At 43.7% G+C, this 115,343-nt stretch carries 111 protein-coding genes, 1 tRNA gene and 2 riboswitches (1 of these 114 only partly in view); of the genes, 45 read left to right on the forward strand and 67 right to left on the reverse strand.

All coding sequences use genetic code 11. The features are described 5' to 3' along the window. From D2V05_RS14330 to D2V05_RS14355, 6 genes are all read right to left on the reverse strand, one after another. On the reverse strand, nucleotides 1-550 hold the 5' portion of the coding sequence (locus D2V05_RS14330) for a ParA family protein (protein WP_183114848.1). It extends 125 nt beyond the left edge of the window; the window shows 550 of its 675 coding nt (coding positions 1-550); the start codon lies at nucleotides 548-550; its stop codon lies beyond the left edge, outside the window. 240 nt (nucleotides 551-790) lie between these two features. Next, the gene (locus D2V05_RS14335) at nucleotides 791-1,189 is read right to left on the reverse strand and encodes a hypothetical protein (protein ID WP_094997555.1); all 399 of its coding nucleotides are present in this window, start codon (nucleotides 1,187-1,189) and stop codon (nucleotides 791-793) included. Then, nucleotides 1,189-3,654: a type IV secretory system conjugative DNA transfer family protein gene (locus D2V05_RS14340; RefSeq protein WP_119648307.1), complete on the reverse strand. Its 2,466-nt coding sequence runs from the start codon at nucleotides 3,652-3,654 to the stop codon at nucleotides 1,189-1,191. The genes D2V05_RS14335 and D2V05_RS14340 overlap by 1 nt, the downstream gene beginning before the upstream one ends. 45 nt (nucleotides 3,655-3,699) lie before the next feature. Continuing rightward, on the reverse strand, nucleotides 3,700-4,992 hold the full coding sequence (locus D2V05_RS14345; RefSeq protein WP_119648308.1) for a toprim domain-containing protein: 1,293 nt from the start codon (nucleotides 4,990-4,992) through the stop codon (nucleotides 3,700-3,702). Nucleotides 4,993-5,204: 212 nt separating this feature from the next. Beyond that, the gene (locus D2V05_RS14350; protein ID WP_119648309.1) at nucleotides 5,205-6,017 is read right to left on the reverse strand and encodes a hypothetical protein; all 813 of its coding nucleotides are present in this window, start codon (nucleotides 6,015-6,017) and stop codon (nucleotides 5,205-5,207) included. 119 nt (nucleotides 6,018-6,136) lie between these two features. Then, the gene (locus D2V05_RS14355) at nucleotides 6,137-7,348 is read right to left on the reverse strand and encodes a hypothetical protein (protein ID WP_119648310.1); all 1,212 of its coding nucleotides are present in this window, start codon (nucleotides 7,346-7,348) and stop codon (nucleotides 6,137-6,139) included. 98 nt (nucleotides 7,349-7,446) lie between these two features. On the opposite strand from D2V05_RS14355, the gene D2V05_RS14360 reads away from it, so the two are divergent. The 16 genes from D2V05_RS14360 (at nucleotide 7,447) to D2V05_RS14435 (ending at nucleotide 23,380) form a co-directional block, all read left to right on the forward strand. Beyond that, nucleotides 7,447-8,241: a M23 family metallopeptidase gene (locus D2V05_RS14360; protein ID WP_119648311.1), complete on the forward strand. Its 795-nt coding sequence runs from the start codon at nucleotides 7,447-7,449 to the stop codon at nucleotides 8,239-8,241. 10 nt (nucleotides 8,242-8,251) lie between these two features. Next, nucleotides 8,252-9,511, forward strand: a complete 1,260-nt coding sequence (locus D2V05_RS14365) for a hypothetical protein (RefSeq protein ID WP_119648312.1) — start codon at nucleotides 8,252-8,254, stop codon at nucleotides 9,509-9,511. A gap of 3 nt (nucleotides 9,512-9,514) precedes the next feature. After that, entirely contained in the window at nucleotides 9,515-9,829 is a 315-nt protein-coding gene (locus D2V05_RS14370; protein WP_094997562.1) for a hypothetical protein, read from the forward strand. A 12-nt stretch (nucleotides 9,830-9,841) separates the two neighbouring features. Next, the gene (locus D2V05_RS14375; RefSeq protein ID WP_094997563.1) at nucleotides 9,842-10,207 is read left to right on the forward strand and encodes a hypothetical protein; all 366 of its coding nucleotides are present in this window, start codon (nucleotides 9,842-9,844) and stop codon (nucleotides 10,205-10,207) included. 6 nt (nucleotides 10,208-10,213) lie between these two features. Continuing rightward, the gene (locus D2V05_RS14380; protein ID WP_119648313.1) at nucleotides 10,214-15,229 is read left to right on the forward strand and encodes a helicase-related protein; all 5,016 of its coding nucleotides are present in this window, start codon (nucleotides 10,214-10,216) and stop codon (nucleotides 15,227-15,229) included. Between the two features lie 372 nt (nucleotides 15,230-15,601). Next, the gene (locus D2V05_RS14385; protein ID WP_147378289.1) at nucleotides 15,602-16,324 is read left to right on the forward strand and encodes an AsnC family protein; all 723 of its coding nucleotides are present in this window, start codon (nucleotides 15,602-15,604) and stop codon (nucleotides 16,322-16,324) included. A gap of 5 nt (nucleotides 16,325-16,329) precedes the next feature. Then, nucleotides 16,330-17,160 carry a serine/threonine protein kinase gene (locus D2V05_RS14390; RefSeq protein WP_119648315.1) on the forward strand — a complete coding sequence of 277 codons (831 nt, stop codon included), beginning with the start codon at nucleotides 16,330-16,332 and terminating at the stop codon, nucleotides 17,158-17,160. After that, nucleotides 17,161-18,360, forward strand: a complete 1,200-nt coding sequence (locus tag D2V05_RS14395) for a hypothetical protein (RefSeq protein WP_099545113.1) — start codon at nucleotides 17,161-17,163, stop codon at nucleotides 18,358-18,360. Nucleotides 18,361-18,679: 319 nt separating this feature from the next. Further along, a complete protein-coding gene (locus D2V05_RS14400; RefSeq protein WP_119648316.1) occupies nucleotides 18,680-19,165 on the forward strand; it encodes a hypothetical protein in 486 nt (161 codons plus the stop codon). 12 nt (nucleotides 19,166-19,177) lie between these two features. Then, nucleotides 19,178-19,393 (forward strand): PRTRC system protein C, encoded by a 216-nt coding sequence (locus D2V05_RS14405; RefSeq protein ID WP_119648317.1) that lies wholly within the window; start codon nucleotides 19,178-19,180, stop codon nucleotides 19,391-19,393. Nucleotides 19,394-19,395: 2 nt separating this feature from the next. After that, nucleotides 19,396-20,439: a hypothetical protein gene (locus D2V05_RS14410; protein WP_119648318.1), complete on the forward strand. Its 1,044-nt coding sequence runs from the start codon at nucleotides 19,396-19,398 to the stop codon at nucleotides 20,437-20,439. After that, nucleotides 20,439-21,149 carry a hypothetical protein gene (locus tag D2V05_RS14415; protein ID WP_119648319.1) on the forward strand — a complete coding sequence of 237 codons (711 nt, stop codon included), beginning with the start codon at nucleotides 20,439-20,441 and terminating at the stop codon, nucleotides 21,147-21,149. Before D2V05_RS14410 ends, D2V05_RS14415 begins: the two co-directional genes overlap by 1 nt. Beyond that, nucleotides 21,139-21,939 (forward strand): PRTRC system ThiF family protein, encoded by an 801-nt coding sequence (locus D2V05_RS14420; protein WP_166248841.1) that lies wholly within the window; start codon nucleotides 21,139-21,141, stop codon nucleotides 21,937-21,939. Before D2V05_RS14415 ends, D2V05_RS14420 begins: the two co-directional genes overlap by 11 nt. After that, nucleotides 21,926-22,165 (forward strand): hypothetical protein, encoded by a 240-nt coding sequence (locus D2V05_RS14425; RefSeq protein ID WP_147378290.1) that lies wholly within the window; start codon nucleotides 21,926-21,928, stop codon nucleotides 22,163-22,165. Before D2V05_RS14420 ends, D2V05_RS14425 begins: the two co-directional genes overlap by 14 nt. A 389-nt stretch (nucleotides 22,166-22,554) precedes the next feature. Next, the gene (locus tag D2V05_RS14430) at nucleotides 22,555-23,157 is read left to right on the forward strand and encodes a DUF6088 family protein (protein WP_119648322.1); all 603 of its coding nucleotides are present in this window, start codon (nucleotides 22,555-22,557) and stop codon (nucleotides 23,155-23,157) included. Next, nucleotides 23,150-23,380, forward strand: coding sequence for a nucleotidyl transferase AbiEii/AbiGii toxin family protein (locus D2V05_RS14435; RefSeq protein WP_119648323.1), 231 nt, complete (start codon nucleotides 23,150-23,152; stop codon nucleotides 23,378-23,380). The genes D2V05_RS14430 and D2V05_RS14435 overlap by 8 nt, the downstream gene beginning before the upstream one ends. Before the next feature lie 90 nt (nucleotides 23,381-23,470). Here D2V05_RS14435 and D2V05_RS14440 read toward each other — a convergent pair whose 3' ends face one another. From D2V05_RS14440 to D2V05_RS14450, 3 genes are read right to left on the reverse strand one after another with little or no spacing between them, the layout of a single operon-like run. Further along, nucleotides 23,471-24,502: a tyrosine-type recombinase/integrase gene (locus D2V05_RS14440; protein WP_119648324.1), complete on the reverse strand. Its 1,032-nt coding sequence runs from the start codon at nucleotides 24,500-24,502 to the stop codon at nucleotides 23,471-23,473. Next, nucleotides 24,486-25,526, reverse strand: a complete 1,041-nt coding sequence (locus tag D2V05_RS14445; protein ID WP_119648325.1) for a tyrosine-type recombinase/integrase — start codon at nucleotides 25,524-25,526, stop codon at nucleotides 24,486-24,488. The genes D2V05_RS14440 and D2V05_RS14445 overlap by 17 nt, the downstream gene beginning before the upstream one ends. Further along, entirely contained in the window at nucleotides 25,495-26,727 is a 1,233-nt protein-coding gene (locus D2V05_RS14450) for a site-specific integrase (RefSeq protein ID WP_119648326.1), read from the reverse strand. The genes D2V05_RS14445 and D2V05_RS14450 overlap by 32 nt, the downstream gene beginning before the upstream one ends. Nucleotides 26,728-26,885: 158 nt before the next feature. Between D2V05_RS14450 and D2V05_RS14455 the strand changes: the two genes are divergently transcribed. The 11 genes from D2V05_RS14455 (at nucleotide 26,886) to D2V05_RS14505 (ending at nucleotide 34,875) form a co-directional block, all read left to right on the forward strand. After that, complete coding sequence (locus tag D2V05_RS14455) at nucleotides 26,886-27,725, forward strand: nucleotidyl transferase AbiEii/AbiGii toxin family protein (RefSeq protein ID WP_119648327.1); 840 nt, start codon at nucleotides 26,886-26,888, stop codon at nucleotides 27,723-27,725. Between the two features lie 613 nt (nucleotides 27,726-28,338). Further along, complete coding sequence (locus D2V05_RS14465; protein ID WP_119648328.1) at nucleotides 28,339-29,127, forward strand: hypothetical protein; 789 nt, start codon at nucleotides 28,339-28,341, stop codon at nucleotides 29,125-29,127. Continuing rightward, nucleotides 29,124-29,609, forward strand: a complete 486-nt coding sequence (locus tag D2V05_RS14470) for a hypothetical protein (RefSeq protein WP_119648329.1) — start codon at nucleotides 29,124-29,126, stop codon at nucleotides 29,607-29,609. Before D2V05_RS14465 ends, D2V05_RS14470 begins: the two co-directional genes overlap by 4 nt. A 172-nt stretch (nucleotides 29,610-29,781) precedes the next feature. After that, nucleotides 29,782-30,129, forward strand: coding sequence for a plasmid mobilization protein (locus D2V05_RS14475; RefSeq protein ID WP_158657160.1), 348 nt, complete (start codon nucleotides 29,782-29,784; stop codon nucleotides 30,127-30,129). Beyond that, nucleotides 30,119-31,168 carry a relaxase/mobilization nuclease domain-containing protein gene (locus D2V05_RS14480; protein ID WP_094997769.1) on the forward strand — a complete coding sequence of 350 codons (1,050 nt, stop codon included), beginning with the start codon at nucleotides 30,119-30,121 and terminating at the stop codon, nucleotides 31,166-31,168. Before D2V05_RS14475 ends, D2V05_RS14480 begins: the two co-directional genes overlap by 11 nt. Nucleotides 31,169-31,176: 8 nt before the next feature. Next, entirely contained in the window at nucleotides 31,177-31,467 is a 291-nt protein-coding gene (locus tag D2V05_RS14485) for a hypothetical protein (protein WP_147378291.1), read from the forward strand. Nucleotides 31,468-31,600: 133 nt separating this feature from the next. Beyond that, entirely contained in the window at nucleotides 31,601-31,783 is a 183-nt protein-coding gene (locus D2V05_RS14490; RefSeq protein WP_094997767.1) for a hypothetical protein, read from the forward strand. A 123-nt stretch (nucleotides 31,784-31,906) separates the two neighbouring features. Continuing rightward, entirely contained in the window at nucleotides 31,907-32,278 is a 372-nt protein-coding gene (locus tag D2V05_RS14495; RefSeq protein ID WP_094997766.1) for a type II toxin-antitoxin system HicB family antitoxin, read from the forward strand. After that, nucleotides 32,275-32,412 carry a hypothetical protein gene (locus D2V05_RS19725; RefSeq protein WP_158657159.1) on the forward strand — a complete coding sequence of 46 codons (138 nt, stop codon included), beginning with the start codon at nucleotides 32,275-32,277 and terminating at the stop codon, nucleotides 32,410-32,412. Before D2V05_RS14495 ends, D2V05_RS19725 begins: the two co-directional genes overlap by 4 nt. Before the next feature lie 3 nt (nucleotides 32,413-32,415). Beyond that, a complete protein-coding gene (locus D2V05_RS14500; protein WP_094997765.1) occupies nucleotides 32,416-33,255 on the forward strand; it encodes a Fic family protein in 840 nt (279 codons plus the stop codon). A gap of 3 nt (nucleotides 33,256-33,258) precedes the next feature. After that, nucleotides 33,259-34,875, forward strand: a complete 1,617-nt coding sequence (locus D2V05_RS14505; RefSeq protein ID WP_119648611.1) for a recombinase family protein — start codon at nucleotides 33,259-33,261, stop codon at nucleotides 34,873-34,875. Here D2V05_RS14505 and D2V05_RS14510 read toward each other — a convergent pair. The 15 genes from D2V05_RS14510 to mraZ all read right to left on the reverse strand — a co-directional run bounded on the left by D2V05_RS14510 (nucleotide 34,829) and on the right by mraZ (nucleotide 50,941). After that, nucleotides 34,829-34,902 (reverse strand) — tRNA-Arg (locus D2V05_RS14510). The two genes, D2V05_RS14505 and D2V05_RS14510, sit on opposite strands and share 47 nt — an antisense overlap. Nucleotides 34,903-34,913: 11 nt before the next feature. Further along, nucleotides 34,914-35,366 carry a GatB/YqeY domain-containing protein gene (locus tag D2V05_RS14515; protein ID WP_119648330.1) on the reverse strand — a complete coding sequence of 151 codons (453 nt, stop codon included), beginning with the start codon at nucleotides 35,364-35,366 and terminating at the stop codon, nucleotides 34,914-34,916. Nucleotides 35,367-35,466: 100 nt separating this feature from the next. Next, nucleotides 35,467-37,455, reverse strand: coding sequence for a cell division protein FtsZ (ftsZ, locus tag D2V05_RS14520; RefSeq protein WP_119648331.1), 1,989 nt, complete (start codon nucleotides 37,453-37,455; stop codon nucleotides 35,467-35,469). A gap of 26 nt (nucleotides 37,456-37,481) precedes the next feature. Continuing rightward, nucleotides 37,482-38,810, reverse strand: a complete 1,329-nt coding sequence (ftsA, locus tag D2V05_RS14525; protein ID WP_119648332.1) for a cell division protein FtsA — start codon at nucleotides 38,808-38,810, stop codon at nucleotides 37,482-37,484. A gap of 3 nt (nucleotides 38,811-38,813) precedes the next feature. Then, nucleotides 38,814-39,533, reverse strand: a complete 720-nt coding sequence (locus D2V05_RS14530; RefSeq protein ID WP_119648333.1) for a cell division protein FtsQ/DivIB — start codon at nucleotides 39,531-39,533, stop codon at nucleotides 38,814-38,816. Further along, nucleotides 39,523-40,872, reverse strand: coding sequence for a UDP-N-acetylmuramate--L-alanine ligase (gene murC / locus D2V05_RS14535; RefSeq protein ID WP_119648334.1), 1,350 nt, complete (start codon nucleotides 40,870-40,872; stop codon nucleotides 39,523-39,525). Before murC ends, D2V05_RS14530 begins: the two co-directional genes overlap by 11 nt. After that, a complete protein-coding gene (gene murG, locus D2V05_RS14540) occupies nucleotides 40,869-41,957 on the reverse strand; it encodes an undecaprenyldiphospho-muramoylpentapeptide beta-N-acetylglucosaminyltransferase (RefSeq protein WP_119648335.1) in 1,089 nt (362 codons plus the stop codon). Before murG ends, murC begins: the two co-directional genes overlap by 4 nt. Beyond that, on the reverse strand, nucleotides 41,944-43,149 hold the full coding sequence (locus D2V05_RS14545; RefSeq protein WP_119648336.1) for an FtsW/RodA/SpoVE family cell cycle protein: 1,206 nt from the start codon (nucleotides 43,147-43,149) through the stop codon (nucleotides 41,944-41,946). The genes murG and D2V05_RS14545 overlap by 14 nt, the downstream gene beginning before the upstream one ends. A 2-nt stretch (nucleotides 43,150-43,151) precedes the next feature. Then, on the reverse strand, nucleotides 43,152-44,486 hold the full coding sequence (murD, locus tag D2V05_RS14550) for a UDP-N-acetylmuramoyl-L-alanine--D-glutamate ligase (RefSeq protein WP_119648337.1): 1,335 nt from the start codon (nucleotides 44,484-44,486) through the stop codon (nucleotides 43,152-43,154). After that, the gene (mraY, locus tag D2V05_RS14555; protein WP_119648338.1) at nucleotides 44,487-45,707 is read right to left on the reverse strand and encodes a phospho-N-acetylmuramoyl-pentapeptide-transferase; all 1,221 of its coding nucleotides are present in this window, start codon (nucleotides 45,705-45,707) and stop codon (nucleotides 44,487-44,489) included. An 8-nt stretch (nucleotides 45,708-45,715) separates the two neighbouring features. After that, complete coding sequence (locus D2V05_RS14560) at nucleotides 45,716-47,179, reverse strand: UDP-N-acetylmuramoyl-L-alanyl-D-glutamate--2,6-diaminopimelate ligase (protein WP_119648339.1); 1,464 nt, start codon at nucleotides 47,177-47,179, stop codon at nucleotides 45,716-45,718. Continuing rightward, a complete protein-coding gene (locus tag D2V05_RS14565) occupies nucleotides 47,176-49,185 on the reverse strand; it encodes a penicillin-binding protein (protein WP_119648340.1) in 2,010 nt (669 codons plus the stop codon). The genes D2V05_RS14560 and D2V05_RS14565 overlap by 4 nt, the downstream gene beginning before the upstream one ends. Further along, nucleotides 49,185-49,502 carry an FtsL-like putative cell division protein gene (locus tag D2V05_RS14570; RefSeq protein WP_119648612.1) on the reverse strand — a complete coding sequence of 106 codons (318 nt, stop codon included), beginning with the start codon at nucleotides 49,500-49,502 and terminating at the stop codon, nucleotides 49,185-49,187. Before D2V05_RS14570 ends, D2V05_RS14565 begins: the two co-directional genes overlap by 1 nt. Nucleotides 49,503-49,590: 88 nt before the next feature. Then, a complete protein-coding gene (rsmH, locus tag D2V05_RS14575; RefSeq protein WP_119648341.1) occupies nucleotides 49,591-50,493 on the reverse strand; it encodes a 16S rRNA (cytosine(1402)-N(4))-methyltransferase RsmH in 903 nt (300 codons plus the stop codon). Continuing rightward, nucleotides 50,486-50,941 carry a division/cell wall cluster transcriptional repressor MraZ gene (mraZ, locus tag D2V05_RS14580; protein ID WP_119638745.1) on the reverse strand — a complete coding sequence of 152 codons (456 nt, stop codon included), beginning with the start codon at nucleotides 50,939-50,941 and terminating at the stop codon, nucleotides 50,486-50,488. The genes rsmH and mraZ overlap by 8 nt, the downstream gene beginning before the upstream one ends. A 266-nt stretch (nucleotides 50,942-51,207) precedes the next feature. On the opposite strand from mraZ, the gene D2V05_RS14585 reads away from it, so the two are divergent. The 6 genes from D2V05_RS14585 to D2V05_RS14610 all read left to right on the forward strand — a co-directional run bounded on the left by D2V05_RS14585 (nucleotide 51,208) and on the right by D2V05_RS14610 (nucleotide 55,695). Then, complete coding sequence (locus D2V05_RS14585) at nucleotides 51,208-51,972, forward strand: alpha/beta fold hydrolase (RefSeq protein WP_119638744.1); 765 nt, start codon at nucleotides 51,208-51,210, stop codon at nucleotides 51,970-51,972. 2 nt (nucleotides 51,973-51,974) lie between these two features. Continuing rightward, the gene (yihA, locus tag D2V05_RS14590) at nucleotides 51,975-52,586 is read left to right on the forward strand and encodes a ribosome biogenesis GTP-binding protein YihA/YsxC (RefSeq protein WP_119638743.1); all 612 of its coding nucleotides are present in this window, start codon (nucleotides 51,975-51,977) and stop codon (nucleotides 52,584-52,586) included. Nucleotides 52,587-52,661: 75 nt separating this feature from the next. Beyond that, a complete protein-coding gene (locus tag D2V05_RS14595) occupies nucleotides 52,662-53,528 on the forward strand; it encodes a helix-turn-helix domain-containing protein (RefSeq protein WP_119648342.1) in 867 nt (288 codons plus the stop codon). 90 nt (nucleotides 53,529-53,618) lie between these two features. After that, nucleotides 53,619-54,347 (forward strand): pirin family protein, encoded by a 729-nt coding sequence (locus D2V05_RS14600; RefSeq protein ID WP_119648343.1) that lies wholly within the window; start codon nucleotides 53,619-53,621, stop codon nucleotides 54,345-54,347. A gap of 150 nt (nucleotides 54,348-54,497) precedes the next feature. After that, the gene (locus tag D2V05_RS14605; protein WP_119648344.1) at nucleotides 54,498-55,157 is read left to right on the forward strand and encodes an SH3 domain-containing protein; all 660 of its coding nucleotides are present in this window, start codon (nucleotides 54,498-54,500) and stop codon (nucleotides 55,155-55,157) included. 40 nt (nucleotides 55,158-55,197) lie between these two features. Continuing rightward, a complete protein-coding gene (locus tag D2V05_RS14610) occupies nucleotides 55,198-55,695 on the forward strand; it encodes a hypothetical protein (protein WP_119648345.1) in 498 nt (165 codons plus the stop codon). Nucleotide 55,696: 1 nt separating this feature from the next. On the opposite strand, the gene gldC is transcribed toward D2V05_RS14610, so the two are convergent. Together gldC and gldB are read right to left on the reverse strand one after the other, a co-directional pair. Next, nucleotides 55,697-56,035, reverse strand: a complete 339-nt coding sequence (gene gldC / locus D2V05_RS14615) for a gliding motility protein GldC (RefSeq protein ID WP_119648346.1) — start codon at nucleotides 56,033-56,035, stop codon at nucleotides 55,697-55,699. Between the two features lies 1 nt (nucleotide 56,036). Continuing rightward, nucleotides 56,037-57,026, reverse strand: coding sequence for a gliding motility lipoprotein GldB (gene gldB, locus D2V05_RS14620; RefSeq protein WP_119648347.1), 990 nt, complete (start codon nucleotides 57,024-57,026; stop codon nucleotides 56,037-56,039). Nucleotides 57,027-57,092: 66 nt separating this feature from the next. On the opposite strand from gldB, the gene nadE reads away from it, so the two are divergent. Further along, entirely contained in the window at nucleotides 57,093-57,881 is a 789-nt protein-coding gene (gene nadE, locus D2V05_RS14625; RefSeq protein WP_119648348.1) for an NAD(+) synthase, read from the forward strand. Between the two features lie 160 nt (nucleotides 57,882-58,041). Further along, nucleotides 58,042-58,671 (forward strand): response regulator, encoded by a 630-nt coding sequence (locus D2V05_RS14630; RefSeq protein WP_119648349.1) that lies wholly within the window; start codon nucleotides 58,042-58,044, stop codon nucleotides 58,669-58,671. A 61-nt stretch (nucleotides 58,672-58,732) separates the two neighbouring features. Here the strand turns inward: D2V05_RS14630 and dnaG are convergent, their stop codons facing one another. Continuing rightward, a complete protein-coding gene (dnaG, locus tag D2V05_RS14635; RefSeq protein ID WP_119648350.1) occupies nucleotides 58,733-60,706 on the reverse strand; it encodes a DNA primase in 1,974 nt (657 codons plus the stop codon). Between the two features lie 161 nt (nucleotides 60,707-60,867). On the opposite strand from dnaG, the gene D2V05_RS14640 reads away from it, so the two are divergent. Together D2V05_RS14640 and D2V05_RS14645 are read left to right on the forward strand one after the other, a co-directional pair. Beyond that, a complete protein-coding gene (locus tag D2V05_RS14640) occupies nucleotides 60,868-62,709 on the forward strand; it encodes a Xaa-Pro dipeptidyl-peptidase (RefSeq protein WP_119648351.1) in 1,842 nt (613 codons plus the stop codon). Between the two features lie 16 nt (nucleotides 62,710-62,725). Next, nucleotides 62,726-63,034, forward strand: coding sequence for a phosphoribosylpyrophosphate synthetase (locus tag D2V05_RS14645; RefSeq protein WP_119648352.1), 309 nt, complete (start codon nucleotides 62,726-62,728; stop codon nucleotides 63,032-63,034). Between the two features lie 2 nt (nucleotides 63,035-63,036). On the opposite strand, the gene D2V05_RS14650 is transcribed toward D2V05_RS14645, so the two are convergent. Continuing rightward, nucleotides 63,037-63,627 carry a 2OG-Fe(II) oxygenase gene (locus D2V05_RS14650; protein ID WP_119648613.1) on the reverse strand — a complete coding sequence of 197 codons (591 nt, stop codon included), beginning with the start codon at nucleotides 63,625-63,627 and terminating at the stop codon, nucleotides 63,037-63,039. 158 nt (nucleotides 63,628-63,785) lie between these two features. Here D2V05_RS14650 and D2V05_RS14655 point away from each other — a divergent pair, with 158 nt between their 5' ends. Together D2V05_RS14655 and D2V05_RS14660 are read left to right on the forward strand one after the other, a co-directional pair. Further along, nucleotides 63,786-64,136 carry a 7(1) septoil knot domain-containing protein gene (locus D2V05_RS14655; protein ID WP_119648614.1) on the forward strand — a complete coding sequence of 117 codons (351 nt, stop codon included), beginning with the start codon at nucleotides 63,786-63,788 and terminating at the stop codon, nucleotides 64,134-64,136. Between the two features lie 36 nt (nucleotides 64,137-64,172). Continuing rightward, complete coding sequence (locus D2V05_RS14660) at nucleotides 64,173-64,415, forward strand: zinc-ribbon domain-containing protein (RefSeq protein ID WP_119648353.1); 243 nt, start codon at nucleotides 64,173-64,175, stop codon at nucleotides 64,413-64,415. 51 nt (nucleotides 64,416-64,466) lie between these two features. Here the strand turns inward: D2V05_RS14660 and D2V05_RS14665 are convergent, their stop codons facing one another. The 10 genes from D2V05_RS14665 to rsgA form a co-directional block, all read right to left on the reverse strand. Further along, nucleotides 64,467-65,537: a porin family protein gene (locus D2V05_RS14665; RefSeq protein ID WP_119648354.1), complete on the reverse strand. Its 1,071-nt coding sequence runs from the start codon at nucleotides 65,535-65,537 to the stop codon at nucleotides 64,467-64,469. Between the two features lie 88 nt (nucleotides 65,538-65,625). Beyond that, a complete protein-coding gene (locus D2V05_RS14670; protein WP_119648355.1) occupies nucleotides 65,626-66,360 on the reverse strand; it encodes a hypothetical protein in 735 nt (244 codons plus the stop codon). Between the two features lie 11 nt (nucleotides 66,361-66,371). Further along, on the reverse strand, nucleotides 66,372-66,941 hold the full coding sequence (locus D2V05_RS14675; RefSeq protein WP_119648356.1) for an RNA polymerase sigma factor: 570 nt from the start codon (nucleotides 66,939-66,941) through the stop codon (nucleotides 66,372-66,374). A 107-nt stretch (nucleotides 66,942-67,048) separates the two neighbouring features. Then, a complete protein-coding gene (locus tag D2V05_RS14680) occupies nucleotides 67,049-68,023 on the reverse strand; it encodes a polyprenyl synthetase family protein (protein WP_119638728.1) in 975 nt (324 codons plus the stop codon). A 206-nt stretch (nucleotides 68,024-68,229) separates the two neighbouring features. Then, nucleotides 68,230-69,270, reverse strand: coding sequence for a dual-specificity RNA methyltransferase RlmN (gene rlmN / locus D2V05_RS14685; protein ID WP_119648357.1), 1,041 nt, complete (start codon nucleotides 69,268-69,270; stop codon nucleotides 68,230-68,232). A gap of 73 nt (nucleotides 69,271-69,343) precedes the next feature. Further along, nucleotides 69,344-70,393 (reverse strand): tRNA preQ1(34) S-adenosylmethionine ribosyltransferase-isomerase QueA, encoded by a 1,050-nt coding sequence (gene queA / locus D2V05_RS14690; protein ID WP_119638726.1) that lies wholly within the window; start codon nucleotides 70,391-70,393, stop codon nucleotides 69,344-69,346. Nucleotides 70,394-70,480: 87 nt separating this feature from the next. Beyond that, nucleotides 70,481-71,710: a 3-phosphoshikimate 1-carboxyvinyltransferase gene (locus D2V05_RS14695; protein WP_119648358.1), complete on the reverse strand. Its 1,230-nt coding sequence runs from the start codon at nucleotides 71,708-71,710 to the stop codon at nucleotides 70,481-70,483. A gap of 69 nt (nucleotides 71,711-71,779) precedes the next feature. Then, entirely contained in the window at nucleotides 71,780-72,106 is a 327-nt protein-coding gene (locus D2V05_RS14700) for a nucleotide pyrophosphohydrolase (protein ID WP_119648359.1), read from the reverse strand. Next, nucleotides 72,106-72,558 carry a D-aminoacyl-tRNA deacylase gene (dtd, locus tag D2V05_RS14705; RefSeq protein WP_119648360.1) on the reverse strand — a complete coding sequence of 151 codons (453 nt, stop codon included), beginning with the start codon at nucleotides 72,556-72,558 and terminating at the stop codon, nucleotides 72,106-72,108. Before dtd ends, D2V05_RS14700 begins: the two co-directional genes overlap by 1 nt. Continuing rightward, nucleotides 72,558-73,496 (reverse strand): ribosome small subunit-dependent GTPase A, encoded by a 939-nt coding sequence (gene rsgA / locus D2V05_RS14710; protein WP_119648361.1) that lies wholly within the window; start codon nucleotides 73,494-73,496, stop codon nucleotides 72,558-72,560. The genes dtd and rsgA overlap by 1 nt, the downstream gene beginning before the upstream one ends. A gap of 95 nt (nucleotides 73,497-73,591) precedes the next feature. Between rsgA and D2V05_RS14715 the strand changes: the two genes are divergently transcribed. Both D2V05_RS14715 and D2V05_RS14720 read left to right on the forward strand, forming a co-directional pair. Further along, nucleotides 73,592-74,032, forward strand: coding sequence for a hypothetical protein (locus D2V05_RS14715; protein WP_119638721.1), 441 nt, complete (start codon nucleotides 73,592-73,594; stop codon nucleotides 74,030-74,032). Nucleotides 74,033-74,179: 147 nt separating this feature from the next. After that, entirely contained in the window at nucleotides 74,180-74,818 is a 639-nt protein-coding gene (locus D2V05_RS14720; protein ID WP_119648362.1) for a DUF2756 domain-containing protein, read from the forward strand. A 53-nt stretch (nucleotides 74,819-74,871) separates the two neighbouring features. Here D2V05_RS14720 and D2V05_RS14725 read toward each other — a convergent pair whose 3' ends face one another. The 5 genes from D2V05_RS14725 to D2V05_RS14745 form a co-directional block, all read right to left on the reverse strand. Further along, complete coding sequence (locus D2V05_RS14725; RefSeq protein WP_119648363.1) at nucleotides 74,872-75,546, reverse strand: head GIN domain-containing protein; 675 nt, start codon at nucleotides 75,544-75,546, stop codon at nucleotides 74,872-74,874. 128 nt (nucleotides 75,547-75,674) lie between these two features. Beyond that, nucleotides 75,675-76,757, reverse strand: coding sequence for a bifunctional 3-deoxy-7-phosphoheptulonate synthase/chorismate mutase type II (locus D2V05_RS14730; protein ID WP_119648364.1), 1,083 nt, complete (start codon nucleotides 76,755-76,757; stop codon nucleotides 75,675-75,677). Between the two features lie 8 nt (nucleotides 76,758-76,765). Beyond that, on the reverse strand, nucleotides 76,766-77,626 hold the full coding sequence (locus D2V05_RS14735; RefSeq protein WP_119648365.1) for a prephenate dehydrogenase: 861 nt from the start codon (nucleotides 77,624-77,626) through the stop codon (nucleotides 76,766-76,768). A 3-nt stretch (nucleotides 77,627-77,629) separates the two neighbouring features. After that, the gene (locus D2V05_RS14740; RefSeq protein ID WP_119648366.1) at nucleotides 77,630-78,772 is read right to left on the reverse strand and encodes a pyridoxal phosphate-dependent aminotransferase; all 1,143 of its coding nucleotides are present in this window, start codon (nucleotides 78,770-78,772) and stop codon (nucleotides 77,630-77,632) included. Continuing rightward, nucleotides 78,769-79,599, reverse strand: a complete 831-nt coding sequence (locus D2V05_RS14745) for a prephenate dehydratase (RefSeq protein ID WP_119648367.1) — start codon at nucleotides 79,597-79,599, stop codon at nucleotides 78,769-78,771. The genes D2V05_RS14740 and D2V05_RS14745 overlap by 4 nt, the downstream gene beginning before the upstream one ends. 368 nt (nucleotides 79,600-79,967) lie before the next feature. Here D2V05_RS14745 and gldA point away from each other — a divergent pair, with 368 nt between their 5' ends. Both gldA and D2V05_RS14755 read left to right on the forward strand, forming a co-directional pair. Then, nucleotides 79,968-80,861, forward strand: coding sequence for a gliding motility-associated ABC transporter ATP-binding subunit GldA (gene gldA / locus D2V05_RS14750; RefSeq protein ID WP_119648368.1), 894 nt, complete (start codon nucleotides 79,968-79,970; stop codon nucleotides 80,859-80,861). 81 nt (nucleotides 80,862-80,942) lie between these two features. Next, complete coding sequence (locus D2V05_RS14755) at nucleotides 80,943-82,391, forward strand: pyridoxal phosphate-dependent decarboxylase family protein (RefSeq protein ID WP_119648369.1); 1,449 nt, start codon at nucleotides 80,943-80,945, stop codon at nucleotides 82,389-82,391. Between the two features lie 8 nt (nucleotides 82,392-82,399). Here D2V05_RS14755 and D2V05_RS14760 read toward each other — a convergent pair whose 3' ends face one another. The 24 genes from D2V05_RS14760 to metK form a co-directional block, all read right to left on the reverse strand. Next, the gene (locus D2V05_RS14760; protein WP_119648370.1) at nucleotides 82,400-84,724 is read right to left on the reverse strand and encodes an outer membrane beta-barrel family protein; all 2,325 of its coding nucleotides are present in this window, start codon (nucleotides 84,722-84,724) and stop codon (nucleotides 82,400-82,402) included. 65 nt (nucleotides 84,725-84,789) lie between these two features. Continuing rightward, nucleotides 84,790-85,464 carry a response regulator transcription factor gene (locus D2V05_RS14765; protein ID WP_119648371.1) on the reverse strand — a complete coding sequence of 225 codons (675 nt, stop codon included), beginning with the start codon at nucleotides 85,462-85,464 and terminating at the stop codon, nucleotides 84,790-84,792. 81 nt (nucleotides 85,465-85,545) lie between these two features. Beyond that, a complete protein-coding gene (locus D2V05_RS14770; RefSeq protein ID WP_119648372.1) occupies nucleotides 85,546-86,616 on the reverse strand; it encodes a serine hydrolase domain-containing protein in 1,071 nt (356 codons plus the stop codon). A gap of 84 nt (nucleotides 86,617-86,700) precedes the next feature. Next, on the reverse strand, nucleotides 86,701-87,453 hold the full coding sequence (locus D2V05_RS14775) for a head GIN domain-containing protein (RefSeq protein WP_119648373.1): 753 nt from the start codon (nucleotides 87,451-87,453) through the stop codon (nucleotides 86,701-86,703). Then, a complete protein-coding gene (locus tag D2V05_RS14780) occupies nucleotides 87,450-88,547 on the reverse strand; it encodes an acyloxyacyl hydrolase (RefSeq protein WP_119648374.1) in 1,098 nt (365 codons plus the stop codon). The genes D2V05_RS14775 and D2V05_RS14780 overlap by 4 nt, the downstream gene beginning before the upstream one ends. Before the next feature lie 19 nt (nucleotides 88,548-88,566). Next, a complete protein-coding gene (gene metF, locus D2V05_RS14785; RefSeq protein WP_119648375.1) occupies nucleotides 88,567-89,520 on the reverse strand; it encodes a methylenetetrahydrofolate reductase [NAD(P)H] in 954 nt (317 codons plus the stop codon). A 3-nt stretch (nucleotides 89,521-89,523) separates the two neighbouring features. Then, nucleotides 89,524-92,223: a methionine synthase gene (gene metH, locus D2V05_RS14790; RefSeq protein ID WP_119648376.1), complete on the reverse strand. Its 2,700-nt coding sequence runs from the start codon at nucleotides 92,221-92,223 to the stop codon at nucleotides 89,524-89,526. Continuing rightward, on the reverse strand, nucleotides 92,220-92,570 hold the full coding sequence (locus tag D2V05_RS14795) for a four helix bundle protein (protein WP_119648377.1): 351 nt from the start codon (nucleotides 92,568-92,570) through the stop codon (nucleotides 92,220-92,222). The genes metH and D2V05_RS14795 overlap by 4 nt, the downstream gene beginning before the upstream one ends. Before the next feature lie 21 nt (nucleotides 92,571-92,591). Then, nucleotides 92,592-93,593 carry a homocysteine S-methyltransferase family protein gene (locus D2V05_RS14800; RefSeq protein WP_119648378.1) on the reverse strand — a complete coding sequence of 334 codons (1,002 nt, stop codon included), beginning with the start codon at nucleotides 93,591-93,593 and terminating at the stop codon, nucleotides 92,592-92,594. Between the two features lie 87 nt (nucleotides 93,594-93,680). Continuing rightward, a riboswitch (SAM riboswitch) is annotated at nucleotides 93,681-93,803 on the reverse strand. A 141-nt stretch (nucleotides 93,804-93,944) separates the two neighbouring features. Beyond that, complete coding sequence (locus tag D2V05_RS14805; protein ID WP_119648379.1) at nucleotides 93,945-94,706, reverse strand: SDR family NAD(P)-dependent oxidoreductase; 762 nt, start codon at nucleotides 94,704-94,706, stop codon at nucleotides 93,945-93,947. An 84-nt stretch (nucleotides 94,707-94,790) separates the two neighbouring features. After that, nucleotides 94,791-95,708 carry a helix-turn-helix domain-containing protein gene (locus D2V05_RS14810; protein WP_119648380.1) on the reverse strand — a complete coding sequence of 306 codons (918 nt, stop codon included), beginning with the start codon at nucleotides 95,706-95,708 and terminating at the stop codon, nucleotides 94,791-94,793. A 118-nt stretch (nucleotides 95,709-95,826) separates the two neighbouring features. Further along, entirely contained in the window at nucleotides 95,827-97,122 is a 1,296-nt protein-coding gene (locus D2V05_RS14815) for a DUF6242 domain-containing protein (RefSeq protein ID WP_119648381.1), read from the reverse strand. 61 nt (nucleotides 97,123-97,183) lie between these two features. Further along, complete coding sequence (locus D2V05_RS14820; protein ID WP_119648382.1) at nucleotides 97,184-98,245, reverse strand: NAD(P)/FAD-dependent oxidoreductase; 1,062 nt, start codon at nucleotides 98,243-98,245, stop codon at nucleotides 97,184-97,186. A gap of 70 nt (nucleotides 98,246-98,315) precedes the next feature. After that, the gene (gene cobA / locus D2V05_RS14825) at nucleotides 98,316-99,092 is read right to left on the reverse strand and encodes a uroporphyrinogen-III C-methyltransferase (protein ID WP_183114849.1); all 777 of its coding nucleotides are present in this window, start codon (nucleotides 99,090-99,092) and stop codon (nucleotides 98,316-98,318) included. Further along, the gene (locus D2V05_RS14830; RefSeq protein WP_119648384.1) at nucleotides 99,085-101,175 is read right to left on the reverse strand and encodes a HEPN domain-containing protein; all 2,091 of its coding nucleotides are present in this window, start codon (nucleotides 101,173-101,175) and stop codon (nucleotides 99,085-99,087) included. Before D2V05_RS14830 ends, cobA begins: the two co-directional genes overlap by 8 nt. A 73-nt stretch (nucleotides 101,176-101,248) precedes the next feature. Beyond that, nucleotides 101,249-102,496, reverse strand: coding sequence for a sulfate adenylyltransferase subunit 1 (locus D2V05_RS14835; RefSeq protein WP_119648615.1), 1,248 nt, complete (start codon nucleotides 102,494-102,496; stop codon nucleotides 101,249-101,251). Nucleotides 102,497-102,577: 81 nt separating this feature from the next. After that, the gene (gene cysD, locus D2V05_RS14840; RefSeq protein WP_262706559.1) at nucleotides 102,578-103,486 is read right to left on the reverse strand and encodes a sulfate adenylyltransferase subunit CysD; all 909 of its coding nucleotides are present in this window, start codon (nucleotides 103,484-103,486) and stop codon (nucleotides 102,578-102,580) included. Between the two features lie 66 nt (nucleotides 103,487-103,552). Further along, nucleotides 103,553-104,176: a phosphoadenosine phosphosulfate reductase domain-containing protein gene (locus D2V05_RS14845; protein WP_119648386.1), complete on the reverse strand. Its 624-nt coding sequence runs from the start codon at nucleotides 104,174-104,176 to the stop codon at nucleotides 103,553-103,555. Between the two features lie 11 nt (nucleotides 104,177-104,187). Continuing rightward, nucleotides 104,188-104,451, reverse strand: coding sequence for a DUF2061 domain-containing protein (locus D2V05_RS14850; protein WP_119638697.1), 264 nt, complete (start codon nucleotides 104,449-104,451; stop codon nucleotides 104,188-104,190). Nucleotides 104,452-104,629: 178 nt separating this feature from the next. Continuing rightward, nucleotides 104,630-105,037 carry an RrF2 family transcriptional regulator gene (locus tag D2V05_RS14855; protein WP_119638696.1) on the reverse strand — a complete coding sequence of 136 codons (408 nt, stop codon included), beginning with the start codon at nucleotides 105,035-105,037 and terminating at the stop codon, nucleotides 104,630-104,632. 58 nt (nucleotides 105,038-105,095) lie between these two features. Further along, nucleotides 105,096-106,268: a trans-sulfuration enzyme family protein gene (locus tag D2V05_RS14860; RefSeq protein ID WP_119648387.1), complete on the reverse strand. Its 1,173-nt coding sequence runs from the start codon at nucleotides 106,266-106,268 to the stop codon at nucleotides 105,096-105,098. Continuing rightward, nucleotides 106,265-109,654 (reverse strand): bifunctional aspartate kinase/homoserine dehydrogenase I, encoded by a 3,390-nt coding sequence (gene thrA, locus D2V05_RS14865; protein WP_119648388.1) that lies wholly within the window; start codon nucleotides 109,652-109,654, stop codon nucleotides 106,265-106,267. The genes D2V05_RS14860 and thrA overlap by 4 nt, the downstream gene beginning before the upstream one ends. Before the next feature lie 77 nt (nucleotides 109,655-109,731). Further along, nucleotides 109,732-109,838: riboswitch (SAM riboswitch) on the reverse strand. A 119-nt stretch (nucleotides 109,839-109,957) separates the two neighbouring features. Further along, complete coding sequence (locus D2V05_RS14870; protein WP_119648389.1) at nucleotides 109,958-111,892, reverse strand: CocE/NonD family hydrolase; 1,935 nt, start codon at nucleotides 111,890-111,892, stop codon at nucleotides 109,958-109,960. A 107-nt stretch (nucleotides 111,893-111,999) separates the two neighbouring features. Next, nucleotides 112,000-113,253, reverse strand: coding sequence for a methionine adenosyltransferase (gene metK, locus D2V05_RS14875; RefSeq protein WP_119648390.1), 1,254 nt, complete (start codon nucleotides 113,251-113,253; stop codon nucleotides 112,000-112,002). A gap of 304 nt (nucleotides 113,254-113,557) precedes the next feature. Here metK and D2V05_RS14880 point away from each other — a divergent pair, with 304 nt between their 5' ends. Further along, nucleotides 113,558-114,172, forward strand: a complete 615-nt coding sequence (locus tag D2V05_RS14880) for a deoxynucleoside kinase (protein ID WP_119638691.1) — start codon at nucleotides 113,558-113,560, stop codon at nucleotides 114,170-114,172. A gap of 190 nt (nucleotides 114,173-114,362) precedes the next feature. After that, entirely contained in the window at nucleotides 114,363-115,079 is a 717-nt protein-coding gene (locus D2V05_RS14885; RefSeq protein WP_119648616.1) for an energy transducer TonB, read from the forward strand. Nucleotides 115,080-115,343: the final 264 nt, after the last annotated feature.

The following is a 115,343-nucleotide window of genomic DNA, read 5'->3' on the forward strand; positions in this document are numbered from 1 at the left end:
TGACGACCTGTTCCATCATGGGCATCCCCGCTTTCGCCAAGGTTTTCCTTACCGCATTGAACTTATTGACCTTGACCAGCTCGTAGCGGTTGAAGAACAGGTTGACGGAACGAAGTACCCGATTTTCGTTCATTAGATAGTTCCGTTGCAGTGTTTTGTAAAACACCGCCGTACCGTCGATTTCCAGTTCGTCAAGGAAAAAGGGAATAAAGATATGTTCGACGTACAGCAGCCCCCTTACCATTTCCTCGTTAAGGTTTCCGGGGAAATCGACGATGATAAAATCCACGGTACCATAATATTTTTTAATCAACGGTTCCAAGGTCTGGACCGTTGCCCGCTCCACGGGAAACATCGGCATTTCGGTCGAACCTACCTGTCCAAGATCTCGGTTCCTCTTTTTGTACACAGAGTACTGGGGATTATCCATGTCGATCAATACTACTTTCTTCCCGTACAAGTGGAAAAGGTTGGTGGCCAAGATGATATTCAGGGTCGTCTTGCCACAACCGCCCTTTTCCCCCGTACATGAAATTATTTTTGTTTCCATAAATATACTTTTTAAAACCATAGTATCATATGGCCATATGACACTATGAACATTTGAAACTATATCCATATATAGCATTGAATATCTATTGCATTATACGTTGCTATATAGCAATGATTATAATGCTATGGACATTGCTATACAGCAATTGAACAAAGCATAGGTAGATTGTTGCGGACAATAATGGGGATATTGAACCTAAATCTTTTTAACGGCAAGAAATTACTTCGAATGCAAAATTTACAAGGACGATTTGAAATCCTTCATGGCCTCTGAAACCCGTTCCTCCAGCTCAAGGTATTTCTCGCGAAGTCCTTCTTGATAGACCATATTTTCCCCGAGATTACGCTTTTGCACGAACTCGTTATCGGGCAACAGGATCCAAATGGGGTTATAGCCCAAGCTGTAGAAATAGAGGATGATCTTGATTGAATTGACCATTGAGGAACCGCGCTCCACATTGGCCAAAGTTGTACGGTCCATGTTCAGGTAATCGCTTAGGTTGGTCATCGAAAACTGACTGAACCTTTTGTCCTCGACATCGTCCAATTCCACCAGTTCAAGACGTATTTCCTTTAAGCGTTCCCCGATATACCCCAAATCCTTGGAGTCCAGATTGATGATCGATTCATTGTCCATTATTCAAAATTTTCTATGGGATACGAGGAAAATTCCTCTTCAAAATTATACTCCGTCTCTTCCTGCCAAGCTGCCAAACTTTGGGACAGGGACTCATCAAGTTCCTTCCCGAAATCGTCCATGAACTTTTCCACGGCCGCCTCGGAGTTGTCGATTGATCTTGCAATTTCACCATTTATTTTCTTTTCGTCAAATATGGCACTCTTCAGCTCTTTTCCCGTAAGGGCTTTATACTCTTCTTTGACCAAGCTGTCCACTTCATTAATGATCTTGTCGAATTCGGCCTGGGCCACACGGTCCATTTCCGTACGTACCAAAAATTCCTCCACAATATAGGCCAATAACCTTTGCCAATCGGCGTCCCTAACACCCGTATTCAGCAGTTCCAGAATATCCTCCCTGAAATCGAACAGGCGAAGCTCCTTGACCACATCCTTAAAAATTCGGCGTTTGGTACCATTGGTAAATGCATTTTTGGCCGTTTCTTCCAGACGCTTTCCATAAAATTCGATGTACCCAATTTCCCTGGTAAACAGGCCCGAGACATTCTTCGGTAAATCCAGCTCCTCTATGAGCTTCATCTGTGCTTGGAAAAGTTCCCCGAAATTCTCCGGTTTGAAATCGTTGACAACGGGCAACTTGTGCTTCATGGCCCTTCGCTTGCCTTCGATGTCGGGGAGCAACTGGCCATAACATTTCTTTTCCTTGATCTGATGCTCGAAAGTATCGGCCACCAACCCTGCGAAATGTCCGGTGGACATGGATGCGATCTTGCTCCTGGGCAAGAGCTCCATCATCTGTGTACTCAGATTGGTACTTACGTCCGAACTGCTCGTGTTCTTCGAGACCTTTTCTTGATGGATCTTTCCGAAAAGCTCGCTCAACCGTTTGGCCGTCTCGCCCTTGGCCGCACCGCAGATAATGTTCGCACAGTTGTCATAGATGACATCGGCCAGTTCCCGGCCGTAGTCCAAGATCAGCTGTCCGACGCTCTGAAGCCCCAAAATGGTGGCGATCTTGTTTTCCCTCCCGGTATCGATTATGGTCCGCAACAACATGATGAACAGGGTGGGTACCTCGTCGATAAGCAATGCCATGTGCCGCTTGCCCGGTTTGTTTACCCGTTTGAGAATGGTGTTCATGTACAGGCCCAAGGGTGCGGAGTAGACTTCCTTCCGTTCGGGATTGTTCTGTAGCGATACGATTTTGGGATACCGGGGATCGTTCACCTCAAGACTGAAGTCGTTGCCCGACATCACATAGAAAATTTCCTTGGTCGCAATACTAGAAAGGCTTATCTGGACCGTACTGGTCTGGCCAGACAGTTGTTCCATGGCCTCCTTTTCCAATGCGTCCCGAAAAGGAACCAATATTTGGCGTACCTCTACGTCCTTGGTCATGATTTCCATCAATATATCGATCTTTACGGTGGTCAGAATGGCCAAATGCCCCGGGGTACAGAGATACCTGCCCGTTTCTTCCGATTTTTTCTTGAGATACCAGATACAGCCCCCTGTATAACTGATGGCACTACGTGAAAAATAGTCCTGCCGTTTTATCCATTCGGGATTCAGGTTTTTCATAAGGGTCGTGGCCGTATCGATGGCATCCGACTGATTGACCAGCCCATAGGGATCCATGGGGTTGTTCCGGTGCGTCATCCGAAGGTCATCAAAACAGATTCGGTAGAGCTTCGGGAAAGGCATTTCGGAATCGTTCCCATGCTTTTTTATGGCCTCCTGTAGATAACCGTACGCCTTACGGGTCAGCGTATCAAACTTAAAATCGTAGATGACCATGGCGTATTTCTTGTCGATGAACTGGGCCATGATCTCCTCGATAACGGAAAAGGATTTGCCGCTCCCCGGAGTGCCGATGACCAACAACGCCCTGAAAAGATTGACAAAATTAATCCATCCTTTCCGTTGTTTCCCATCGTGCGAATAGGTATATGGGATATTGGCGGAATATGGGGTATCTATACGCTCCCCAGTCTGCTCGAAGGTTTCCTTCGTATCGTTAAAGGGGTCATTTTTTGCCAAGTTCATGAAGTCCAAAAACTGGAACAATCGCATCCCGAAAGTCATCAATCCCAAGTAGGCCAATGAAAGAAATATCATGGAGGCCCACATCCCTAGTTCGGAAGCACCGTGGCACCACCAAGAAACGAACAGCAAGGCCAAGGACACGAGAAAGCCCGCAACACTTTTTCTGCGACCGACTTCCTCTTTTTTGACCGGACGGTACATCATAATACCGCCCATCAGAAGCCCCAGCAAGAGCAGACGGGCGACCATGCCTTGGGACGGTAGCCCGGACCGTACTAGAAAGGAATGGATGTTATCCGAGAATCCCTGATGCCCGTAATGGAATAAGTACAGGGCATATTGCTCCCGGAATAGGATAATGGCGAAGTGGAAAGCGGATAGGTACATGCCCATATAGCCCTTGTTCTTATCTTGCATGTCCTTTTCTTTTTTGGGTTTTCCTCGGTCTGTCCATGACAGTCTTTAAAGTAGATTCACTAGCCGACAACTGGACTTTTTTTTTACCGAGATCAGTTCCTCGTTCCAATCCTTCATGGTGGGGCATTTGTCCATTTTCAGGATACCCTGTGCGAAGCATTGGGAAAGTGCCTCCACTGCCAGCCGCCAATAGGTTCTGGAATGTTGGGGGAGGGAGACTATCCTTTCCAAATCCAATTCCCAAAGCACCTTGTCGCGATAGCAGACGGCTTTTTGAAGACCTTCGGGCATTCCGTGAGAACCTCTGGAAATCCGTTCATTGATGTAATCGGTATCCCGTTCCATGATAGCAATGGATTTGGTGAGATAGTTCAGTTTCAAACGCATCACGGGGCGTTTCCAATCCGTTTCGATGAATACCCGGTTGGACTTTCGATTGATCCAATGGCTCAAAAGAATAAGGTCGTAGCGCATCCCCTCGATATCATGGTCAAAGGCCAAAAGAAGAGGGAGCGTATGGGATGGATCTACCGTACGATTCCATTGGAGGAACTGTTCGAGTTTCCGCTCGTCGATATGGCCCGACATGGAGATGTAGAATGTTTTTGGGCAACCGTGCAGTTCATGGTAGGCCATGGCATCGAAACCGCTCTCCACACAAACTATTTTTTCTGCGTTGATATTTGGATTGGAAACGAAAAGGTATTCATAACGCTCGTTGAGGAACAAGCGGAACTTTTTCACCTTTCCGTCCTTTCTGTCCCGATAGGGCCTATTATAAAGCGTATAGTTCTTGATTTTTCCGTCCAACCCATATTTGGGAAGGGCGATATTGGCGATGCGGCCCTTGTTATCACTGACGTGGAAGGCATTGAAGATCCTGCCCTTGAAGGCTTCGGATTGGAGGGTGTTTATGGAGAGTCCGCGACCTTCCGTTAAATAGTTCGGTCTGGTCAAGGGGCCGATATGATAACGATCTTCCAAGCTGATATGCCTGTTGTTCTTTTGGTGCACCTTGGCCGGGGAAGGTTCGGGATAATCCCTTTGGATGATGCCCAGTCCCTGTTTTACGGCTTCGTAAAAATTGGCGGAGCGTTTGTGGAGGTATTTGAAAAATCGCCCCTTGTCCGAAGAGTCGTTGCGATTGAAATAGGTTACGGGATTTCTTTTTGTCTGTAGGACGAGGCGTTCCGCCTCCTTGCCAAATTCCTGTGAACCCGAACTTTTCTTGAGCAATTGGTAGCCCTGTGCGATCAGGTATCCGGGAAAATCGACCTCACGATCGATCTGGGCGATCAACCGTTTGTAGTGCTCCGGATTTTCGGCATAATTTTTCATATAGGCATGGTTTTTTTGGGAGCATTACATGCGGTTATGTCCCAAACTTTAGTCAGTAATCGAGATTTAAATGCTAAAGACTTATCTCGATAATTGTAAGTCTTTTCATTGTGAATGCCTCGTAGGGTTGCCCTGAGGTTATTTGCTTTTGTAGATAGTATGGATGAAAAGAAGGCCGTCCGTGACGGACGGCCCATTGTTAGGTCAATCGGTCAGACTTTCATGCCTCGGCCGCGCGATTTTTTTTTTTCGCCGGGGTTGACCTCAAGCTTTTTGGCCTTTTCCAAATCGACTTTTTTGGTAATAAAGGTCTGTCGGCGCGGGGACCAGGATACCAAATACGGTTTGTTCCCGTGGACTTTGCTCTTGATGACCATTTCGAGCTCCTGGCCCCTGTTGAGTGCATCGGCCTGTTTCGCCGTCAACTTTACCCCATAAAAATAGGTGTTCGTGGAAAGTGCCGGTTTGGTACGGATATCCTGTACCTTTGGCTCGTAATAGGCCAATTTTTGGAACACTTCGCCGTCGTTGGTGCTTCCCTGGAACAGCACGAACTCCTTTTTGTCCACCATGCGCTCGAACTCATCGGCGCTGAAAGTATGGTTATAGGCCCATGCCTCGTCCAGAGTTACCTTTTCATTTCTACGGTACTGGACGTCCAGTCTAGTACCCAAGTTCCGGTCATATACCATCTGTATCATTTTGGCACTTTCCTTGAGCTCGCCCTCGGAGATATAGGTGGACTCGTGGAAATGCTCCTGTCCCTCGGTCAGATTTGTGCGTACGTTCGGGAGGATTTTTTTATAGCTGATATAATGGCCCTTCAATTGTTCTTCGAGGTCCTTATAAGCAAATTTCTGGTCCTTGGATTCGATGGGTTCATAATACTTCTTTTTTTTGGGCACTTTGAACGATTGTCCCTCGTTGTTCACGACGGATACCTTTCCGTCCTTTTCTCCGGTTACGGTAGCCCGTTGCCACCGTTGGTTCACTTTTACGAAAACCTGCTGTGCTTGTTTTTCCATTTTTCAAGTTTTAAATTAAGGATTAATAAACAATTGTTAACTTTGTAATTCTGGATATGACATTTCCATTTTTCATGTCCGGAATTAAGGATTGAAGGGGGCGGGAGCGCCCCCTTTATTTATACGGCCATCCTAAAGGCCTTTAATTTTTCGGTTCCGACATAGACCCCGTTCGCTTCGAACTCCAGCCTCCAATTGGCGTGTACGGGTTTAACGATCTCAACGGTCTTGTCCATATAGTTTCGGTAATAGCTCCAGAGAAAATAGCGAAGTGCGTTGACCTCAAAGGGAATACGGCACGATACCCACTGCTTTTCCTTGGTCAGCACGATGCTCTTCCTGTTCAAAAGGGATTGGTCGGGCACCTTGTTGTATTTGATATATTCCTTTGCCAAGCTACCGTTGTATTTTAGTACCTCATTGTGCAGCTTGGCCAACGGTTTCTGCCCTTCGGGATCGAAGCGGACGGCCAAATGGTCCTTGCCCACCCGGAACAAAAAACGCGAGTCGTTGATAAAGGAAATGAGCATCAGGTCGTGGATATAGCCTTCGATCTTGGATGATCCGGTAAAACTGAGCACCATTTTTTTCAGTTTGGTACGCTTCAGGATCTGCACCAGTAGTTTCGAGGTCTCGTAATTGATTTTGGATATCGTAAGGTAGACCACGTCCTCCAATTGGAACCTTCGATGAAAGGCCATAGCTTCCATAGGGTTGCGGAGTACCACCAAATGCTTGATGGTATCGGGTACCTTACTGAACCAAACCGATTTGGAAATATCGCTTTCCGCTATCAGGGAAAGCTTTCCATCCTTTTCCATGGCATATCCCGTGAGGGTGTTGGCCAAGTTGCGATAGGGGAAATACAGTCGGCCTTCCGGATTTTCGTAGATACGATCTTTAAAAATGTCGGAACCGTCGCCCCCTAGGCTTTTCGGCCTTAAGGAAAGTTCCTCGTTGAGCGTTTCAAAATGGTTGAAATCAATGTCAACAATTTCAAGTGAATTTTTGGAGCCGTTATTTAGAAAAAATTCCGGCTTTTTTTCAAGTTCCGTATAGAAATCCTCGACTTTGGTCCACAGACCCGTTCTCGCCTCTGCATCGGTTCGAGAAAGCCGCTCCAGTATAAAGTCAAAAGCGGTCAGTTTTGTCTTGGGTCCGCTCGGCTTGTAATAGCGATATCCGAGTTCGGTCCTGATAACGATGTACTGCTCCTTCCCGATTTGGTAGCATATAAAAGTACGCGTCTCACGTTGGACCACAAGCCTAAAATAATCCATTAGGGCCGGGACATCCAGCGTTGCATCAAATTTTCGCCACCTGTTGTTCATATTTGTAAAAATTACATATATTTGCAATAATTGCTACAAATATAAATAAAATTTGCAATAATCAAAATTTTATCAAAAACCTTTGTAATAAATTCGTTATGAGCGTTTGGAAGAACATTAAAAAATCCTCGATCGGTTGGATAAAGGGATGCGCCCAAAAAGTGGGCGACGTGACCAATTCCAAGGATAGCGGTCATTTTACCCCGCAGAACAGTAATTACTGGATTTTTGTCACGGTGTTCTTTCTTTGTATCGCCGCCAATCGATTTTTTTACGATAATCCCCATAATACAAAAGACCTTGGAAACCTTGCAAGGCAAATAAGTCAACCCATAACCGAGGAATCTAGGGAAGACCTTGTCTATCAACGGCTCAACGACCTTCTGCACGACTTGAAAAATTTCGAGCAAATAGACCGGTTAAAACCGTTTTTGCCCTTGCGGCCGAAAATTTTGGACAGTGTGCCCTCGACGGTTCCCCTGTTCCGGGAGCACTATGTACTCTCAAGTTCCTATGGAAACCGCCACCATCCCATCCATCGGATCACAAGGAAACATTTTGGGGTCGATTTGGCGGCGGAGAAGGATACCCCGATCTATTGTACCGCTGCCGGAAGGGTGGCCCATATCGGAAACGATCCCAATGGGCATGGCCTGCATGTCATCATTTCACATGCCTATGGTTTCAGTACCCTATACGGGCATATGGAATCCGTGGCGGTCGCCCTAGGGGAAGCACTCGATGCCCATGATTTTATCGGAACCGTTGGGAGTACGGGAATTTCCACTGGTCCCCATCTGCATTACGAGGTCATTAAGGACGGAAACAGGATAAATCCAGCACCTTCCTTTAATATAAAATATGAGGTGTATTCCAATTTAAAAACTGATTGAACCGATAGCCATGAAATCGTACCTTACTATTCGCTTTGCCATTAAACTCTTCCACAGGGTCAAAAATTTGGTATCCCGATTTTTGGATCCCGACTTCAGTACATTTAAAGAATTTGAATTTAAGTCCGTTCCGACCGATCAATTGAACGACCTTAGAAAGCTGCGATATGTCCGCAATCTCAAATTGGCCGAATCGGGTTTTATCAATACGGCATTGAAAGAGCAGTTGGCCCTTTTAAAAAGTAAAAACCGGCTGTTCCAAAAAGACAGGAATATCACCCCCGTAGGCCGCATATCCATCCATGAAAACGAAAATAAGTTGATGAAACTGCTATTGGGCTATAATAGCATGGAGAATAGGACTTATATATCCTTTGCACATTTGAACAATTGTCCCGTCTGGAACAACAATACCATTTCGCTACTAAAGGAAAGGGTTCAACACCTTTACCCTTCCAAATCCGATCATTTGTTTATGAAGCACAGGTATTTCCAAAGGGATGTCAACCATTTGGATAAACAGACCAAAAACAGGCTGCTCCACCTTTTCAACGATACTTTACGAAATATGTACTCGTACAATCGGCATCTGCAAAATGGCATCCGGCCTATGGTGCCCCCGGTCGGTAAACTACCGAAATTATCCAAAACATTGCCTATTCAGGTCGAACAAGGTTTGGATGGACTTTTCGTTCCCGCAACCCTAGGAAAAAACGTTGTCGTACTGGTGCCCTATCTAAAAGTCGCCAATGAAAAAAATCGCCTATATCTCTCGGTAGGCGAATTCCGCACATTACTTGGACAAAAATCAATAACCTTTTTGGCCGAGACCAAATACGGCGTTTCCCTAGGCATTCATGGGAACAGATTATTCCTAAAGGCTACGGACAGTGTGGGAGGTATCGATGTTTTAAAGCAATGGACATTGCTGGATGATTTTTTGGAATCCAAAAACGTCCCGAAACGGTTAAAGTACGAGGTCGTCAAAAACCTTATTGAGAAGAAGGACTATCTCATAGATGTGGACAAGATTCCCTTGCGGCAGACCAACGATACCCTACTGCTAAAAAAGCATTACGGTTCGGGCAAAACCTACTTTGCATTGTCGAAAAAAGGCAAGAAACCAGAACTCAAGGAATATAGGCCCATTGCCAATCTAAAAAGCAAACATCCCGAATACTACCATAGCTATAGGGAATATATGAACCATACCAATGTCTTGGAACCATTGGGGACAAAGAAAAAAAGACAAATTAAAATTTCCATTTGAACCATGCTTTTTGAGATAACGATTTTGGACACAAATGGCCGTCCCTTACTACGGGATGCTTTCCTTATGGAAAGTATTACCACATTGATGGATTTTACCTCAGAAGTATTAAAACCATTGAGCCAAAGCACCGAGAAAAAGGCCTTTGAGCTTTTCATCCGCTGCGAAAAGGGTCGACACGTTTTCCATCGCTTCGATTCACTTGACGGCGTGATACTGTTCAAGAACGCCTTGTACGAACACCTTATCGAATTGAACGAAACTCCAAATCGAAACATTGAAAGCACAATTGATTTTATACTGTCAAACAAACCTTAAAAAATACAATCCATGACACAGGAAGAACTCTTACTTACTTCGGAAACCCAAAGGTTCCGAACTGAACATCCGGAAACGATCAAGGACTGGGAGCGCCAGCTTGCCAATGGGGAATGTGGTCCCGACCTTCATTTTTGTTTTTACGCGTTGGAGGCTTATCCGAACCTGACCGCCCGTTTGGATGCTGCGGAATACCGTTTTGATTTTGCCATCAATGCCTATATCCTGCACGCCAAATTACAGGGGCAGTTTCTTGAGGACGGCCACATTGGGCCCCTTGCGCTGGAGCATGCCAATGAAGCCCTGTCGGATATCTATCGGGCCTTGAACGAAAAAGACCCCGAGGGAAAGGCGGCCATCCTGAAATCGCTTCAATAATTCGGGATGAAACAGGAACATTTGGCTCAGATCGTTGCCTTGATAAAGGCATCGAATCCCAAGAACTATTATATCAACAATTCCGGACTTGCCAAGTTGGGGGAGCTGTTGTTCTATCCTGCATCTGGGAAGGAAAAACAGGGGCAACAATTGCTGCAAACCCTTGAACAGGCCTTCCCGGAGACCTTCAGGGGAATTCTGGCTTCGTTGCGGCGGTACCATCTGACCAGTTACTATACCCCCAAGACCCTTATCGAATATAAAATCGGTCTTCTAAAAAAGAACGGGTTCGAACCCAAGACCATACTGGAGCCCTCGGCGGGCAATGGGGCCTATGTGCAGGAATTGAAAAAGGCGTTTCCCGAAGCCCAAATCACGGCTTTGGAACCCGATATCCTATCGTTTGAAATCCTTAAGGCCAATAACCAAAAAGACGACCGTGTAACCGTACTGAACACCACTTTTGAGGATTTTTTTCTGGATCAAGGGGAAAAGACCCGTTTCGATCTGGTCATGACCAATATCCCTTTTGGGGACATTCCCATCACCAAGGCCTATCGACACGATTACCTGACGGAAGGTCCGCTCAAGAATGTGGGCAATTATTTTAATTTTTATGCCCCAAAGATGGTACGCCATGGGGGAATCACGGCCTTGGTTACCTCTTCCGCCTTTGCCGAGCGAAGTGCCTACAATGATTTTAGGGAGTCTATATTATTGGATAACGACTTGCTCCTGGCCAACCGTTTCAACACGGACTTGTTCACCAACGAGGGCACCAAGGTCGTATCCGATCTATTGTTGTACCGTAGGACTTCCAACAAAAAAACGCTGTCCGCCGACGAAATGGATTTTGCGGAAACCGAAGCCGTTGAACTGGAAGGTCAATCCTTTCTGACCAATCGTTTTTTCAAGAACAATCCGGGAAATGTTCACGGTACGCCCAAGCTCGGCTTTTTCCACAACAGGCCAAGCATTATTGTTGAACCTAACGAAATATCCCTGTCGAATTTTCTGGAAGGACAATCCGATGGTTTCAAGTTCGAGGTCGGTCAGGCACCTTTAGATATACCGAAAAAACCGGAACCCTTGCCAAAGGAGGCCATAGCCGAGGAACAAACGGCAGCACCACCAACGCCTCCTATCGTCGATACGGTTTTACCTCCGATTGCCTTGCACGATAAAGAAGCCAAACAATACTCCCGATTGTTTTTTGGTACCTACAATTTTAACAAGAAGGGCGAAGTTTTGTTTTACACCGACCCACAGCGCACAAGAAAGGTACCCCATAAAATCAGGGAATTGGTGGCGGACTATGCCCGTATGCGGAACGAGCTCGTACTGCTCAACCTCAATATCGAAAAAAGGGAACTTCCGGAGCAAGAAGTTGCCCGACGCTTCCAGGACTTGGACTACCAATTGGACACCTTCCATTTTAAGTGGGGATTCCTAAAGGGGCATCTCATATTTCTGAAGGACGACCATTATTTCGAGCAGGTCCGCCAACAGTTTGAGAAAAAGGAGGATGGAAAGGGCTATGGCAAAAATCCGTCGTTCACCTTGAAACGATTTCTAAAGGCTCCCCGCGCCAAAACCAAACCCGATGAAACCGCTTCTGCTGAAATTGGCACAGATACATCCGACTCAAAGGAACCCAGATTCGAGAATCCCGAACAAATGGCGCGCTACCAATTTGACCATAACGGACAGATCGATATAGCAGCCATCACAAGAGCCTTTAAGACCAACGAAAAGGAACTGTTGCTGAACGGGCTGGAAACCCGCTCCCTTTTTCTAGAGCCCGATAGGGAATCCGAAACGGGCTATGCAGTGGTGCCCTATTTCCTATTTTCGAGTGGCTATATCCAGGATAAGATCGATTATGTCGGGAACCATCCTCCGCCATTCGAAATCGGAACGGAAAGAATGGAACAGGCGTTGACGGAGCTGCTTCCCATAAAGTTGGACCTGGACGATATCGAGTTCAATTTCGAAAGCCATTTTATCCCCATTTCCGCGAAGGAGTCCTTTTTAGAGGAGCTCATAGGCGAGAAGGTACAGATCAATATGGCCCAGTTCAATTCCACCCTGACCCTGATGTTCCCCAGGGACTTTAACCAAGAGGCCCACGAACGTTTCAGTGTGGTGCTGCACCATGAGGTCAAGGCGAACTATAAACGGATATTGCAACATTTTGCTGAAAACAGGTATCCTGTCATCTTTACCTCGTATAAGGACAGGTCCGGAAAGACCATCAGGAAACTGGACAAGGATGCCACCTTGATGGCCCAAAATATTTATGAGGAACTGCAGCTCCACTTCAAGTCCTTTATCGAAGGGAGCCAAGAATTGAAGGCCACCATAGAGAACAACTATTATCAGGCCTTTTTGGCCGATGTCAATATCACGGTACCCAAGGGATGGCTCACCTTTCCGGATACCTTGGTCTACCCGCCCTACCAGCACCAGATCGATTCCACACTCTTCGGGCTTACCAAAGGGAGTGCCCTGAACGATCATCAGGTCGGCAAGGGCAAGACCCTCTCCATGGCGATGCTGGCCCATAAACTGAAACAGCACGGGAAGAGCAAGAGAACCCTGTTACTGACTTTAAAAAGCGTAGCCCCCCAGATCGAGGCCGAGATCAGGGCCAATTTTCCCCAACTGAACATGCTCCGATTGAGTTCCAAGAACATGGCCAAGGGCAAGAGGGCCAAGACCTTGAAAACGATTAAAAACCACAGGGCCATTGACCTGATCATCGCCGAGCATGGCCATTTAAAGCAGATTCCCAAATCAAGGCACTTCGTCCTGGATATCCTCGAAGAAAAAATCGATATGATCGAACAGGACCTACAAACGGCAAGGGAATACGGAAATATAAAGGAATCCAAAAAACTGATCAAGGGCCTGATCAAAAGGAAGGAACATTTGGAGGGCAAGCTACAGGCGACCCTTAAAAAATTGGAGGAACGGTCCGATGGGATGGAAACGACCCTGACGGATCTAGGCATCGAAGCTTTGATGATCGACGAGGCCCATTATTTCAAGAACATCGGTTTCACGACCCGGCATCAGAACGTATCCGGCCTCAACAACCATTCGGACAGTCAAAGGAACCTGGACCTTGAAATCAGCATAAAATCCATCCACCACAGGATGGGTCCCGACAAAAACATCTTTTTTTATAGCGGCACCCCTCTAAAAAACTCGGTTACCGAACTGTATGCCTACCAGCGCTATCTTACCCCTGCGGCACTGAAGCGCAAGAACATCTTCAATTTCGATGCCTGGGCCTCGATTTTCCTGAAGCAGAGCGTAAGCATCGAACCGAACATTTTCGGGGATCCGAGGATGCATGCGCGATTTCGATACTATACCAATCTGCCCGAATTGAGCAAGATGTACAACTCCTTTACCCATATCTGTAGGGACAAACATTTCAAGACCCATGACCTTGAAGTGGACAGGGAATTTATCATTTTGGAGTCGACACCAGCCTATGAAGAACTCAAACAGGCCTCGCTCAGGTTTACAAAGGATCGCAACCAAAATGCCCTGTTCAAGGTTCCCATTTACAACGCAGACCAAATGAAGTCCGCACACATAACGGCACTCAACATCAACCGTTCCCTTTTGATCGACCCTTTGGCAAAGGACAATCTTGCCATCGATTTTTCGGAACTCGACCAATTCAAACTGCAACGTCTGTGCCGGGATGTTGCCGAGCTTTATAAAAAAACATCGGAACACAAAGGGGTGTGTTTGGTGTTCTCCGACCTGAATGTTTGGAAACCGGGACAGTACAACTCGTACGACACGGTCCGCGAAATCCTTTGGGAAGACTATGACATTCCAGCCCATGAAATTGCCTTGGCTCAGGAGGAAAAGGCTAAGAACAAAACGGATTTCATGCAGGAAAAGATACGAAATGGAGAGATTAGGGTGGCACTCGGTAGTACACAGGTATTGGGTACGGGCACGAACATCCAAAAACGGGTCGTAGGCATCTTCCATATGGACATTCCCTATTCCCCCGATGCCTTTGACCAAAGGGCCGGACGGGGCCTGCGCAAGGGAAATGAAGTGGCCCAAATCTATGGCAATACGGTGGTGGAGCGATTCTACGGCATCAAGGATTCCACGGATATCTTTTCCTATTCGTTGAATACCCATAAGGAAAGGTTCCGGGAACAGATCAGGGAAGCCGACCCGAACAAGCGTATCTATGACGACCTTGTTCCCGATGACAAGAGCCTGTCCTATGAGCAGATGCAGGCTGCGTTGATTGGGGATATGGACCAATTTCAACTCGTCAAACTTTCTGATGACCTAAAGTTTTTACAATCGCAAAAGCGGTTGCACGAGCTCAACAAGGCCAATTCCTTCAAGGCCATCGAGCGCATCGAAAAGGAAAACAAACATATTGTTTCCCAAGTGGCCGATTTGGAAAGGGCGCAAAATGCGATCAGCGGGATGAACATGCCCATGGATGAAATCGAACCCGAGGACATGGACCAGTTGCAAAGAGGTTTGCTAGGTCTCGTTTCGGGTTCCGAACTCGAATCGAGTGTCCATAATGTAAAGGAACCCAAAACTTTCCTTAAACAATTGGGCTTGGCCATGGTCGAACGGTCGAATTTGAACCTGAACATACAAAAGCACAAGCAAGTTGCCCGTTTGCGAACCCTGAATGCCAATTTGGTCTTTCAAGCAGAATATGTTCCCTCAAATCACAATTATCTCTATTGCTATCGACTGGAGTTTAGGAATATCCACATCGTTGGCAGAAAACAGCAACGGTTCGACCCGGAAAAAGTGGCCCTGCAACTGTTCAAACTATGTCAAAAGGTACAACGGGAAATCAGCTCCAAAAAATTCGATCTGGACTATAACCTGCGTTCGATGGAAACCCATAAAAAGAAAACGGCTATTGGCTTCCCTCCGGAAAAAACGGCCAAGATGCAGGTATTAAGACAGGATATCAAAGAGCTCAAACGAAAAAGGGCAGTCAAAGTCTAACCGCGGCAAAGACTATTTTGTATATTCCAATTTAGAATGTAAACACGCCTAAAGTGGAATATAGCCAGAAATACCTTATAAATTAGTAGTTGAATTTTGGCGGTTAGCCCCTTTATAATGGATATTTTTTAGTCAATAGCTGTGCGGTTGTTTTAAAAGGGACTACTTACGAGGATTCCTGAAATCTTAAAAGTTCAAATTGAATTGGAGTTGTTTGCCCAGCATATAATAGGGAGTAGTTTCATCTAACCTTTTTAGACCCTATCATTAGCAGTTTTTTTGAAAACAAATGGCAATAAACGCCGAGAGTATTGATTTATTTTTAATATCCTGTTCAAGTACAAAAAAGGAATTATCTTTAGACTGTTATCTTTGTTCAAAACAAAAATTTATATGCTCGACAACCTGCAATTTAACTTTAGGAAAGAAAAAGAAGGCCCTGAAAATGACTTGGTCAATACTTTTCTAAATCAATATACTCAAAACTTTGAGAAGAAAAATTACAAGTTTAAAGTACTAAAGGAAGTTTATGCCGAGACAGGAATCCCAGATATTCTGATTGTGGTATGGGAAGATATTGATAAAAGTGGTTGGCCGCCAAAGAGAAATAAACTCGATAAAACGGACATTAAAATCCTGCACCATATTTCTTCAAATGGTAAAAGGGGTATCCGTTTTAAAAGAATACTTCAACAACTTGGGTACTCCGAAAAATCCGCTCAGAAATCCCTTAAAAAGCTGGTGCAAGCAGAGCTTATATTCTTTAACGGAATGACTGCCAGAATAAAGGATTTTGAAAATTCCTTTTTTGTACGTGAAATCATTTCCATCGAAGCTAAAATGAGTGATTGGAAGAATGCGTTTAAGCAAGCACAGTTAAATGAAAACTTTTCCTCACATTCTTATGTGTTGCTTCCTGATAAAACCATAACCGAGAATGTAGTGTCTTCGATCAATGGCAACCTTGGAATTTTATCTCAAAGTGAAGACGGCGCAAAATTGAAGGTAAGGGCAAAAAAAGCCAAACTACCTGGGTCTTATTTCTCTTGGATTATCAATGAATATATAGGCCGTCAATTGGCATCAGCTTTGTAAGTTTTATGATAGAAGAATTAAAGGATTTAAACCTAATCAAAAAAGGGGGGCAAAAGGAAGTTTTCCAAGGTACACATGATGAACATGGTCAAATCGTATTCAAGAAAGTTTTTCCAAATTCTGACAGTTTAGAGCGAACAAAAAGGGAAATAAGAGCGGTATCCGTACTAGACGAATCTCCGAATATACCTAGAATCATCGCTCATAATTGCGAAGAAGCTGACCCAGAATTTATTTGGATTGTCGAAGAGTACATTTCAGGGCAAAATCTAAGGGACGCCATAAATGACGGCAGAAAGTTCCTAATAAATGATATTGTTCGGTTTTTGGACACTATGCTCGAAATAGCTGTTCATTCCGAAAACAAACAACTGGTGCATAGGGATATTAAACCAGAGAATATTATCCTCGACGATGATGACAACTTTTGGCTTCTTGATTTTGGAATAGCAAGACACCTTGATCTAGAATCCATAACCAAGTCTGATGACCCCTTTGGCCTATTTACAGTGGGTTACGCATCCTCAGAACAATTTAGAAACTATAAAAAAGATATTGATATACGCGCAGACCTTTTTTCAATAGGGGTGGTTTGTTATGAATTGTTAAGGGGGCAAAATTTTTATATGGTCGATGTCGATAATGATATTTTTAAGGTTCTTAGAAAACTGGAGAATATATCTTTACCGCCTCTGAGAATAGAAGGCGATGGACAATTCCAACTCTCTACCTTTATTAGTCTTTTAGGAGACCATCGAAGAAATAGAAGGCCGAATACGGCTAATGAGGCAAAAATTATTTTTGACACTTTAAAGGAAACACTTACTTTAAATTAAATGGAACTATACCTTCAATTTGGATATGGAATGATGGCGCATTGCAAGCACCTTATTAAGAACTGGCAATCAGGCACTGTAATTTTGAGTCCAAGAGATCAAGACATAGATCAAATGAACGGTTTTGTTCCGGACATACATAAAGTAGGTGGTCAAGTTGTCTTTGATCCTCAATTTTATGTGCCGCACGCTGACCATGGAAGATTGACATCCCATTCGTTTTGGCCATCGGATTATTCAACAGCTCTTTTTAATTCGGTCGACGTCAGAAGAATGCTCGCAGTATTAAGGGACGAGTATAATAGCCCTTATGAAACGCCATTTTTCATCCTACCGGGAAGCAGAAGCTCTGAAATCAATGATAATTGGTATAACTACCATACTTTAATTATCAATGAAGCACAGAATTTAAATGTTCATGAAAACATTTATTTCACTTTGTGTTTATCTCAAGAAGCTATGAATTCTGAGGAGGCAATTCACGATGTTTTAGAATATATGGATACTTGGAATGTGCAAGGCTGCTATGTGGTACCAGAACCATCTAACAATCGCTATTTGGTTGACAACCCAAATTGGCTTGTCAATCTAATGGATTTAACCGCAGGTTTAAAACTTCAAGGTAAACAGGTTGTTGTTGGCTACGCCAATCATCAAATGCTCAATTTGGCACTTACGAAAACCGATGCAATAGCATCCGGAAATTGGCTCAATGTTAGGAGCTTTAATGCCAATAAGTTCAACAATCCGGAGGATTCTGTTAGTAGGAGGTCAACATGGTACTATTGTCCTCAGAGCCTATCGGAATATCAGATACCGTTCTTAGATATTGCGAGACGTTTGGGTATTTTGAGTGATTTAAGAACGGATACAGAAAACCTTTCTGGTTATGCCGATATTCTCTTTTCTGGTGCGCAACCAACAACTGTCAAATATGGCGACCGAGAGTCTTTCCGGCACTATCTACAATGTTTACGCATGCAAGCCCAAAATACCGTGAAAGAATCTTATATTGAGACTAAGGAATCCATTAAATTAAGACTGGAAGGAGCCGATAGACTTACCAAATATTTTAATGACAATGGAATACGAGGAAAGGACAGGGATTTTTCGGATGTTGTAGACTCCAACCTTTCTGCTTTAAATGTTTTTCACAGATTAAGAGGAATGGTCTTAAGTCACAAATGGGATTCTATTTAAATTTCCTATGGATTTATACATCTCAGTTATCAACTACGAAAAGCGCATGAATTAACGAAAGCCCTACTTCGTATGCAACACAGCCTGCCATAGATACCGTAAACTACTTCCGCAAAAATTTTTACGGTTACCTAAAGTCCATCCAAAAATTTGCAATGATTCCCGCCCGCCTCCAATAAGCGGACACCGGTTCCAACGCCCCTTCGGGGCGTATTTTGTGGTGAGGGGAAGAAGAAGTCGATTGTGGTTTAAATCCTTAATTTTCAATGATTTAAAGATTCTTGAGGGTATCTTGTAACAACAATTAAAAGCAGTACCTATGGAAACATTCTTTAAATCTTTGGGCAAGACGGGCATTGGACAATTCTCCATATCGGTCTCCTTTCACGGTACGGACTGTGCGGTCTCGCTACTCCCAAAGGCATCGGAGGGCGACAACGCCCTAAAAGCGATACGGCCCTTTACGCTCAAGGGCAGCATCGAGGAAATCGATACCGTCTTTTTGGAACGGTTGGGGAAACCCATGCAGGAAACAAAAGTACTGTTCGACAATGCCAACGGCTATCTCAGCAACCTGAAAAAGGCCGAGGAAAAGACCAAAATGGCGAACGACCGTAAGGAGAAAAAGAAGAAGGCCCTGTCCGACCTAAAGGAACTGGTCAAGGACAAGAAGTTCAACCCAATGGCCGAACACGAGAAGGCCGTGGATCTGGCCAACAAGGTATTGGAACTCGATGAAAACGACGCTTTGGCGAAAAAGACCATCGAGGATATGAAAGCCTATCAGCAACCCACCTTTTTTTAAACCACAAGCACTATGGAAGTATTAGGATTGGAAAGAAAATTTATGCTAAAGAACGTCTCGGGCGAATCCGTCTTGGACGACATCGACCCAAATTGGGCACCGGATCAAATCAAAGACCACTATGCCTCGGTGTATCCCGAACTGACCAATGCCAAAATCGTGGACAACGGCATTGTCGACGGCCGTCATGAAATTATGTTCAAGACCATAGCGGGAACCAAAGGATAGCGATGAATGAAAAAGAGGCACATACCATCAAAAAGGGACCTGTCCCGTTTCCACAAATCCTTGTTCGGCATTCTGGATTCGCGGGCGAGGCCGTCATCGGGAACCCGAAGACCCAAGCACGTCCAACAAGGGGGTCGTTTTTTTCTGACCTGACCATCCCGATCTTGCCTCGATTCGAGGTATTCGAAGATGGGGACGGAAATCGATGGGACACTCTAGGTACTCTCACAAAGAATGCTTTGGATACCCTTACAGGCAAGGCATCCGCCTTAACGGAAGATAGCCCAGAAATGCAGTTCTTCGGACAGTTGCAACGATTGCACAGGGAAATACCCGATGCACTGGTAAAGGAGGTATGCACCCAAGAGGGAAATGATGGCATCCTTGTCATGAAGCCTGTTTTTGAGGCGCACCATATTTGGGCGATCCCAATGGCTCCCATATTTTCTTTGCGTACCCGAAATGCTAAACTGTTCGCTAGCCTGCTGTCCTTTGTGCATTCATTGCCCTTTGACAATGTATTCAAACGGATGGGCTACCTCTTGGAATGTTTGCTCGAATGGTCGTTCGAGGTCTCGGAATCCGAATCCGACCCCGAGACCGACTGTTGCGCCGAGGGGCCATGTGTCCTATGCTTTATAGAGGCCCATGCTTCCGATTATGCCAAATACGAGGATTTCGATTGGTTGGCCTGTATGAGAAGCTACCGACCAAAAAATACCTTGTTCAAAATGATGCGGGATTTGCTGTTGGAAGCACCTACCATTGATTTCAATGCCTTTGCCAACCTATGTTTTTTGGAAGACGATATGGATATGGAAGTGGACGACCTGATCGTCTTTTTAGATAGGGAGGATTCCCAACTGGAAAACGGCTATATCAACTTTGTAAACGAGATCGCACAGTACGGCTACTCCCATACCATCTACGACACATCACTCACAGTTGGGAACAAGACCAAAGCCTTTGTTATGCGGGAGGAAGGGCAGGTAAATGCCATTTTCAATTTTATGGATTGTTTGAACGAACTCTTAAAAAAACTCTGATGGAAGAAAACACCCGACACGACCCGAAATTTCATTTTGAACCCAAAATAGCCATCATAGGCTATGAGGCCATAAACGGGTATTACGGACGGGACGAATGTTACTTTTCAAGGCACACCGTTCGAAACGGGAAATTGGGGGCAGGATCCCCGCTTACCATGGATATGGTAAGGGACATGCTCAAATTGGTCGATGTGGACAGATGCGAGTTTTCCTTTAAGGGTCGGTTGCCCAAACAGTTGCTCTATTTCAGGGACAAGGGTACGTTACAATTGGTCTGGTCTTGTGACCGACCCGTGGAAAGGCTACTTTTTAAAGAGCAATTGGACATACCTACGGGAACATATCCCATACCCAAATTGGTATTTTCCCTTTCGGGGGAATCGCTTTCCGTTTTTGCCATAACTCGAAAAAAGCCGATCCATGACGGCACGGAACTCTACCATGCCCCTTTTATGAACGTCTATGCCTCTGGAAAGGTGTGCATGGGCGATGCAACATTGTGTTATCGCCATTTGGACTTTTATGAGGACATGATGGCCTTTGCGGAAAAGCAATTTTTCCTGTCGGTTTTTACCCATACGAACCACGACCATCTGCTCAACGGAAATTACACGGAGTTGATGCTCCAAATGCATGGGACGCAGCATTTCGAGGAAGCCCTTTTATTCCCTAACCACCAACTTTTACAGCATGTCTATGAAAACTGATCTCCACTACGCCCCGAACTATTTTTTCGCTCCCACCCATCCCATTAGCATTGCGTTGGTCGGGGCAGGGGGCAACGGTTCCCTCGTGTTGGCACGTCTGGCAAGGCTAGGCCATGCCTTGGTGCAGTTGGGGCATCCAGGCCTCTATGTGACCGTTTTCGACGGGGACTTGGTACAGCCCTCGAACGTGGGCCGGCAGTTGTACGCCCCACAGGACGTTGGGGGCAACAAGGCCATTTGTGCCGTAACCAAGGTGAACCATACCTTCGGACTGCAATGGGATGCCGTTCCCGAACGGATAGGCGCGGACGATAAAAGATTGCACGCCAATCTGATCATTAGCTGTGTGGACGGTGCCGATTTTCGTTTGGAACTGGCAAAGGTGCTTAACCATCCACGTTCAGGTTCCTATCCATACGAGAACCAACATTATTGGTTGGATTTGGGCAACGGAAAATATTTCGGACAGTTTGTCCTAGGAAACCTGCAACACAATAATCTGCGTTCGGAAGGGGAGGCGAAACACCGCAAGCTGGACCATATCGTAGACCTGTTCCCCGACCTATTGGCGATGGAAAAAGAGGTCGAACAGGGAAGGGGATGCAGCTATGCGGACAAGTTGCAGGAACAATCGCTGTTCATCAATGATACCTTGTCGTCAATGGCCGTCCATTGTCTCTACGAACTTCTAACGAACAAAAAGATCAAATATCACGGGGCATTCGTAAACCTTGAAACGGGTAGAACGAATCCGCTTCCCATAAAATCCAACGTGCATGCTGTCGCTTGAAATGCTATACGAAAAGCTTCCCTTTATGGGATTTGTCATTTTTATGTGGATCATTCTACAGGGAATGCTCAGGCTCAAACGTTTTTTGGGAATACCGTTACTGCTATTTCTTTTTATCTTGGTAGGCATCCCATTTATTAAGGATTTGGTGTGGCTCTTTGGGGCATTGGAACTATCGGTCTGGGGATATTCTATTGCCAAAAAATGGCCGAGGCCATATTCTTGATTGTACCATTGTAATGATCGTTCTTATTGGTTCGTCTTTTTCTCTCCCTTCCCATGGTTTCTGCGGGAGTTGCGCGAAAGCCGCACCTTATCGGCCTCCCGAAATCCCTGCGGGATGTCATCGGGGGCCTCACGGTTTGCTTTCACACAACCCCCTCGAAACGGGACGCAAAAGTATGGAAGCCCCTATCGGGGTCCCATACCTTTGCGGAACGTGTTTTGTAGTTCCATAGTGTACGAGAACTTTGTTCGGTGTGTGTACCGTTGGTTCCCGTATTTAAGATATTTTATCGTTTTTTACGCAGGCAACTATTGTAGGAATAGATTAATAGCCAAAATTATTTTGTAACAAAAATTTACTAAATTTGTTACAAATAAGATGAATATGCTATGCGGAGTGTTGAGTCCAAAATAAAAAAATCCATTTCCAAAAAGGAGCGGGGAGAATTAGTGTTCCCCGATGATTTTCGGGGATTGGGTTCACCTGAAGCCATACGGTTGGCCCTCCATAGGATTGAAAAAGAAGGGTATATAAAAAGAGTGGCCCAAGGAATCTATGTCCGTCCCAAGATAAGTAAATATGTGGGAGAGGTATTGCCAACGGCAGAGGAGATTGCTAGGGCCATAGCCAAAAGGGACAAGATCAGGTTGGTACCTACCGGGGTATATGCTTTAAGTGCGTTGGGGCTTAGCACACAGGTACCCATGAAACTTGTCTTCCTTACCGATGGAGCTCCCCGGGAATTAAAATTGGGGAAGCGAAGCATAAAACTAAAGAAGACCACCCCCAAGAATTTATCGGCCAAGGGCGAGATAAGCAGACTGGTCATACAGGCCCTTCGCGAGATAGGAAAGGAACAATTAACGGACGAGGAAGAAGCAAAGATTATTGCCCTATTGAAAAAAGAAGACCAAAAAGACCTGCTTCACGATATAGCATTGGCTCCGGCATGGATCCGTAAAATTATGGAAAAGAGCTTGGAAAATGGATAAAAGGACATTTTACGATATACCCAAAGAAGATAGGCTTGCCATCTTTAAAAATGTAGAAAACAAAACGGGAATCCCCGATTTTGCGGTTGAAAAAGACTGGTGGGTCGTCCAGGCATTAAAGGTAATCTTTGAAATGGAGATAGCGGAACATTTGGTCTTTAAAGGAGGGACCTCGCTAAGCAAGGCTTGGAAACTGATAGATCGGTTTAGTTATCCAAAGTAAATCGTTATCCAAAGTGGGTTTACATAAGTAATTGGCAATAAGAATATTAACCAGTATACTTTTTGAAACAGCTTCGGATAACGATATTGATTATTTGGTGAAGTTCTTAAGCCATTCCTTAAGTTTCGAGTCCCTTTCCCAAGATCCTATCTTCCCTTGAGCAGGTATAACGGCAATATATGCGGCCTCCAATGCCTCACGTTTTTGCCTTGAATCGGCCCTTGCATAGATTTCCGTGGTCTGTATGGACACGTGTCCCAGGATATCACGTATGTATACCAGATTTACACCGGATTGCAAAAGGTGCATTGCCTTGCTATGGCGCAGGGTATGCGGACTGATTTTTTCGGGGATTAGGTCAGGTCTGAGCGAACGCGCATCCCTGGCATAAAGATTTAGGATATAGGCCACTCCCGAGTTGGTCAGTTTTCCGCCCCGATTGTTGGCAAACAACGGCCGACGGTTGTTCGCCGGGTCATCAAGACGGTTTTCCCTCAAATAGGACTGCAGCAGGTTTACCTGTTCGTTCTGCAACGGGACCATTCTTTTTTTGCCGCCTTTACCCAAAAGGGTGACATAACATGGCCTGTTCAGGTTAAGGGACGAAGGGGTCAGTTCTATTAGTTCATTTACCCTTGCCCCACTGTCATAAAGCAGTGCCAGCAATGCTAGGTTCCTCCGTCCCGTTCCGGTGTTTGCGGGTATCCGTTCCAGCAGAAGTTTGATCCCGTCAACGGTCAGGTAATTGACGGTACTTCTTCTTTCCTGTTTCTTGACCTTGATGGACAGGATGCTCTGCCATTGCCCAAGGCGTTTGACATCTTCATATTGCATATATGCAAAAAATGAATGCAGGGCGGCCAATCGCTGGTTTCTGGTGGAGTTGGCACACATACGTTTTTGCTGGAGCCAATCAAGAAAGCCGAGAACGGTTTCCCTTTTAAAGTGGTCCAGGGTCAACCTGTCGGCCGCGGTCCCTCCGACCTTGTCCATATAGTCGAGCACGAGGGTAAAGGTGTTGCCGTAAGATCTTATCGTATGGGGGCTGGCCCCCCTTTCCCCGACGAGATATTCGTTAAAGAACCTTGTCAGGTGTTTTGCAAAATCAGTAGTCGTTTCCATAATCGATATCTGTTTCGGTTTTGATGGGGAACACAAATGAGGTAAGGACATTTTCCTTATCAATGATGTCCGGATGGATTTCCCGTGTCATCCTTACATATTTTTCAGTTCCCGCTATCGTCTTGTGCCCCAGAAAGGTTGAGAGAATCGGAAGCGCGCAATAAATATCCGCTCCGCTTTTTACCATTTTTTCAAGGGAGTGGACGGCACAGGTGTGCCGGATGTCATGAACACGCGGGCCTTGTTGCTTCCCTATATGCGGTATGCCGCACTGTTTAAGCACCTTTTTGAACCAGCTGTATGCGGTGCCTCTTGCAAACGGCCTTCCATTGGCCGTCACAAAGAAAGAACGCTCCCTGTCCGCAAGGCCTTCGACGGGCATGCGATCCCTATAACTTTCGTACTGCTTCATTACTTCCTTGAGGGACGGATTTATGGGTACCATGCGCTGCATCTTGTTTTTTGTTTCCGTTATGATAATCCGGTCGTGCGCGTAATCGATATCCATGTTCCTGATGGCCAAAGCTTCGCCAATTCTCGCCCCGGTACTGTAGAGTAAGCGTATCAGGGCGGGTATGGCGACCAGGGCCGTGCTCATATTGCTGCAGTTCGATATGGCCAGTCCGTCACATTCCCTGAAGATACTTCCCATCTGTTCATGGGTGAAGACATACGGCATGAAGTCTATCTCTTTTCTCTTGGGCATCCGCGGGACGTAGCATTCATGGCCAAGGTGGCACATATACCGGCAGAACTGGGACAGGACGGAGTACTTTTCGTACAGCGTTCTGGCCCCGTCGTTTGAACGGGTCGCCCTCCATGCCGCAATCTGCCTACTGGTTATATAGGTGTCGGTGGCCCCGGTTTCCAAGAAGAACCTATCAAGTTCCAAGAATGTATACCCGAATTTGTTGAGCCCGTACCCCATGGCGTCCTTCATCTTCATAAAACTCTCGAAGTAAGGGGAGAACACGCTCCGGTATTTAAATTGCCTATCCATAAAAAACACCTCCTTTCTGCTCATAAAAATTTGTGGATACCAAGGGCACGTCAAGTGCGCAGCGCATCAGGTTGTCCATATCTATGCGCAGATAGTTCATGGTCGCCTGCGTATCGGAATGCCCAAGTGTTTCGGAAATGACCGGCAGCGAAGTTCCGTTGTTCAATAATCGGCTTGCCAAGGTATGGCGCATGGCGTGGGGGCCGAACTTTCGCCCTTTGAGATCGACACCGGATGCACTTATCGTTCTGCTTACCGCTCCGTTGATGACCATTCTGTTGACAGGACGATAGGGAGCGGTAGCGGTCAGGAACACCTGCTGTAGATCGGAAAGGGACCTGCCATACCGCAGGTAATCGATAATGGCTTCCCCTACTTCGGCCAGGAGCGGCAGTTCCACTATTTTCTTTGTCTTGTACTGGGCCAGGCATATGAGGTTCCGCTGCCAATCCAGGTTCCCGAAGGTAAGTCCCGCTATATCCGAAGAGCGCAGGCCGAGCCTAGTGGCCAGAAGGAGCATCGCATAGTCGCGCTTGCCCACCGGACTGGAGCGTTCCACAGTATTCTCGATGAGCCCTATCTCGTCGGCATCGTATACCGAGGGCAGTTTTTCACGCACTGGATAATTGTTTCTTCCGATGACGTATTCCACGTTTCTGCCGATGTACTTCCGTTGGTACAGGAAACGGCAGAACAGACGGACGGTATTGAGATACTTGTCCTTACAGTTCTGGGCGGACGATATGAACGTAAGGACGTCGTCCTCGCCAATATCGGAAACATGGTCTACCGACCTTAATGTAAGATGGGCTATAAAATAACTTAAAATACGCCGATGCTCATTGACGGTGAGTTTGCTGCGCCGGAGTTTTTCCTGGGACGCTATAAACTCCAATGCAACTTTTCCCAGCTCACCGGGCAGTTCGTGGTTTACGTATTGTACGATTCTTTTCCTGATTTTCCCATATAGAAGAAAATCATCCAGCACGTGTACGCTGCGACGGATCGCACGCATGTGGGAAGCGCTCATTATCGGCATGCCGTCCAAAAAGTCCTCGCCGATGGCCTTACTGTAATTTGGCAGGGAGTTCCTGTGCATGTACTCCCGGATTCCATCCCGCCATAAGCGATGGTAATCCTTGATCCGTGGTTCACTGTAGCCTTCCTTCCTTAGGTGGTCTGCACATTCTTTGATCAGAAATCCGATTTCTTTTTCTGTGTCCATTTGTTATTTCTTTAGGTAAATGCGACATTGCATTCATTTGAAAATAACAAACGTTATCACGATAGTATTATCAAAAGTAATATTGGTTTACAGGTATTTATGAAGAGTACCTATCAAGAACTTTGGATAACGATTTACCTTGGATAAGAAAACTTATCATGAGTCGTGATAAGTTTAGTGAAGATATCGACCTTGCCGTTGACCGCGGATTTTTTGGATATTCAGGGGAGCTATCAAAAAAACAGCTGACCAAGCTGAGGAAAGAAACGAGTTCCTATATTTCAGGGAAATTTTATCCAGAGTTGCAGCAGCGATTTAAGAGCAATGGATTTAAGGATGTGGGTTTCAATATCATTCCGGCCGAATCAAGCGACCAAGACCCTCGTATCATAGAAATCTATTATCCATTTCTGACCAAATCCCCCGGATACATCCAACCAAGGGTACAAGTTGAAATTGGCTGTCGTTCTCTAAGGGAACCATTTCAATCAAAACCGATAAGCTCCTTTGTGGACGAAGAATATCCCGATGCCGAATTTGTAGCGCCTCCAGTAAAGGTTCCATCCGTAACCCCTGAAAGGACTTTTTTAGAAAAACTTTTTCTATTGCATGAGGAATTCCAACGTCCCAAGGAAAAGATAAGGGTGGATAGGCTAAGCCGTCATTTGTACGATATTTTCCAATTATCGAAAACGGAATTTGCGGTCAATGCCATCCACGACAAAGGTTTATATGAAACCATTGTAAATCATAGATATGTATTCACAAAACTTGGTGGGGTCGATTATAATCTGCATCGACCTCAGGATATACGGCCCATCCCACCCCCTGAGTATGAGGACGATTGGAAGGCAGATTATAAAACCATGCAAGAGCAAATGATTTATGGGGATTCCCCAGCCTATGAAAATTTGGTCAAGGGAATCCAAGGATTTTTAGAAAAGATGAATGTTTTGGATTGGAGAATGGGAGTGGAATTTCCCTTACCCAAAAGTTGAGATCAATTTGGGCAGGACAACCATATAAACGAATCAAATAGGAATAAAGACTATATAATCGGAATCCATAATGGATGATGTTTGATATGAACACCTAAATTTAATCATCTTTGTTATCGATTAAAGAATCAATGAGTTATGGGAAAAATTAAAAAATTTAATTCGGACACCTTCTTAAGGATATTCGCCCTATTAATGTCCGTGTCGCTGTGTTCTTGGATCGCACCACTTGTTTTTGAATTAGAGGTTAATGAGATTAAAGTGGTCTACATGATAAGAACATTCACTTTCGTTATGATTACTTTAATGATTATTGTTCCGTTAATTTTATTCTCTTTCGAAAAACCAAAAAAGTACAAATAGGCAATTAAAACGAATAGGAATGCCAGAAGACGAATTTTCCATACAGGTAAAGTCAAAATAGCAAGGAGAATACCTTGATGGATTTGTACGGTCTTCCCATTTATAAGGAAGAAGTTATAGACTATCTTTTGGAGGGTAATTGCGATAATCAGTTTCTGCTATTTATGTTCTCTTCAAAAGGGTGGATACGGCCAAGAACGAAGTGATGTATTATTTGAATCTTTTCCGTTACATTGATTAAATTTATACCATGTCGGAAACCCTATATAAAGTACTGGATTTCAGTCGGCCTATCGACAGACAGTCTTTCATGGAGGTAATCAGTGAATTGGACAGTCTTCCCCCTTCCCACAAAAAGCATGCGCTTTCAGAAGGGCAACTGAAAACCCTTATCGCGGCCATCTTTACGTATGGACTTCATTATGACGAAGTCCCCAAAGAGCAAAGGGAACTGCTGTTAAAGGCCATTCTGGAAGATAAACAACCGCTGTTTGACCTGTCCCAAACCTTTGGAAGACATCTGATAAACAACCTGGGTAATTCCGCGAAATTACAGCTGGAAGCACTAAAAAATATCGAATATGACTTTAAACGGCCATTGTCCAATGAACCGCTAGTGGATTTTGTAGAAATGGAACTCTTGGACCAGACCACCTCGTACCGGAAATGGGAATATGGCCGATTCTCCGTAGCTTATTTAACAGCGCATTTTTCGACGCAGGCCCAATGGAAAAAAGTGGAGAAAACCGTGAAAGAAAAGAAACCACGCCCCGAAGCTTATCTCAAAAATTTTGATAAGGAACTGGAAAATGCACGCTATGGTCTCGATGCCCATGAACAAGTACTACTACATCTTGTCGTAAAGGCCAAGCTCCTGCCCGAGAAGACTACTATGGCCGATTATTTGTTGGCGGGCTCTATAGTGCAACAACACCTGCTCGGCCTCTCCCTTCGGCTCGAAAAACTTGCCAAGGCATTGGTAAATGTTATAGAGCGAACTCCAAACATAAACAAACGCAGGGGCGGCCCTAAATTATGATTCCGTCGGAAAAACTGCTCAGCTATCTGGAGGAATTGGCCAAGGAGGAACATCCCGAGGTCAACGGCAAGGAATATTCCCTATCACAGGTCCTTTTGGCCGAGCGTCTGGTACGCGATGTACAAAATGCAATCGGTATCGGTTCGCAAAAACCAAAACTTTCCCGTAGGCGGGCCTTTATCGTAATCTTGGAGGAACGTTATTACAACGTCCCGAACTATCCAGAAGGACTTACCCTTCGTGGTATCCACAGAAGGGCTTCCCAACGGTTCGAATATATGAACAGAGACGTAAAATCCTTTACAACGCCCATGGAGGTGCATCCCAAAGACCCCTGTACTTTTTATGAGGACAACGCCCATGGCAAGGCACGCTATAGATCCGCATTAAAGCATCTCGTATTGGAATCCCATAGATACTTTGAGGTTCCTGAAGCCGAGGCCTCCCTTAAAATCCTTTTCGAGGACGTTAAACTCTGCTGAATCCATTTACCGTACAACACTCCGTGTACGGCAAAGCCCTTATTGACTTGAGATATGTTTTAGGTTTGGCCTAAGTTAATCGGAGGTCACGTAGCAAGTTGTGTTTTTGCTAACAAAAACCCTACGCACTTCGTTTGAAGGTTGCTTTGTGATGCTCACAAAATATATAAAAATGGGAAGGCCAAAAAAAGAATTGACGTCATTGAAAATAATACAGGTCAACATCAGAATGACCGTTGATGACTATATCAAGGTTTCCCTTAGTGCGGAGACCATTGGCTTATCTATAACCGAATATATCCGAAGAAAGATTACCAAAAGGTCCCTGCCAAAGAAAAGGATAAGCCCATATGACCGGAAACTTTTTGTTGAACTGAGCCGGGTGGGAAACAATCTGAACCAAATTACCAAGGTGGTAAACTCGGGCATTTGGGACCCTTTCAGTATTCATAGACAATTGGAAGAAGTAAAAGTGCTATTGCAATATCTTAAATCAAATATCGCACACAATGATTGGTAAGATAGTCATAGGAAAGGATTTTTATGGAGTGCTGGCCTACAATGAAAAAAAGGTACGTGAAGGGTTCGGGTATGTCATTGACTCAAATATCGAGCATTCCACCCCCGTTAAAATGACGCAGGAATTCAATTTGATAAGGGAACTTCGTCCAAGCCTTGGCAAAGCAGTTCTTCATGTATCCCTGAACTTACCGCACTCGGATTATTTGGATGATAAGACGTTCGTATCGTTTGGGTGTGATTATTTGATGAAGATGGGTTTTGACAACAATCAATTTATAATGTACCGTCATACCGATACCGAACATGAACATATCCATATCATAGCCAATCGGGTAAGGTATTCGGGGAGATTAACAAGTGACAGTAATATTAAAAGAAGAAGCCGTAAAATACTTGATAATCTGGAAAAGAAATACGGACTAACCCAAATTGTTGGTAACACAAATATCAAAAAATCACTTACCCAAAAAGAAATAGAGAAGACCCTAAGAACGGGCAATGTTCCAATTAAACTTGTTATTCAAGACAAAGTCGGTTCGGTAATTTCAAAGGCAACGGACACAGCGCAATTCATCACGTTACTACAACAACAAAATATTTCTCCAAGATTCAACATTAGCAAAACATCGGGAAGAGTCTCGGGCATATCCTTCAAATATCAGGGAGTTGTATATAAAGGCAGTACACTCGGTAAAAAATTTTCATGGAACAGCATCGTAAAACATATCGCTTATGAGCAAACAAGAGACCGTTCAGTTATACTATCGGCTAATGAAAAAGAACGAGGAACTCATCTTACTGGCGAAAGAAACAATGGAACGACAATCAGGCCTGAACAAAGAAATAATAGAACTGCGCAAGGCACTGAAAATTCTTCTGGGCAATCAGAAGGTCATCTGGGAAAAACTGAAGGAGATGGAACAGTCCAACCTCTAGTAGATGAAACGGAATGGAATCCGTTTAAACTTGAACTTATGGATGAAGGTATCAAGAAAAAGCGCAAAAGAAAGAAGAAAAAGAAAGGACTGAACCTATAGAAGATATTATGAAAGAGAACAAGAAGTTACAATCTTCGGAATTAACTCCATCTGAAGTTCAGGTACTGGAGATGATACGGAACAAAAGGTTCCTATCCATTAAGTTGATAATCAAAAACGGGGAGGTCGATACAATCGAGGGTTTGGAGCGACTACATACAGGAGAGCGTATTATCGATATGTTGAAACAACATGATTTTCAGAATCTTGAAATCAAGCAAAGTAATGGTAAAATTGTTTGCGTGAACAGGATATTCAAAAAAAAGATAAACCCGTGTACCAAAACCAAAAGTTGTTAACCAACAACTCATAAGTATGGATAAAATATTGATTTCTTGAGATTTTAATCAATTAAAAAAAGGTAAATTAAAGCCTGCTTTCACAAATACGGGAGTGACCTTCAAACACAGGAGCTGTCGATATTTATAGGAAATGTCAAACTCAATACTTGAGCTAAAGCAGAAAAACAAAAAATTCGACAGCGCATGGCTGAAAACCTATGAAGGTTTTGAAGATTACTCGGAAGAAGATGCGGAAAAGATTGTAGAACAGCTTCAAGCACTTGCCAACATAGTCTGTGACCATGTCCAAAAGGTAAGTAAAGACGAAGATTAAATTTAAAAAACAGCAACTAAATAATAGTTGCATTTTAGTATCTTTGATAATGGGTGGATTTAGGATTATGTTCGTGAACGAACGAAACAATAGGGAATAAAGCGGATCAGGAAAATAGAAGCAATGGCAGATAATTTGGAACATGAAGGGTATTTCGGTTCTGTGGAGTATAGTTCTCGGGACGGGCTGCTACACGGAAAAGTTATCGGAATAAACGACTTGGTCAGCTATGAGGGTACTTCGGTCAAAGAGCTGAAGGAGGCTTTTGAAGGGTCCGTCGACCATTATCTTGAAACCTGCAAGGAGCTTGGTAAAGAACCGAACAGGTTTTATAGGGGAGGGTTCAATATCCGTACATCCAGTGAAATCCACAGGGAGCTTTCGATAATGGCCGAAAGGAAAAAAATGAAACTGAACGAACTGGTCAACAAGGCCTTTGATTATCTGGTAAAGAACGAGGACAAGGTCCTGAACCAAAATAAGGTCGAACAATGAGAACGGGAACCAAAAGAATGTTGACCGCAAGTGGGGAATGGGCCAAACATTTGAGGCCATTTCGAAAAAGAGTGTTCTGGAAAGCCGAAAGACAGGCCCAAAAGAAAATAGAAATCGATTCAAAATTCAAATAGCCCATGGAAGGAAAGGATCCGTTCGTCGCAACCAGAAAAAAATACGATTCCCTAAAGGAGAAATACGATAAATTGATCGTATCGGCCTTTGATGCCGATGATTTCAGGAGATACAATGAAATCCTGTTTTCCGCCCACAGTTGTGGTATAGAGGGCAATAGCTTCAGCGTGGACGACACGAGGGAGCTTAAGGAAAAGGGGTATGCCGTTAATCTTGTCAACAAGACCTTACTGGAAGCGTTCGAAATAATGGACCATTTCAATGCCTACGATTATATCCTGAAAAACAAGGGTTCCGATTTCAACGAATCCTTCGTAAGAACGGTACATAAAATATTGACCAAAAATACATTGCCTTATAAAGGCCACAAACCCGGCGAATATGCCAAGACCCAAATGGCGGCCGGCGATACGGTATTCCGTGACACCAAAAAGGCCATAGCGAACATGCCAAGGCTTCTGGCCAGTTTTGACGATGCCATCAAAAACAAAAAAACGCACCCTTTGGAGTTGAGCGCCATATTCCACAAAATGTTCATTTACAGCCATCCCTTTCCGGATGGTAACGGAAGGTTAGGCCGGTTGCTGTCCAATTTTATTCTGGAGAAGTTCAAACATCCCCATATCATTATTTTAAAGGAGGATAGGCAGGAATATATCGATGCACTCAAAGCTTCCGAGAAGCACAACAATATGTTGGCGATAGTCAACTTTTTCTATGATACATCGATCAAGAGAATGCAAAATGAAATAGGTCAAAAAAAAAACCTTTCGAAGAATTTCAACTTGGGTTTTGAGGACGGGAATAAAAGAAAAAAGGGTTTTACAGGCCCAAAAAAATAGCATATGGACTTAGAGGTATTCGAGCAATTTGCCAAGAAGGAAAAGGGAAGAATCATAGGTAAAAGTAATACGGCCGTCATTTACACCCGTGTTTCCAGCAAAGAGCAATTTGACAACAATGCCAGTCTAACTACCCAACTCAAATATTGCCAAGAGTATGCGATCAGAAAAAAGCTAGAGGTAATCGAATATTTCGGGGGAACCTATGAATCGGCAAAGAGCGACGAACGTAGGGAATTCCAAAAGATGCTAAGCTATGTCAAGCGACGCAAGAACATCGGTTATATCATTGTCTATTCCTACGATAGGTTTTCAAGAACTGGCGCGAACGGTGCATATATCAGTGGGCAACTAAAGAAACAGGGAATAGCGGTCGTTTCGGCCACCCAGGAAATCGATGTTACAACAAGCGCAGGTACGTTCCAGGAAAATCTTTTCCACATGTTTTCCCACTTCGACAACCAAATCCGCAGGGACAAATCCATTACGGGCATGCAGGAGAAGTTACGGAAGGGATACTGGACGGGAGCTTATCCCTTTGGTTACACCAATACCAATCCCGGAAAGGGGAAGGTTCCTAATTTCGTGATTACCAAAAAAGGAAGACTACTCAAGCAAGCGTTTTTGTGGAAGGCGAACGCAAATATGTCCCATGTCGAGATTGCAAAACGCTTGGAAGAAAAGGGCTTGAATATCAACGCAAAAAAACTGACCGACCTTTTCAGGAACCCTTTTTACTGCGGGCTTATTGTCAATAGTCTGATTCCGGGAGAGGTAATTCCGGGAAAACATGAAGCTTTAATACCAAAGAAAGTATTTCTTAAAATCCATGATTTGCTTCACGCAGGGAATTCACCGAAGAAATATTCGTTCGACGATGAAAACCTGCCATTGAAAAAGTTCGTCAGATCCTCGGTTTGCGGAACACCTTACACTGGATTTATCGTAAAGAAAAAGGGCCTGTATTATTACAAGAACAGGCGTAAGGGCAGTAAGGAAAACAGAAGTGCCAAAAAGCTCCATGTAGAATTTTTGAATCTATTGGGGAGGTTTACAATAGCCGATAGAAAGTATATCGAACCCTTGACCGAGATAATTCACGACACCCTGATCGATAAGAACCAAGAGGCACTTGACGACCAAAAAAGGTTGACCAAGGAACTCGGCCAGCTCGAAGAACAAATCAATACATTGGAAAGAAGGTTCGTTGTACTGAACGAGATTACAAAATCGCAGTACGACCTTTTTATGCCGGAACTAAAAGCAAAACAAAGGGAATTGGAGGTAAAACTGGAAAATGGGGGAATCAATAGTTCAAACCTCAAAAAGTCGGTAAAGATGGCACTTAACTATGCCTGTAACCTGCCTAAATTGTGGGAGTTAGGCGATTTGGAAACTAAAAGAGCCGTACAATATATGGTGTTCCCTGACGGGATTAGGTATGACTTCAAAAACAAGCTAGTTCAAACTTTTCGGGTCAATGAAATTTTTGGTGCAATCTCCTCGTTTTCAGATAATTGTAAGGAAATTGAAAAGGGGACTTTCCATCCAAATTGTGGAAAATCCCCTTTAGTGACCCAGGGAGGATTCGAACCCCCAACCCTCAGAGCCGAAATCTGATATTCTATCCAGTTGAACTACTGGGCCATAAAAATATATTAAGAACTAAGTTTTGCCTTTACGATGCTTGAAATGGTCTTGCCATCGGCTTGCCCTGCCAATTCCTTGGAAACAATGCCCATAACCTTACCCATATCCTGCATTCCCGAAGCACCAACGGTTTCAATGGTTTTGACAACCACTTTTTCAATTTCTTCCTCGGACAATTGTTCGGGCAAGAATTTCTCGATCACCGCCGCCTGTGCAAGCTCTGGTCCGGCCAAATCCTCACGACCTTGTTGTTGGTAGATGGCCGCACTGTCCTTTCGTTGTTTCACCAACTTTTGGATCAGTTTCACTTCTTCTTCCTCTGAAAGTTCAGCACCGGCACCTGTTTCTGTTTTTGCCAGCAAAATAGCGGATTTAATGGCGCGCAACGATTCCAAGGCAACGGTATCCTTTGCCTTCATTGCGGCCTTCATCTCTGTCATTACCTTATCCTGCAAACCCATTTCTATCTATTTTGGGCTGCGAAGATAAAAAATAAACCCGAAAGTATTTCACTTCCGGGTCTATGCTTTCCATTAAAAATGGATGTTAATTTAAACACTACTAATCAACATTATCGTGTAGGAATGAGTTGTTGGAACGCAGCTGTAGGTCATCGTTGCTATCCTCACTCAATGTGGTCCTGGATACTTTCTGCTCCCTTGGCACATCGTTCAGGTCCACCCCTTGTCTTTTGTAGGCGGGCTGCTTTTCAATCTCGTCGATGCTGCTCCTGTTGTTCTGGAACTTATAGTTGAAATTTTTCAGTTTTCTTCTACGTTCATCCGCCCTTTCCCTCAAAATCTCGTTGATGGGACTGTTCATGGGATCCAAACTGTCCATGGTTTCCTCATGTTGTTGGGCCGTTTCCAATTTGATGGTCTTCTTTTCGAACACCAGTTCGTTCTCGACCATTTTGGGCTCGTGGGTCTCCGCCATCGATTTGGCACCGGTCAACTTGTTTTCCAGTTCCATGTATTCCTCCAAGTTGTATCGAGTCTCACCTTGATTTCTATATTCCAGTACAGGTTTTACCTCTACATATTCGTTCACCTTTACGTCCCCGATACCATCATCCAAATTGAAAGTGATGGTATGTTCCTTTTCATCCTCTTCCTCTACTTGTGCGTTCAATGGCATATCGAAGCTTAGGGTAAACTGGTCCTCATTTGCTTTTGGGGACACGACCTCGGCATCAATGACTTCAATATTGTTGATGATGTTTTTGGCCTCGATAATGATGAAATCATCCTCAATATATTCAGGTACTACTTCTTCGTAGAATACATTGAAATTTCGGATATAGCTGGTGGTTGGGACCAAATCAGGATCTTGTGCCTTTATTTGGGGCTTCACCTCTTTAATTTCCTTTACTTCCTCAACCTCCTCTACTTCCAGCGTATGCTTCACAATGGTAGGTTCTGGTTCAGGCTCCACCACTGGGGTTTTTTCCACTTTTACCTCTTGGACCGATGTAGCCTCAGGGGTCAAATCCTGTTGGGCGGTTTGTTCATCCTCCAGAGTATAGAAAACCTTTTTGGATTCCGTGTTCACGATATTGTCCTGCTGGTCCACATTGAAACCCGTGGCGATAACCGTAACGGCGATGGCCTCACCCAAGCTCTCGTCCTCGCCCACACCCATGATGATGTTGGCTCCGTGACCTGCCTCGATTTGGATATGATCGTTGATCTCACCGATTTCATCAATGGTGATTTCCTGGGAACCGGAAACAATCAGCAACAATACATTTTTAGCGCCATTGATCTTGTTATCGTTCAACAAGGGAGAATCCAAAGCTTTCATGATGGCTTCCGTGGCCCTTGCGGAACCTGAAGCCGTGGCAGAGCCCATGATGGCCGTACCACTGTTGGAAAGCACAGTCTTGGCATCCCTAAGGTCGATGTTCTGTGTGTAGTGATGTGTTATAACCTCTGCAATACCCCTTGCCGCAGTGGCCAAAACTTCATCCGCTTTGGAGAATCCGGCCTTAAACCCAAGATTGCCGTATACCTCACGAAGCTTGTTGTTGTTGATGACAATCAGGGAATCCACATTGGCACGCAATTTTTCAATCCCCAATTGTGCCTGTTTGTTACGCATGGCCCCTTCAAACTGAAAAGGAATGGTCACGATACCCACGGTGAGCACATCCATTTCCTTGGCCAATTTGGCCAAAATGGGTGCCGCCCCCGTACCGGTTCCGCCTCCCATACCAGCGGTGATAAAGGCCATTTTGGTGTTGTGTCCCAACATACCCTTGATCTCTTCCATACTTTCCAAGGCAGCCTGTTCCCCAACTTCGGGATTGGCCCCTGCACCAAGACCTTCGGTAAGGGAAACCCCCAATTGGATCTTATTAGGCACGGGACTGTTCTGTAATGCCTGGGCATCGGTATTGCAGATTACGAAATCCACTCCGTTAATGCCAGCCTGGAACATGTGGTTGATGGCGTTGCTACCGCCACCTCCTACTCCGATAACTTTTATTACGTTGCTCTTGTTCTTGGGCAAATCAAAAGCGATGTTGTCAAATTCAGTGTTCTTACTCATGACAGATGTGTTTCTTTATGGGGTTATTATTCTGCGTTGTCCAAAAAGTCCTTCAACTTTTCCGACCACTTATCAAATATGGATTTTCTCTCCTTGTTTGCAGACACATTTACTTGTCCGCCCATATGGTCCTGCTCCACCAACACTTTTTCATCCTCGTGGATTTCTCCTTGCTCCAGAACCAAAGTCCTCTTTTTGGTCTCCAATGCCTTCATCAAAAGACCCACAGCAGTAGCATACAATGGGCTGGCAACCTCCTCGTCGGAATCACCCGCCAAATGCTCATTCGGGTAACCGATACGGGTGTCCATGCCCGTGATGTATTCCACCAACTGCTTTAAATGCTTCAATTGGCTTCCACCACCAGTCAAAACGATACCGGCAATTAATTTTTTCTTTTGCTCTTCGTGTCCATAGTTTTTGATTTCCACATAAACCTGCTCCACGATTTCCACCACTCGGGCGTGAATGATCTTGGAGAGGTTTTTAAGGGTGATTTCCTTCGGTTCACGACCCCTTAGCCCTGGAATGGATACAATTTCGTTGTCCTTGTTTTCGCCTGGCCAAGCGGAACCGAATTTTATTTTCAACAGTTCGGCCTGCTTTTCGATGATGGAGCACCCTTCCTTAATGTCCTCGGTGATAACGTTGCCCCCAAATGGAATAACGGATGTATGGCGAATGATGCCATCCTTGAAAATGGCAAGATCCGTAGTACCACCCCCTATATCGATAAGGGCCACACCTGCTTCTTTTTCTTCTTGGCTCAACACCGCATCCGCAGATGCAAGGGGTTCCAAAGTGATGCTACCTAGGTCCAGCCCGGCACTTTTAATACATCTACCGATGTTTTTGATGGATGAAACCTGGCCCACCACTACATGGAAATTGGCTTCCAATCGTCCACCATACATGCCTTTTGGATGTTTGATCTCGGACTGGCCATCCACTTTATATTCTTGCGGCAACACATGAATGATTTCCTCACCCGGAAGCATCACCAATTTATACACTTGGTTGACCAATTTGTCCAAATCCTCATCATGAATCACTTCCTCGGAATTGGGTCTGGTGATATAATCGCTGTGCTGAAGGCTGCGGATGTGCTGACCGGCAATGCCCACCACCACGGAACCTATTTTCAGCCCTGAATTCAATTCGGCTTGTTCCACCGCTTGTTGAATGGAGGAAATGGTCTGGGTGATGTTGTTGACCACACCACGGTGCACTCCCAAACTTTTGGACTTTCCGGTGCCCAGTATCTCAATTTTTCCATACTCATTTTCCCTACCGATGATCGCCACGATCTTGGTAGTTCCAATATCCAACCCTACTGAATAATTACCCTGTTCCATACTTTATATTTTGGTACAAACCACTTGATTGTTGAATTCCAAACTCACTATAGCATACTTTTCCAAGGAATTGTCCTTGGAAGCCTTGGCATAAAAGGCCATGAAATTTTTAAACTTCATGTTCAGATTGTCCACCCCGCCCAAATTCACCACAAAATTTTCCATGCGGAACCTGAGCTGATAGCTTCCTTCTTCCTCTATATGGATCCCGATGACGTTTTTTCTCAAAAAATCGTCTTCGTTGATATAGTTCAAAATAACATAGGCATCCTCAAGGGACTTCCCTGTAATCTTACCCGTAATGATGGGGACGCGAGCCGAATGATACCTTGACAATGGCATGCGTTTTCCCAGATCATCCAAATAAAATTTAGTGACTCCCTCAACTCTCCCTATGGGTTTTCGCTGAACAATCTTAGAGATAAGCTCCCCGTTTACAGTAAGATAGACTTGGGCGTTTTTCACCATATCGTTGGACTCAATTACCTCCTCTATGGTATTCAAAACTAATTGTTCTTTATCCCTATTTTTTAAAGGCCCGTAATTTTGTATTAACAATTTATTAACCGCATCCTCGGTCAAATACAGGTTATCCTCGCCCACAAATTTTATGGCAACGTCGCTTACTTTCTTTTGTTTGCTCCTATGATCGGCAAAACCGTAAAGGGCAATTACGGCCACCGACAAAAATGCCAGTTTGATGTAATTCCAATTAACCCGCATACGCCAATTCTTTTTTAATTTTTGGTACTTCCATTCCAATGTCACCTGCACCAAGAGCCACCAAAACCCCTGTTTTGCAGTTCTTTATTTCATCCAGCAAAGCTGATTTTTGAACCAACTTTTTGTTAGGATTCTCTATTTTATCCAACAGCCACGAAGAAGTAACCCCCTCTATGGGCTCTTCACGCGCTGGGTAAATTTCCAAGAGTATTATCTCATCAAACCGGGAAAGGCTGGCCGCAAAATCATCAGCAAAATCCTTGGTTCTTGAAAACAAGTGGGGTTGAAAAATCACCGTGATTTTTTGTCCCGGATGCATTTCCCTAATGGCCTGATGCACCGCATCGATTTCGGTTGGGTGATGGGCATAATCGTCAATAAAAACAAAGTCCTTTTCCTTGATCTGATAGGAAAATCTTCTTTGTACACCCTTAAAACTTGCCAGAGCTTCGGCTAGGCGGTGTGGTGGGCAACCGGTTTGCACCGCCATTCCGAATGCAGCTAATCCATTGAGCAAATTGTGCCTTCCGGGTTTGTTGAACTTTACGTTCTTGATGACCTCCGAAGGCGTGACGAGATCAAATATGTAGGTGCCATGTTCAATGTCAATATTTTCTATGCAGAAATCAGAACCGTCCTCAATCCCAAAGGTGATGCCTTCCATGGGCAACCCTTTTCGAACAAACAATTTTCCTCCCGGTTTGATCTTTCCGACAAATTCCCTAAAAGAATGGTACAACTCTTCTTTGGTTCCATAAATATCCAAATGGTCGGCATCCATGGAAGTGATACAAGCCACTGTCGGGGAAAGCCTCAAAAAGGAACGATCGAACTCATCCGCTTCCACTACGGAATATTCGGTGCCATCCAACACAAAATTACTGTTGAAATCCTCCGAAATACCTCCTAAAAATGCCGTGAAAGGCAAACCACATTCCTTGAGCAAATGGGCCAAAATCGCCGATGTGGTCGTTTTACCGTGAGTTCCCGCTACCGCCAAGCAAAAGGAATCCTTGGTGATGATGCCCAATACCTCAGAACGTTTCTTTATTTGAAAACCATTGTTCTGATAAAAGTTAAGTTCCGTATGATACTTTGGTACTGCAGGAGTATACACCACAAGGGTCTGGGGATGTTTGAAGGTATCGGAAATCAAATCCACATTGTCTTCAAAATGAACCGGGATTCCAATTTCTTCAAGTCCATCGGTTATGGGAGTCTGCGTTTTGTCATATCCGGCCACTTCCTTACCAATGAAATTGAAATAGCGCGCCAACGCGGACATTCCGATGCCCCCTATGCCAATAAAATAAACGCTATGTATGTCCTTCAAATTCACCTCAACAATTTTTCAATTTCATCCACAATATGTTCCGTAGCCTTTGGCATAGCCAGTTTTTTGATGTTCTGGCCCAAGTTTTTTTGTATTTCTTCTGATTCCATTAATTGGATAAAGCCGTTCTCAAAGCTTCCATCCAATTCCGATTCCTTCATCATGATAGCTGCATTCTCGCCCACCAAGGCACTGGCATTTTTGGTCTGATGGTCTTCTGCCACATTGGGTGAGGGAATAAAAATCACCGGTTTTCCCACCAAACAGAGCTCTGAAACTGAACCAGCACCTGCCCTTGATATGATTACATCGGCGACGGTGTAGGCCAAATCCATCCGATTGACAAAAGGCAAAACCTTTACGTTATCGGAATCATACTTTTTATAGTCTTCGTGATATAGTTTTCCGCATTGCCAAACCAATTGCAGTCCTTGCTTTTCGAAAAAATCCAATTCCTTTTCCACCAATTGGTTGATACGACGTGCGCCTAAACTTCCACCCAAAACCAACAGGGTTTTCTTGTTGGCATCCAATCCAAAAAAAGCAATGGCTTCTTTCCTATCCGCTTTTAAATCCACCAAATCCATACGGATGGGGTTCCCTGTTTTTACGATTTTTTCCTTTGGAAAAAATTTTTCCATTCCATCGTAAGCGACACAAATTTTCTCTGCCTTGCCAGCCAATAGTTTATTGGTAATTCCTGCGAAGGAATTCTGTTCCTGGAGCACACAGGGAATACCAGCCCCAGCGGCCACCCTTAACAAAGGTCCACTGGCAAACCCCCCTGTACCTATGGCCACTTGGGGTTTGAACTGTTTCACTATTTTACGTGCTCCTAACAAACTACTTATCACTTTAAAGGGAAACATGAGATTTTTCAATGTCAGTTTCCGTTGTAATCCACTGATCCACAAACCTTTTATTTCGTATCCGGCCTGTGGCACTTTTTCCATTTCCATTTTATCCTTGGCCCCCACGAACAAAAACTTCGCGTCCGGATGTCTTCTTTTTAGCTCGTTGGCTATGGCCACAGCGGGATAAATATGTCCTCCCGTTCCTCCTCCAGATAGAATAAACCTATAATTGCCCACTCAATACTTCTAAAGGATTCGTTTCATCTATGTCATAGGATTGCTCCTCCAAATTCTCTTTTTTGTTGCTGGCGCTAAGCACAATGCCGATGGCCATACAGGTCATCCAAATGGATGTACCTCCCATACTGATCAAGGGCAATGGCTGACCCGTTACCGGGAACAATTGCACCACAACTGCCATGTTGATGAAGGCCTGGAACACAATCGGAAGTCCCACCCCTATCACCAATAATTTTGAAAATACCGTCTTTGCTGAATGCGCCACCACCACGATCCTAAACAGCAACAACAGATAGAAGAACAACAAAGCGCCTCCGCCAACCAATCCGTATTCTTCAATGATGATCGCAAAAATGAAATCGGAGGTACTCTGAGATAACATATTCTTCATAACGCTCTTGCCTGCTCCCTTGCCCACAATGCCCCCTTCTGCCACCGCAATCTGGGCCAACGTCAATTGGTGCAAATCATCCTTATCGGCATTTTCTGGGTGCAAGAAAGTCTCAATCCTGGATTTCCAGGTTCCGGCACGTTGGGGCAAAACATCGGGTGTCTTGAACAGGACAAACAGGAACATACCTGCAAATACAATCCCAACCCCAAGCATGGACAAGAGATATTTTAATGGATAACCTCCCAAAAAGCAGAGTACCATCACCATAAAACAAATGATGGCCGCTGTTGAAAAGTTCTCCGGCAAAATCAATAAAACCACCAAAGCAACAGGAAGCCATAGAGGCAAAATGCTTTCCTTGAAAGTAATCTGTACATCCTTGATCTTGGTCAAATACCTAGCGATCCAAATCATCAGCACCACCGAAGCCAAAGTGGACGTCTGAAAATTGACCCCTACAAATGGAATCTTGATCCAACGGTTTGCCGTTACCCCTCCAATCCTTGTCTCTACTGTCAAAGTATAGGCCAACAGAATTAACACAATAGGAAGTGCAATAATGGAGAGTCCCTTAAAATAGTGTGTCGGAATCCTGTGAATGGCATAGATGATCCCGAATCCCAGGAACAACAACATGGCATGCTTGACCAAATGACCAATAGTTGTTCCGTCACCATTAACGTAGACCAAATTGGTACTGGCACTGTACACGGGCAAAAATGAGAAAAGGGCCAAAAGGGCTACTACACCCCAGATGGCTTTATCACCTTTCAGATTTTTGAAGATTGCAAACACGTTTACAAGTTTTTTACTGCGTTTTTAAATTGATTTCCCCTGTCCTCATAATTTTGGAACAGGTCAAAGCTGGCACAAGCTGGTGACAACAATACAGCATCACCTCTTTCGGCCATTTTATAGGCAACTTTCACGGCCTCTTCCATGGAAAAGGTCTCGATCATCAAATCAATCACATTGCCAAAGGCATCCTTAATTTTGGAATTGTCAACCCCCAAACAGATGATTCCTTTTACTTTTTCTCTGACCAATGGCATCAATTCGGAATAGTCGTTCCCTTTGTCCACACCACCAACAATCCACACGATGGGTTTTTTGATTCCATCCAAAGCATAAAACGTAGCGTTCACATTGGTTGCCTTAGAGTCGTTGATGTATTCCACGTGGTTGATTTTTAATACCTTCTCCAATCGGTGGGGTGCTCCTTGGAACGACTGGATACTCTGGCGAATGGTTTCTTTCCTTACCTTCACCAGAAGGGCGGCCATACTTGCAGCCATTGTATTCTTCACATTGTGTTGCCCTTCCAAGGCCAAAATATCTGTACTCATTTCCAAGGTTTTATGTTCTAATTTTATTTTAATCGTATCATTTTCGAGCCAAGCTCCTTCCTCTACTTCCCCTTTTAGGGTGAATGGAATCAATTTGGATCGTACTGGATGCTTTTTCAACCAATCCACCAAAACTTCATCGTCTGCATCATAGATCAGGTAATCTTGCTCATCTTGATTCATCGCTATGCGAAACTTAGATGCGATGTAGTTTTCAAATTTGTACTCATAGCGATCCAAATGGTCAGGCGTTATGTTGGTGATCACGGCCACATGGGGTTTAAAATCCACAATGCCATCCAGTTGAAAACTGCTGATCTCCAAAACGTAATGATCAAAATCCTGCTCTGCCACCATCTTGGCATAGCTATCACCAATGTTTCCGGCCATACCCGCATTCAACCTACCTTCCTTGACCAAATGGTAGGTCATCATAGTGGTGGTGGTCTTTCCGTTGCTTCCCGTAATCCCGATAATGGTTGCATCGGTATATCTGGAAGCGAATTCGATTTCCGAAATCACTGGAATACCTTTTGCCACAAGCTCCTTAATCAAAGGCACTTTGTCAGGTATTCCCGGACTCTTCATCACCACATCCGCATTCAAAATCTTAGCCTCCGTATGTTGGCCCGATTCCCATTCAATCCCAAAATGTTCAAGAACTTTCTTGTATTTATCCTTTATCTCGCCTTTATCCGAAACAAAGACTTCAAATCCTTTTTTCAATCCTAAAATGGCAGTTCCTACACCACTTTCTCCTCCTCCGAGTACCACCAAACGCACCATCTATCTAATTTTTAAGGTGACAATACTGATGATGGCCAACAATATCCCAATGATCCAAAAGCGGGTCACTATCTTACTCTCGTGGTATGATTTCTTCTGATAATGATGATGCAAGGGAGCCATCAGGAAAATGCGCCTACCTTCCCCGTATTTCTTTTTGGTATGCTTGAAATACCCTACTTGCAACATTACGGACAGGGATTCCGCGAAAAAGATGCCGCACAAAATGGGCAATAACAATTCTTTTCTAACGATAATGGCAATCACGGCGATGACCCCTCCAATGGTGAGACTACCCGTATCTCCCATGAACACTTGTGCCGGATAAGCATTGTACCATAAAAATCCGACCAAAGCCCCCACAAAGGCAGCGAGGAATACCACCAATTCACCTACTCTTGGCAGATAAAAAATATCGAGATAACTAGAAAACTGAATATTACCGGAAACCCAGGCAAAAATGCCCAAGGTGAGTACGATGATGGCAGAGGAACCTGCCGCCAATCCATCGATACCATCCGTAAGATTGGCCCCATTGGAAACAGCGGTCACAATAAGGATGACCACTGGAATAAAGATGATCCAAGCATAATCTTCCATACCATCACCCATCCAAGAGATGAAATCGGCATAATCCAACTCGTTATTCTTAAAAAAAGGAACATTGGTGCGAACGGCCTTGGTCTCTTCCCCAAAAACCCGTTCTACCTTAAAGTTTTCCGTAATGGTGGTCGTATCCTTTTCTTTTATGGTCACTTGGGGATGAAAATATAGGGTCAAACCCACAATCAATCCCAATCCGACCTGCCCCATTACCTTAAACTTGCCCTTAAGACCTTGTTTGTCCTTTTTGAAAATTTTGATGTAGTCATCGATAAACCCGATGATACCCATCCAAATGGTGGTGATAATCAACAGGATGACATAAATATTTTTGATGTCTGCGAACAAGATAACAGGCAATAATGTGGACATGATGATGATCAATCCACCCATGGTAGGCGTACCCGCCTTTTGCTGTTGTCCTTCCAATCCTAAATCGCGAACCGTTTCTCCTATCTGCTTTTTTTGAAGGAAAACAATGATGCGTTTACCGTAAACCATGGCTATTAAAAGAGACAACATTACAGCCATAGCAGCCCTGAAGGTGAGGAACCCGAAAAGACTCGCGCCTGGCAGCTGATATTGTTTCTCCAAAAAATCGAACAAGTAGTATAGCATCGACTACGTTATTTATTTAAGCTCTCCAAAGCTTCTTTTACTTCTTTAAAATCATCAAAATCAACCCGAACCCCATTGGTTTCCTGATAGGTTTCGTGCCCTTTTCCAGCCACAAGAATAATGTCGTTGGCCAAGGCCAGCTTGCAGGCAGTTTTAATGGCCTGCTTCCTGTTTTCTATGGACAATACCTTCTTGGCATTTTGGGGCTCCACCCCAGCTTCCATTTCCTCAATGATCACTCCAGGGGACTCCGTTCTGGGGTTATCCGAAGTGAAAATGGCCTGATTGCTCATTTCGGAAGCGATATGACCCATAACCGGACGCTTAGACTTATCACGGTCACCACCACACCCCACTACGGTGATGACGTTTTCATTTCCAGTCCTCAATGCATTGATCGTAACCAATACATTTTTTAGTGCATCCGGCGTATGGGCATAATCAACAATAGCCGTTATCTTATCTTTTGAAATGTAATATTGGAACCTACCGTCCACATTTTCCAATTCGCTCATCAACCTTAGTATCTCCATTTTCTCCAGACCCAACAGATCCGCAGTGGCATAAATGGCCAATAGGTTGTAGGCATTGAAATCACCGATGAGTTTGGACCACAATTCATTTTCATCCATCTTCAACAGTTGCCCGTTGAACTGCCTTTCCAAAATCTGGGCCCTGTAATCCGCATAGGTTTTTAGGGCGTAGGTATATTTTTTGGCCTTGGTGTTCTGTAACATGACCAAGCCGTTTTTATCATCAATGTTCACCAATGCAAAGGCTGTTTTGGGAAGTCCATCGAACAACTTCTTTTTGGTATCCCTGTACTCTGCAAAGGTTTTGTGGTAATCCAAATGATCGTGGGACAGGTTGGTAAAAATGGCCCCTGCAAAATGTAGTCCTTCGGACCTTTTTTGATGGATACCGTGCGAGCTCACTTCCATAAAGCAAAACTCCACGCCCACCTCGTTCATTTTGGACAAATAGTTGTTGATGGTCAACACATCAGGTGTGGTATGGCTGGTTGGAAATTCCATTTCATCCACCATTACTTTGATTGTTGAAATCAACCCGACCTTATATCCAGCCTTTTTGAATAAGTTGTATAAAAGCGTAGTTACCGTAGTTTTTCCATTGGTACCCGTTACCCCTACCAGTTTTAAATTTTTGGAAGGATTTCCATAAAAATTAGAAACCACAATCGCCAAGGCACTGTTGCAATCCGGTACTTTTAGGTAAGTAACACCATTGACCAATATTTCAGGAAGTTCTTCACAAATAATGGCCTTGGCCCCGGAGTCCACCGCTTTTTGAATGTACTTATGCCCATCGGTCAAGGTTCCTCGAACGGCCACAAAAACATCATCCATCCCAACTGCCCTTGAGTCGAAATGGATATGGTTCACCAGCACATTGGTGTCCCCGCTTACCGCGGACAAACTTACTCCATATAAAATATCCTTCAACAACTTCATGAAAGCTCCAATACTATTTTTTTGACTCGTTTGATATCGGTTCCTTGATCTATGGATTGTTTTTTCACCTTTCCGTTCCCATGCACCTCCACTTCCAACCCCATATTTTCCAAAAGGGAGACGGCATCCATACCGCTCATACCTTTCACATTGGGCACGGTGCTGAATTTCTTTTGGGCCTGGGCAAAATATTGTTGATAGTTTTCGTCGAGCTTAGCATCCTCGATCACATCACTTTCCACTTCATCCACCATGGGCGAAATGGCATGTATCTTTTGGGCCATGGATTTAAAAACAGGACCGGAAACATCCGCCCCATAATACCCCACACTCTTATCGGGCTCATGGATGACCACGATGCAAGAATACTTAGGATTATCTGCGGGGAAATAGCCAGAAAAAGTGGAGATATAGGCCAATTTATCAGGGTCCTTGGTCACATAGTTTTTTTGGCAAGTACCTGTTTTACCGGCCATGGAGAAGTTTTTGGAATACAGTTTATGGCCTGTTCCGAAATCCTTTTCCACCACACCCTTCATCAATTGTTGTACTTTTTCAACGGTTTCATGGGAACAGATGGAAGAATTCACCACTTGTTTATCAAATCGTTTTACCACCTTGCTACCATCACGTACTTCTTTGATCAAACGGGGTTTTACAAATTCACCGTCATTGGCAATGGCATTATAAAAGGCCAAGGTTTGCATCGGGGTCAAGGAAACTTCATAACCATGCGACATCCAACCCAAGGAAATACCGGACCATCCTTTTTCCCCTGGATATCGAATCACAGGATCACCCTCCCCAATGATGGGCAGACCCAACTTTTTATGAAGGCCCATGTTCATCAATCGGTTTACGAACTTTTCGGGCTGTTCCTTATAATTTTCGTTGATGATCTTGGCAAAAGCGGTGTTTGAAGAGACTTCGAAAGCCTTGGCTACCGAAATTTTTCCATATCCGCCTGGCCTAGAATCCTTTACCACTCCATCATAAATGCGGTAACGACCATTTTCGGTATCAACCACGGTACTGGTATCTACCACCTTGTCCTCCAAAGCGGCCACTAAAGACATCAGCTTGAAGGTAGATCCCGGTTCATGGGATTCTCCAATGGCATAATTGAGTTTTTCGTAATATTTTCCGTCCGAGGTACGGCCCAAGTTCGAAATAGCCTTGATCTCCCCTGTTTCCGTTTCCATCACCACCACACAACCGTGATCGGCATTATACCGCTCCAATTGTGCCAAAAGTTCGTGATGGGCAATATCCTGAATATTCACATCAATGGTTGACACTACATCCAAACCATCTTGGGGCTCCACGATGTTGTCCAATCCCACAGGTTTCCATTGCCCCTTGGCAATTTTTTGTTTTAGACGCTTCCCTTCCTTGCCTCGCAAATAGGTTTCACCGAAGGCACCGTCCATACCCACCCGAGTATAGTAGCCGTTTTCATCCACCCTTTCATAGCCGATACTACGAGCGGCCATTTGTCCCAATGGATATTCACGTACCACTCGGTGCGTTTCAATAAAACCACCTTTATACGGACCAAGATTAAACAGCGGAAATTGCTTAATCCTGACAAAGTCGAGGTAATCGATATTACGCGCCACCAATGCATAACGGTTCCCATTGGCCCTTGCCTTGCGGAACAATTGTCTGTAATAGGAAGATGGCCTGTTGAACATCATTCCCAACGAATCAGAAAGTGCGGCCACATGGTTCTGAAAATTATTTTCGGATACCGTTTTGGCATCAAACCGGATTTCATATTTGGATACGGAAGCCGCCAACAAACTGCCATCCTCGGAATACAAATTGCCTCGATTGGGTTCAATGGTGAACATTTTCTCCGTCTTGCTCAAGGCCAATTGCTTATATTCATCAGCTTTTACTACCTGAATATCCACCACCTTCACGATTACCGCAATGGCCAATACCACAAGACCCCCGGAAACCAGGTACAGTCTGTTCATGATATTTTTTTCAGTGATCGGCATCAGTCAGTGGATTTTACTTTGATTTTTTTAGGTGGATTTTCGGAAGGGACCAATCCTTTGTCAGCAACCACTTGCCTTAAGGTTGATTCCAATTTGAGTTGTTGTACTTGGGAACGGCCTTGAAAGAATTCGCTCTTCAGCATCCTGACCTCTTCATTAAGGGCAGCGATCTCAAGGACCTTTCGGTCAGCATTATGGCTACTGGAAATCATCAAGGCTGCCAAAAACGAGGCAAACAACAAGAACATCCAGTTCTTGGGAGCATCCCCGCTCACCAAAAACTTTCCTTTTAGTATGTCCAGTAATCCTTTTCTCATTTCATCTTCAATTGTCATTCCCATGCCGACGGGAATCTTTTAAAAAATCACCTTTCGACTGCGCTCAAGATGACATTTCAACTTCTACCTATATTTTTTCCGCAATCCGGAGTTTGGCACTGCGTGCCCTATTGTTCTGTGCTATTTCTTCTGCTGATGGTACGATCAGCCCCCCAACCTTTTTTAGAGGAACACTGATGTTCCCATAAAAATCCTTTTCCGGTTCGCCTTCAAACCTTCCATCACGGATGAACCGTTTTACCAACCGATCTTCCAAGGAATGGTAACTGATCATACTCAATCGGCCTCCATGATTTAGTAATTCTGGAACCTGCATCAAAAATTCCTTGAGCACCTCTATTTCTTGGTTCACTTCGATCCTAATTGCCTGATAAATCTGCGCCAAGATTTTGTTCTCCTTCATCTTGGGCAAAAACTTGCCAAGCACCATCTTCAAATCATCGGTTGTTTTGATGGATTTTTGCTCCCTTGCTACAACAATGGTCTTGGCCATGGCGTTGGCATTCCGTAATTCACCATATTGGAACAAGACCGTTGCTAGATCCTCTTGGGAATACGCATTGACCACCTCAAAGGCCGATAGGGCGTTGGTCCTGTCCATCCGCATGTCCAAATCAGCATTGAACCGAATGGAAAAGCCACGCTCCGCCTCATCGAACTGATGCGAGGAAACCCCAAAATCCGCTAGGATTCCATCAACTTTCCGAATGCCATAGAACTTTAAATATTGCTTGAGGTAACGAAAGTTCTGGTTGATCAACTGAAATCGGTCGTCATCGATAGCGTTCTGCAACGCATCTTCATCTTGATCGAATGCGAACAACTTTCCACTTTCGCCCAATCGCTTCAAAATTTCACGGGAATGTCCTCCGCCACCAAAGGTGACATCTACGTACACCCCATCTTGTTTTATGTTCAATCCGTCCACCGACTCCTGTAACAAAACTGGATTGTGGTACGCACTATTCATCGTCATCAAAAATCTCCTCGGCCAAATCGGCATAATCTTTCTCCCCTTCGGCCAAGACCTGCTCGTACATATCCTTGTTCCAGATCTCTATCTTATCGAACACCGCATTCAGGACCACTTCCTTATCGATCTTCGCATAATCCACCAAGTTTTTAGGAATCTGCAACCTGCCCGTATCCCCATCAATGGCCACCTCTTTCATGCCCGCCACAAAGTTTCTGACAAACGCATCGTACTTGCGATTTATCTTACTTTTCTTCATGACCTTTTGCATGAGCACATCAAACTCCTGTTTGGGATACAACTCGAGACATTGCTGAAAAACGGACCGCTTGATCACGAACCCTTCCTTGATCACGGGCAACAACTGATTCTTCAAGGAAATGGGCAGAAGCACCCTTCCTTTTGAGTCAGCTTTACAGTCATGTTGTCCGATGATATGGGTCACTAGAAATCAATTGGTTACTTAATACAACTCAAATATATAGATTTTATTTCCACATTTCTCCACTAAACACCACTTTTGTTAATAAATTCCCCACTTTTGAGCGCAAAACTACCTTTTAACAATGGTAAACCCAACCTCAGAATGGGTGGAGAAGTTCCCTGGAAAATTGTCGTTCATAAAAAACTTGGTGTCGTTGGGCCAAAAACCTGAAATCTTTATGATTTGAATTGCCTATATTTGCGCCTCTTACTACCAACTAACTATAGATGGAAGAGCATTTAATTGAGGACGGCAAATACCGATATATAGAAAAGGGAGAAGGAACCCCCATGATCATATTGCACGGACTCATGGGCGGATTGAGCAACTTCCAAGGGGTATCGGAGTATTTTCCGACCAAGGGATATAAGGTTTTGATTCCCGAACTTCCCATTTACGACATGCCTATCCTGAAGACCACCGTAAAGAATTTTGCCAAGTTTTTGGAAGACTTTATCGAGTACAAAGGATTGAAGGATGTGATTCTATTAGGCAATTCCCTAGGCGGTCATATTGGGCTTTTGCACACCAAAATGTTCCCTAAAATGGTAAAGGCCCTGGTAATTACTGGCAGCTCCGGACTTTACGAGAGCGCTATGGGCGATGGCTACCCTAAACGTGGCGACTACGAGTTCATCAAAAAGAAGGCCCAAGATGTTTTCTATGACCCAGAAGTGGCCACCAAAGAAATTGTGGACGAGGTTTTCGCTACGGTAAACGACCGTATGAAATTGGTCAAGACCCTTGCCATTGCCAAAAGCGCTATTCGTCATAACATGTCGAAGGACCTTCCCCACATGAAAACGCCTACCTGTATTATTTGGGGAGAAAACGATACGGTTACCCCACCCAATGTAGCCAAGGAATTTCATGAGCTTTTACCTGATTCCGATTTATATTGGATCGAGAAATGTGGGCATGCCCCCATGATGGAGCACCCAGAGGATTTTAATCGTATACTGGATGCTTGGCTGAAAAAGCGTAACTTCTAACCATGAAAATCACATCGGCGGAATTTGTTATGAGCAACTCCAATGTTGCCAAATGCCCCAATGAACCTCTGCCTGAATATGCCTTTATCGGCCGTTCCAATGTAGGCAAGTCATCACTCATAAATATGTTGGTGGACCGCAAAGGTTTGGCCAAAACTTCGGGAAGACCCGGAAAAACACAGCTCATCAACCACTTTAAGATCAATAACAACTGGTTTTTGGTGGATTTACCAGGCTATGGATATGCCCGAGTTTCCAAAAAGGACAAGAATACCTTCCAAAAGTACATTACCGAGTATTTTCAAAAACGCAAGCAATTGGTATGTGGTTTTGTTTTGGTCGATATTCGCCATGACCCACAACCCATTGACCTGGAATTCATGGAATGGTTGGGGACCAACCAAATTCCCTTTGCCATCATCTTTACCAAGGCGGACAAACTGAAACCTGGGGCCGTGGAGAGGCAGGTGAACGCCTATCTTCAAAAAATGGTGGAGGGTGTTTGGGAAGAAGCTCCTCCACATTTTACCACTTCATCGGCAAACCACATGGGCGGGGAAGCACTGTTGGAATTCATCGATGGCATCAACCAGGATTTTTTCAAAAACCAATAGCCTTCAGGTTCCCCACTCAACAGTATTTTAAGGAAAAGTTTAAATTCAGTACTTTTCCATTCAACTTCATTACCCATGGACCCTGTCAAAACCTATCACGATATCAACAAGGCGGATGGTTCTCTCAGTTTCGGGATTTCCAAAATGGAAGACATCTACCAAAAAAGAAAGGGGCGGCCCGATGTTCCACATCGTCATGATTATTACACCATATTAGTAGTGAAGGAGGCCGAAGGTAACCATATTGTGGATTTTACTACACATGCCCTGAGCAACAATCAAGTATATTTTATCAGTCCAGGTCAAGTGCACCAACTCACAGAAACCAAACCTACGGTTGGATATTCCATCGTTTTTTCATCCCAATTTTTGGCCTTGAACCATATTCTGGTGGATTTTATTGAAGACATCAACCTTTTCAACGATTTTTCCAATACACCTCCCTTACAAGTGGGAATCAAGGAAATGGAACTTCTTACCTCCTATTCAGAGGAAATGCTACGCTTAAATACTGGGGATTCCGCCTATAAATATGAAGCGATAGGTGCTTTGCTGAAATTATTGTTGATCACCTGCCATAACTTGTGTTCCTTGAACCAACTGGATACCCAAACCATGGAAGTCGGGGCCAGTTTGGTGCGTAACTTTAAACATTTGGTAAACCAACATTACAAAACCTGGCACCATGCTGCAGCTTATGCGGACGCCCTTCACATTACCCCGGATCATTTGAACCGCGTGGTAAAATCCTTAACTGGAAAAACTGCGAAGGAGCATATCCAAAGTCGAATTACCACAGCCGCCAAACGATTGCTCTATTTCTCTCCACTATCGCAAAAAGAAATCGCCTTTGAACTAGGCTTTTCGGAGCCTGCCAATTTCAGTGCCTTTTTTAAATCCTGCACAGGAATTTCGCCCAGTACATTCAAACAATCCACCTAATATCGGATTTTCATAAGTCCTTCCCGTGTTTTCATATCGCCGAATCACGAGCGTAGTCCGACCTTTGTAGGGAACAAAAAAGCAAGAATCATGAAAACTGTATTACACAAAGCCAATACTAGAGGACACGCTAATCATGGTTGGTTGGACTCCCACCATACTTTCAGTTTCGCAGGATATCAAAATCCGGAGCGGATGCATTTTGGGGTGTTGCGTGTCTTAAATGACGATCAAGTATCAGCGGCCAAAGGCTTTGGGACCCATCCGCATGATAATATGGAAATCATCTCCATTCCGTTGGAAGGAGATTTGGAACATAAAGACAGCATGGGCAACGTGGCTACCATTAAGGAAGGAGAAGTGCAGGTAATGAGTGCCGGCACAGGCATTTTCCACAGTGAGTATAACAAAAACCCGGACAAGCCAGTCAAGTTTTTACAAATTTGGGTATTCCCGAACAAAAGGAATGTAGAACCCAGATACGATCAAATATCCATTAGAGACATTGAAAAAGAAAATGCCTTTTACCAAGTTTTGTCGCCCAACCCAGACGATGAAGGCGTTTGGATCCATCAGGATGCTTGGTTCCACTTGGGTAAATTTGAATCGGGTGCCGAAGCATCCTATCAAATTCACAAGGAAGGAAATGGCGTTTATGCCTTTATTCTAGAAGGCGAGGTGGAAATCAATGGTCAAAAATTGGAAAAACGGGATGGTTTTGGTCTTTGGGAAACCGATTCCTTCGAATTTAAATCTGTGACTGACAGTAGAGTATTATTAATGGAAGTCCCCATGAGCCTATCCCAAATAGGCCGATAATAAATCAAAAAAAGCCCAATATTGGGCTTTTTTTGATTCCAAATTCTATTTCCTAATCTTTCTACAACCTCCAAAAGGTTAAGAAATGCCCGCTTCTTTCCAAAGTTTTTGGAATAATTAGGTATTTTAGAATCACCTAATTAACCGAAAATGCACAGAACTTTTTTCATGGCCCTTCTTTGTTTGGCCACTTCAACAGTTTTTGCACAGGACACCTTCTACCCTCCAAAAGTTGAAATATCGGATTATACCCTTTCCAGATTTTTGACCGAACTAACCTTGGCCGTGGGCAGACAAGACCAAACCTTTATTCTAGATCATTTAGATCCTAATATCGTGAACAGTTTTGGAGGAGACGGAGGCATTGAAGAATTTAAAGAGTACTGGGATTTTAAAAACAATAGCACCCGATTTTGGGAAGTTGTCGAGCAACTGTTATTGATTGGCGGCCCAAAATATGAAGAAGGTTCTGACAGCTACACCATTCCCTACACCTTTACCGATTGGCCAGAAAAATTTGATGCCTTTGAATATTATGTGGTCATGGGTACCAATGTAAACATAAGGGATAAACCCACTACCTCAGATTCAAAGGTGATTGGACAATTGAGCTATCAAATTGTAAAATACAATGCACCAGACTGGAAGGATCAACATAAAAATCCTGGCTGGATGAATGTGACCACTACCGATGGCCAAATAACAGGCTATGTTTTTGATAAGTTCCTGGTGTCGCCCATTGATTACCGAATGGGATTCACCAAAACGACAAAGGGCTGGGTCATTTCCATGCTTGTCGCAGGGGACTAAAATCAACACCTTATATTACAAGATCTCACAAAAAATAACTATGGCAACAACCAATAATAAATTTACACCAGCCGGATTTTTGAAAATCATGTCCTTTTTGCATCTGGGCATTGCAGCCACCCCTATTGTTTTAGGCATTTTGTTCTACACCCAAAGTAAAGGTGCGCAATTAAACTTCGACAATTCTGGCGACATGTTTATTGCCATTGTTCCCGTTATTGCCATTGGCAGTATTTTTTTAGGGGACTTTATTTTTAGAAAAACATTGGGCAGTCTACCAAAAAATACGAGCCTTCGGGATAAATTGGCCAAGTTCCAAACAGCGTCCATAATCAAGTATGCCCTGCTAGAAGGAGCTGCGCTTTTCAGCGTGGTGATTTTCTCCAACACCCAAAACCTCACTTATTTGATTATTGGGGCATTTTTGATCTTTTATCTCTTGCTCCAACGGCCCACAAAGGATAAAATTGAACGCATTTTGGATTTGCGCGGAGAAGAAAAGGCTAAATTCAATCAGATGAACGAGCCTTTGGATTGAATTACAGTTTATCCAACTCCAACTTTTCAGCGAAGTAGTCGCAGAAATCCTTCATGGTGGCCGTCATCTTCTCATCTTGGGTCGCCTTCATAAAGGTATCGGCCATCGTCATCAAGGTTTGATGGAAAAACATCTTCATTTCATCCACGGGCATATCCTTGGTCCAAAGGTCAATCTTAAGGGACTCCCTATTCTTACTGTCCCAAACGGACAACATCATGGCCTTGGCATCTTCTTCCTGCACGCCACCATCCTGTGCCGACCATTTCAATTCTTCCGGAACACGGTTCTCATCAAGTCCTACGGTCAACTTTATTTCTGAAGTATGTACTACTGCCATTTTATTTTCTTGGTTTGTAATTAGATTGTTTCAATATGTCATCAGCCGGCATCTCAAAAAGTTGGTTCAGGCTGACATGATTTTTTTCCATAAAAGCCCTCACGATTTGCCATCCTATATACCTGCCCAACCTTCCAGGAGATTGGTTGTCCAATTCCAACCCGAATTTGGAAAAAGGTGCCGGATCCAAGAACTTTCGGTCCAATTTAGAATCGGTGCTGTACAAAACTTCCTGCTCCACAAAATATTTCCAGATCTGTTCCTCGTTGGCCATGGCCCAATCCATCTGTTCCTCGGAGTACCCAATTTTTTGCGCATCGGTATTGGTCGGCAATAATTTATCTTTTAGATAAAGTTCCTTTCCATAATACACCATGCGAGAAAGAAAGGTACGGTTTCGCGGATACGAAATCACCTTTTTGGAAAAGGCACTGGCCACATCCGACGCCAAAAACTTTTTCTCCAACCCCGCGGCAATATACCGTTGAATGCCCTCATAAAAATGATGGTCCTTCCCTAAATAATTGTCCAATCCTATCAACAATAAGGTATCCGTAAGAATGATCCGGTCTTCGTACCGAACGTCGGAAGTCAAGGTCACCACTTTCGGGGTCTCAAATTCAGGAAAGTAATATTTGATATGTTGGAAGAGTGATCCCAATGCTTCTGTTTCAGTTGCAAAATTTCCAAAGGCTTTATCCACTTCTTCGGAAAGTTCCACCTGAAGGGTATCACTCAATTTGGCTATCCAAACACTATCCGGAAACTGCATGGGGAACAAATAAGGATATTCGTTCTTCAACTTGGGAATATCAGTTGGGGTTGCTTTAGCAAATTCGCGATCAAATCTAGAAATCTTCAGGTCAATAGGAATTTTGGCTATTGCCTCTTCGGTCTTATCGGTCTCCTTACATCCTGATAAAACCAAAATGAACGCCAAAATCAACCAACTTGCCGATTCTGGGGTAAAGTATTTCAACAACCTCTTCATTTTTAAGGGCACAGCGTTTAAATTTACAGGGCACAAAGGTAATTTATAGAATCTAATTTAGAAGATATGCAAACAGAAAAGGTAATCGACCATATTGTAAACTGGCTAAAAGACTATGCAACCCAAGCAAAATGTAACGGGTTTGTTATTGGGGTTTCAGGTGGAATTGATTCCGCAGTAACCTCAACACTCTGTGCCAAAACAGGAATGGACCTTTTGTGTTTGGAAATGCCGATACACCAGGGAGAGAATCAAGTAACAAGAGCTGACAAACATATTGATTGGCTTATTGAAAACTTCCCCAATGTTTCACGTCAACCTGTGAACCTAACCCCCGTTTTTGATAGTTTGGTAGCTGCTTTCCCAAAAACGAGTACAGAAGAAGAACGTCACATGTCCTTGGCCAACACCCGCGCCAGATTACGTATGACCACCCTATACTACTTTGCCGCTCTTAAAGGATACTTGGTAGCGGGTACCGGCAACAAAGTAGAAGACTTCGGAATCGGTTTTTACACCAAATACGGTGATGGAGGTGTGGACCTAAGTCCCATTGCAGACCTTGTTAAGACAGAAGTGTATGAGCTGGGCAGAGTTCTAGGGGTTAATCAAGAAATTATGGAGGCACCACCTACAGATGGGCTTTGGGGAGACAGTAGAACCGACGAAGACCAAATCGGTGCAAGCTACCCTGAATTGGAATGGGCCATGGAAATGGACAACCAAGGAAAAACAATTGACGACTTTTCTGGCAGGGAAAAGGAAGTATTCGCTATCTATAAAAGGTACAATACTGCAAACAAACATAAGATGGTTCCTATTCCTATTTGCGAGATTCCAGAAGGGTTAAAATAGCCTTTCAACCATAAAACCCCGGTCTAAAACGAAAAAAACCATAGAAAAACTATGGTTTTAAGAAAAAAGTTACAGTTTTACGGTAGCAAATTGTTATCTTGCCTGCTATGCTGCGCAAGTTGCACAACACTAACCAAACACGAATTAATTATTTAAGCGAATGATAAAAGTATTGATCGCAGACAACCACCCTGTAGTTAGGTTGGGGATTAAAAAGGTACTTGAATCCAGTCCTGATATTGAAATCATTGCAGACGTATCTACTACCGCAGAGCTTTTCCAGGCTTTAAAAAATGTTTCTCCAGATGTAGTCATTTTGGAAATGGACATTCCTGAAATCAATGGAATCGCCACCCTTCGAAAAATGAAATTGGAATTTCCCGACATCAAGACCTTAATGTATAGCGGTCAATCTGAAGACGTATATGCTTTGAGCACCATACGTGCCGGAGCTTATGGTTACTTGTCCAAAACCGCTGATTTGGACTACATTGTCACGGCAGTGAAAAAAGTAAGCGAAGGCAACATGTTCATTACCAATGAACTGGCCCAGCGACTTGCTTTTGATGAAGGAACACAAAAACCAAGAAGATTCTTCAGAAAACTTTCTTCGAGAGAAGTTGAGGTATTGAAACTCTTGGCCAGTGGTAAACGAAACAAGGAAGTTGCAGAAGGTCTTAATCTGAACGAGAAAACCGTAAGCACCTATAAGGCCCGTTTGATGAAAAAGTTGAACGTGGACAACTTGGTGGATTTGTTACAACAGGCAAAAGCCTTGGAATTGTATTAAGAATACCCAACCAAACCAACTATAGTAAGTCCCTTTCAATTTAAATTGGAAGGGATTTTTTTTATGAAAGTACCCGATTAAGCTTGGCGTTCAACAATTTGTTCAATTGAAGATAGTTGACGATTTCCTCCAAAATCTCCGAGTTGTCCCCGTTGTGATCTTGGGTCCTTTCCTGTAATTTTTGAATTCGATTTTTGATCAGGTTACACCGTAAGGTAAGAATAGTCTCCCCTACCAATTGGGCCACACCCAACTGTTTTTCCTTAGGATAGATTTCCCTTCGTTCCCAATCGTGCAATACATACTGCTCTTCCTCCATCAAAATGGATGAGACTTCGGAAACCATATCCTGATTCAAGTCGGCCAAAAAGGTCTTTATTGAAAAATCTTCATTTTCATTGAGGTTCTCGATCAATTTGTAATAAATGGACTTGAACTGTTCATTGCTAAGTTCGATTTCATCTTCCTGAAGGTCCAAATACACCTTTTCGTATACTTTGGCCTCTACAATTTCAGGTTCCAAAACCAGCTCTCCATCTTCGTTTTCCTTCAACACCAAGTCTTCAAACTCCTGTTTTTGGTTCCCGTACAACAGCAGCATTTCAATAATCTTTCGCTCCAACTCGTATTGCACATCCACCTTTTCTACCACTGGGTCGTTCTTGACCACTTGAAAGGCTTGCTGTTCCTGCTTTATTTTTTTGGAAGCCTCGTTTACCTCTTTCTTATTGATTTGCGCCAAGGTGTTGTACAGCACTTCTTCGGAAATCTGCATGATCTTGGCACACTCCTGAATATAGACCTCTTTTTGGATTCGGTCCGGTATTTTACTGATACTGTTTACGATATCCCGAATGGTATCGGCGCGCTTGATGGGATCATTGGCAGCTTCCTTTACCAATAAAGATGTTTTGAACTGGATAAAATCCTTTGCGTTTTCTTCCAAATAAAGTACTAGGTCTTCATAGGTATTGCTCTTGGAAAAACTATCGGGATCCTCCCCTTCAGGAAAGGTGCACACCTTCACGTTCATGCCCTGTTCCAAGATCAGATCGATACCACGAAGGGAAGCACGCAAACCCGCCGCATCCCCATCAAAAAGTACCGTAATGTTCTTGGTAAGCCTGTTGATCAAGCGTATCTGTTCCGGGGTCAAGGCCGTACCGCTCGAAGAGACCACATTCTCCACACCACGCTGGAACATCTGGATCACATCGGTATACCCTTCCACTAAAAAACAGTTGTCTTCCTTGGCTATGGCCTGTTTGGCAAAATAGATGCCGTACAACACCTTGCTCTTGTGGTAAATATCGCTTTCAGGTGAATTCAGATACTTGGCCGCCTTTTTATCATTGGTCAAAATACGTCCTCCAAAGCCCAATACCCTTCCACTCATGGAATGGATGGGGAACATGACACGTCCTTTGAAACGATCGAACTTCTTGGTTTCACCACCCGTTTGCTCCTTTACGATGGTGAGCCCGGTTTTTTCCAAAAAATCCAATTGATACCCTTCATCCAGAGCGCTTTGGGTAAACGCCTCCCATTGATCCAAGCTATACCCCAACCCGAATTTTTTGATGGTCTCATCCGTAAAACCGCGCTCCTTGAAATAGGTCAGACCAATGGCCTTACCGGGTTCAGTATCCCACAGGGTCTGTTCAAAATATTTTTGGGCGTATTCCGAGACCAGATACATGCTTTCCCTCTCATTGGCCTGCTCCTTTTCTTCACTGGTCTGCTCAATCTCGTCTATCTCAATGTTGTATTTTTGGGCCAGATATCTTATCGCTTCCGGATAGGTAAAATGTTCGTGCTCCATTAAAAAAGCCACCACGTTGCCCCCTTTTCCACTGCTAAAGTCCTTCCAGATCTGCTTTACCGGAGATACCATAAAACTTGGGGTACGTTCATCGGTAAAGGGGCTGAGTCCCTTAAAATTAGACCCCGACTTTTTCAACTGCACAAAATCCCCTATCACCTCCTCTACCCGAGCGGTTTCATAAACTTGGTCTATGGTGGTCTTTGAAATCAAGTGCGAATAATAAACTAGCTGTTAAAGGTAAATAAAAACAAAGTTTTGGGGAATCCAATACCAAGTTTCCCCTTCAAGATTTAGTAACTTAGAGCAAACAAATCGCAGTAGCTAACACTATTGCCCCTTGTAGCTTAAGTTAAGAGTAAAATAACAGCAATATGACCCAAAATTATTTCAGGAACATATCCATTTGGACCACCTTCGTTTTGGCCACCGTGGTAAATGTTTATGCCCAAATGGCCGAAAAGGCCGAACCCGTTTTCATGAATGGTGAGACCCAGGTGGTAGAAGCCTTTGCCAATCCGGACAATTGGATTAGGGAAGACCTTTGGGTTGAGACCGAGTTCGATTCGGATGGGGATGGCAAACTGGACCGCATGCACGTAGATGTCACCCGACCTGTGCAAACCGAAACCGAAGGTCTTAAACTTCCCGTGGTCTATGAGTCCAGTCCTTATTATGCTGGTACCGCTGGACTAGACGCCGATATTTTTTGGGACGTAAAACACGAACTCGGGGAACTTGGCAGACCTAGACAACATCCAGAAGTAACCCGAATCGGGGAGCGCCCCATCATTTCCAATTCCCAAGTCCAAACTTGGGTGCCTCGTGGCTATATTGTGGTTCACTCCTCTTCACCTGGCACGGGATTGTCCGATGGCTCTCCAACCGTTGGAGGGGATAATGAATCCTTGGCGCCCAAAGCGGTAATCGATTGGCTATGTGGTAGGGCCAAGGGGTATTCCGAACGCAATGGCAATGAGGAAGTGAAAGCTTTTTGGTCCACGGGCAAAGTGGGCATGACAGGAACATCTTATAATGGCACACTACCACTTGCTGCGGCCACAACCGGGGTAAAAGGTTTGGAAGCCATCATTCCCATTGCACCCAACACCTCCTACTATCACTATTACCGATCAAATGGGTTGGTACGTTCACCAGGCGGTTATTTAGGGGAAGATATTGATGTACTCTATGATTTTATTCATAGTGGGGACGAATCCAAAAGGGCATGGAGCAATAAAGTGATCCGAGATACGGAAATGAAAAATGGTCAAGATCGTATCACCGGGGATTACAATGATTTCTGGGCAGGCCGTGATTACTTAAACGACATGAAACCGATGAAGGCCGCTTTGTTGATGTCACATGGATTCAACGATTGGAACGTGATGCCCGAACACAGCTATCGCATTTATAACAAGGCAAGGGAAATGGGACTGCCTGTCCAGATATACTATCACCAAAATGGTCACGGGGGACCACCTCCCATTTCCATGATGAACCGTTGGTTCACCCACTTTTTGTTCGGAGTGGAAAATGGAGTGGAAAACGACCCAAAAGCGTGGATCGTTCGCGAGAACGATGCGCGGGACAACCCAACTCCATATAAAGATTATCCTAATCCCGATGCATCCAACGTTACTTTTTACCTAACCAAAGGAGCCCCAGAAAAAGGAATGCTAACGACCAAAAGACCTGAAAAGCAAGGCACGGAAACCTTGGTGGACAACTATTCCTTTAGTGGTTCCAGTCTGGCCCAAGCAGAATCCACCAATCATCGGTTGCTTTATGTGACTCCTATTTTAACAGAGGACATCCATATTTCCGGTATAGCCAAAATCAAAATTAAATTGGCAAGCAGCAAACCGGCAGCTAACCTGTCTGTTTGGTTGGTATCATTGCCTTGGAGCGAAGGACGCGGCTCTAAAATCACGGACAACATCATTACCCGTGGTTGGGCCGATCCACAGAACTACAAGTCGCTGACCAAAAGTGAGCCCTTGGTACCCAACAAGTTTTATGATATGGAATTCAGCCTGATGCCCGATGACCAAATTATCCCGAGAGGGCAACAAATCGGTCTGATGATCTTTTCCAGTGACAAGGAATTTACGCTTTGGCCTGAACCGGGCACCGAACTAACGGTAGATTTGGATGGAACCGAACTTATCCTACCGGTGGTGGGAGGTTTGGAAACTTTAAAATCAATTCACTAAAAAACATTGTAAAATTATGGACAAACATACTTTTGATACATTATCCGAAGCAGTGAACACCCTCACCCAAGAAGGGTATACCGAAGACTTCGAAGCGAAGGAAAATGGCATAAAGGCCCTATACTCCAAAAAGGAATATCAGCCCGACGAGTTAAAAATCATAGACACCTATCGCTTTGAAGGGATGACCAACCCGGATGACCAAGCCACTGTTTTCACTATTGAGGCCAATGATGGCACCAAGGGTACCCTAGTAATGTCCTATAGTGCGGAACATGGTCAAAACGAGGAACTCATTCAAAAAATACCCATGAAAAAAGGGTAGAACTATCCAAAGAATTTTCCCAAGGCTGAAGGTTGGTACAACAACCAGCCTGTTAAGCTGAAACGGCTTTTGTTGGCCTGTAATACGGCATGGGGCACTTCTGCACTTTTGAACATGACGCAGCGCATGGCCAAAGGTTCCACTAAAAAACTGGAACCATCCTTTTCAAATATTTCAAGTTCTCCCCCATCCCCCTGTTGCCAACCTTCATTAAGGTAGATGACCACAGAGATCATCCTGTTGTTTCGGTTTTCAAATTGATCCAGATGTTTGTCGTAATGCCCTCCCGAAGGGTAGTGTGCCAAATGGAACTCGTACCCGGACAAACTCAAATAGCAATATCGGTTGAACATTTGGATGATTTCATCGAGCAGTTCCCAAAAATTTTGAAGATCGGAATCCCTTTTTCGATCCAACCAATAGGTAAAGTCGCCCCTAATCTTTGAGTTGATCTGGTTATCGGAATCCACACCAATCCCAGCCTCCTTAAAACTGGAGAGTTTCGAGAGAAAGAACGAGCGGATTTCGGCATATAGCTCTTCCCGAAAAAAATGGTCGATGACCACATAATCCTTATCAGAGATGTCATCCATCCAGGACAACCAATTCTCCAAGCTATGGTAGGCTTTCAACGATTCAAAATGTGCGCGAATGTAGAAAATATTTCAAAATGAACTATGGTTTTCTTACTTTGGACTTTCTCAACCTCAAGAAGATATCATGGCACAAACTTTGTTTCAAATACTTCATTATGAGAAAAATAATTCCAATTCTTACCCTAGTTTTATGTACCACAACCCTAAAGCCCCAACGTGTTTTTGAGGTGAATGGAGACTTTAAGGCCAATTTCCTGGTCTTTGTAGCGGACCGCGATTACAAGGCCGATCTTTTGGTCCATAAAGTGGATCGGGATTACAAAGCAAAAGATAATAAAGGTCTATGGTTTTTTACCAATGGGGATTTTAAGGCTGATTTTACCGTATTTTTTGTGGATCGCGATTATAAGGCCGACCTTATCATTTACTATGTGGACCGTGACTATAAAGCGGGCTGGAGAAATGAAGCCAAACGGCTTGAACTCGATTTGCCAACACGGGAATAGGTTAAACTAAGTATCTTTGTGGTACAATCCTATTCTATGATTCTTTTCTTCGGAACCAGACCAGGCAAAAAAGAAACCAAGGTGCTCCAAAATGTGACATGCCCCTACTGTCAACAAACAGGTACTTTAACAGTGGTATCCCAACCCAATTATGCCCATTTGTTCTGGATTCCCGTCATTACCCTTAACAATGCCCAATATGCGGAATGTTCGCACTGTAAAAGGGTATTTTACAAAGAGGAATTTACTCCCGAAATGCAACGTGCCCTATCTAACTAAAAAACACGGTCAGCATTAACCAACCGTGCCTTTTATTTGTATAAATGGTTCTTAAATATCGAACCGAAGGCCCAAGGAAATATTGTTCTGTTTCACGTCTGCATCTTTAAAGATGGGGTTAAGGTCGTATTTCATATACAGGAGCACCCCATCAAAACCGATATAGCCACTGACACCATAAATGAGGTCGCTGGTATTGTAGTCACGTTTTAGCTTGTCCTTAATGTGTTCACCATCCACTGTATACTTCAATTTTTGACGGGCACCCAAGTTGAAACCACCATAACCACCGATACCGACCCTGAACTGGTCATGAATGGAATAACGAATAGTGCGTTCGGTTTTTCTCAATCTTGATGGACCAAATTCAAAATGAATGGGAAATACCAAGTTGTCCATACGTAATTTGGCCTTGTCCAAATCGTATTCAAATTCCTCCAAAGTGGTTTGGTTCCCGTTTTGGACAAAGATTTGGTTGTCATCAGGTTTTAGGCCATTGAACTGGAAGGAAACCCCATAATGGAATCGCAACCAATTGGACCGATCAAAGACCCTTGTGCGCCACTGCCAGCCCATTTCAAAGAATCGACTTCCACCAATTTTATAAGGGGAATCGTTCAGGGATTGCCCTTCGATCACAGCATTGTTCAACCCTACTGCGAACACGAAATCGGAATAGGTTCGTCTGTCATATTTTATATCCCTTTTCCAACGATTGGAATTGAAGATAACGGCCGGTTTGCCATCGATCATAATGCCCAAATTGATGTGGTCATTCTCCAACGTATCCAACTCGGACAAGGTCAATATTTCCCCTTCATTTCGCTCTAGCAGGGCAATCTTATTTTCCACAATGGCCACCCGATTCTCGATGTTCAAGGCTCTTCTTTTGGCCACTTCTTCTTTCAATATTTTAGCCTCTGCTTCGGAAATATCACCCTTCTCCAATCGTCGGTTTATGTCCCGAACTTCCAGTTTCAGGGCATCCTTTTCCTGTTCGATGATGCGTTCCTTTTCTATTTTAAGGATCCTCACCTCTTTTTCATAATCTTCTTGCCCCATAATTTGATGGGAAACGAGCAATAAAATGAATGTTGCTACATAAAATGTAATGGTTCTCATGATTGTTTTTGGATTATAGATTCCCACTCCCTGCCCAACATCGGTTGGGCAGGAAACCAGGAAAATCTTTGTTGATTGATGAATAATTTTAATTGTTCCGGTCGGCCACCGCAGTACGTAATTTTAGGTAGCCATCTTTGAGTGCATCGAATATTTGGTTTCGAAACGTTTCGTCAAGTTCGTCTTCCACTTCTGCCAACAGGCCCATGGCATCCACAGAACCACTTTGGGTGAACAGCTTATCTGTCAATATTTGTTTTTGCGCGGCTCGAAGCAGCGAATCCACCTCGGCATCACTGACATTATTTTGTAACGACTCCATGACTTCTACTTGGGCCACTACCTCTTCCACCTTTTGAAAAATGAGCCCCTCCGATTTTTTGATTCGTTCATCTTCAACAGGAAGTTTGGTTTCCTGTTGCGCCAAAACAGATTCAGATTTCGGTAGTTCCACTTGTTCTTTCCGACTTTCTGGAAGGATTGGTTCTGGTTCCGATTTCGCAACCACTTCCCCAACATTCAGCTGTTCCTTTTGGATCAACTCATTGGGTCGAGTCTCAACATCATAGTTTACTTCAGTTTTCCCGGGGTTTTCTTCCACTACTTGAATTTGTGCTTCCTTGTTTGGTTCCGAGGTAAAAAACAGTATGGAAACCAATAAAATGCCAACAAAACTGGCCGCAATGGCAAGCGGATACCACTTTCTCCCTTTCTTTTTAGGTTGAACGGAAATCTGCCCCGCAATCTTTTCCCATGCTCCCGGTGAAGGGGTCATAGTGCGTTCCTCCAACGTATCCTTGATATGTTTTTCCAGTTTATCCATATCCCTTTCTTTTATTTGCCCGATCTTGATTTGGGCGACATTCCCTTTAAAGTCAAATTTTCTTGAAGCATCTTTCTGGCCTTGAACAGCTGCGATTTTGAAGTTCCTTCCGAAATCTCGAGCATTTCGGCAATTTCTTGGTGCCCATACCCTTCAATGGCATGGAGCAGAAATACAGTCTTGTAGCCCTCTGGTAATGCATCGATCAAATGCTGCACATATTCCACATCCAACAATCCGCCGCCATGGTTGGACTCTCCAAGTTGGGCATCGAACATCTCATCATCATAGACCACAAATTGCTTTTTTCGGAGGTGGTTGATGCTTTCACGCACCATAATCGTCCTGATCCAACCTTCAAAGCTCCCCAAGTTTTTATAACCCTCCAAGTTTTGGAATACCTTGATGAATCCATTGATCATCACATCCTCAGCAAAATGAAGGTCTTTGATGTACTGCCGGCAAACACTCAACATTTTTGGAGCATACCGTTCATACAACAACCTTTGGGCCTGTGGATCACCCTTGATCGATTTTTTGATCCATTGGTTTTCGTTGTTATATAAGGATATAATCTTCAAAGTCTGGTTTCAATAGTGTTTCTATTTAGATAGACGGAAAGAAATCAAGCAAAGTTGCCTGAAATTTAAAATTTTTTACAAAAAATTGATTATCAACTAATTAAAAATCATTTCTTACGATCTACCACATAGTTGACCATCAGGGTAAGGGAGCTTTTGTATTCGGAATCCGGGTAATTGTCCAAAATGGCCAAAGCTTCATCCTTAAACTCCAACATTTTGGTCACAGCGTATTCCAAACCGCCTTTTTGCTTTACGTAATCAATGACCTCTTTGACCCTTTTCTTGTTCTTATTGTGATTTTTGATGGAATTGATCAACCATTTTTTCTTATCGGGGTCACTTTGGTTGAGGGCATAGATCAAGGGAAGCGTCATTTTCTGTTCCTTGATATCGATACCCGTGGGTTTACCGATTTTTTCCGCTCCGTAGTCAAAAAGGTCATCCTTGATCTGGAAGGCCATGCCACAGAGCTCGCCAAACTTTCTAAAGGTTTCCACTTCTTCGGAATCAGGTCTTACCGAACACGCCCCCATACTGCAACAGGCAGCGATCAAAGTGGCTGTTTTTTGTCGGATGATATCATAATAGACCTCCTCAGTGATATCCAATAACCTGGCCTTTTCGATTTGGAGCAGTTCACCCTCGCTCATATCCCTAACCGCGTTGGAAATGATATGGAGCAAATCGTAGTCCTTGTTCTCCAGCGAGACCAAAAGTCCTTTCGAGAAAAGAAAATCGCCCACCAGAACAGCAATCTTGTTTTTCCATAGCGCATTGATCGAAAAGAAGCCTCTCCGTTTGTTGCTGTCATCCACCACATCATCATGTACCAAACTGGCCGTGTGGATCAACTCGATGATGGATGCACCGGTATAGGTACGCTCATTGACCTCCCCATTGAGCAACTTGGCGGTAAGGAACACGAACATAGGACGCATTTGCTTTCCCTTCCTGTTCACAATATAGTAGGTAATCCTATTGAACAAGGCCACTTTGGACGACATGGATTTGTGGAATTTCTCCTCAAAAAGTTCCATCTCATGATCAATGGGCTCCCTTATCTGTGAAACTATCTTCAACGGTCTGGTTTGGCGTTTGGTTTTGAAAGCCTAAAAATAAAGAAAATGAAACAGTATGAAGTAGGAAGTTTTAAGTTTTAAGACAGAGGTCTAAAAGTATCGATGATTGGGGTTGATGTTGGGGTAAGGGTGAAGGTGAAAAGGTTAAAAATGAAGGGTTAAAGGCAATGTCAATTGATAATTGTTAATTGACCATTGTACATTGATCATTGTTTATTCGCCAATTGTCCACAGGCCGCATCAATGTCCTTTCCCCTTGATCTGCGAACGGTTACCGTAATGCCATTTCTTTCCAAAGTGTTCTGGTACATGGACACAGCTGCATCGGATGCTTGCTGAAACTCCCCATCATCAATAGGATTGTACTCGATCAAATTGACCTTGGACGGAGCAAATTTGCAAAACTTGACCAAGGCATCCACGGCTTCTTGGGTATCGTTGATTCCCTTCCACACCACATACTCGTAGGTGATGCGATTTTTGGTCTTGCTGTACCAATATTCCAAAGCCTCACGTAAATCCTTCAAGGGAAAATTGGCATTGAAGGGCATGATCGATGTCCGAACCTCGTCAATGGCGGAATGCAATGAAACGGCCAATCCAAACTTCACCTCTTCATCGGCCATCTTCTTGATCATTTTGGGAACCCCGGAGGTGGATACCGTAATCCGTTTGGGGGACATGCCCAACCCTTCGGGAGAGGTTATCATTTCGATGGCCTTCAATACATTATTGTAGTTCATCAAAGGTTCTCCCATGCCCATGAACACAATGTTGCTCAACGGGCGGTCGTGATAGAGTCGGCTTTCATTGTCAATGGCCACCACCTGATCATAGATCTCATCCGCATTGAGGTTTCGCATCCGTTTCATGCGTGCCGTGGCACAGAACCTACAATCCAAACTACATCCCACTTGACTGGAAACACAGGCCGTGGTGCGGGTTTCTGTAGGAATTAAAACGGACTCCACCACCAACCCATCATGCAAACGAACCGCATTTTTGATCGTACCATCCGAACTGCGCTGCATCTGATCCACCCGAATGTGATTGATTACAAAATGGTCTTCCAGCATTTGTCGGGTTTCCTTGGAAACATTGGTCATCGCATCAAAGGAATGGGCAGACTTTTGCCACAGCCATTCGTAGACTTGGTTACCACGAAAAGCCTTATCACCTTGCTCCACAAAAAAATTGCGGAGTTGGTCCTTGGTCAGTGCCCGTATGTCCTTTTTTTTGGTTTCCACACTTAAAGATAATCAAGAAAAAATCCCGCTGGTCCTTAACCGAACGGGATTTTTAATCGGTAAAAGAGTTCTATTAAAGAATTAACATGGCATCTCCGTAGGAGTAAAAACGATACCCCTCCAAAATGGCCTGTTTGTATGCTTTTTTGATCAAATCGTGACCAGCAAAGGCAGATACCATCATCAACAAAGTTGATTTAGGTAAATGGAAATTGGTGATCATACAGTTGGCGATGCTAAAATCGTAAGGAGGAAAAATGAACTTGTTGGTCCAACCCTCAAAAGTGTTCAGGGTTTGTTCCGAAGAAACAGCACTTTCCAATCCACGCATCACAGTAGTACCTACGGCACAGACTTTCTTTTTCTTGGCCTTGGCCTTGTTGACCACTTCCGTGGCCTTCTCATCAATCACCAATTCCTCACTGTCCATTTTGTGCTTGGACAAATCTTCCACTTCCACAGGATTGAAAGTACCCAATCCTACGTGCAAGGTCACCTCCGCAAAATCGATTCCCTTGATTTCCAAACGCTTCAACAGATGCTTGGAGAAGTGAAGTCCTGCCGTTGGGGCAGCCACTGCACCTTCATGCTTTGCATAAATGGTCTGATAACGCTCTTCGTCATCCGGGGTAACATCCCTTTTGATGTACTTAGGAAGTGGTGTTTCACCCAGTTCCCTTAGTTTTCTTCTAAAGTCGGTATAGGAACCATCATAAAGAAAACGAAGGGTCCTACCTCTTGATGTGGTATTATCGATTACCTCTGCCACCAAACTCTCATCATCCCCAAAATACAATTTGTTCCCGATACGGATCTTACGGGCCGGGTCTACCAAAACGTCCCATAGACGTTGCTCTTGGTTCAGTTCACGCAACAAGAAAACTTCGATACGCGCTCCGGTTTTCTCCTTGTTACCGTACAAACGTGCTGGAAACACTTTGGTATTGTTCAGGACCATTACATCCCCTTCATCAAAATAATCGATAAGGTCCTTGAACATTTTATGCTCAATTTTTCCAGAATCCCTGTGGATTACCATTAGTTTGGATTCGTCCCTGTTTTCAGCAGGATATTCGGCCAATAGCTCCTTAGGCAATTCAAAATTGAAGTTTGATAATTTCATTTATGCTTTATTTGGATTTTTTAAAAGAGGGGCAAATATACAACCTCGCGATAGGGGATGTCAAGTAAATCCGTGATTAAATGAACCTTACATTTCCTGGACACCGAATCCAAGGGTTTTAAGGTCTTTCCAGAAATCGGGATAGGACTTGGAAACCACTCCAGCATCGTTTACAATCAAATCCGTTCTCATGGCAAGCGGGCCAAAGGCCATGGCCATTCTATGATCATTATAGGTATCGATGGCGACATCCAAGTTTAAATTGGATGTGGGTTGCAAAGTAAGGCTCTCTGCATCTATATCTACCTTTGCATCAAACTTGGAAAGTTCCGTTTGCAGTGCAGCCAACCGGTCGGTTTCCTTGATTGGAAGGGTATGAAGCCCTGTTAAATGACAGCCCATGCCCAATCCCAAGCAGGTCACCGCAATGGTCTGCGCAATGTCAGGGGCATTGGAGAGATCATAGTTGACTTTATTAGGTAGGTTGTCGCTTATCTTTGAAAGGATAATGGTGTTTTCCCCAAATTGTGTTTCCATTCCAAAATCCTGATATATTTTGGACAGAACGCTATCGCCTTGCAACGAGTTTTGTTTATAGGATGAAAGTTGAATCTTGGTTCCCACTTCGCACATGGCTACAATACTGTAAAAATAACTGGCCGAACTCCAATCGGATTCCACCACTAAAGTGGTGTCTTCCACCATACTTTTTGGCTCCACTTTTATCCGGTTTCCTTCAAAATGGGCCTGCACCCCAATTTGTTCCAAGAGTGCCAATGTCATTTTAATGTAAGGGACGGAGGTAATCTTACCCACTAGTTCCAATTCCAGACCGTTCTTCAAGCTAGGCGCGATCAATAGCAAAGCAGAAATATATTGACTGCTGATATTGGCAGGAAGGGACACTAGGGATTGCTCCAACTTCTTCCCTATAATCTTCAAGGGAGGATAGCCTTCATTTTTTACATATTCAATATCGGCTCCCAAGGCCCGAAGGGCCTCTACCAAAACCTTGATAGGTCTTTCCTGCATTCTGGATGAACCGGTAAGGACTACTTCTTTACCAGCTTGGGAAGCAAAATAGGCTGTTAAAAAGCGCATGGCGGTACCGGCATGGTGGATATCCACCTCACCGTTTGACACCAACAATCCTTCTTGCATCACCTCCCCATCATCTGAATTGGAAAGGTTTTCGATCTTAATATTCGGAAAAAGGGCCTGAAGCAATAAAGAGCGATTGGTCTCACTTTTGGAGCCCGTAATCTGTATTGCCTTTTGAATGTTTTTATTTGATGGTACGGAAAGCTGAAGTCTCAATTTTATTGGGTTTGAATGGAACTCCAAAACTAGAAAAAACAGCCCTAATGTCCCCTTAAGGGGATAACTTTATTTGAGCTTTTTGTTATTCTGATGACGGTCGTGGTCCCGCTTGGTCTTCAAATCCAATTTTTTGTCGAAGGCAGCTTGCAGGTCGATTCCCGTTTGATTGGCCAAACATAGGACCACAAAGACCACATCGGCCAGTTCCTCACCAAGGTCCTTGGCCTTATCAGATTCTTTTTCACTTTGCTCCCCATACCGTCTGGCAATGATACGGGCCACCTCTCCCACCTCTTCGGTAAGCTGGGCCATATTGGTGAGTTCGTTAAAATAACGAACCCCATGGTTTTGAATCCATTCATCAACAGCCTTTTGTGCGTTTGCAATATCCATTATTCCTTATTTTTTGTATCAATGGTGATAGTTACAGGACCATCGTTCAATAATTCCACTTTCATATCGGCACCAAAAATTCCAGTGCCTACTTTTTTGCCAAGATCTTGTTCTATTTTTTCCACAAAGCTTTCGTACATGGGAATGGCCACCTCAGGTTTGGACGCTTTGATATATGAGGGTCGATTGCCTTTTTTGGTCAAGGCATGCAGGGTAAATTGACTTACCACGATAATGTCTCCCCCAGTATCCAACACAGAACGGTTCATCACCCCGTCATCATCATTAAAAATGCGAAGGTTCACAATTTTTTGGGATAGCCAATCGATATCCTCCTTACCATCGGCATCCTCAATGCCCAACAATACCAAAAGGCCGTAGCCAATGGATGAGACCACTTGACCATCAACAGTTACACTTGCCTTTGAAACTCTTTGAATCACTGTCTTCATCAACGTTCCCTATATGGATTATCTTCCTCTCCCGTCAACATTTGCACATAACTTCTATATCGGCTCCATGCGATTTCCTCATGCTCCAACGCTTCTTTCACGGCACACTTGGGCTCGTCCAAATGCAGACAATTGTTGAACTTGCATTGTGATTTCAACTCAAAGAACTCCGGAAAATAATCCCCGATCTCATCTTTTTCCATATCCACAATGCCAAATCCTTTTATCCCAGGAGTATCTATGATACGACCATCGAAAGACAAGTCATACATTTCCGCAAAGGTGGTGGTATGCTGCCCTTGAAGGTGCTGTTCGGATATTTCGGCCGTTTTTAACTGCAATCCTGGTTCCAAAGCATTGACCAATGTAGACTTTCCAACACCGGAATGCCCCGCAAACATACTGGTCTTGCCCATCATCAATTCCTTAACTTTGTCCACGTTCTTGCCGGTCTTGGCCTCCATTTGAATGCAGGTATAACCAATATTCGAATAAAGATTGACGAGATAGGCCACCTCTGCCCTCTCTTCCTCAGAATAGGTATCCATCTTATTGAACAACAAGATTACCGGAATGTCATACGCTTCGGCAGTGACCAAAAAACGGTCGATAAAACTGGTAAAGGTCATGGGGTTGTTCAAGGTGACCAACAAAAATACCTGATCCAGATTGGAGGCTATGATATGAGTCTGTTTGGACAGTTTTACCGATTTGCGGATGATATAATTCTTTCGTTCACCAATCTCAGAAATAACACCAACCGTTTCATCCCCAACATTTTCCAATTCAAACGTTACATGATCCCCCACGGCCACGGGATTGGTGCTCTTTATGCCTTGGGTCCGGAACTTTCCCTTGATTCGGCATTCGTAAAACACACCCTCCGTGGATTTTACCGTATACCAACTACCCGTTGATTTATAAACAGTTCCGTTCACAATTTGTTCAAATTTTCGTTACAAAGAAACAATATTCCTTCTTTTCCGTCATATATCTTTGTTAACAGTTATCAATAATCATTAACTTATTTATTATGAAAAAAATCGTTTTTATCGCAGTGATGACCCTAGCTGCCGCGTTTGGAGCAAACGCACAAGAGTACAAGGTAATCACCAGCGTGGAATCCATTGTTCCCAACGGTCTTGGTAGATCTAGAATCATCAATGCCCTTGAAGACAAAGATTATAGGGAATTCACCAGTGTACAGACCGAGGATGACAACACCCGTAACAAATCGGACCGGAGTGAAATCCGTGTCAAGAATTTTGAGGAAACCAAATTGTTGAACTTCTACAATTTGGGAGGTATCCGTTTCCAGAACATTGCAGCCAATGACGCCATGATCACGTCTATGATCAATGATATGGTTTCCAACGGATGGGAATTGGTATTTGTGGTAAGCGGTGTTGAGAGTGAAGCTGGTAAAGGTGATGGCCAAGGTATTTTTATTACCCGCTACATTTTTAGAAAATAACCTAGAACCAAAAAAAATAAAAGGCCCTTTGGAAAAATCCAAAGGGCCTTTTTGTTTTCTGCTTTTGGCAAATATATTTTTAAGTAATCCATTTCTTTCAAAAAATAATGTTAGTTTGACCATCAAATATTAACCAAATCAAATTTTATGAAAAAATTACTTTTATTGTTTTTGCCCATTTCTGTTTTTGCCCAAACCAATCTTTATGAAAATCCTGATTTTGACAGGATTGCCCTAGATCATAAAATCATTGCCATGGTCCCCTTTAAAACCCAAGTAAAACTAAGGCCTAAACAGATGAAAGAAATGACAGATGAACAATTGGATAGGCTTGAAAGGTCTGAGGGTGAAAGCATTCAAACAGCCATGTACTCTTGGTTTTTAAAACGCAAAAAAAGAGGAGACATGCAACGCATTGAAATACAAGACCCAAATACCTCCAATGCCATTTTGGGCAAACAGAACATTGACTATAACAACCTTCGGGATTATACCCCAATGGAACTGGCAGAAATCCTTGGAGTTGACGCCATTATTTCAGGAAATTACGAAACAGATAAACCCATGTCTGAGGGAGCTTCAGTTGCTTTGGGGTTACTCATCGGATTTTGGGGAAGTACCAATAATGCCACCGTTAACATGAGTGTTCATAATGCGAAAGATGGCATTCTATTATGGAATTACAACAAAAAAGTCAGCGGTAGTATTGGAAGTAGTCCTGATGACCTCATTAACAGACTTATGCGAAAAGCTTCACGAAGATTGGCCTATACCAAAGAAAATTAATTTAAAAAGGCCCCTTGGAAAAACCAAGGGGCCTTTTTTTGTTTCAAAATTCATTAGTCTTTGATGTAAACCCTACCTCCTACAAAGGTTTTTTTGTTCACTGTTTTTGGATTTCCATATACATAAACATCCCCACCGGCCCTGACATTAATGTCCACTGCTTCGGAAGCAAACACATCTGCCTCGCCTCCCGCTGATATTTTAATGTCAGTAGTGGATGTCCTTAAATCCCTTCCATCAAAAATACCACCAGTATTTAAGACCACTGTTTGGTTCTTGGCCAAACCAGAAGCTTCCACAATACCTCCGGTCACCGCTCGGATATCCGCATAATCTACGTCCATGCCTATATGGATCTTGGCACCTTCCTGGGCCCTTAGTTCAATTTTGCTCTTCTGCACCATCTCGTTACAGGTGATCTGGGCTCCTTCGTTGCCATCGATCACATCTAAATTGGTATAATAGACTTCGATCATGGTATCCTCGCCCTGAAATTTTTTGTCCAACTGCATGCGGAGTTTCAATACACCTTTCTTATTGGTCCATGTAATGTCGTCCACGTTCCAACCTTTGATCATGATCCGGTTCTCGTCGGACTGTATCAAGTTCACCTCGATAAGATCAAATACCTTGATTTCATTAAACTCCCCAACTTCCGTATCTATGGTGCGTTGGGCAAAGGGAAGCAAGGGAAGCAGAAGAAGACTGAGTGTGTATATTTTTTTCATGATAGAGTGTTTTTACTTTTGAAAGATGACCGAACTTCTGGATTGTTACAGTCTGAAACAAAAAAACTGTTTGCATCCCGGATTTTTTTCCGAAGAGACAAACAGTTTCGTCAAAAAGGATCTATTAATTAGGCGTTGATGATTTTTTCCTGATGGTTGATGGATTCTTGGTGAATTGCCTTGAACATCTTTAACACGAACTCCTCACTCAATCCTCTCTGCTCACCTTCCAAGATCATGTTTCCTAAAATAGCGTTCCATCGATTGCTCTGCAACACGGCAACGTTCTTTTGCTTTTTCAATTCCCCGATTCCATCAGCCACCTTCATACGCTTGCCCAATAGCTCGATCAATTGATTGTCCAACACATCAATTTGCGTTCTAAGGTTGTTCAACTTATTGTTGTATTCGGCTTCTTCGTCGCTTTCTTTTCTGATACGAAGATCTTTCATGATCTGCACCAATCGTTCCGGGGTCACCTGTTGGGCGGCATCACTCCAAGCATTATCTGGATCATAGTGGGTTTCGATCATCAGACCATCAAAATTTAGGTCCAACGCAGTTTGGGACACATCAAAGATCATATCTCGCTTCCCAGTAATGTGGCTTGGGTCGTTGATGATGGGAAGGTCAGGAAACTTCGTTTGAAGCTCAATAGCCAACTGCCACTCGGGAATGTTTCGGTATTTGGTCTTCTCATAAGTGGAAAAGCCTCTGTGGATCACACCTAATTTTTCAATATTGGCCGAAGCCAAACGCTCCACGGCACCCAACCACAATGAAAGATCTGGGTTCACTGGGTTTTTCACCAATACGATTTTATCGGTTCCCTCCAAAGCATCTGCAATTTCTTGAACGATGAAGGGGCTCACAGTGGAACGGGCACCGATCCACAATAGATCCACATCATATTCCAAAGCCAAATCCACATGGGCACGGTTAGCCACTTCGGTAGCGGTCTTCAATCCGGTTTCCTCTTTCACCTTTTGCAACCATTTTAACCCGATGGCTCCAACGCCTTCAAAATTTCCGGGGCGGGTGCGGGGTTTCCAGATACCGGCCCGATAGTAACTTACATCGGTATCTTTCAACTGGTGTGCAATCTTAAGTACTTGGTCTTCGGTCTCGGCGCTGCAAGGTCCTGCGATGACCAGTGGATGGCCCAAGTTCATATCATCCAACCATTTTCTCATTTCCTTCTTGTTTTCCATAATGCTTCCTATTTTTTTGTAAGTGGAATTCCTTTAAGTATTTGTTTTATTTTATTGGTATTGCTCATTTCCAAGTGGACATTTTCAAAATCATTTTTCTGTATCAACTCTTTGAAAGTGGTCAGGTTCTGGATATACTCTTCCAAGGTCTCCACCACGTTGTCCTTGTTCTGTTCAAATATGGGTGTCCACATATCCGGCGAGCTTTTGGCCAAGCGCACGGTACTCTCGAAACCACTGCCCGCCATGTCAAAAATATCACGCTCATTCTTTTCTTTTTCGATAACCGTTTTTCCCAACATAAAAGAACTGATGTGTGATAAATGGGATACATAGGCTATGTGCTTGTCATGTGCCTCAGGGTTCATGTAACGGATACGCATCCCAATCGCTTGAAAAATGGCCAAGGCCCTTTCCTGTAGTTTGAAGGCTGTTTTTTCCACCTCACAAATGATCATGGTCTTGCCGTCGTATAGTCCTTCCAACGCCGCAGATGGACCAGAAAATTCAGTGCCCGCAATGGGGTGGCAGGCCATAAAATTTCGTCGTTTGGGATGTTCGGCCACACTTTCGCAAATCAATCTTTTGGTAGAACCTGCATCCATCACCAGGGTATCATCTCCCACGGCATCCAAAATTTTGGGAAGTTCATGCACCATGGCATTTACGGGAATACTCACATAAACCATATCGGCATCCGCCAAAGCATCCAAATCCCCTTTTACATCAATGATCTGTAATTCAATTGCCTCATCCAAATGGGTCTGGTTCTTGTCCAACCCCACAATGGTGACCTCCGGATGTAATTTTTTCACATCCCTTGCAAAAGAACCCCCTATCAATCCTATTCCGATTACCGCTACCTTCATGATCTAAAATCTTGCTATGGCTTCCTTGATTTTTTCTTCCTTTACGCAGAGTGAAAACCGAATATAGCCTTCACCATTGCTACCAAAAATGGTTCCCGGTGCAATGAAGATATCTTTATCATACAACACTTGGTCTATAAATTCTTCCGAAGGAAGCGACCCTTCCAGAAGCTTGGCCCACACAAACATTCCCACCGCATTTCTATCATAAGTACACCCCAACTTTTCCACCAACTGGAACATAAGTTCCCTTCTGCGGGTATATACCTCATCCAAATGCTCAAACCACTCTTGGCCACTCTGTAGGGCCACCACGGCTCCTTTTTGAATACCATAAAACATTCCCGAATCCATGTTGCTTTTCACTTTGAGCACCGCATTGATATGTTCTTCATTTCCCAAGACCATGCCCACACGCCAACCGGCCATATTGAAGGTTTTGCTCAAACTATTCAGTTCCAAGGTGCATTCCTTTGCCCCATCAATGGACAAAATACTTGTGGGGTTATTGGACAAAACAAAACTGTATGGATTGTCGTTCACCAAAAGAATGCTGTGCTTTTTCGCAAAGGCAACCAAGGATTTTAATTGTTCCAAAGTTGCGGTTGCTCCCGTCGGCATATGCGGGTAGCTGATCCACATCAATTTTACTTTGGACAAATCTTTTTGAGATAATGCCTCCAAGTCTGGGAACCACCCATTTTCCTCTGTCAAATCATAGGTAACAGGTACTGCTTCTACCAAATTGGTTACGGAGGCATAGGTAGGATATCCCGGGTTGGGCAACAACACTTCATCCCCAACATTCAAAAAGGCCATGCTAATGTGCATGATGCCTTCCTTGGAGCCCATTAAGGGTAAAATTTCGGTGGATGGATCCACACTTACCCCAAATTTTTGCTGATAGAAATTGGCAATGGCCTCCCGAAGTTCAGGCAATCCTTGGTAACTCTGGTATTGATGGGCACCCGCATCGGTGACGCAATCCCGTAAGGTTTCCAACACTTTTGGTGATGGCGCCAGATCAGGGCTACCGATTCCCATATTGATGATGGGTTTTCCTTGGTTGACCAATCCCCTTACCTCTCTCAATTTTTTGGAAAAGTAGTATTCCTGTACACTTTGTAACCTGTCTGCAGTGATCATAGTAACAATGCATTTTTATATTCCCCTAATACCTTGAAATCTTCCAACATAATCTCCAACAGTGATTTTGCCTTGGAAAAGTGATCGTATTCTTCAAAAGTCACATCCACAAAGAATGCATACTTCCATGGTGTTTCTATAACAGGCAAGGATTGGATTTTGGTTAGGTTCAAATTGCAATCGCTCATCACATTTAGAACTGTCGCCAAACTCCCCCTTTTGTGGTCGGTTATAAAACGTACCGAAGCTTTATTAATTTCTCCTTTTGGCAGTACCTTATTCTGCTTCTTTAGAATAATAAAACGGGTAGCATTATTCTTAATGGTCTGGATTTCGGAAGCAATAATATCCAAATCGTATAGATCTGCAGCCATTTTTGGAGCAATGGCAGCAATATTAGCCAATCTACCTTCTTTTATACGTTTGGCAGTCTCGGCCGTATCTACACTTTCCACCAATTTGATGTGGGGATGGGCCCTAAAAAATTCCTTACATTGTAACAAGGCCATGGGATGGGAATGAACCTCTTTGATGTCCTCAAAAGTCCTACCCTTGAGTACCATAAGATGATGGTGAATGTTCAGATAATGCTCCCCGATCACGTGGATTTTGTTGTGGTATACCAGATTATAATTGGGGATGATGGAACCCGCTATGGAATTTTCAATGGCCATAACACCCTTGTCCGCCGTCCCGGTCAACAAATGGTCGATGATGGCATCAAAAGAACTGCATTCCAATAATTCGATGTCGTTTCCAAAAAAATCCGTGGCCACCTTATGGTGGTTGGAACCCTTAATTCCCTGAATGGCTATTTTTAAACCCATTGCAAAAAAAAAGTCCCGATTTAAATCGGGACTTTATGTATTGGTTATACTTTAAACGCATTCACAACAGTCCCGTACCTCTCTTAAAAAAGAAGTAAAAATAGAAACCGTTCCAGAAATACGTATTTGTCATCTCGTAATAAAATCTCGGCTAATTTAGCCAATCCATCCGAAAACAACAGCTTTCCTTAATTTTTTTTTGATTTTTTTCAAATTGGAAGATTTCGTTGCATTTTACCATGTAGAAAACCATCTTTTTTAAGAATTTACATGTCCTTAAACCGATTGTCCAAAAACTGGTACTATTACATCAAGTGTTGTCAACGATATTTCTAAAAGTGTATTTTTGAACAACTAAATCCAGTTGAATGTCCATCACCGTTCAGAACATCACCAAAACCTTCGGTCCCCAAAAAGCGTTGAACAATGTATCCTTCTCCATCAAAAAGGGCGAAGTAGTAGGTTTTTTAGGTCCCAATGGGGCAGGTAAATCCACCATGATGCGAATCTTGACCACCTATTACAAGGCGGATAGTGGCGATGCGGAAGTAAATGGGTTCGATGTGTTGAACGCTGAACGGGATGTGCAAAAAAGTATCGGTTACCTACCTGAACACAACCCATTGTATTTGGAAATGTACGTGAAGGAATACCTCGCTTTCAATGCCGATGTGTACCACGTGCCCAAGTCGAAGATCGAGGAGGTCATTGAAAAAACAGGACTTACGCCAGAGTGCCACAAAAAAATTGGACAACTATCCAAAGGATACCGGCAGCGTGTTGGTTTGGCCGCGGCACTCCTTCATGATCCCGAGGTTTTGATCTTGGATGAGCCTACCACAGGGCTTGACCCCAACCAACTCATCGAAATACGCAAATTGATCCGTGAAATTGGCAAGGAAAAGACCATCCTCCTATCCACCCACATCATGAAAGAGGTGGAAGCCGTATGCGATCGGGTCATCATCATCAATAAAGGACAATTGGTGGCCGATAAAAAATTGGAAGAACTCCGTGAAGCCGAGGAACAGATTATTGAAGTGGAGTTCGATTATCGTGTGGAAGAGCAATTGCTACAGCAACTGCCCCATGCTTCCAAAGTGACCAACACCGGGGGATTTGTGTATGAGCTTACCTTCAATACTACGAGCGATATGCGCCCCGCCGTTTTCGATTTTGCACACGACAACCAATTGAAAACCCTTCAACTCAGTCGAAAGAACAAAAACCTGGAGAGTCTTTTCACCGAACTTACTTCTTAGATTTTCGAGGGATACCCTTTCAAAAATCAGCCTAAAACCGCAACAAATATGGTATTTTTGCGGCCAAAGCATTATGGACCTATGAAGCAGAACAAAGCCCGGTTGGAACTTTCCAAAGAGGAAATGCAAAAGTACGGCTACCAGATCGTCGATGCCATTGTGGAACACCATCATACCCAACATGAAAAATTCCCCGTCGCATTTGGTTCCCGGGAAGAGATGGACAACCTGTTTTTGGAAGAAGCCCCAGAAAGTGGCATGGATGCCTCAAAAGTTTTGGAATTCGTCCTCGAAAAAGTGATGACCAATAGTGCCAACATGGCCCACCCTAGGTCTTTTTCCTTTGTCCCGGGTCCCAGTAACTACGTCAGTGTCATGGCAGACGCTTTGGCCACGGGGTATAATATTTTTTCTGGTGGATGGTCCATTGGTCCTGCCGCTGCGGAATTGGAAATCGTGACCATTCAGTGGTTGTTGAAAATCTTTGGTTTTCCGAAGAAAAAAGGTGGAGGTATTTTCACTAGTGGAGGCTCCATGGCCAACCTCACTGCTGTGGCAACGGCCCGAAGGATCAAATGTGGGGACGACTTTTCCAAAGCGATCATCTATCTGTCCGATCAGGCACATTCTTCCAACATCAAGGCCATTAGGGTCTTGGGATTCAAAAAGGAACAGATCCGGATCATTCCTACGGACAATGAGTTCAAGTTTGCGCTGAACAAACTGAAAAATTGTATCGCCAAAGACCGATTGGAAGGTTTGCACCCTTTCTGCCTTATCGCTTCCGCAGGAACGACCAACACCGGTACTGTTGACCCGTTACCAGAATTGGCCAGCATCTGCAAAAAGGAAGATATTTGGTTCCATATTGATGGTGCTTATGGCGGTGCAGCTATTTTATCTGCCAAGGGCAAACACATGCTGAAAGGCATTGAAAAAGCCGATTCACTAACCGTTGATCCACACAAATGGTTCTACCAACCGTATGAGATGGGATGCCTGTTGGTCCGAAACCACAAACATCTTAGCCATACCTTCACCGAAAAACCAGAATATCTTCGCGATATTGAAGGGAACACATCCGAGATCAATTTTTATGACCACGGTATCCAACTTACCCGAAGGTTCAGGGCGCTCAAGTTTTACATGTCCTTAAAAACTTTTGGTCTAAAGGAATTTCGGGATGCCATTTCCTACAATATCGACCTGGCGGAAGAGGTGGAAAACCTATTGAGGGGCAGCAAAAGCTGGGAAGTAGTGTTCCCGGCCACTTTGGCGGTCATCAATTTTAGGTACAATCCCATCAAGCAACATTACAGCGAGAAAGAACTGGACCAGATCAACCAATACATTTCCCATAAAGTAGTGGAATCCAGAAAGGCGTTGCTGGTCACCACCATCCTTAACGATCAGGTGGTGTTGCGGATGTGCTTGATCAATCCCAGAACGACTATGGATGATGTAACGGAAACTTTGGATCTCTGTAAAACCTTTGCCCTGGAAATTGAGGAGCAGATAGCCATAAGCTGATTTATTCTCTATTTAATCCGGTCCAAATTATCATCCACATCCTTGTTCTTGAACTTGGATGAGGCGTTGTCCCCAAATGTATATTTCATCGAAAAAGCAATTTCCCTGGCATCGGCAAAATAGGTTCCGTTGGCCTCCACCCCGTTGATGGCATAACTTTCTTCAAAATTCATCGCTTTGGTGATATCGTTCAAACGGATGGCACATTGGAGCTTGTCAAAAAAAGTTTTTGTGACCGAAGCGTTGAGTACCAGCATGGCATTTCTGGTATACACCCCTTCGTTGCGCTCCGTCATCATCCATCCCCCGAAAGAAACAATGGTATCCTTGGCCACCTTTAATTGTTGGTCCGCATAGGCATATAGAAAGGGTTTGGCCGTGGTCAAAATGGCAGATGCATCTTTGTTTTTATTGTAATTAAAGCTCACGGAAGTAGTGGATGTCCATATCTTATAGGAAAACGGCAAGGTGACCCCCACATAAAAACCAGATTCCTTTTCCAGGTTGATCGGTGATAAAGTCGCTATCGTATCCATCGGCTCATAACTGATGGCATAATATGATGGATTTTCCTTTTGATACACTTCCAGAAAAAAGGACTTGTTTTTCCATTGCAGGTTGGAAGAGATCCGTTGGGTAATGGTGGGCAATAGATTAATGTTGTTGGTAGATTCCAAAAACGGGTTGATGAAAACCGAAACGGAGCTTGTACGGGAAAAATCAGGCCTGGTAATGTTTCGGGAATAGTTTAACGAAAGGGTCTTGGTGCTGTCCACCTTTACATTGAGGCCAGCCTTCGGGAAAATTTTGGTGTTTTTTCTATTGATTGCAGGACTGGTTTCATTGTTCAGGGTGCCGTTTACTTCATTGTGTTCCACCCGAGCTCCAATGTTCGCATCCAGTTTGTCAGTAAGATTTGAACTAAAGTTCAAGTAGGCAGCATACAACTTTTCATCATAATTATAATCAATGGCCAATTCTTGTTGCGGGTCCAATTGCAGCATATTGGAATATGCATTGGCCCGCGCTTCGTTCCAACTCACTCCAAATTCGCTTTTTACATGTTCGGAAACCGTATGTTCTATATCTATGCGAGCAGCCAGAGACCCTATTTGGTATTCCTGGTACCTGGATTGCTCCAAAGAAAATCCTTCATCATTATAATTGTTGAAAATATCGGTATCCAATTTTTGGGTGAAGGAAGAATATTGGATTCCCGTGAACAGGTTCCAATCAGCAGCTATCTTTTTATTGAAATTAAAGTTGCCGCTGAAATAATGTCGACGGTTATCGTTCTTGGGTTCGGACAGCACTTCTTCCTCTTCGGTTCCATCCTGAACGAAAGTGATCGTTTCAAAATCGGCATCATCGGTCTGTAATCGATACGTGGTATTGAAAGACACGTAATCATTATCGTTCATGGGATAATAGAACCCCAGGCCCGTGTTTACCTGTACCCTGTGGTTATCTGGAATGAGCACCAGGTAATCCGAATAAATGTCCTCCTCAGGAATGGCAAACGCAAATGTATTGCTTTCCCATTGTCCAATTACATTGTAATTGAGATTGCCACGTAAGTTCCATTTTCCATTGGAAAAACTTCCGTTGGAACTTAGATAATTGTTGGTGTTTTGCCGGAAGGACAGCATTTCACCGAGGCTTAACATAGCCCCTTTGTCCGTATTCTTTTTGAGGCGAACCACAATCACGGCCTGCCCCTCCGCTTCATATTTGGACGATGGATTATTGATGAGTTCTATGCTTTCCATGCTATCTACCGACAGTCCCAAAAATTCATCCAAGGTTATGCGCTGGTTCCCCAGATAAATCAGTGGGGCTCCCCTTGCAATGACGGAAATGGACTCCCTGTCCGGTGAAATTTGAATATTGGGCAGCTTGGAAAGCACTTCCAAGGGGTCTACTATGGACGAAAAAATGGGGTTCTGCACATCAATCTTCAAATTGCCGTTGGCATTGGTGATTGGGTTCTTCAACGCTGTTACCTCTACATCGTCCAGTTCGGTCACTTCTTCTTCAAGCTGTATGGATACTTCTAGGTTTTCTACCATGTTCACTTTTTGAGAGTGCTTTTTATATCCCAAAGCAGATACTTCCAGCCAAAATTCCCCTTCGGTCACCTTATCCAACACGAACAACCCGTCAACCAAAGTGGTGTACGCAATTAGGTTTTCTTTGTTTGCATCGAACAACAAAACATCACCAATAGGTATGGGCCTATCTTGACCATCAAAAACTTTTCCTTTTAAAATGAATTGTTCTTGACCAAATGCGGAAAGGTAACACACGAGAAAAAACCAGAGTAGATGTTTCAAAACCGTTCAATTTTGAAACAAATTAAGAGGGTAAACAGGCCTACAAAAAGCCCAATTGGTCTGAATTAGGTGCTAGCACCCGTACTATTTTCGAGGAGTTCCCGCCTATTGGATATGTTCAATTTACCATAGATGCTGGTAATATGGCTCTTTACTGTGCTCAAGCTTATAAAAAGTTCATTGGCGATTTCCTTATTGCTTTTGCCCTGTAAGATCAGGTTGCGCACCATGGTTTCCTGTTTGCTGAGTTCGGGCAAAATGGTTTTGTCCTGCCTTTTTCTTTGCTGAAACAGCATGTAGCCCAGAAATGCGACAAGTACCACCAAGCCAATGTTCATCCACCTACTTAGTTGCAAACTCCCGTTCAAGGCTTCCTGGTTCAAGTATGCCAGCTTTTCTTCCAAAAAAAGGTATTCTGTGGGCGGAATCTCGCTTTCTTTCAGTTTTTCCAACAGTGTGGTATAGTACGAGGTATTTTCGGCGATATCCCTGTTCAAAAGATTTTTCTCCTCCAAAACCTTGATGGCCACAAGCTTCACCCGTAAAATATTCAACGAGTCCCGGGCATACCCTGTCAATTGGTTTTCCTTATCTGTTTTTGACAGTTGGGAGGATTGCAGTTTGGTCTCAAAAGATTTGAATTTCTTCCATTCCCTGGAGCTTAAACTATCTTGGACACTATCGGTCGAGGCCATTTCCGTTCCAAAAGAAAAACTTTCCCCGGCGTGGAGACTTCCCATCAGCAGCAGGAAGAAAAGCGGAACGAAATAATGCAAACACCTCAAGATCGGTAGTCTATTTTGAATAAATTTCAACAAAAATCATGAAGTTCCCAAATCCAATGCAGCATCAATGGCCTCATCCAAAAATGGTTGCACCTTGGGATCGGTACAATTGATCAAGATAGAAACTACTTTTTCTTCCTTCGGATAGATAAAAAGATTGGTATAAGCCCCCACGCTGTTGCCCACATGTCCCACAAATTCTCTTCCCGCCGCATCTCGGCTCACCTGAAAGCCCAATCCATAATAGGTGGGCTTGCCATTTACAGTTTGGGAAGTCAATAATTGGTCATATGTTTCCTTTTTCAGCAACTTGCGTTCTAAAATGGCTTGGCCGAGTTGGGCAATATCATCGCTGGTGGAGAGAAATCCGCCTCCTGCCAGTTTATAAGCATTGTTCACCTCAACGGCTTTTTTGAAACACAAGGATCGTTTGGTATAAAAACTGGCGGTTTTGAAATGGTTATGTTCTGCAGTAAAAGTGGCGTTCAATTCCAAGGGAACCAATACCTTTTCTTGCACATAATTTTGGAACGGAATGCCACAGGCTTCTTGCATGGCCAGTGAAAGGAGTACAAAATCGAAACTATTGTAGAGATACCCTTTACCTGGTTCAAATTCCAAAGGGTCTTTTTGAAATACCTCAATGCTGTTCTTGATGCAAAAATCTTGGTTCAGGGCAAATTCCTTTCCCCTGTAACCGCGAATCCCGGCCGTATGTCCGGCTAATTGTCGTAACGTAAAATCGTATTCCTTCTTGGGGTAGTAGGGCACGTACTTGTAAAATGAAGCATCCAAATCGATTAAACATTCCTCCATCATTTTGCCTAAGGCCAATGCCGTGATACATTTGGAAATACTGGCAATCCTAAAAATGGTATGTTTGGGATCAATTCGAGATCTATCCTCCAAATGGGCAAAGCCATATCCCTTTTGGAGTATGATTTCCCCTTTGTCCAAAATGGTGACACCCAATCCAGGTACTTTTTTTTCGGCCACCAGATTATGGAACTGGGCATCGGCTTTTTCAATCCCAGAAAGCCCATCCAGCGATTTGACCTTTGGGTAGGGAGAAAACAGACACTTAATAAAGGGGAAAAGACCTTTCAAACGAATCTGATTTTGATACTTCAAAGGTACCTAGAAATCCACTGGATTCTATGGATTTATGTCATAGTTTGGACGGGGATCTCCTCAATCTTGGAAAATGAGTCGGCCATTGTACAATTCTTCCACATCAACCTCTGGAGGTCTATTGACACTGATCACATCCCCTGTTCCCCTAATGACACCACTGATGCGCTGTTGGGGATTTACATAGACATCATTAGTGCCCCTATGATTGATGGAAACTGCATTTGCTACCAAATCTTCGGCTTCGATCCTGGAATCCCCAGCGGCAACGGTTACATTAAGATTGGTGGTGAGACCTCTCAATTTAAAATACGCAATACCGTTTACCACAATACTTACGGTAGTTGAATTCATCTCCAAATCAAATGAACCATCCGTAGTCTCGGTTTCCGGATTGGTATAGCTTTCAGATATAAGGGAGATACTTGGATAATCCAATGCCCCATCGCTAGTTATGGGCAAACCTGTACTGCTTCTAATTTCAGTGATATTTGGGGAAGTCACATAAACTGTGGTCAGACCGTATTCCCTCACATAATTGCAGCTGTTTTCATTGCGAAGGATCAATCGCCCATCTTCTACCTCGGCGGAAACATCATCGAGCAAATACTCACCGGTTTCGATTTCCACCGATTGTTCATCCCCTTGTTTCAGTACTACTTTCACGTTTTCAAAAACGGTCATGGTGGTAAACTCTGGAACATCTACAGGCACACGGACCAAATCCCCCGCATTTTGAAAGCAATCGGGAACATTATCCCCGTTGCAGGCTATGAAGAGCAAAAACAGATATGTCAACCATTTCCTTTTCATAAACGAACTCCAATTCCTAATTCAACTGCCTCTGCCTTGGCACCATGGGACTTTAATGTGATGGCTCCGAAGATTTTATCCCCAAAATACCGTTTCATCCCAATTCGGTTGTACATTCGTCCTTCAAAATCAAAAGGATAGTACACATAATACCCCAATTGGGCCACGACGCTCATCTTGTTCACAAAGAGTTCATGTCCCAAAAACATCCCAACTCGCTTATAATCGGTATCGGGATCCACGTCCAATTCTGGAAAAGATATGGACTGGTATCGAATCAATTCTTTTAAAAAATTGGAAAAGAAAACATCGGTTCCCAATTGAATGGCACTTCGTTTGCCCAATCGTTTGTCGGCATAAGCTGAAACTATGACAAACCCATATCGCCCCATATTGATCACATCACTTTCATTGGCACCACCACGCAAAACCAGGTTATACCGAATCGGTTCTGTGATCAAACCCGTAGATTCAGGATGCAAGTATTCATACGTTGTATCGCTGTCCAGTTCGTAAGTAATCCCAAAATTGAGGGCAAAGGTATTGGTAGAGGTATTGGGTGCCTTAAAATTGGCATTGGAATAATGGATAAACGCCAGACCTGCATCCAATCCCAAACCTGAAACAATTCTTTGATGGTAATTGAACATTAATGTGGTACTGCTCAAAATATGGCTCCCGTAGGCGTTGTTCCTGAAATTTTCATTTTTATCGTACGGATTGGTATTGTAAGCCAGTCCTTGGGCTACACGCAACTGAAGATTCCTTTTGAAAAAATAAAAATTATAGTGTCCGTACAGACCAAAGTGTTCCCCTAGGGTGGCATTATTGGTATTTTGATACACGAAGGTGAAACCTGTATCGGGATAACCAAAATCGGCCTCCCATTCCTTATCGCCATAAGTCTTTCGACTAACACCCAAAATCAGACCACCTGGATGTTCCGTAATCAAGTGGGAAATATCAGGGTTGTGCAACAGAATAGAGCCATAAAACTGATGGGCATCCAACACGAACTTTTTGGGTACTTCCCTACTCTGGGAAAATCCAAAAAATGAAAACAGGGCGAAATTCAGGCAAAGTAGGTACCTCATGGGGCACTAAAGTAGGAAATTAAAACACCTCCTTGGCTATGTCTTTGATATTATCCGATTTTCCCATGGAATAATAATGCAGCACAGGAACGCCAGCAGCCTTCAACTCTTTGGATTGCTGAATGGCCCATTCTACCCCAACTTTCCGAACATCCTGATTGGTCTTACAACCTTCCACGGCTTCGATCAAATCTTGCGGGATGTCCACTCGAAATACCTGAGGCAACAATTGTAGGTGTTGCTTGACCGCAATCGGCTTAATACCTGGAATGATCGGCACATCAATTCCCATTTCGCGAGCTGCCTCCACAAAAGCAAAGAATTTTTTATTGTCGAAGAACATTTGGGTCACCACGTAATCGGCTCCCAAATCCACTTTTTCTTTTAACCGTTTCAAATCAGATTGAAGGGAAGGGGCTTCCATATGTTTTTCAGGGTACCCGGCCACACCAATGCAGAAATCACCCATTTCATGACCCTCAATGACTTCATGTAAATAGTTGCCTTGGTTGATGTCATGGATTTGTTTCACCAACTCGGCAGCATATTGATGACCTCCCTGAGTGGGAATAAAATATTTTTCTTCTTTTCTGGCATCTCCTCTCAATGCCATTACGTTTTCAATTTCCAAATACTGACAGTCCACCAAAAGATACTCAGTCTCCTCCCTGGTAAAACCGCCACACAGTACATGAGGAACGGTATCCACATCATATTTATGCTTTAGAGAAGCGCAGATTCCTAGGGTTCCTGGGCGAGTACGGGTCAGTTTTTTGTCCAACAATCCGTCTTTCTCCTTGTAAATGTATTCTTCACGCGAGGTGGTAACATCAATAAAGGGTGGCTTAAACTCCATCAATGGATCGATGTTCCTATAGAGTTCTTGTATACTTTTCCCCTTTACCGGTGGTACAATCTCAAAACTGAACAAGGTATCCCCTTTGGCCTTTTTTATGTGGTCCGTTATCTTCATTGGTTAATCGTCTGCTATGTTGGGAGCCAGCCACTTTTGGGCTTCCTCCAAAGTTATTCCTTTTCTGTTTGCAAAATCGGCTACTTGATCTTCGGTCATCTTACCCAAACCAAAATATTTGGCCTGTGGATGAGCAAAATAATACCCACTAACGCTGGCTGCTGGCCACATGGCCAAACTCTCCGTTAATTTTACCCCGATTTTTTCCTCCACATCCAACAATTCCCAAATGGTCAATTTTTCCAAATGGTCCGGACATGCTGGATAACCGGGGGCTGGACGGATTCCTTGATACTTTTCATCGATAAGGGCCGAATTGTCCAAGTTTTCATTCTGGGCATACCCCCAATATGTTGTTCTCACTTCTTTGTGTAGATATTCCGCAAATGCTTCTGCCAAACGATCGGCCAAAGCTTTTATCATGATGGAATTGTAGTCGTCATGCTTGTTTTCAAAATCTGTGGCCAATTCTTGGGTCCCAAAACCGGTACTTACACAGAAAAAACCCATATAATCCTGAATTCCCGATGTTTTAGGCGCAATAAAATCTGCCAAGGCGATGTTCGGCACCCCTTCCCTCTTTTTCAATTGTTGACGAAGTGTTCTAAAAATGAATGTTTCGCCATTATTTTCAACTTCAATATCATCTTCATCAATTTGATTGGCCGGGAACAATCCAAAAATGGCCTTGCCTTTCAACAACTTTTCATCCAAAACCTTTTTCAATAGTTCCTGGGCATCCTTAAAAAGTTCGGTCGCTTGTTTGCCTACCACCTCATCGGTCAAAATATCCGGATACTTGCCATGTAGGTCCCAGCTTCTGAAAAACGGGGTCCAATCAATATAATCCATTAGCAGCTTCAAATCAAAATCTTCCAACACCTCAATGCCCAATTGCTTTGGTTTTTTGATGTCGGACGGATTCCAGTCAATCTGCAATTTATTGGCCCGAGCCTCTTCCAAGGTCAAATATTCCTTTTGCTTGCCACGATTCAAAAACTTGTCCCGAAAACTCTCGTAATCCAACTTGATGTTTTTCTTGTACGTAGCCGAAGTTTCCTTTTGCAACAAGTCTCCGACTACGGTCACGGCCCGGGATGCGTCGTTTACATGAACCACCGAATGACTGTATTGTGGGTCTATTTTCACCGCTGTATGGGCCTTACTTGTGGTAGCGCCACCAATCAATAAGGGCACCTGGAAGTTTTGGCGTTCCATTTCCTTGGCCAAGAAAACCATTTCATCCAAGGATGGGGTAATCAAGCCACTGAGACCGATAATATCCACTTGTTCTTCCTTCGCCTTGTTGATGATCTTTTCCGGTGGCACCATCACACCCAAATCCACAATCTCATAATTGTTACAGGCCAAAACCACACTTACGATGTTCTTTCCAATGTCATGCACATCGCCCTTTACGGTAGCCATCAATATTTTTCCTGCCGCCTTGGTGTTCTGATCCTTGGATTCCTCGATAAAAGGAGTTAAATACGCCACGGCCTTTTTCATTACCCTTGCGGATTTTACCACTTGGGGCAAGAACATCTTTCCGCTTCCGAACAAGTCACCGACCACATTCATCCCAGTCATCAAATTGCCCTCTATCACTTCCAAAGGTCTATCGGCCTGAAGTCGGGCTTCCTCCACATCTTCAACAATGTATTGGTCTATCCCCTTTACCAAAGCACGGGTAATCCGGTCTTGAAGCGGTTCTTGCCTCCACGACAAATCCACCTTGGCTTCCTTGGCCGTCCCAACCACGGTCTCGGCAAACTCCAATAAACGTTCGGTGGCATCCTCCCGTCTGTTCAACAACACATCCTCTACATGCTCCAGCAAATCTTTGGGAATATCATCATAGACCTCCAACATGGTCGGGTTAACGATTCCCATGTTCATACCTGCTTTAATGGCATGGTACAAAAACGCTGAATGCATGGCCTCACGGACGGTATTATTTCCACGGAACGAAAAGGAAACATTGCTCACCCCACCGCTAACACTGCAATACGGCAAATTAGTTCGGACCCATCGGGTGGCTTCGATAAAATCGATGGCGTTGCGGCGGTGTTCCTCCATCCCGGTTGCCACAGGAAAAATATTCAAATCGAAGATGATGTCCTCGGGGGCAAACTTTACTTTATTCACCAAAATGTCGTAGGAACGCTTTGCGATTTCGATCCTGCGCTCGTAATTATCTGCCTGACCTACTTCATCAAAAGCCATCACGATGACCGCAGCACCATATCGCTTGATCAATTTAGCATGATGGATAAATTGTTCCTCACCTTCCTTCAAACTGATGGAATTCACCACGCATTTGCCCTGCACCACTTGAAGACCTGCCTCTATGATCTCCCATTTGGAGCTATCGATCATGATGGGTACCCGGGCAATGTCGGGTTCGGAAACAATCAAGTTCAAGAATTTGACCATAGCTTCTTTTCCATCGATGAGACCATCGTCCATATTCACGTCGATAATCTGCGCCCCACCTTCTACTTGGTTACGGGCAATGGCCAAGGCTTCATCAAACTTTTCTTCTTTAATGAGCCTTAGAAATATCTTGGAACCTGCCACATTGGTACGTTCCCCCACATTGATGAAATTACTTTCAGGGGTAACGATCAAGGGCTCAAGACCTGATAAACGCAAAAAATGTTCTTGGTTGTTCGTTGTCCGTTGTTCGCTGATAATACTCATAACTTTTTATGATAGTTGATGAATCCGTTCAACAATTTTTTAACTCTTTCAATTTCTCCAAGAATTTCATCAATACTGGCAATTGTAAGATTCAAATCCTTCGCAAGTATAATTTGAGTTTCAACTTCGTATAGTGAACCTCTAGCAATATGTAAAAAATGTATGGTTTCCTTAGCTGTTTGTCTTCCACATCCTTCTGCAATGTTAGAAGATACAGAAACAATAGATCTTCTTAATTGGGAAGTAAGGGAAAACTGCTCTTCCTTCGGAAAAGTCCCTGAAAGCTCATACACTTCTTTGACCAATCCTCTTACTTGCAACCAAACATCCAATTCTTTGTAATCCATAACTTTGATTTCCAAGAAAGATTAACTGATAACGGACAACGACCTCGGTTCATAATCCTTTACAACATTAGCAATTGCTTTGATGTGCTCCGGAGTAGTGCCGCAACACCCCCCAACAATATTCACCAATCCTTTTTCTGCATATTCCTTGATTTGGGCAGCCATCTGTTCCGGGGTTTCATCGTATTCCCCAAAAGCATTGGGCAATCCTGCATTGGGATGTGCCGAAGTGGCAAATCCCGACTTTGCGGAAATCACCTCCAAATGGGGAACCAACTGTTTGGCGCCAAGCGCACAATTGAACCCCACCGATAAAATCGGAATATGGGAAACCGAGATCAAAAAAGCTTCCGCTGTCTGTCCTGATAAGGTTCTACCCGAAGCATCGGTAATGGTACCACTCACCATGATCGGCACTTCAATGTTACGCTCGTCCTTTACTTCTTCAATGGCAAAAAGGGCTGCTTTGGCATTCAGCGTGTCAAAAATGGTCTCTACCAATAAAATATCGGCACCACCATCCAACAACGCCTCAACTTGTTCTTTATATGCTTTTCGAAGTTCATCAAAGGAAACGGCACGATACCCAGGGTCGTTCACATCGGGTGACATGCTTGCCGTTTTGTTGGTGGGACCTATACTCCCTGCCACAAACCGTGGTTTGCTCGGATCTTTTTTGGTGAACTCATCAGCCACTTGTTTGGCGATTTTGGCCGATTCAAAATTCAGTTCATACACCAATGCTTCCATGCCATAATCGGCCATGGCAATGGTAGTACCGGAAAAGGTATTGGTCTCGATAATGTCCGCACCCGCTTCCAAATAAGCTCTGTGGACATCTGCAATGGCCTGCGGTTGGGTCAAAGACAATAAATCATTGTTTCCCTTCAGGTCACTAGGCCAATCCTTGAAACGTTCTCCCCTAAAATCTTCTTCCTCGAATTTATAGCGTTGCAGCATGGTGCCCATGGCTCCATCCAATACCAAAATCCGTTTCTTTAAAATATCCTCAATTTTTTCCATAGTACAATTCCCTTTACAATAGGGTGCAAGGGTATCAAGAAAAGTGTAGAAATACTTTGAATTCTTTCGTTATCCTTCCCTTTTGGCAGGATATTGCTCCAAACCTTCCTGAGAAACGTTCAGGATAAGGGTAGAATGTAGCACCTTCTCGGAAGTCGAGGGTTGCTAAGGCTTCAAAGGGTCCAATCCCTCCACCTTTCTTGATAACACTTTCAACTTATTAATGAACTGAACTGCAAAGAAACGGCTCTCCCTAGTGAAAAGCAAAAAATGCCCCTTTATTTTTACATTTCCAACAATAAAAAAACGGGTTGAAAAATCAACCCGTTTTAGATTACTCTTTGTTAGATTTTACATCATCATACCACCTGAGACCTCAATGCGTTGGCCGTTGACCCATTTGGCGTCCTCGGTACACAAAAAGGCGACTACCCCTCCAATATCACTAGGGATGCCTACACGACCCAAAGCAGTAAAATTGGCAATGGCCGTTCTTTTGCCCTCATCGGTCTTGTTGGTACCGCCACCAAAATCGGTTTCTATGGCTCCTGGTGCGACTATATTAGACCTGATTTGTCTTGTACCAAGCTCTTTGGCTTGATATCTGGTAAGGGTTTCCATGGCAGCTTTCAAGGCTCCATACACCGAATACCCTGGGAAAGAGAATCTAGCCAATCCACTGGAAATATTCACGATACCCCCTCCGTTAGCCATGATGGGCAACAATTTTTGTGTCAGGAAAAATGCACCTTTAAAATGAATATCAACCAAGGAATCGAATTGCTCTTCCGTAGTTTCTGTGATTGGAGCATTGATACCAATCCCTGCGTTATTGATCAAATAATCGATGTGGTCTGCCCCAAAATGGGAGTCGATTACATTTTTTACCTGATCTACAAAGGCATCAAAACTGCCTACTTGTGACACATCCAATTGCAATGCATAAGCCTTTTGACCCAAGCTTTCAATTTCCTGAACGGTTTTGTCCGCCTCAACCTTATTGCTTTGATACGTCAACACAACATCCAATCCTTTTTTGGCCAAATTGATGGCCATATTTTCTCCGAGACCTCTACTGCCTCCAGTTACTAATGCTATTTTACTTTTTGCCATTTTTTTTGATTTTTAATTATGGTACAAAGTTCTGAAATAAGGCACCTTGAGGGATTGCGAGCATCAATCCATTTTTTGCAAAAATCAAATAGCGATACTTCCTCTATATTTTAATGGGGATGTATTGGAAAACTTCTTGAAGAAATTGGAAAAGTGGGCCACTTCCTCAAATCCCAAACTGAATGCGATTTCGGAAATGTTCCAATCCGTGTTGTTAAGTAAGATTTTGGCCTCTTCAAAAACACGGGCATGGATGATAGCCGTTGTGGTACTTCCCGTAGTTTCCTTGAGTACTTTATTCAAATGATTCGCATGCACTGCCAACCGCTCCGCAAAATCGTTCGCCGTTTTCAAGACCAACCGTTGGGCAGGAGTATTTATGGGAAACTGTCGCTCCAACAGTTCCACAAAAAGGTCAGTGATGCGGGTTGCCGCATTTTTACCATTTTCCACAGGTTGTGCCGGCTGCAACTTTTGACCGATATGCAACAGCTCCACTATATAAGCTCGAATCAAATCAAATTTAAAGGGATAATCCGAAGATAACTCCCTGTCTATCTTTTGAAAAAGTTGTTCTAACTCCATATAATCATCATCGGAAATATTGAAGATCGGAAACCCTCCTGGTTGGAAAAGTGGCAAGGTTTCCAAAATGACCCCGCTTTTATCTTTGGATAAAAAGTTCTCCGTGAATACACAAAAATACCCAGACTGGTTTTCATCCTGTGGCACATAATGATATGGGATTCTAGGCGATGCAAATAACAAAGCTTTATCGGCAATGTCGATGACCTTATCGGCATATTCCGCCCTGTTCTTCCCGTTGATCAAACTGATCTTAAAATAGGAACGCCGATCATAGCGCATCTCCCCCTCATTGAGTTTTGTACGGTACTCATCGATCTTGAACACATTAAAATGCCCGATATCCTTCCCAATGGTATCGGGAATGGGCAATTTCATTTTTCCATAAAAATCCCGCAAGGTGAACAGTTCTTCCATTGTATTGTAAAATTCAAATATAGTGCAAAAACAAAAACACCCTCCAAAATTGCTTCTGGAAGGTGTCTTCATTTAAATTATAATGCTATTGAAAATGGATGTATAAACCGGTAAATTTTTAATTTAATATCCATATATCATTTAAGTAACCTATGTCCCCGTTATATCCCAACATTACATAGATTTTGTCCAAGAATACAACCATAGAATTATCATGCCTGTTAGGGAATCCTGTCTCTTGGTACTCTTGTTCCCAGTCCTTACCATTGGCACTACTCCATATAACGGCAGGACTATCTGTTGAGGCACCTTCAACCATCAAAATCATTTTCTCATCATAGACGACTAAGGAATATTCCTTATATGTTTGCTGAAATGGTGCATTTTCCAACTCTAAAGCCCAATCTATCCCATCTATGCTGCTAAATACTTTGTCTTGGACAACTACCCACATTTTATCATTAAACACGACTGCTTCTTGTTCCAATGACACCATGAATCCTATATCCTCTGTAACCAGACTCCAGTTAACGCCATCGTTACTATTCCAAACATTTTGATTAAGAAATTCATTCTGTCCACCTGTAATCAACCACAGTTTATTATTGTACGACAAAATTTTATGACCCCAATCAGCTGGAAATTCAGCATTCTCTTTCTCCAAAACCCAATTTTTTCCATCTACACTGGACCAAATATCACTGGATGGCGCCCCATTCCACCTAAAACCGCCTATCAAGAGCATCTTATTGTCAAAAACAACCACTTGGTGAAATGCCCTCGGCATAAAACCAGGGGCATCTGTCTCCAAAATCCAATTTTCTCCGTCAGTACTACTCCAAACATCATCCAAGTAATGTAATGCACCATCAGGATTATAACCATAACCACCTATAATGAAAAGCTTCCCATTAAATTCTACAACCGCGGCTAAATGTCGTGCACCGAAAGAAGAGTCAGATATAAAAGTACCTACGGGTCTAATCTTAAAACTATATGTACTGCTATTGGTTGTATTGCCACTACCATCCTCTGCCACCACTTTCCAGAAATAAGTCGTGGCAAATTCCAGATCGAAATCCAAATTATAAGTCAAAGTATTCAGATTCGTTGCAATCTGTGTAATGGGGTCTTCTTCCTGGCCTAGGAACAGTGTGTAGGTAACCGTTTCACTTTCTGGATCAACGGATTCCGTCCATTCGAATGAAGGTTTTAATTCCACATCTTCCGCCTCATCCTCTATTGCCACCAAACTAAAGGAAGCCGGGGCCTGATTCTCTGGTTGTCCATTCTCCTCAGGAGTGGTTGGAGTCCCACTAGTAGGGGGTTCTTCCACTCCACCATCACTACTGCATGAAGTAATTGTAGTAATAAAAATTACCAGTAGCAGGAACACAAAAAAATTGCTCTTCATTATTTTTATCTTTAATGAAGAGCAATATAATGTTATTCTTACTTACTGAGAACCTATCTTTTTAATTGATGCTCTGCACCACTTCTTTCTTGGCCTCCTTTTTGGAACCATCAAATCCTTCCACACCTCCTACCGTGGTATACTTCATCACGTAGCGTTTATCCGGATTGATGATCTGATAGGCAAACTGGCACATAACGGCAGCTTCGTGGAATCCAGAAAGGATCAATTTTAATTTACCGGGATAGATGTTAACGTCCCCGATGGCAAATACCCCTGGAATGTTGGTCTGGTAATCCTTGGCATTGTTCACCTTAATGGCGTTTTTTTCAATTTCCAAGCCCCAATCCCCGATCGGTCCTAATTTGGGCGACAATCCGAACAGCGGAATGAAGTAATCGGTCTCCACATAGCTTTGTTCCTTGGTTTCATCATTGTACTTGATCACCACAGCCTGAAGTTCTTCCTTACCGTGGATTTCCTGTACTTCTGCTTCGGTATACAATTGAATCTTACCCAATTTGGCCAATTCCCTTGCTTTTTCCACGGAATCCAAAGCGCCACGGAACTCATTTCTACGGTGTACCAAAGAAACTTCGGAAGCTACATCGGCCAAGAAAATGGCCCAGTCCAATGCGGAATCCCCACCACCGGAAATGACCACTTTTTTGTCGCGGAACAATTCAGGATCTTTGATCATGTACTCCACACCTTTGCTTTCAAACAGTTCAATATTGGCGATCAATGGTTTCCTAGGTTCAAAGGAACCCAATCCACCAGCAATCACCACAACAGGCGCTTGGTGCTTTGTACCTTTATTCGTGGTTACCACAAAGGAACCGTCCTCTTGTTTATCCAAGGTTTCGGCACGTTCACCCAAAGTAAATCCGGGCTCAAAAGGTTTGATCTGTTCCATTAGCTTATCCACCAATACCCCGGCCAAAATCTCTGGATAGGCAGGAATATCATAGATCGGTTTTTTAGGATAGATTTCGGAACACTGACCCCCTGGTTGTGGAAGTGCATCGATCAAATGGCATTTCAACTTTAACAAGCCCGCCTCAAAAACGGTGAACAACCCAGTTGGTCCCGCTCCAATTATAATGATGTCTGTTTTAATCATAATACTGCTTTTAATGAGTTTGGACTTTCCCTTCGACTTCGCTCAGGGTCCTTACTCTACCTGACAATTTTTAAACTTTAACTAGCGATTTTTTTCCCTTGTATTGGTATTCCTCTTGAATGTCCAATATTCTTTGGCGATGGTTCACCACCTCACCGATGATGATAATCGCAGGATTGGATAACTGCTGCTCCTTTGCCTTGTTCTCAATGGAAGCAACAGTTCCAATACCTATTTTTTCATGCTCCGTGGTCCCATTTTGGATGATGGCCACAGGAGTCTGTACTTTTCCTTCTTGCTTGAAGAGTTCCATGATCTCTCCCAATTTTGACATTCCCATAAGGATGATGACTGTAGCGCTCGACTTGGCGGCCAAGGCCACATCATTGGAAAGTTTGTGTTCCTTTGTGGTACCCGTAATCACCCAAAAACTCTCGGCAGAACCTCTTTTGGTCACCGGAATGTTTTGGGATGCCGGAACCGATACCGAAGATGAAATCCCTGGAACCACGGCCACATCAAGTCCCAATTCCGCTGCATATTCCATTTCTTCGGCTCCACGGCCAAATACGAATGGATCTCCCCCTTTTAATCTAACCACATGAAGTCCTTGATTGGCTCGCTGCACGATCAGTTCGTTGATCTGTTCCTGCTGGTAGGTATAACATCCTTTGCGTTTACCCACAAATATTTTTTCGGCTTGGGGAGCATAATCCAACAATTCTGCGGACACCAATGCGTCATACAGCACCACGTCTGCAGCCTGCAATGCCTTCACACCTTTAAGGCTGATCAAATCCACATCCCCGGGGCCCGCCCCTACAACTGTCAATTTTCCGTTACGCATGTTCCAACTCCAATTTTCTGTATGCTTCCAATCGTTCCAACACGGTTTTCGCATCTTCCACATAGCTTTTTGCAAAAGCTTCGGAAGGCTCATTTTGGTTGAGTTGTAAAGCGAATTTTTCAAATCCTCCTTCAAACTCAATTTTTCCTGTGGCCACATAGAGTTCATCAAAATCCTTGATGATACTCGCATGGGTATTTACTTTTTGCTTTTCCGCAGTCAACAATGCCTTGGCAGAGTTTACCATGGACTGATAGGAATAATAAATACTGGCAGCCCACTTCCCTTCTTGGATGGCCTCTTCGGCGCTTTCTATCTTCTCTTGGCTCTCAAAGAACAGGGTGGCCACCAAGTCCACAATGACTCCGGCGCATTCCCCAACCCCGATTTCCTGAACATATTTTTCCTCATTGCCCCAATCGATAAAATCTTCTTGGGTGAGGTTGTCCACATCGGTCAATGGTTTTAAGAAATCATAGAAATAAAGCTGCCCTTTTTCCTCATAATACTCGGTGAAGTTTGCCCCATTTCCATTGGCCTCAAAATCATCCAAGATCAATCGAAGCGCCTGAGGTCCTCTTTTACTTGGGATTTTGGCCACTTTGTCCGCGAACTTTCCATTTCCGTTGCCCAAATTTCCACCACCCAACAACACCTGAAGGGCAGGTGCCACCAATTTATCCTTGGTACGGATGGACATTCCTTGGAACCCGATGTGGGCCATGTTGTGTTGGCCGCATGCGTTCATACAACCACTTATCTTGATCACCACATCCGCATTGTTGATGTATTGTGGGTATTCGGCTTTGATCACGCGTTCCAACTCATCGGCGATACCGGTACTGCTGGCGATACCTAAATTACAGGTATCCGTTCCAGGACATGCGGTGATGTCCAAAGCCTTGTTGTAGCCTGCTTCGGCAAAGCCCAATTTTTCAAGTTCTGCGTAAAAGAAAGGAACCAATTCCTCCTTAACGAAGGGTATCAAAATATTTTGACGCAGGGATAGACGAATCTCGCCGGCAGCATAGTTCTGCACCAAATGGGCCAATTCCCTTGCTTTATTGGTATAAAAATCACCCAACAATACCTTAATACCGATGGCCACAAAGCCTTCTTGTTTTTGAGGCACCAAGTTGGTGGTTTTCCATTGTTCAAATGCTTTGGTATCCTTAATTTCAACTTTGGGTGTTTCCACTTCCGCCACTTGTACTGGTGGATAACTTTCAAAATCGATTGGATAGGATTGAATAGGAATGGCGGTCTGTTCTTCTTCCAACAACTGCTTGAAACCATCCAAACCGATATCCTTCAATAAAAATTTCATACGTGCCTTGGCCCTACTCTTGCGTTCCCCGTAACGGTCGAACACACGAACCACGCCTTCCATCATCGGGATGATCTTATCCGTGGGCAAAAAGCTGTACAGTTCATCGGCATGTCGAGGTTGTGAACCCAAACCACCGGCCAACATCACTTTAAATCCTCTCACCCCGTTTTCAATTTTGGCGATAAATCCTAGATCGTGCATATAGGACAATCCAGTATCGGCATCACTGGCAGAAAAAGAAACTTTGAATTTTCGACCCATTTCCTGACCAATGGGGTTTCTCAAGAAATATTCGAACAACGCTTGGGCATAGGGAGAAACATCGAATGGCTCATCCACATCGATACCTGCCGTTTCACTTGCCGTAACGTTACGAACCGTATTACCACAGGCTTCGCGAAGCGTAACTTGGTCCTTTTCCAGTTCTGCCCACAACTCAGGAGTACGTTCGAGATCCACATAGTGAATTTGGATATCCTGACGCGTGGTGATGTGCAGACGACCACGGGAATATTCATCGGAAACGTCAGCAATGCGTAGCAACTGTTTGGAAGACACCTTTCCATATGGCAATTTGATGCGGATCATCTGCACCCCTGGTTGACGCTGGCCATAAACACCACGCGCCAAACGAAGACTACGGAATTTTTCCTCATCGATGTTGCCATCCTTGAATTGGCGAATTTTTTTCTCCAAATCGATGATATCCTTCTCTACTATTGGGTTCTCTATTTCTGTTCTAAAACTTTTCATTATCCTATTTTCCCTATCTCTTTTATAGGTTTATAATAAAAATCTTCCCTGTTGCTCACTTGGGCATTACCTGTTATTCTATGAAACCTACGCCTGCTGTATGATTGGTTCTACTATCAATAATGATAAAGGAACCGTTGGTGCGGTGCTCCTTGAACTTATCATAAAAAATGGGTTTGTTCAATCGTAAACGCACTTTAGCGATATCGTTCATATTAAGAGAGGACACATTTTCCTCGATACCTGAATAATCTGGGTGGATCTTGTGATCAATGGCATCTACTTTGGCCAAAGCCTTGTTGACACCATGTTGCAACACATACTTTCCACCAACGGTCAACTGATTGGAATCCATCCAAGAAATGGTTGCCGTCAATTGTTTGTCAACGATCGGAAGGTCGCCAACCTTCACCAACATATCGCCGCGGCTTACATTTACCTCATCTTCCAAGGTAATGGTCACCGAGGAACGACGTGGAGCGGTTTGGTATTCCGTATCATAAAAATAAATGGCCTTGATTTTGGAACGGGTCATGGATGGTAAAACCACTACTTCGTCGCCCACACTCAACTCACCACCGTACACTTTACCTGCAAATCCACGGAAATCATGGAATTCTTCGGTTTTTGGTCTGATGACATATTGTACCGGAAAACGGGGTGTTCCCACGTTGTAAATATCCTGAAGATCCAATTCTTCTAAATGCTCCAACAAGGTCTGGCCTTTGTACCAATCCATGCTTTGGGAACGGTTCACCACGTTATCACCCTTTAAGGCGCTCACCGGAATGAAGGTGATTTTCTGATCTTGATAATCCCTTTTGTCCATCAATTCCTCAAAATCGGCCTTAATATCATTGAAGGCGTCTTCGGAGAAATCTACTAGGTCCATTTTATTAATGGCCACTATCACATCTTTGATTCTCAACAGGTTGTTGATGAAAAAGTGTCTGTTGGTCTGTTCGATAACCCCTTTTCGGGCATCGATCAAAATAATGGCCGCCTGCGAAGTAGATGCTCCAGTAACCATGTTACGGGTATATTCCACATGCCCAGGGGTATCGGCTATAATGTAACTTTTGGATGCAGTGGAGAAATAGATATGTGCCACATCTATAGTGATACCTTGCTCCCTTTCTGCCACCAAGCCATCGGTTGCCAGTGAAAAATCGAGGTAGTCGTACCCTTTTTGTTTACTGGTACGCTCAATGGCTTCCAATTTATCGTCGGTCAAGGATTTGGTGTCATACAGCAATCTTCCGATCAAGGTACTTTTACCATCATCCACACTTCCTGCCGTTGCTATCTTTAATACTTCCATGTCTTGTTGTTCGTTATTGGTTGTTCGTTGCAGGTCATCTAAATTTCTAAAAACCAACTAATGATAAACCATCAACTTATTTTAAAAATACCCTTGTTGTTTACGTTTTTCCATTGCCGCCTCGGAACGTTTGTCATCGATACGGGCCCCTCTTTCCGATATTTTTGAATCCCTAATCTCCGAAACCACCTTATCAATGGTATCCGCATAGGATTCCACAGCTGCGGTACAACTCATATCACCCACGGTGCGGAATCGCACGATTCTTTCTTCTACTTTTTCATCCTCTGCCCTGAAAACCACACCATCCTCGGCAGACCAGATCAGTCCGTCACGTAGGAAGGTATTTCTTTTGTGGGCGAAGTATATGGAAGGGATTTCAATATTTTCTTTTTGGATATAGCTCCAAACATCCAACTCGGTCCAGTTGCTGATCGGGAATACCCTCACGTTCTGTCCCATTTCAATTTGTCCGTTCAACATATCGAACAATTCCGGACGTTGGTTCTTTTCATCCCATTGGCCAAAATCATCACGAACGGAAAAAATACGTTCCTTGGCCCTGGCCTTTTCTTCATCACGCCTGGCTCCTCCGATACAGGCATCGAACTTAAACTCTTCAATGGCATCCAACAAAGTTGTGGTCTGCAACATGTTCCTACTGGCATATTTTCCAGTTTCTTCCACTACCTTTCCTTGGTCAATGGAATCCTGAACATTGCGCACAATGAGTTCCACGCCCAATTCTTCCACCAATTTATCCCTGAACTCAATGGTCTCCGGAAAGTTGTGACCAGTATCAATATGCATCAACGGAAAAGGAATCTTGGCTGGCCAGAATGCCTTTTGTGCCAATCTAACCAAGGTAATGGAATCCTTTCCTCCGGAAAACAAGAGCACAGGTCTTTCAAACTGTGCGGCTACTTCCCTCATTATGTATATGGCCTCGTGTTCCAACGCGTTGGCATTGGGTCTTGTGGCACTTGTAATCGTTTTTGGTTCTTTAATTTCTTCAGCGAATGTACTCAAAGCTCTGATAATTTTTAGAGTTGGGAATTATGTATGCAAACCACATTCTCGGTTTGCCAATACTTTTGTGGGATCAAAATACTTGTGCTCATTGGGTAATCCATGTCCTTGCAAATAGGCATCCAATTGGGTATCGCTCCAATGGTAGAACGGACTTACCTTAAGTACACCATCCTTGCTCATGCTCAACACATCTAAGGAATCGCGGTGGGCCGTCTGCCCTTTTCTAAGATTGGTGAACCATACATCGGGTTTGTGTTCATCCATGGCCCTTTTGAAGGGCTCCAACTTCACCTGCTCGGTGAATTCCTGATGACGGGGATCATCAATTTGAGGAATTCCCATTACCGCATCGCGATGTGCCGTGGTCTGTTTGGGTACATATAGCATGATGTTGAGTCCCAAACGGGCAATCAACTCTTCCGCATGTTTGTAGGTTTGAGGGGTATTGTACCCCGTATCGCACCAAATGACCGGAATATCTTTGTTTACCTCTGTCACTGCATGGAGAATGGCCACTTCATAAGGTCTGAAATTTGTGGTCACCACCGATTTTTTGCCATGCTTGATGGCCCAAGAAATGATTTCTTCCGGTGGAATGCCCTTAAACTGGCGATTTAGATTCTGAATTTCTTCTGGTGTCAATGCCATAACCGTTATTTTTATTTACCCCATTTGATGGAGTTCCAAACTCTTTCGTGAAAAAAATACAAGACCATTTTAGTGACCAGTTCCACCATTCCGATGGAGAAAGCCAAGGTTAGGGTTCCGGTCACGATCCATGAAATAATGATGGTATCGATGGTACCGACAATCCTCCAACTGATGGATTTTGCAATACTGCGCTTGGGACTTTCGGAGCGAACATCCTTGGTATAGGACGAAGCTTCTTTATTATTTTTAATTACCAGTTGGTCTGTGATCATTTCTAAATTATATTTCCTATCGATTTAGTAGGGATTTCAAAAATAGAATTAAATTTCTTAACCACATGCAAAAGCCTTCTTAAAATTACTTTTATCCTATAGTTTTAGTAGATAATCGGATTTCGAGTTGGAATTTTACCAGATTCTCATCAAAATCTTACCAAAAGTAGCTTGATTTTCAAAGGAGATCAGCCAAGGTATTATTCCTGTACACGTCCAGGGCGCTATCCCTAACCTGAATCATCAATTTGTGGACGGAACATGTGGCTTCGTCTGGGCAATCCTCACATTTTTCATAAAAATTAAGGCTCACACATGGCACCATGGCAATGGGTCCTTCCAATACCCTCATGACGGTGGTCATGGGAATTTCATGAGGTTCCTTGATCAGGTAGTACCCCCCACCCTTTCCTTTTTTGGAACCCAAAAATCCATTTCTTCGAAGGGTAAGAAGAATGCTTTCCAAAAACTTTTGAGAAATGTTCTCTTGTTTGGCAATTTCCGCAATCTGAACTGGCTCTTTTCCCTTAACCCTAGCGAGGTAAGTAAGTGCCTTTAAACCGTATTTCGTCTTCTTGGAGAGCATCCCACGAATATAGGGAAAATTAACAATCCCCTATGTAAAATGTTCTTTTCCCAATTCCCTATCCTAAGGCCTGATCAATGTCGGTAATGATGTCATCAATATGTTCCAGACCCACAGAAATCCTAACCATTCCATCGGAAATTCCGACTGCTTCACGCTCCGCTTTGGACAGTTTGCTGTGCGTTGTGGATGCTGGATGGGTGACAATGCTTCGGGAATCTCCCAAGTTTGCCGAAAGGGACAACAGTTCTATACTATCAAAGAATTTTCTACCGGCATCCAATCCTCCTTTTACTTCAAAAGCAACCACACAACCGCCAGCCTTCATCTGTTTTTTGGCCACTTCGTACTGTGGGTGCGATTTCAAAAAAGGATATTTCACCCAGGCTATCTTCGGGTGATTTTCCAAAAAAGTGGCCAATTGCAGGGCGTTGGAACAATGCCTATCCACGCGTATGGCCAAGGTCTCCAAACTTCTGGACAATACCCAAGCATTGAAAGGCGACAACGCAGGACCTGTAATCCTTGAGAAACGGTACACCTTGTCCATTAACTCGTGGCCACCAACCGTAATGCCTGCCAAAACCCTTCCTTGACCATCCATCAATTTGGTACCGGAATGGATAACCAAATCAGCACCGAATTTAATGGGTTGTTGTAGATAGGGAGAAGCAAAACAATTGTCCACAATAAAAATGAGTCCATGCTTTTTGGCAATGTTCCCCAATACTTCAAGATCCAACACATCCACCCCAGGGTTTGTTGGGGACTCCGCGTATAGAATCTTGGAGTTCGGTTGTATCAAATTCTCTATACTGGCTAAATCATTGGCATCAAAAAAACTGGTAGTGATGTTCCATTTAGGGAAAAACTGGGTGAACAAGGTATGGGTTGAGCCAAAAATACTGCTCGATGAAATCACATGGTCACCCGTTTTCAACAAAGCTGCCAAGGTAGAATACACCGCCGCCATGCCGGAAGCAAAAGCAAAACCACTTTCTGCCCCTTCCATTTTGCATACTTTTTCAATGAACTCGGAGGAGTTGGGGTTGGAGTACCTGGAATAAATGTTCCTCTCCTTTTCTTCGGCGAACGAAGCCCTCATGTCCTCGGCATCCTCAAATACAAAGCTGGAAGTCAGATAAATAGGACTTGAATGCTCCAAATATTGGCTGCGTTTCATTTGTGTGCGAATCGCTTCTGTTTCAAATTGCTTTCTGTTATTACTCATATCTTTTCTGCTATTCTTAATATATCACCAAAAACTCCCCTAGCGGTTACGGCGGCACCTGCTCCAGCACCTTGTATCACCAAGGGGTTCTCACCATAGGATTCAGTATAAATTTCGATAATGGAATCGGAACCTTTCACTTGCCCCAAAGCACTTTCTTTAGGAACTGATACCAATTTCACTTCCAATATTCCTTTGTCTTGTTGCAAATCACCGTGCAAATCGCCAACATATCGCAACACATGTCCTGGTTTTTGCTGACTCTTCACATCGGTGTAAACCGAATCCATTTCTTCAATCCTACCTTTAAAATCATCAAAATCCAAAGTTTGTAATTGATCTGGAATCAGGTTTTGAATTTTGATATCCGAAAACTCATTCTGAAGGTCCAGTTCCCTGGCCAAAATCAAGAGTTTTCTTCCCACATCATTTCCAGAAAGGTCTTCACGCGGGTCCGGCTCCGTATATCCTTTCGTCATAGCCTCCCTTACAATATCTGAAAACAGGGCATCTTTCTCCGAAAATGTATTGAAAATATAACTCAACGACCCGGAAAACACCCCTTTGATCCGGGTAATGTTCTCCCCGGAAAGGTGGAGCAATTTAATGGTATCGATCAAGGGAAGTCCCGCCCCAACATTGGTTTCGTACAAATATTGCTTTTGATTGGCATCCAAGGATTTCCGAATGGATTTATAACGCTCAAAGCTGAGGGTATTGGCTATTTTATTGGAGGAAACCAAATCAAAACCATGTTTGATGAACGGCTCATAATTTTCCACAAAGTCACTACTAGCTGTATTGTCCACGGCTATCAGGTTTTCCAAATGATGTTGTTTGGCAAATGCGATGATGTCGGCAATCTTATAGGGTTTTCCCTCCTTTTCCAAACGTTCTTTCCAATCAGTTCCAATCCCAGAGGCATCCAACAACACTTTTCTGGAATTGGCCACTGCGAACACCCTAAGATCAATTCCTTTTCGGGCTTCAATACTTTTTTCAGAACCCAATATCTGGTCGATTAAGGTACCACCCACATTTCCGTGTCCAAATAAACCCAAATTGATGCGTTTCGCGATACCGAAAATCTGCCCGTGTACCACATTCACCGCTTTGGTGAGGTCAGATTTACGCACCACCATACTCACGTTCTTTCCGGTGACCGTGTTGTTGAAAAGCAACGGCACCACCTGGTTCTTAGCCAAGGCATTGAAAGGTTTATGGAAACTGCTCAGATCCATCCCCACAATGGAGATGACCGAAACATCTTTTACCACGGTTATCTGGTTGATGTCCTGGGAGGAGTAATCGGTTTCAAATTCGAGGTCCAGCAATTTTTTGGCCTTGTCCGCTTTGGAAGCATCCACTACCAAACCGATACCCCTTTCGGATGATCCCTGTGAAATGATGCCCACACTGATATCGTTCTGGCCCAAAGCTCTAAAAATTCGCATATCGACACCAACTTTGCCCAAAAGACCTCTTCCTTCCAGATTGATGAGCGCCATATTGTCCAACACCGAAAGGGATTTGATCCCGCCATTATCCGTTTTTGGACCAATCAAGGTGCCTTCGTTATCATCGTTGAACGTATTGCAGATACGCAATGGGATATTTTTCTCGATCAATGGAATGATGGTCTTCGCATGCAAAATATTGGCCCCGAAATTGGCCAACTCATTCGCCTCGCTATACGAAATCACATCAATCAACTTGGCATCCTTTACCAACTCTGGATTGGCCGTAAAAATACCATCCACATGGGTATAGTTGATCAATTCCCCAGCATCCAGGAAATTAGCCAGAAGGGCGGCGGAATAGTTACTACCATTTCTTCCCAAAGTGGTAGTGGCCCCATCACTGGTAGATCCGATAAAGCCGGTGACCACAGCAATGGTATCAGCCTTTAATTGATGAAAATAACGGATCACATTTTCTTTGGAAGCCCCTTGATCTACCTCGGCATTGCTAAAAGTGTCATCGGTTTTGATCAATTTACGGGAATCGAACAGTTCCGCCTTCAAACCGGATTGGTTCAAAAGTGTGGTCACTACTTTGGCAGAGATCAATTCCCCAAAAGATAATATTTCATCCTTGGTCTTTAAGCTGTAATCACCGGTCAAGGAAACCCCGTTCAGAATACGCTCGATGGTCTTGAGTTCATCTTGAATATCAACTCCTTTATAATCATTTTTTTGATAGGTAGCAAAAGCTTCCAAATCGTCTTTGAAATCTTCCCCACGAGCCGCTATCTCCAACAAATTTTCCAGTTCGTCCGTTGCTTTTCCACGAGCGGAAACCACCACGGCAAAATGTTCATTGGCTTTCGCCCTTTTGGTGATGATCTTCAACACGCGTTCAATACCTTCGCCATTGGCAAGGGATTTGCCCCCAAACTTCAATACTTTGATCCTCTCTGTCTTTCCATTTTTCTGAAAGACCGTCTCCAACAGTTTTTCCAACTGCTCAAACTCCATTAAAAAGGCATCGTGACCGTGCAAGGACTGTACTTCACCATAGGTGACATTGGCATTGGCTCTCGCCAGACGTTTGAAGGTCTCACGGTTTTCTTCCGCTGTAAAAAAGAGGTCGGAATTGACACCAATGATATGAATCTTGGTATCGCTTTCCTGTAGCACTTTGAAGGCATCATCCCCGTTACGGGTGATGTCGATGGTCTTCAGCAATTGGTTCATTAACTTGTAGGCAGACAATTGAAAACGCTCCTGCAATTTCTTGCCATGGTGCATTAACCAACTCTCCACATTGAACACCTGAAGTTCCTCGTTGGTACTCCTTTTGAACCGTTCCTTGAACGACTCCGGGGTCCGGTAACACAACATCGCATGCATACGGGCATCATGCACGGGTTGTTTGGAATTCACCAAGAACTGTTCTTGGATCTGACAGTTGGCAATAAGCCAGTCCGTAGATTTCCAGTCCGATGCCACAGCTACCAAATGTTCTGTAATATTGGGATTCAAAGCGGTCATTTCCCAAGCGATCCCGCCACCCAAAGAACCACCGATGATAGCGTACAATTTAGGGATTTCAAGTTGCTGTAATCCCAAGAGAAAGATTTTGGCAATATCGCCCGCAACAAAATCCTTATAGTTTTCGATCACGAAACCATCATAACCGTTCCCTGGAATGTTGAACGCCAAAATGGTGTACTGATCGGTATTGATACATTTTCCTTCCCCGATCAGATCGGACCACCAACCCTGTTCTCCAGCAACATTGGAATTACCGGTAAGGGCGTGGTTCACCAGAACAATGGGAGCCGAATGTAAGGGCTGCCCAAACAATTGATAGGACAATTGCAGGTCCTGAACCGATCCGTTGATCGTTTTAAAATTTTCTATGGCCAAATGCCTTATATCCATAATGCAATGTGTGACCCAAAGGGTCAAGATTTATTAAATACTATGGTTATAAGAAAGAGGGGCAGAAACTACCTGTTGCGTTATCTATTCCCAATGGGATAGAATGTAGCACCTTCATGACATTGGACGTCAAGGGTTGCTAAGGCTTCACCGGGTCTATTCCCTCCACCTTTCTTGATAACTTTTCAATACGTGTTTGAACTTCGAAGCACAAAGATACTGATGGAAAGATGGATTTTCCTAATCTTTTGGAAAAAAATCACCAAAGTCATCCCTTTAACTCCACACAACAAAAGGTGCTGATTATTTCAGCACCGTAAACTCAATGTTCGAATCCGTGAAAACAGTATGGGTCTGTGTTTTGAAATCGGACTCGTCCGCGTTGAAGATATTGTCCACATAGGTTTGTGGGTTCAAATCGATAAGCGGGAACCACGTACTCTGCACCTGAACCTGTAACCTATGCCCTTTCTTAAAGGTATGGAACACATCCTGAAGCTTGATGTCCACTTCAGTTTTTTGATTGGGCACAAAAGGTTCCGGATCGGAAAAACTGTTTCGGAACCGGCCCCGCATCACTTCGCTACGCACCATTAAATGATAGTTGCTCATCTTAAGATGGTCCTGCATTTCTTCATTGGTCTCGGTATCTGCTGGGTGCACATCAATCACCTTCACGATCCAGTCGGCCGCGGTACCTGTTGTGGCTACCTTCAAATTGGCCAAAATATCCCCTGCCAAAGTCAAATCTTCCGCCAAAGGCTCGGTTTCAAACACCAATACGTCCGAACGGCGGGCCGCGAAACGTTGGTCGTCCGTCATATATTTTCGTGGCGTGAAAACGGTTTTAATATCTTCGGAATACGGTACCGGTTTTTTAATGTCACTAATGAACTGGATCCCTGTTGTTGATTTAGGCTGCGAAGTCAATTCCTGGTCTTCGGAAAGATACATGGTCTGTTTGGAAGCATTGGTCGGAGGCCAGGTATCGTATTGCTTCCATTCCTTTCTACCCGTATCAAAAACATACGCTTCGGGCAGTCCTGAATTTGGACTTCCATCTCCTTTTAAAAAGTGATTGAAGAACTTGGTTTCAATCTTTTTCTGGAAAAACAATGAAATGGAATCACCAAAATAGTAGTTGCCCACCACATTTCTATCTACGGTTCGAGCCCAACCTCCGTGGTCCCAAGGACCAAAAACCATGGTATTGTAGTTGCCCTTGTTGTATTTTTCAATGTTTTTATAGGTTTCCAATGGTCCTGAAAGATCTTCAGCATCAAACCAACCTCCTACAATCATGGTAGCCACGCTGCTCTTCACATCTTTCAAGTGTTGGATAAGACCCTTACTCTGCCACATTGCATCATAATTGGGATGGTCCTTCAACTCATTCCAAAAATAATCATCAGTAACCCCTTCTGGTCGCATGGTGGGCGTATCGGCGGTATCGTATTCAAAAAAGTGATCCAAATTCTTTAACGGACCTGCATCCAAAAAGAACTGATACTGATCTTGGGTCGGCAATTCCGGCAAGGTATACCATGCCGTATCGATGGGCTGGTCCCCGTTTGGCCTTGGGGTTCCGAACAAGGAAGTCGCCCTAAAATAGCTCAGCAAATAGGCCCCGTTGTGGTGGAAATCATCAAAAAAGAAATCCCCGATACAAGCTTGGGGCGAAGCCGCCTTTAAGGCTGGGTGCGCATCTATAGTCGCGTAAGTGGCATAAAAACCAGGATATGAAATACCCCAAACACCAACATTTCCATTGTTGTTTTCCACATTGTTCACCAGCCAATCAATGGTATCATACGTGTCGGAACTTTCATCCACTTGATCATTGGAGGTCTTGTTGGGAATATAGGCCCTCATATTTTCATAATGCCCTTCACTGAGCCAACGACCACGTACATCTTGGTACACGATGATGTTCCCTTCTTTCATCAAAATTTCATTGGGGCCAATTTTGGTCCTAAAATTACCTTCCCCATAAGGTCTGGAACTATAAGGGGTACGTTGCATGAGGATAGGATATTTTTGGGAAGTGTCCTTCGGGGAATAGATGGTGGTGTGCAACTTAACGCCATCACGCATCACAATGTCCACCTCCTTTTTGGTGTAGTGATCGGCCACATAGGTATCGACAGGCTGCTCTTCGGTCTTCACTGTTTTTTTGCAACTGACCGCAACAAATAAAAAACCAAGGCTCAATAACAGAATCCTAACAGAACTTTTCATGCTTTTCAATTTTGATCTTTAAAGCTACTAAAGTTAGCTGGGTACGACAATAAAAAAAGGAGCCTTGATCAAGGCTCCCTATCCATTTTATAACTGATGTCAAGTTTTTAAAGTCCAAATGCGGCTTTCACTTTGTCCACCATGTCCAGTTTTTCCCAAGTGAAGAGTTCCACTTCTTTTTCGATCCTTCCGTTGTAGGGAGATTCAAAAACCTTGGTCAACGTTTGGGGTTCCTTGCCCAAATGCCCGTAAGCTGCAGTTTCCAAATAGATGGGGTTTCTAAGCTTAAGACGCTCCTCAATGGCAAAAGGCCTCATATCGAAAAGCTCAGCGGCTTTCTTGGCAATTTCCCCATCGCTCAATTTCACATTGGATGAACCATAGGTTTCCACAAAAATGGAGGTAGGTTCCACCACACCGATGGCATAGCTCACCTGCACCAAAATTTCATCGGCCACACCAGCAGCAACAAGGTTTTTGGCCATATGGCGTGCGGCATAAGCGGCACTGCGGTCTACCTTACTCGGGTCTTTTCCACTAAACGCACCGCCACCATGGGCACCCTTGCCCCCGTAGGTATCCACGATGATTTTTCTACCGGTCAATCCAGTATCGCCATGTGGGCCACCGATCACAAACTTACCCGTTGGGTTGATGTGATACTTAATGTTGTCATTGAACAATTTCTGAATATCCTCTGGCAAAAGACTCTTTACTTCAGGGATAAGAATATTGATGATATCTTTCTTGATCTGGGCCAGCATCACCTCATCGGTGGCAAATTCGTCATGTTGGGTAGAGACCACAATGGTATCGATACGTTGCGGTACATTATCATCGGAATATTCAATGGTCACCTGTGCCTTGGCATCTGGCCTCAGGTAAGAAATCTTGTTCCCTTCCTTTCGTAAATTGGCCAATACCTGTAAAATCTTGTGCGATATATCCAAAGCCAATGGCATGTAATTGGCCGTTTCCTTGGTGGCATAACCAAACATCATTCCTTGGTCCCCGGCTCCCTGTTCTTCTTTGCTACCTCGGTCTACCCCTTGGTTGATGTCCTGTGATTGTTCGTGGATCAAGGAGATTACCCCACAGGAATCCCCGCTGAACTTGTATTCACCTTTGGTATAGCCAATATTGTTGATCACCTCCCTGGCAATACTCTGAAGGTCCACATAGGTATGACTCTTCACTTCACCAGCCAACACCACCTGACCAGTGGTTACCAAGGTTTCACAGGCCACTTTGCTCTCGGGATCAAAGGCCAAAAAATTATCCAAAAGGGCATCACTGATCTGGTCTGCAATCTTATCCGGATGTCCTTCACTAACAGATTCTGATGTAAATAAATATGGCATTGTACTACTTTATGGGAAGGCTTTGACGGAAAGGCTCTAAGGCGTTTTACATCTCACAGGAGATGCCTGAAGTTCTTTCAGGACAAACTGCTTTAGCATTTTTTAGAGGTTGCAATCAGTCAAATCTTTCCTCGTTTGATGAGCAAAAGTACATATTTGAAACATATTTTAAAACTTTGTTTTATACGGTTATGTCCCAAGGCCATTTCAACCAGTTTTTTTTCGTCAAGTGGATATACTTTGTATATTGCGGCGATTAGAATTTCCCTGATCAACAAACACCAACTTAAAACACAATCACCCTATGCATATTGCGGTAGCAGGCAACATTGGCGCCGGAAAGACCACGTTAACCAACTTACTTGCCAAACATTACAAGTGGGAAGCCCATTTTGAGGATGTAGTGGACAATCCGTATTTGGATGACTTTTATACCCAAATGGAGCGCTGGAGCTTTAACCTGCAGATCTACTTTTTGAACAGCAGATACCGCCAAATCCTCCGGATCAGGGAAACGGGAAAGAATGTGATCCAAGATCGCACCATTTACGAGGATGCCCACATTTTCGCTCCCAACCTGCACGCCATGGGACTGATGACCAATCGTGATTACGAAAACTACCGCAGCCTTTTCGAATTGATGGAAAGTTTGGTGCAACCACCCGATCTGTTGATCTATTTGCGTAGCTCCATCCCCAATTTGGTAAACCAGATCCATAAACGGGGTAGGGACTATGAAAATTCCATTTCCATTGATTACCTCAGCCGATTGAACGAGCGTTACGAAGCTTGGGCCAACACCTATGAAAAAGGCAAGTTGCTCATTTTTGATGTGGACAACCTTGATTTTGTGTCCGAGCCTGAAGATTTAGGGGAAGTGATCAACCGCATCGATGCGGAGATTCATGGGCTTTTTTAGGCAATAATCGCTTCCAAAGCTTTCCAATTAAACCTTAATTCAATATTTGATGGTGATGGTTCCATTTCCCTCACTCAAACCTACCGTTCCCTCATTGTTACTTTTAATAGGTTGATTTTCATAATAGTTTAGGTTCTGTATTGCATCCATAACTATTAACTACGCCCTTGTGGCCAAAAATTTGAAGATCATGAAACCAAAGAAAAACCCACAATTGGAACTGAAACGAAACAGCAAACTCTATTTTTCCATAGGAATGGCCTGTGTTCTCCTACTCGCCTATATGGCCTTGGAATGGAAAAGCTATGATACCCAACAAGATTGGGATCATGCTGGTTTGAAGATTGACAAGGAACTGATCGAGGAAGCTCCTCATATCAAGATAAAATTACCTGATCCTCCCAAACCCAAAATCCAAACCCCACCGGAAATCAAGATAGCCGATGACGAAGAAAAGATTGAAGAATCTGTTATTGAAGCAGAAGATACCAATCAAGATACTGAAATAGTAGATGTTGAAGACATTGAGGTTGCAGATGATGACATCCCAGATACGGTGCCTTTCATTACCATTGAAAACGCACCTGTTTTCCCAGGTTGTGAAAATGAACCCGATGAAAAAGCAAAAAAAGCTTGTTTTCAGGAAATGATGCTCAAACACATCAACAAGACTATCCGTTACCCTGAACTGGCTCAAGAAATGGGTTTACAGGGCAGAGTGAGTGTGGTTTTTACCGTTCAGAAAGATGGTAGTATCGGAGACGTTCAACTGCGTGGCCCGCATGAGAGCTTGGAAAAAGAAGCTGGTCGTATCATTTCGAAGTTGCCCAAAATGACTCCAGGCAAGCAACGGGGCACACCAGTTAAGGTTCCATATGCCATTCCGATTACCTTTAAATTGAATTAATTCCGCATCTCGACTCCGCTCGATATGACACCATAAAAAAACCACGCCTTACGCGTGGTTTTTCTAGCTTTACTTTAAAGCGAGAGCTAATTCTTTGCCTTAGCACCTCATTTTTTCAATAAAGGCGAGGATAATATCAATACTTTCATTTCTATATTATCCAACTTGGACCTTACTTAAAATTACAACACAATCCAGAACCTTCAAAATAATGTTTGAATGAATTTTTTGCTATCAAACGGTCCCGATTTCCAATCAATTTCC

The sequence above is a fragment of the Flagellimonas pelagia genome, assembly GCF_003584135.1.
GTDB classification, from domain to species: Bacteria; Bacteroidota; Bacteroidia; order Flavobacteriales; family Flavobacteriaceae; genus Flagellimonas; species Flagellimonas pelagia.

What these genes read in the sequence shown, in the direction of transcription:
- D2V05_RS14335 (WP_094997555.1), bottom strand. Translation starts at nt 1,189, where the DNA reads ATGGACAATGAATCGATCATCAATCTGGACTCCAAGGATTTGGGGTAT.
- D2V05_RS14340 (WP_119648307.1), bottom strand. Translation starts at nt 3,654, where the DNA reads ATGCAAGATAAGAACAAGGGCTATATGGGCATGTACCTATCCGCTTTC.
- D2V05_RS14345 (WP_119648308.1), bottom strand. Translation starts at nt 4,992, where the DNA reads ATGAAAAATTATGCCGAAAATCCGGAGCACTACAAACGGTTGATCGCC.
- D2V05_RS14350 (WP_119648309.1), bottom strand. Translation starts at nt 6,017, where the DNA reads ATGGAAAAACAAGCACAGCAGGTTTTCGTAAAAGTGAACCAACGGTGG.
- D2V05_RS14355 (WP_119648310.1), bottom strand. Translation starts at nt 7,348, where the DNA reads ATGAACAACAGGTGGCGAAAATTTGATGCAACGCTGGATGTCCCGGCC.
- D2V05_RS14360 (WP_119648311.1), top strand. Translation starts at nt 7,447, where the DNA reads ATGAGCGTTTGGAAGAACATTAAAAAATCCTCGATCGGTTGGATAAAG.
- D2V05_RS14365 (WP_119648312.1), top strand. Translation starts at nt 8,252, where the DNA reads ATGAAATCGTACCTTACTATTCGCTTTGCCATTAAACTCTTCCACAGG.
- D2V05_RS14370 (WP_094997562.1), top strand. Translation starts at nt 9,515, where the DNA reads ATGCTTTTTGAGATAACGATTTTGGACACAAATGGCCGTCCCTTACTA.
- D2V05_RS14375 (WP_094997563.1), top strand. Translation starts at nt 9,842, where the DNA reads ATGACACAGGAAGAACTCTTACTTACTTCGGAAACCCAAAGGTTCCGA.
- D2V05_RS14380 (WP_119648313.1), top strand. Translation starts at nt 10,214, where the DNA reads ATGAAACAGGAACATTTGGCTCAGATCGTTGCCTTGATAAAGGCATCG.
- D2V05_RS14390 (WP_119648315.1), top strand. Translation starts at nt 16,330, where the DNA reads ATGATAGAAGAATTAAAGGATTTAAACCTAATCAAAAAAGGGGGGCAA.
- D2V05_RS14395 (WP_099545113.1), top strand. Translation starts at nt 17,161, where the DNA reads ATGGAACTATACCTTCAATTTGGATATGGAATGATGGCGCATTGCAAG.
- D2V05_RS14400 (WP_119648316.1), top strand. Translation starts at nt 18,680, where the DNA reads ATGGAAACATTCTTTAAATCTTTGGGCAAGACGGGCATTGGACAATTC.
- D2V05_RS14405 (WP_119648317.1), top strand. Translation starts at nt 19,178, where the DNA reads ATGGAAGTATTAGGATTGGAAAGAAAATTTATGCTAAAGAACGTCTCG.
- D2V05_RS14410 (WP_119648318.1), top strand. Translation starts at nt 19,396, where the DNA reads ATGAATGAAAAAGAGGCACATACCATCAAAAAGGGACCTGTCCCGTTT.
- D2V05_RS14415 (WP_119648319.1), top strand. Translation starts at nt 20,439, where the DNA reads ATGGAAGAAAACACCCGACACGACCCGAAATTTCATTTTGAACCCAAA.
- D2V05_RS14420 (WP_166248841.1), top strand. Translation starts at nt 21,139, where the DNA reads ATGAAAACTGATCTCCACTACGCCCCGAACTATTTTTTCGCTCCCACC.
- D2V05_RS14425 (WP_147378290.1), top strand. Translation starts at nt 21,926, where the DNA reads ATGCTGTCGCTTGAAATGCTATACGAAAAGCTTCCCTTTATGGGATTT.
- D2V05_RS14430 (WP_119648322.1), top strand. Translation starts at nt 22,555, where the DNA reads ATGCGGAGTGTTGAGTCCAAAATAAAAAAATCCATTTCCAAAAAGGAG.
- D2V05_RS14435 (WP_119648323.1), top strand. Translation starts at nt 23,150, where the DNA reads ATGGATAAAAGGACATTTTACGATATACCCAAAGAAGATAGGCTTGCC.
- D2V05_RS14440 (WP_119648324.1), bottom strand. Translation starts at nt 24,502, where the DNA reads ATGGAAACGACTACTGATTTTGCAAAACACCTGACAAGGTTCTTTAAC.
- D2V05_RS14445 (WP_119648325.1), bottom strand. Translation starts at nt 25,526, where the DNA reads ATGAGCAGAAAGGAGGTGTTTTTTATGGATAGGCAATTTAAATACCGG.
- D2V05_RS14450 (WP_119648326.1), bottom strand. Translation starts at nt 26,727, where the DNA reads ATGGACACAGAAAAAGAAATCGGATTTCTGATCAAAGAATGTGCAGAC.
- D2V05_RS14455 (WP_119648327.1), top strand. Translation starts at nt 26,886, where the DNA reads ATGAGTCGTGATAAGTTTAGTGAAGATATCGACCTTGCCGTTGACCGC.
- D2V05_RS14465 (WP_119648328.1), top strand. Translation starts at nt 28,339, where the DNA reads ATGTCGGAAACCCTATATAAAGTACTGGATTTCAGTCGGCCTATCGAC.
- D2V05_RS14470 (WP_119648329.1), top strand. Translation starts at nt 29,124, where the DNA reads ATGATTCCGTCGGAAAAACTGCTCAGCTATCTGGAGGAATTGGCCAAG.
- D2V05_RS14475 (WP_158657160.1), top strand. Translation starts at nt 29,782, where the DNA reads ATGGGAAGGCCAAAAAAAGAATTGACGTCATTGAAAATAATACAGGTC.
- D2V05_RS14480 (WP_094997769.1), top strand. Translation starts at nt 30,119, where the DNA reads ATGATTGGTAAGATAGTCATAGGAAAGGATTTTTATGGAGTGCTGGCC.
- D2V05_RS14485 (WP_147378291.1), top strand. Translation starts at nt 31,177, where the DNA reads ATGAAAGAGAACAAGAAGTTACAATCTTCGGAATTAACTCCATCTGAA.
- D2V05_RS14490 (WP_094997767.1), top strand. Translation starts at nt 31,601, where the DNA reads ATGTCAAACTCAATACTTGAGCTAAAGCAGAAAAACAAAAAATTCGAC.
- D2V05_RS14495 (WP_094997766.1), top strand. Translation starts at nt 31,907, where the DNA reads ATGGCAGATAATTTGGAACATGAAGGGTATTTCGGTTCTGTGGAGTAT.
- D2V05_RS19725 (WP_158657159.1), top strand. Translation starts at nt 32,275, where the DNA reads ATGAGAACGGGAACCAAAAGAATGTTGACCGCAAGTGGGGAATGGGCC.
- D2V05_RS14500 (WP_094997765.1), top strand. Translation starts at nt 32,416, where the DNA reads ATGGAAGGAAAGGATCCGTTCGTCGCAACCAGAAAAAAATACGATTCC.
- D2V05_RS14505 (WP_119648611.1), top strand. Translation starts at nt 33,259, where the DNA reads ATGGACTTAGAGGTATTCGAGCAATTTGCCAAGAAGGAAAAGGGAAGA.
- D2V05_RS14515 (WP_119648330.1), bottom strand. Translation starts at nt 35,366, where the DNA reads ATGGGTTTGCAGGATAAGGTAATGACAGAGATGAAGGCCGCAATGAAG.
- ftsZ (WP_119648331.1), bottom strand. Translation starts at nt 37,455, where the DNA reads ATGAGTAAGAACACTGAATTTGACAACATCGCTTTTGATTTGCCCAAG.
- ftsA (WP_119648332.1), bottom strand. Translation starts at nt 38,810, where the DNA reads ATGGAACAGGGTAATTATTCAGTAGGGTTGGATATTGGAACTACCAAG.
- D2V05_RS14530 (WP_119648333.1), bottom strand. Translation starts at nt 39,533, where the DNA reads ATGCGGGTTAATTGGAATTACATCAAACTGGCATTTTTGTCGGTGGCC.
- murD (WP_119648337.1), bottom strand. Translation starts at nt 44,486, where the DNA reads ATGGTGCGTTTGGTGGTACTCGGAGGAGGAGAAAGTGGTGTAGGAACT.
- mraY (WP_119648338.1), bottom strand. Translation starts at nt 45,707, where the DNA reads ATGCTATACTACTTGTTCGATTTTTTGGAGAAACAATATCAGCTGCCA.
- D2V05_RS14560 (WP_119648339.1), bottom strand. Translation starts at nt 47,179, where the DNA reads ATGAAGTTGTTGAAGGATATTTTATATGGAGTAAGTTTGTCCGCGGTA.
- D2V05_RS14565 (WP_119648340.1), bottom strand. Translation starts at nt 49,185, where the DNA reads ATGCCGATCACTGAAAAAAATATCATGAACAGACTGTACCTGGTTTCC.
- D2V05_RS14570 (WP_119648612.1), bottom strand. Translation starts at nt 49,502, where the DNA reads ATGAGAAAAGGATTACTGGACATACTAAAAGGAAAGTTTTTGGTGAGC.
- rsmH (WP_119648341.1), bottom strand. Translation starts at nt 50,493, where the DNA reads ATGAATAGTGCGTACCACAATCCAGTTTTGTTACAGGAGTCGGTGGAC.
- D2V05_RS14585 (WP_119638744.1), top strand. Translation starts at nt 51,208, where the DNA reads ATGGAAGAGCATTTAATTGAGGACGGCAAATACCGATATATAGAAAAG.
- yihA (WP_119638743.1), top strand. Translation starts at nt 51,975, where the DNA reads ATGAAAATCACATCGGCGGAATTTGTTATGAGCAACTCCAATGTTGCC.
- D2V05_RS14595 (WP_119648342.1), top strand. Translation starts at nt 52,662, where the DNA reads ATGGACCCTGTCAAAACCTATCACGATATCAACAAGGCGGATGGTTCT.
- D2V05_RS14600 (WP_119648343.1), top strand. Translation starts at nt 53,619, where the DNA reads ATGAAAACTGTATTACACAAAGCCAATACTAGAGGACACGCTAATCAT.
- D2V05_RS14605 (WP_119648344.1), top strand. Translation starts at nt 54,498, where the DNA reads ATGCACAGAACTTTTTTCATGGCCCTTCTTTGTTTGGCCACTTCAACA.
- D2V05_RS14610 (WP_119648345.1), top strand. Translation starts at nt 55,198, where the DNA reads ATGGCAACAACCAATAATAAATTTACACCAGCCGGATTTTTGAAAATC.
- gldC (WP_119648346.1), bottom strand. Translation starts at nt 56,035, where the DNA reads ATGGCAGTAGTACATACTTCAGAAATAAAGTTGACCGTAGGACTTGAT.
- gldB (WP_119648347.1), bottom strand. Translation starts at nt 57,026, where the DNA reads ATGAAGAGGTTGTTGAAATACTTTACCCCAGAATCGGCAAGTTGGTTG.
- nadE (WP_119648348.1), top strand. Translation starts at nt 57,093, where the DNA reads ATGCAAACAGAAAAGGTAATCGACCATATTGTAAACTGGCTAAAAGAC.
- D2V05_RS14630 (WP_119648349.1), top strand. Translation starts at nt 58,042, where the DNA reads ATGATAAAAGTATTGATCGCAGACAACCACCCTGTAGTTAGGTTGGGG.
- D2V05_RS14640 (WP_119648351.1), top strand. Translation starts at nt 60,868, where the DNA reads ATGACCCAAAATTATTTCAGGAACATATCCATTTGGACCACCTTCGTT.
- D2V05_RS14645 (WP_119648352.1), top strand. Translation starts at nt 62,726, where the DNA reads ATGGACAAACATACTTTTGATACATTATCCGAAGCAGTGAACACCCTC.
- D2V05_RS14650 (WP_119648613.1), bottom strand. Translation starts at nt 63,627, where the DNA reads ATGGATGACATCTCTGATAAGGATTATGTGGTCATCGACCATTTTTTT.
- D2V05_RS14655 (WP_119648614.1), top strand. Translation starts at nt 63,786, where the DNA reads ATGAGAAAAATAATTCCAATTCTTACCCTAGTTTTATGTACCACAACC.
- D2V05_RS14660 (WP_119648353.1), top strand. Translation starts at nt 64,173, where the DNA reads ATGATTCTTTTCTTCGGAACCAGACCAGGCAAAAAAGAAACCAAGGTG.
- D2V05_RS14665 (WP_119648354.1), bottom strand. Translation starts at nt 65,537, where the DNA reads ATGAGAACCATTACATTTTATGTAGCAACATTCATTTTATTGCTCGTT.
- D2V05_RS14670 (WP_119648355.1), bottom strand. Translation starts at nt 66,360, where the DNA reads ATGGATAAACTGGAAAAACATATCAAGGATACGTTGGAGGAACGCACT.
- queA (WP_119638726.1), bottom strand. Translation starts at nt 70,393, where the DNA reads ATGAAATTATCAAACTTCAATTTTGAATTGCCTAAGGAGCTATTGGCC.
- D2V05_RS14700 (WP_119648359.1), bottom strand. Translation starts at nt 72,106, where the DNA reads ATGGATATTGCAAACGCACAAAAGGCTGTTGATGAATGGATTCAAAAC.
- dtd (WP_119648360.1), bottom strand. Translation starts at nt 72,558, where the DNA reads ATGAAGACAGTGATTCAAAGAGTTTCAAAGGCAAGTGTAACTGTTGAT.
- D2V05_RS14715 (WP_119638721.1), top strand. Translation starts at nt 73,592, where the DNA reads ATGAAAAAAATCGTTTTTATCGCAGTGATGACCCTAGCTGCCGCGTTT.
- D2V05_RS14720 (WP_119648362.1), top strand. Translation starts at nt 74,180, where the DNA reads ATGAAAAAATTACTTTTATTGTTTTTGCCCATTTCTGTTTTTGCCCAA.
- D2V05_RS14725 (WP_119648363.1), bottom strand. Translation starts at nt 75,546, where the DNA reads ATGAAAAAAATATACACACTCAGTCTTCTTCTGCTTCCCTTGCTTCCC.
- D2V05_RS14730 (WP_119648364.1), bottom strand. Translation starts at nt 76,757, where the DNA reads ATGGAAAACAAGAAGGAAATGAGAAAATGGTTGGATGATATGAACTTG.
- D2V05_RS14735 (WP_119648365.1), bottom strand. Translation starts at nt 77,626, where the DNA reads ATGAAGGTAGCGGTAATCGGAATAGGATTGATAGGGGGTTCTTTTGCA.
- D2V05_RS14740 (WP_119648366.1), bottom strand. Translation starts at nt 78,772, where the DNA reads ATGATCACTGCAGACAGGTTACAAAGTGTACAGGAATACTACTTTTCC.
- D2V05_RS14745 (WP_119648367.1), bottom strand. Translation starts at nt 79,599, where the DNA reads ATGGGTTTAAAAATAGCCATTCAGGGAATTAAGGGTTCCAACCACCAT.
- gldA (WP_119648368.1), top strand. Translation starts at nt 79,968, where the DNA reads ATGTCCATCACCGTTCAGAACATCACCAAAACCTTCGGTCCCCAAAAA.
- D2V05_RS14755 (WP_119648369.1), top strand. Translation starts at nt 80,943, where the DNA reads ATGAAGCAGAACAAAGCCCGGTTGGAACTTTCCAAAGAGGAAATGCAA.
- D2V05_RS14765 (WP_119648371.1), bottom strand. Translation starts at nt 85,464, where the DNA reads ATGGGAAGTCTCCACGCCGGGGAAAGTTTTTCTTTTGGAACGGAAATG.
- D2V05_RS14775 (WP_119648373.1), bottom strand. Translation starts at nt 87,453, where the DNA reads ATGAAAAGGAAATGGTTGACATATCTGTTTTTGCTCTTCATAGCCTGC.
- D2V05_RS14780 (WP_119648374.1), bottom strand. Translation starts at nt 88,547, where the DNA reads ATGAGGTACCTACTTTGCCTGAATTTCGCCCTGTTTTCATTTTTTGGA.
- metF (WP_119648375.1), bottom strand. Translation starts at nt 89,520, where the DNA reads ATGAAGATAACGGACCACATAAAAAAGGCCAAAGGGGATACCTTGTTC.
- metH (WP_119648376.1), bottom strand. Translation starts at nt 92,223, where the DNA reads ATGAGTATTATCAGCGAACAACGGACAACGAACAACCAAGAACATTTT.
- D2V05_RS14795 (WP_119648377.1), bottom strand. Translation starts at nt 92,570, where the DNA reads ATGGATTACAAAGAATTGGATGTTTGGTTGCAAGTAAGAGGATTGGTC.
- D2V05_RS14800 (WP_119648378.1), bottom strand. Translation starts at nt 93,593, where the DNA reads ATGGAAAAAATTGAGGATATTTTAAAGAAACGGATTTTGGTATTGGAT.
- D2V05_RS14805 (WP_119648379.1), bottom strand. Translation starts at nt 94,706, where the DNA reads ATGGCAAAAAGTAAAATAGCATTAGTAACTGGAGGCAGTAGAGGTCTC.
- D2V05_RS14810 (WP_119648380.1), bottom strand. Translation starts at nt 95,708, where the DNA reads ATGGAAGAACTGTTCACCTTGCGGGATTTTTATGGAAAAATGAAATTG.
- D2V05_RS14815 (WP_119648381.1), bottom strand. Translation starts at nt 97,122, where the DNA reads ATGAAGAGCAATTTTTTTGTGTTCCTGCTACTGGTAATTTTTATTACT.
- D2V05_RS14820 (WP_119648382.1), bottom strand. Translation starts at nt 98,245, where the DNA reads ATGATTAAAACAGACATCATTATAATTGGAGCGGGACCAACTGGGTTG.
- cobA (WP_183114849.1), bottom strand. Translation starts at nt 99,092, where the DNA reads ATGCGTAACGGAAAATTGACAGTTGTAGGGGCGGGCCCCGGGGATGTG.
- D2V05_RS14830 (WP_119648384.1), bottom strand. Translation starts at nt 101,175, where the DNA reads ATGAAAAGTTTTAGAACAGAAATAGAGAACCCAATAGTAGAGAAGGAT.
- D2V05_RS14835 (WP_119648615.1), bottom strand. Translation starts at nt 102,496, where the DNA reads ATGGAAGTATTAAAGATAGCAACGGCAGGAAGTGTGGATGATGGTAAA.
- D2V05_RS14845 (WP_119648386.1), bottom strand. Translation starts at nt 104,176, where the DNA reads ATGGCATTGACACCAGAAGAAATTCAGAATCTAAATCGCCAGTTTAAG.
- D2V05_RS14850 (WP_119638697.1), bottom strand. Translation starts at nt 104,451, where the DNA reads ATGATCACAGACCAACTGGTAATTAAAAATAATAAAGAAGCTTCGTCC.
- D2V05_RS14855 (WP_119638696.1), bottom strand. Translation starts at nt 105,037, where the DNA reads ATGCTCTCCAAGAAGACGAAATACGGTTTAAAGGCACTTACTTACCTC.
- D2V05_RS14860 (WP_119648387.1), bottom strand. Translation starts at nt 106,268, where the DNA reads ATGAGTAATAACAGAAAGCAATTTGAAACAGAAGCGATTCGCACACAA.
- thrA (WP_119648388.1), bottom strand. Translation starts at nt 109,654, where the DNA reads ATGGATATAAGGCATTTGGCCATAGAAAATTTTAAAACGATCAACGGA.
- D2V05_RS14870 (WP_119648389.1), bottom strand. Translation starts at nt 111,892, where the DNA reads ATGAAAAGTTCTGTTAGGATTCTGTTATTGAGCCTTGGTTTTTTATTT.
- metK (WP_119648390.1), bottom strand. Translation starts at nt 113,253, where the DNA reads ATGCCATATTTATTTACATCAGAATCTGTTAGTGAAGGACATCCGGAT.
- D2V05_RS14880 (WP_119638691.1), top strand. Translation starts at nt 113,558, where the DNA reads ATGCATATTGCGGTAGCAGGCAACATTGGCGCCGGAAAGACCACGTTA.
- D2V05_RS14885 (WP_119648616.1), top strand. Translation starts at nt 114,363, where the DNA reads ATGAAACCAAAGAAAAACCCACAATTGGAACTGAAACGAAACAGCAAA.